Source organism: Pseudomonas sp. NPDC089743 (assembly GCF_044748785.1).
GTDB classification, from domain to species: Bacteria; Pseudomonadota; Gammaproteobacteria; order Pseudomonadales; family Pseudomonadaceae; genus Aquipseudomonas; species Aquipseudomonas putida_X.
On sequence record NZ_JBIVGS010000001.1, the window covers coordinates 112,060 to 222,549 of the forward strand.

Annotated in this window: 113 protein-coding genes (2 of these 113 cut by a window edge); 61 read left to right on the forward strand and 52 right to left on the reverse strand. The window is 61.8% G+C overall.

Going from position 1 to position 110,490, the window contains the following annotated elements; genetic code table 11:
- Positions 1–418, forward strand: the 3' portion of a protein-coding gene (gene recF, locus ACIPZC_RS00535; RefSeq protein ID WP_400624054.1) for a DNA replication/repair protein RecF. The gene continues 686 nt to the left of window position 1, outside the view; only the last 418 of its 1,104 coding nucleotides appear in the window; the start codon falls outside the window, past its left edge; its stop codon occupies positions 416–418.
- 4 nt (positions 419–422) lie between these two features.
- Positions 423–2,843: a DNA topoisomerase (ATP-hydrolyzing) subunit B gene (gyrB, locus tag ACIPZC_RS00540; protein WP_241806868.1), complete on the forward strand. Its 2,421-nt coding sequence runs from the start codon at positions 423–425 to the stop codon at positions 2,841–2,843.
- 55 nt (positions 2,844–2,898) lie between these two features.
- On the opposite strand, the gene ACIPZC_RS00545 is transcribed toward gyrB, so the two are convergent.
- The 3 genes from ACIPZC_RS00545 to ACIPZC_RS00555 form a co-directional block, all read right to left on the reverse strand.
- On the reverse strand, positions 2,899–4,176 hold the full coding sequence (locus tag ACIPZC_RS00545; RefSeq protein ID WP_400624059.1) for a DUF2254 domain-containing protein: 1,278 nt from the start codon (positions 4,174–4,176) through the stop codon (positions 2,899–2,901).
- A gap of 115 nt (positions 4,177–4,291) precedes the next feature.
- Entirely contained in the window at positions 4,292–4,684 is a 393-nt protein-coding gene (locus tag ACIPZC_RS00550; protein WP_267819906.1) for an RcnB family protein, read from the reverse strand.
- Positions 4,685–4,818: 134 nt separating this feature from the next.
- On the reverse strand, positions 4,819–6,123 hold the full coding sequence (locus ACIPZC_RS00555) for a sigma-54 interaction domain-containing protein (protein ID WP_400624064.1): 1,305 nt from the start codon (positions 6,121–6,123) through the stop codon (positions 4,819–4,821).
- Positions 6,124–6,346: 223 nt separating this feature from the next.
- Here ACIPZC_RS00555 and ACIPZC_RS00560 point away from each other — a divergent pair, with 223 nt between their 5' ends.
- Genes ACIPZC_RS00560 through ACIPZC_RS00570 form a run of 3 tightly spaced genes read left to right on the forward strand, consistent with a single transcriptional unit; the run spans position 6,347 to position 9,356 of the window.
- On the forward strand, positions 6,347–7,231 hold the full coding sequence (locus tag ACIPZC_RS00560; protein ID WP_400624067.1) for an MBL fold metallo-hydrolase: 885 nt from the start codon (positions 6,347–6,349) through the stop codon (positions 7,229–7,231).
- Positions 7,232–7,269: 38 nt separating this feature from the next.
- Complete coding sequence (locus tag ACIPZC_RS00565; protein WP_400624070.1) at positions 7,270–8,541, forward strand: FAD/NAD(P)-binding oxidoreductase; 1,272 nt, start codon at positions 7,270–7,272, stop codon at positions 8,539–8,541.
- Positions 8,538–9,356 carry a sulfite exporter TauE/SafE family protein gene (locus ACIPZC_RS00570; protein WP_400624073.1) on the forward strand — a complete coding sequence of 273 codons (819 nt, stop codon included), beginning with the start codon at positions 8,538–8,540 and terminating at the stop codon, positions 9,354–9,356. Before ACIPZC_RS00565 ends, ACIPZC_RS00570 begins: the two co-directional genes overlap by 4 nt.
- On the opposite strand, the gene ACIPZC_RS00575 is transcribed toward ACIPZC_RS00570, so the two are convergent.
- Positions 9,345–10,232: a LysR family transcriptional regulator gene (locus tag ACIPZC_RS00575; RefSeq protein ID WP_241806657.1), complete on the reverse strand. Its 888-nt coding sequence runs from the start codon at positions 10,230–10,232 to the stop codon at positions 9,345–9,347. The two genes, ACIPZC_RS00570 and ACIPZC_RS00575, sit on opposite strands and share 12 nt — an antisense overlap.
- A 126-nt stretch (positions 10,233–10,358) precedes the next feature.
- Between ACIPZC_RS00575 and ACIPZC_RS00580 the strand changes: the two genes are divergently transcribed.
- Together ACIPZC_RS00580 and ACIPZC_RS00585 are read left to right on the forward strand one after the other, a co-directional pair.
- Entirely contained in the window at positions 10,359–12,005 is a 1,647-nt protein-coding gene (locus ACIPZC_RS00580) for a GMC family oxidoreductase (protein WP_400624077.1), read from the forward strand.
- 97 nt (positions 12,006–12,102) lie between these two features.
- Positions 12,103–13,722: an MFS transporter gene (locus tag ACIPZC_RS00585; protein ID WP_400624079.1), complete on the forward strand. Its 1,620-nt coding sequence runs from the start codon at positions 12,103–12,105 to the stop codon at positions 13,720–13,722.
- A gap of 177 nt (positions 13,723–13,899) precedes the next feature.
- Here the strand turns inward: ACIPZC_RS00585 and ACIPZC_RS00590 are convergent, their stop codons facing one another.
- From ACIPZC_RS00590 to glyQ, 4 genes are read right to left on the reverse strand one after another with little or no spacing between them, the layout of a single operon-like run.
- On the reverse strand, positions 13,900–14,670 hold the full coding sequence (locus ACIPZC_RS00590; RefSeq protein ID WP_241806660.1) for a 1-acyl-sn-glycerol-3-phosphate acyltransferase: 771 nt from the start codon (positions 14,668–14,670) through the stop codon (positions 13,900–13,902).
- A gap of 60 nt (positions 14,671–14,730) precedes the next feature.
- Positions 14,731–15,258 (reverse strand): D-glycero-beta-D-manno-heptose 1,7-bisphosphate 7-phosphatase, encoded by a 528-nt coding sequence (gene gmhB / locus ACIPZC_RS00595; RefSeq protein WP_241806661.1) that lies wholly within the window; start codon positions 15,256–15,258, stop codon positions 14,731–14,733.
- Between the two features lie 3 nt (positions 15,259–15,261).
- The gene (gene glyS / locus ACIPZC_RS00600; RefSeq protein WP_400624084.1) at positions 15,262–17,313 is read right to left on the reverse strand and encodes a glycine--tRNA ligase subunit beta; all 2,052 of its coding nucleotides are present in this window, start codon (positions 17,311–17,313) and stop codon (positions 15,262–15,264) included.
- On the reverse strand, positions 17,310–18,257 hold the full coding sequence (gene glyQ, locus ACIPZC_RS00605; protein WP_012312032.1) for a glycine--tRNA ligase subunit alpha: 948 nt from the start codon (positions 18,255–18,257) through the stop codon (positions 17,310–17,312). The genes glyS and glyQ overlap by 4 nt, the downstream gene beginning before the upstream one ends.
- Positions 18,258–18,340: 83 nt before the next feature.
- Between glyQ and ACIPZC_RS00610 the strand changes: the two genes are divergently transcribed.
- Together ACIPZC_RS00610 and ACIPZC_RS00615 are read left to right on the forward strand one after the other, a co-directional pair.
- A complete protein-coding gene (locus ACIPZC_RS00610) occupies positions 18,341–18,892 on the forward strand; it encodes a DNA-3-methyladenine glycosylase I (RefSeq protein WP_241806663.1) in 552 nt (183 codons plus the stop codon).
- A 41-nt stretch (positions 18,893–18,933) separates the two neighbouring features.
- Positions 18,934–19,821, forward strand: a complete 888-nt coding sequence (locus ACIPZC_RS00615) for a lysophospholipid acyltransferase (RefSeq protein WP_241806664.1) — start codon at positions 18,934–18,936, stop codon at positions 19,819–19,821.
- 307 nt (positions 19,822–20,128) lie between these two features.
- On the opposite strand, the gene ACIPZC_RS00620 is transcribed toward ACIPZC_RS00615, so the two are convergent.
- From ACIPZC_RS00620 to def, 5 genes are read right to left on the reverse strand one after another with little or no spacing between them, the layout of a single operon-like run.
- A complete protein-coding gene (locus ACIPZC_RS00620; RefSeq protein ID WP_241806665.1) occupies positions 20,129–20,437 on the reverse strand; it encodes a tetratricopeptide repeat protein in 309 nt (102 codons plus the stop codon).
- Between the two features lie 11 nt (positions 20,438–20,448).
- Positions 20,449–21,822 carry a Trk system potassium transporter TrkA gene (gene trkA, locus ACIPZC_RS00625; RefSeq protein WP_241806666.1) on the reverse strand — a complete coding sequence of 458 codons (1,374 nt, stop codon included), beginning with the start codon at positions 21,820–21,822 and terminating at the stop codon, positions 20,449–20,451.
- Positions 21,823–21,846: 24 nt separating this feature from the next.
- Positions 21,847–23,157, reverse strand: coding sequence for a 16S rRNA (cytosine(967)-C(5))-methyltransferase RsmB (rsmB, locus tag ACIPZC_RS00630; RefSeq protein ID WP_400624090.1), 1,311 nt, complete (start codon positions 23,155–23,157; stop codon positions 21,847–21,849).
- Positions 23,154–24,086: a methionyl-tRNA formyltransferase gene (gene fmt / locus ACIPZC_RS00635; RefSeq protein WP_400624093.1), complete on the reverse strand. Its 933-nt coding sequence runs from the start codon at positions 24,084–24,086 to the stop codon at positions 23,154–23,156. Before fmt ends, rsmB begins: the two co-directional genes overlap by 4 nt.
- A gap of 60 nt (positions 24,087–24,146) precedes the next feature.
- Positions 24,147–24,653 (reverse strand): peptide deformylase, encoded by a 507-nt coding sequence (gene def / locus ACIPZC_RS00640; protein ID WP_241806669.1) that lies wholly within the window; start codon positions 24,651–24,653, stop codon positions 24,147–24,149.
- 206 nt (positions 24,654–24,859) lie between these two features.
- Here def and dprA point away from each other — a divergent pair, with 206 nt between their 5' ends.
- From dprA to ACIPZC_RS00665, 5 genes are all read left to right on the forward strand, one after another.
- Positions 24,860–25,957: a DNA-processing protein DprA gene (dprA, locus tag ACIPZC_RS00645; RefSeq protein ID WP_400624096.1), complete on the forward strand. Its 1,098-nt coding sequence runs from the start codon at positions 24,860–24,862 to the stop codon at positions 25,955–25,957.
- A gap of 37 nt (positions 25,958–25,994) precedes the next feature.
- Positions 25,995–26,552 carry an L-threonylcarbamoyladenylate synthase gene (locus ACIPZC_RS00650; RefSeq protein WP_241806671.1) on the forward strand — a complete coding sequence of 186 codons (558 nt, stop codon included), beginning with the start codon at positions 25,995–25,997 and terminating at the stop codon, positions 26,550–26,552.
- A gap of 431 nt (positions 26,553–26,983) precedes the next feature.
- A complete protein-coding gene (locus tag ACIPZC_RS00655) occupies positions 26,984–27,292 on the forward strand; it encodes a hypothetical protein (RefSeq protein ID WP_400624100.1) in 309 nt (102 codons plus the stop codon).
- Between the two features lie 341 nt (positions 27,293–27,633).
- Entirely contained in the window at positions 27,634–27,918 is a 285-nt protein-coding gene (locus ACIPZC_RS00660) for a type II toxin-antitoxin system Phd/YefM family antitoxin (protein WP_400624103.1), read from the forward strand.
- Entirely contained in the window at positions 27,884–28,192 is a 309-nt protein-coding gene (locus ACIPZC_RS00665) for a Txe/YoeB family addiction module toxin (RefSeq protein ID WP_400624107.1), read from the forward strand. Before ACIPZC_RS00660 ends, ACIPZC_RS00665 begins: the two co-directional genes overlap by 35 nt.
- A 193-nt stretch (positions 28,193–28,385) precedes the next feature.
- On the opposite strand, the gene ACIPZC_RS00670 is transcribed toward ACIPZC_RS00665, so the two are convergent.
- Complete coding sequence (locus ACIPZC_RS00670) at positions 28,386–29,363, reverse strand: NADPH:quinone reductase (RefSeq protein ID WP_400624110.1); 978 nt, start codon at positions 29,361–29,363, stop codon at positions 28,386–28,388.
- 134 nt (positions 29,364–29,497) lie between these two features.
- Between ACIPZC_RS00670 and hemF the strand changes: the two genes are divergently transcribed.
- Positions 29,498–30,409: an oxygen-dependent coproporphyrinogen oxidase gene (gene hemF, locus ACIPZC_RS00675; protein WP_267819934.1), complete on the forward strand. Its 912-nt coding sequence runs from the start codon at positions 29,498–29,500 to the stop codon at positions 30,407–30,409.
- A 25-nt stretch (positions 30,410–30,434) separates the two neighbouring features.
- On the forward strand, positions 30,435–31,259 hold the full coding sequence (aroE, locus tag ACIPZC_RS00680) for a shikimate dehydrogenase (RefSeq protein ID WP_241806674.1): 825 nt from the start codon (positions 30,435–30,437) through the stop codon (positions 31,257–31,259).
- A gap of 31 nt (positions 31,260–31,290) precedes the next feature.
- On the opposite strand, the gene ACIPZC_RS00685 is transcribed toward aroE, so the two are convergent.
- The 3 genes from ACIPZC_RS00685 to betC form a co-directional block, all read right to left on the reverse strand.
- Positions 31,291–32,856, reverse strand: a complete 1,566-nt coding sequence (locus ACIPZC_RS00685; RefSeq protein WP_400624114.1) for a SulP family inorganic anion transporter — start codon at positions 32,854–32,856, stop codon at positions 31,291–31,293.
- 136 nt (positions 32,857–32,992) lie between these two features.
- Entirely contained in the window at positions 32,993–33,916 is a 924-nt protein-coding gene (gene choX / locus ACIPZC_RS00690; RefSeq protein ID WP_400624117.1) for a choline ABC transporter substrate-binding protein, read from the reverse strand.
- Between the two features lie 14 nt (positions 33,917–33,930).
- Positions 33,931–35,448: a choline-sulfatase gene (betC, locus tag ACIPZC_RS00695; protein ID WP_400624119.1), complete on the reverse strand. Its 1,518-nt coding sequence runs from the start codon at positions 35,446–35,448 to the stop codon at positions 33,931–33,933.
- A gap of 109 nt (positions 35,449–35,557) precedes the next feature.
- Here betC and ACIPZC_RS00700 point away from each other — a divergent pair, with 109 nt between their 5' ends.
- Positions 35,558–36,457 (forward strand): choline sulfate utilization transcriptional regulator, encoded by a 900-nt coding sequence (locus ACIPZC_RS00700; RefSeq protein WP_241806678.1) that lies wholly within the window; start codon positions 35,558–35,560, stop codon positions 36,455–36,457.
- A gap of 93 nt (positions 36,458–36,550) precedes the next feature.
- On the opposite strand, the gene ACIPZC_RS00705 is transcribed toward ACIPZC_RS00700, so the two are convergent.
- Positions 36,551–37,099, reverse strand: coding sequence for an NAD(P)-dependent oxidoreductase (locus ACIPZC_RS00705; RefSeq protein WP_400624123.1), 549 nt, complete (start codon positions 37,097–37,099; stop codon positions 36,551–36,553).
- A 53-nt stretch (positions 37,100–37,152) separates the two neighbouring features.
- Here ACIPZC_RS00705 and ACIPZC_RS00710 point away from each other — a divergent pair, with 53 nt between their 5' ends.
- Positions 37,153–37,485, forward strand: a complete 333-nt coding sequence (locus tag ACIPZC_RS00710; protein ID WP_241806680.1) for a DOPA 4,5-dioxygenase family protein — start codon at positions 37,153–37,155, stop codon at positions 37,483–37,485.
- Positions 37,486–37,533: 48 nt separating this feature from the next.
- On the opposite strand, the gene trpA is transcribed toward ACIPZC_RS00710, so the two are convergent.
- Positions 37,534–38,343: a tryptophan synthase subunit alpha gene (gene trpA / locus ACIPZC_RS00715; RefSeq protein WP_241806681.1), complete on the reverse strand. Its 810-nt coding sequence runs from the start codon at positions 38,341–38,343 to the stop codon at positions 37,534–37,536.
- A complete protein-coding gene (gene trpB / locus ACIPZC_RS00720; protein ID WP_241806682.1) occupies positions 38,340–39,557 on the reverse strand; it encodes a tryptophan synthase subunit beta in 1,218 nt (405 codons plus the stop codon). The genes trpA and trpB overlap by 4 nt, the downstream gene beginning before the upstream one ends.
- A gap of 110 nt (positions 39,558–39,667) precedes the next feature.
- On the opposite strand from trpB, the gene ACIPZC_RS00725 reads away from it, so the two are divergent.
- A complete protein-coding gene (locus ACIPZC_RS00725) occupies positions 39,668–40,564 on the forward strand; it encodes a LysR family transcriptional regulator (RefSeq protein WP_241806683.1) in 897 nt (298 codons plus the stop codon).
- Here ACIPZC_RS00725 and ACIPZC_RS00730 read toward each other — a convergent pair.
- Entirely contained in the window at positions 40,561–40,884 is a 324-nt protein-coding gene (locus tag ACIPZC_RS00730) for a YqjD family protein (protein WP_012312055.1), read from the reverse strand. The genes ACIPZC_RS00725 and ACIPZC_RS00730 overlap by 4 nt on opposite strands.
- A 149-nt stretch (positions 40,885–41,033) precedes the next feature.
- On the opposite strand from ACIPZC_RS00730, the gene ACIPZC_RS00735 reads away from it, so the two are divergent.
- Positions 41,034–41,249 carry a dodecin gene (locus ACIPZC_RS00735; protein WP_241806684.1) on the forward strand — a complete coding sequence of 72 codons (216 nt, stop codon included), beginning with the start codon at positions 41,034–41,036 and terminating at the stop codon, positions 41,247–41,249.
- Between the two features lie 102 nt (positions 41,250–41,351).
- Positions 41,352–41,573 (forward strand): DUF1161 domain-containing protein, encoded by a 222-nt coding sequence (locus ACIPZC_RS00740; RefSeq protein ID WP_241806685.1) that lies wholly within the window; start codon positions 41,352–41,354, stop codon positions 41,571–41,573.
- A gap of 103 nt (positions 41,574–41,676) precedes the next feature.
- Here the strand turns inward: ACIPZC_RS00740 and ACIPZC_RS00745 are convergent, their stop codons facing one another.
- Complete coding sequence (locus ACIPZC_RS00745; protein ID WP_349975568.1) at positions 41,677–42,681, reverse strand: LLM class flavin-dependent oxidoreductase; 1,005 nt, start codon at positions 42,679–42,681, stop codon at positions 41,677–41,679.
- Positions 42,682–42,835: 154 nt separating this feature from the next.
- Between ACIPZC_RS00745 and ACIPZC_RS00750 the strand changes: the two genes are divergently transcribed.
- Positions 42,836–43,261: an OsmC family protein gene (locus ACIPZC_RS00750; RefSeq protein ID WP_241806687.1), complete on the forward strand. Its 426-nt coding sequence runs from the start codon at positions 42,836–42,838 to the stop codon at positions 43,259–43,261.
- 73 nt (positions 43,262–43,334) lie between these two features.
- The gene (locus ACIPZC_RS00755; RefSeq protein ID WP_400624131.1) at positions 43,335–43,565 is read left to right on the forward strand and encodes a DUF1161 domain-containing protein; all 231 of its coding nucleotides are present in this window, start codon (positions 43,335–43,337) and stop codon (positions 43,563–43,565) included.
- A gap of 39 nt (positions 43,566–43,604) precedes the next feature.
- On the opposite strand, the gene ACIPZC_RS00760 is transcribed toward ACIPZC_RS00755, so the two are convergent.
- Together ACIPZC_RS00760 and ACIPZC_RS00765 are read right to left on the reverse strand one after the other, a co-directional pair.
- Positions 43,605–44,018: a hypothetical protein gene (locus tag ACIPZC_RS00760; protein WP_400624134.1), complete on the reverse strand. Its 414-nt coding sequence runs from the start codon at positions 44,016–44,018 to the stop codon at positions 43,605–43,607.
- Between the two features lie 55 nt (positions 44,019–44,073).
- Complete coding sequence (locus ACIPZC_RS00765; protein WP_267819963.1) at positions 44,074–44,487, reverse strand: hypothetical protein; 414 nt, start codon at positions 44,485–44,487, stop codon at positions 44,074–44,076.
- Positions 44,488–44,571: 84 nt separating this feature from the next.
- Between ACIPZC_RS00765 and ACIPZC_RS00770 the strand changes: the two genes are divergently transcribed.
- A complete protein-coding gene (locus ACIPZC_RS00770) occupies positions 44,572–45,645 on the forward strand; it encodes an aminopeptidase (protein WP_400624812.1) in 1,074 nt (357 codons plus the stop codon).
- A gap of 56 nt (positions 45,646–45,701) precedes the next feature.
- Here ACIPZC_RS00770 and ACIPZC_RS00775 read toward each other — a convergent pair whose 3' ends face one another.
- Both ACIPZC_RS00775 and ACIPZC_RS00780 read right to left on the reverse strand, forming a co-directional pair.
- Positions 45,702–46,352 carry an HAD family hydrolase gene (locus tag ACIPZC_RS00775; RefSeq protein ID WP_349975605.1) on the reverse strand — a complete coding sequence of 217 codons (651 nt, stop codon included), beginning with the start codon at positions 46,350–46,352 and terminating at the stop codon, positions 45,702–45,704.
- 20 nt (positions 46,353–46,372) lie between these two features.
- On the reverse strand, positions 46,373–46,921 hold the full coding sequence (locus ACIPZC_RS00780; RefSeq protein WP_039603776.1) for a gamma carbonic anhydrase family protein: 549 nt from the start codon (positions 46,919–46,921) through the stop codon (positions 46,373–46,375).
- A gap of 66 nt (positions 46,922–46,987) precedes the next feature.
- Between ACIPZC_RS00780 and prlC the strand changes: the two genes are divergently transcribed.
- The 5 genes from prlC (at position 46,988) to ACIPZC_RS00805 (ending at position 53,334) form a co-directional block, all read left to right on the forward strand.
- Positions 46,988–49,075, forward strand: coding sequence for an oligopeptidase A (gene prlC, locus ACIPZC_RS00785; protein ID WP_241806691.1), 2,088 nt, complete (start codon positions 46,988–46,990; stop codon positions 49,073–49,075).
- A complete protein-coding gene (locus ACIPZC_RS00790) occupies positions 49,072–49,353 on the forward strand; it encodes a YheV family putative zinc ribbon protein (protein WP_012312067.1) in 282 nt (93 codons plus the stop codon). Before prlC ends, ACIPZC_RS00790 begins: the two co-directional genes overlap by 4 nt.
- A 212-nt stretch (positions 49,354–49,565) precedes the next feature.
- Positions 49,566–50,624 (forward strand): PA0069 family radical SAM protein, encoded by a 1,059-nt coding sequence (locus ACIPZC_RS00795; RefSeq protein WP_400624140.1) that lies wholly within the window; start codon positions 49,566–49,568, stop codon positions 50,622–50,624.
- Between the two features lie 271 nt (positions 50,625–50,895).
- Positions 50,896–51,615, forward strand: coding sequence for a carbonic anhydrase (locus ACIPZC_RS00800; RefSeq protein ID WP_241806693.1), 720 nt, complete (start codon positions 50,896–50,898; stop codon positions 51,613–51,615).
- A 192-nt stretch (positions 51,616–51,807) separates the two neighbouring features.
- A complete protein-coding gene (locus ACIPZC_RS00805) occupies positions 51,808–53,334 on the forward strand; it encodes a SulP family inorganic anion transporter (RefSeq protein WP_400624143.1) in 1,527 nt (508 codons plus the stop codon).
- Positions 53,335–53,336: 2 nt separating this feature from the next.
- On the opposite strand, the gene ACIPZC_RS00810 is transcribed toward ACIPZC_RS00805, so the two are convergent.
- Together ACIPZC_RS00810 and ACIPZC_RS00815 are read right to left on the reverse strand one after the other, a co-directional pair.
- Positions 53,337–54,425, reverse strand: a complete 1,089-nt coding sequence (locus ACIPZC_RS00810) for a hypothetical protein (protein ID WP_400624146.1) — start codon at positions 54,423–54,425, stop codon at positions 53,337–53,339.
- Positions 54,426–54,542: 117 nt separating this feature from the next.
- Positions 54,543–55,184 (reverse strand): hypothetical protein, encoded by a 642-nt coding sequence (locus ACIPZC_RS00815; RefSeq protein WP_400624149.1) that lies wholly within the window; start codon positions 55,182–55,184, stop codon positions 54,543–54,545.
- 369 nt (positions 55,185–55,553) lie between these two features.
- Here ACIPZC_RS00815 and coxB point away from each other — a divergent pair, with 369 nt between their 5' ends.
- From coxB to ACIPZC_RS00835, 4 genes are read left to right on the forward strand one after another with little or no spacing between them, the layout of a single operon-like run.
- Positions 55,554–56,681, forward strand: a complete 1,128-nt coding sequence (gene coxB, locus ACIPZC_RS00820) for a cytochrome c oxidase subunit II (RefSeq protein WP_241806697.1) — start codon at positions 55,554–55,556, stop codon at positions 56,679–56,681.
- 43 nt (positions 56,682–56,724) lie between these two features.
- The gene (gene ctaD / locus ACIPZC_RS00825) at positions 56,725–58,314 is read left to right on the forward strand and encodes a cytochrome c oxidase subunit I (protein WP_012312075.1); all 1,590 of its coding nucleotides are present in this window, start codon (positions 56,725–56,727) and stop codon (positions 58,312–58,314) included.
- Positions 58,315–58,324: 10 nt separating this feature from the next.
- Positions 58,325–58,891, forward strand: a complete 567-nt coding sequence (locus ACIPZC_RS00830; protein ID WP_241806698.1) for a cytochrome c oxidase assembly protein — start codon at positions 58,325–58,327, stop codon at positions 58,889–58,891.
- Between the two features lie 16 nt (positions 58,892–58,907).
- Positions 58,908–59,795 carry a cytochrome c oxidase subunit 3 gene (locus tag ACIPZC_RS00835; protein WP_400624154.1) on the forward strand — a complete coding sequence of 296 codons (888 nt, stop codon included), beginning with the start codon at positions 58,908–58,910 and terminating at the stop codon, positions 59,793–59,795.
- Between the two features lie 57 nt (positions 59,796–59,852).
- Here ACIPZC_RS00835 and ACIPZC_RS00840 read toward each other — a convergent pair whose 3' ends face one another.
- Positions 59,853–60,056, reverse strand: a complete 204-nt coding sequence (locus ACIPZC_RS00840) for a twin transmembrane helix small protein (RefSeq protein ID WP_241806700.1) — start codon at positions 60,054–60,056, stop codon at positions 59,853–59,855.
- A 51-nt stretch (positions 60,057–60,107) separates the two neighbouring features.
- On the opposite strand from ACIPZC_RS00840, the gene ACIPZC_RS00845 reads away from it, so the two are divergent.
- Genes ACIPZC_RS00845 through ACIPZC_RS00865 form a run of 5 tightly spaced genes read left to right on the forward strand, consistent with a single transcriptional unit; the run spans position 60,108 to position 63,989 of the window.
- Positions 60,108–60,848, forward strand: a complete 741-nt coding sequence (locus tag ACIPZC_RS00845; RefSeq protein ID WP_400624157.1) for an SURF1 family protein — start codon at positions 60,108–60,110, stop codon at positions 60,846–60,848.
- Positions 60,814–61,398, forward strand: a complete 585-nt coding sequence (locus ACIPZC_RS00850) for a hypothetical protein (RefSeq protein WP_400624160.1) — start codon at positions 60,814–60,816, stop codon at positions 61,396–61,398. The genes ACIPZC_RS00845 and ACIPZC_RS00850 overlap by 35 nt, the downstream gene beginning before the upstream one ends.
- A 10-nt stretch (positions 61,399–61,408) precedes the next feature.
- Entirely contained in the window at positions 61,409–62,482 is a 1,074-nt protein-coding gene (locus ACIPZC_RS00855; RefSeq protein WP_400624163.1) for a heme A synthase, read from the forward strand.
- Positions 62,467–63,360 carry a heme o synthase gene (gene cyoE, locus ACIPZC_RS00860; RefSeq protein ID WP_400624166.1) on the forward strand — a complete coding sequence of 298 codons (894 nt, stop codon included), beginning with the start codon at positions 62,467–62,469 and terminating at the stop codon, positions 63,358–63,360. The genes ACIPZC_RS00855 and cyoE overlap by 16 nt, the downstream gene beginning before the upstream one ends.
- Positions 63,357–63,989 (forward strand): SCO family protein, encoded by a 633-nt coding sequence (locus ACIPZC_RS00865; RefSeq protein ID WP_267819989.1) that lies wholly within the window; start codon positions 63,357–63,359, stop codon positions 63,987–63,989. The genes cyoE and ACIPZC_RS00865 overlap by 4 nt, the downstream gene beginning before the upstream one ends.
- 97 nt (positions 63,990–64,086) lie before the next feature.
- Here ACIPZC_RS00865 and ACIPZC_RS00870 read toward each other — a convergent pair whose 3' ends face one another.
- The 4 genes from ACIPZC_RS00870 to aspA form a co-directional block, all read right to left on the reverse strand.
- Positions 64,087–65,190: a polyamine ABC transporter substrate-binding protein gene (locus ACIPZC_RS00870; RefSeq protein ID WP_267819991.1), complete on the reverse strand. Its 1,104-nt coding sequence runs from the start codon at positions 65,188–65,190 to the stop codon at positions 64,087–64,089.
- A complete protein-coding gene (locus tag ACIPZC_RS00875) occupies positions 65,190–66,233 on the reverse strand; it encodes a histone deacetylase family protein (RefSeq protein ID WP_400624171.1) in 1,044 nt (347 codons plus the stop codon). Before ACIPZC_RS00875 ends, ACIPZC_RS00870 begins: the two co-directional genes overlap by 1 nt.
- A 111-nt stretch (positions 66,234–66,344) precedes the next feature.
- A complete protein-coding gene (locus ACIPZC_RS00880; RefSeq protein ID WP_241806708.1) occupies positions 66,345–67,337 on the reverse strand; it encodes an AraC family transcriptional regulator in 993 nt (330 codons plus the stop codon).
- Between the two features lie 157 nt (positions 67,338–67,494).
- Entirely contained in the window at positions 67,495–68,919 is a 1,425-nt protein-coding gene (aspA, locus tag ACIPZC_RS00885; RefSeq protein ID WP_241806709.1) for an aspartate ammonia-lyase, read from the reverse strand.
- Positions 68,920–69,101: 182 nt separating this feature from the next.
- On the opposite strand from aspA, the gene ACIPZC_RS00890 reads away from it, so the two are divergent.
- A complete protein-coding gene (locus tag ACIPZC_RS00890) occupies positions 69,102–70,019 on the forward strand; it encodes a LysR substrate-binding domain-containing protein (RefSeq protein ID WP_400624175.1) in 918 nt (305 codons plus the stop codon).
- On the opposite strand, the gene ACIPZC_RS00895 is transcribed toward ACIPZC_RS00890, so the two are convergent.
- Positions 70,011–70,631 (reverse strand): zinc-dependent metalloprotease family protein, encoded by a 621-nt coding sequence (locus tag ACIPZC_RS00895; protein ID WP_400624178.1) that lies wholly within the window; start codon positions 70,629–70,631, stop codon positions 70,011–70,013. The genes ACIPZC_RS00890 and ACIPZC_RS00895 overlap by 9 nt on opposite strands.
- Positions 70,632–70,901: 270 nt before the next feature.
- On the opposite strand from ACIPZC_RS00895, the gene purE reads away from it, so the two are divergent.
- The 4 genes from purE (at position 70,902) to ACIPZC_RS00915 (ending at position 73,422) form a co-directional block, all read left to right on the forward strand.
- Complete coding sequence (gene purE / locus ACIPZC_RS00900; protein WP_125924414.1) at positions 70,902–71,393, forward strand: 5-(carboxyamino)imidazole ribonucleotide mutase; 492 nt, start codon at positions 70,902–70,904, stop codon at positions 71,391–71,393.
- 10 nt (positions 71,394–71,403) lie between these two features.
- A complete protein-coding gene (locus ACIPZC_RS00905) occupies positions 71,404–72,486 on the forward strand; it encodes a 5-(carboxyamino)imidazole ribonucleotide synthase (RefSeq protein ID WP_241806712.1) in 1,083 nt (360 codons plus the stop codon).
- 108 nt (positions 72,487–72,594) lie between these two features.
- Entirely contained in the window at positions 72,595–72,840 is a 246-nt protein-coding gene (locus ACIPZC_RS00910; RefSeq protein ID WP_241806713.1) for a GlsB/YeaQ/YmgE family stress response membrane protein, read from the forward strand.
- A 12-nt stretch (positions 72,841–72,852) separates the two neighbouring features.
- Positions 72,853–73,422, forward strand: coding sequence for a DUF3299 domain-containing protein (locus tag ACIPZC_RS00915; RefSeq protein WP_241806714.1), 570 nt, complete (start codon positions 72,853–72,855; stop codon positions 73,420–73,422).
- 109 nt (positions 73,423–73,531) lie between these two features.
- Here ACIPZC_RS00915 and ACIPZC_RS00920 read toward each other — a convergent pair whose 3' ends face one another.
- Entirely contained in the window at positions 73,532–74,428 is an 897-nt protein-coding gene (locus ACIPZC_RS00920; RefSeq protein ID WP_400624183.1) for a D-hexose-6-phosphate mutarotase, read from the reverse strand.
- A gap of 71 nt (positions 74,429–74,499) precedes the next feature.
- Positions 74,500–74,898 (reverse strand): acyl-CoA thioesterase, encoded by a 399-nt coding sequence (locus ACIPZC_RS00925; RefSeq protein ID WP_003253317.1) that lies wholly within the window; start codon positions 74,896–74,898, stop codon positions 74,500–74,502.
- A 356-nt stretch (positions 74,899–75,254) separates the two neighbouring features.
- Between ACIPZC_RS00925 and ACIPZC_RS00930 the strand changes: the two genes are divergently transcribed.
- From ACIPZC_RS00930 to ACIPZC_RS00985, 12 genes are all read left to right on the forward strand, one after another.
- Complete coding sequence (locus ACIPZC_RS00930; protein WP_241806716.1) at positions 75,255–76,544, forward strand: MFS transporter; 1,290 nt, start codon at positions 75,255–75,257, stop codon at positions 76,542–76,544.
- Positions 76,545–77,001: 457 nt separating this feature from the next.
- Positions 77,002–77,838 (forward strand): hypothetical protein, encoded by an 837-nt coding sequence (locus ACIPZC_RS00935; RefSeq protein WP_400624187.1) that lies wholly within the window; start codon positions 77,002–77,004, stop codon positions 77,836–77,838.
- A gap of 44 nt (positions 77,839–77,882) precedes the next feature.
- Positions 77,883–79,409, forward strand: coding sequence for an S-type pyocin domain-containing protein (locus ACIPZC_RS00940; RefSeq protein WP_400624190.1), 1,527 nt, complete (start codon positions 77,883–77,885; stop codon positions 79,407–79,409).
- Between the two features lie 167 nt (positions 79,410–79,576).
- On the forward strand, positions 79,577–80,050 hold the full coding sequence (locus ACIPZC_RS00945) for a hypothetical protein (protein ID WP_400624192.1): 474 nt from the start codon (positions 79,577–79,579) through the stop codon (positions 80,048–80,050).
- Positions 80,040–81,125 carry a bacteriocin immunity protein gene (locus ACIPZC_RS00950; protein ID WP_400624195.1) on the forward strand — a complete coding sequence of 362 codons (1,086 nt, stop codon included), beginning with the start codon at positions 80,040–80,042 and terminating at the stop codon, positions 81,123–81,125. Before ACIPZC_RS00945 ends, ACIPZC_RS00950 begins: the two co-directional genes overlap by 11 nt.
- Positions 81,126–81,283: 158 nt before the next feature.
- The gene (locus tag ACIPZC_RS00955; RefSeq protein ID WP_241806719.1) at positions 81,284–82,282 is read left to right on the forward strand and encodes a phosphate ABC transporter substrate-binding protein PstS; all 999 of its coding nucleotides are present in this window, start codon (positions 81,284–81,286) and stop codon (positions 82,280–82,282) included.
- 138 nt (positions 82,283–82,420) lie between these two features.
- Positions 82,421–84,709, forward strand: a complete 2,289-nt coding sequence (locus ACIPZC_RS00960; RefSeq protein ID WP_400624198.1) for a phosphate ABC transporter permease — start codon at positions 82,421–82,423, stop codon at positions 84,707–84,709.
- Between the two features lie 17 nt (positions 84,710–84,726).
- Positions 84,727–86,397 (forward strand): phosphate ABC transporter permease PstA, encoded by a 1,671-nt coding sequence (gene pstA / locus ACIPZC_RS00965; protein ID WP_241806721.1) that lies wholly within the window; start codon positions 84,727–84,729, stop codon positions 86,395–86,397.
- A 102-nt stretch (positions 86,398–86,499) separates the two neighbouring features.
- Positions 86,500–87,333: a phosphate ABC transporter ATP-binding protein PstB gene (gene pstB, locus ACIPZC_RS00970; protein WP_241806722.1), complete on the forward strand. Its 834-nt coding sequence runs from the start codon at positions 86,500–86,502 to the stop codon at positions 87,331–87,333.
- Between the two features lie 160 nt (positions 87,334–87,493).
- Positions 87,494–88,264 carry a phosphate signaling complex protein PhoU gene (gene phoU / locus ACIPZC_RS00975; protein ID WP_241806724.1) on the forward strand — a complete coding sequence of 257 codons (771 nt, stop codon included), beginning with the start codon at positions 87,494–87,496 and terminating at the stop codon, positions 88,262–88,264.
- Positions 88,265–88,429: 165 nt separating this feature from the next.
- Positions 88,430–89,341 (forward strand): response regulator, encoded by a 912-nt coding sequence (locus ACIPZC_RS00980; RefSeq protein ID WP_241806725.1) that lies wholly within the window; start codon positions 88,430–88,432, stop codon positions 89,339–89,341.
- Positions 89,342–89,492: 151 nt separating this feature from the next.
- On the forward strand, positions 89,493–90,392 hold the full coding sequence (locus ACIPZC_RS00985; RefSeq protein ID WP_400624204.1) for a M23 family metallopeptidase: 900 nt from the start codon (positions 89,493–89,495) through the stop codon (positions 90,390–90,392).
- A gap of 33 nt (positions 90,393–90,425) precedes the next feature.
- Here the strand turns inward: ACIPZC_RS00985 and ACIPZC_RS00990 are convergent, their stop codons facing one another.
- The 3 genes from ACIPZC_RS00990 to phoB form a co-directional block, all read right to left on the reverse strand.
- Positions 90,426–91,766, reverse strand: a complete 1,341-nt coding sequence (locus tag ACIPZC_RS00990; RefSeq protein ID WP_241806728.1) for a hemolysin family protein — start codon at positions 91,764–91,766, stop codon at positions 90,426–90,428.
- 117 nt (positions 91,767–91,883) lie between these two features.
- Entirely contained in the window at positions 91,884–93,191 is a 1,308-nt protein-coding gene (phoR, locus tag ACIPZC_RS00995; protein ID WP_267820016.1) for a phosphate regulon sensor histidine kinase PhoR, read from the reverse strand.
- 129 nt (positions 93,192–93,320) lie between these two features.
- Positions 93,321–94,010: a phosphate regulon transcriptional regulator PhoB gene (phoB, locus tag ACIPZC_RS01000; protein ID WP_012312105.1), complete on the reverse strand. Its 690-nt coding sequence runs from the start codon at positions 94,008–94,010 to the stop codon at positions 93,321–93,323.
- Between the two features lie 175 nt (positions 94,011–94,185).
- Here phoB and ACIPZC_RS01005 point away from each other — a divergent pair, with 175 nt between their 5' ends.
- Positions 94,186–94,557 carry a hypothetical protein gene (locus ACIPZC_RS01005; RefSeq protein ID WP_241806729.1) on the forward strand — a complete coding sequence of 124 codons (372 nt, stop codon included), beginning with the start codon at positions 94,186–94,188 and terminating at the stop codon, positions 94,555–94,557.
- Positions 94,558–94,629: 72 nt separating this feature from the next.
- Here the strand turns inward: ACIPZC_RS01005 and ubiA are convergent, their stop codons facing one another.
- Together ubiA and ACIPZC_RS01015 are read right to left on the reverse strand one after the other, a co-directional pair.
- Entirely contained in the window at positions 94,630–95,520 is an 891-nt protein-coding gene (ubiA, locus tag ACIPZC_RS01010) for a 4-hydroxybenzoate octaprenyltransferase (protein WP_400624210.1), read from the reverse strand.
- Entirely contained in the window at positions 95,520–96,077 is a 558-nt protein-coding gene (locus ACIPZC_RS01015; protein ID WP_400624213.1) for a chorismate--pyruvate lyase family protein, read from the reverse strand. The genes ubiA and ACIPZC_RS01015 overlap by 1 nt, the downstream gene beginning before the upstream one ends.
- A gap of 131 nt (positions 96,078–96,208) precedes the next feature.
- Between ACIPZC_RS01015 and ACIPZC_RS01020 the strand changes: the two genes are divergently transcribed.
- The 4 genes from ACIPZC_RS01020 to ACIPZC_RS01035 all read left to right on the forward strand — a co-directional run bounded on the left by ACIPZC_RS01020 (position 96,209) and on the right by ACIPZC_RS01035 (position 98,572).
- Complete coding sequence (locus ACIPZC_RS01020; RefSeq protein WP_400624216.1) at positions 96,209–96,376, forward strand: rubredoxin; 168 nt, start codon at positions 96,209–96,211, stop codon at positions 96,374–96,376.
- Positions 96,377–96,410: 34 nt separating this feature from the next.
- On the forward strand, positions 96,411–97,559 hold the full coding sequence (locus ACIPZC_RS01025; RefSeq protein ID WP_400624219.1) for an NAD(P)/FAD-dependent oxidoreductase: 1,149 nt from the start codon (positions 96,411–96,413) through the stop codon (positions 97,557–97,559).
- 188 nt (positions 97,560–97,747) lie between these two features.
- Entirely contained in the window at positions 97,748–98,047 is a 300-nt protein-coding gene (locus tag ACIPZC_RS01030; RefSeq protein WP_400624222.1) for an HU family DNA-binding protein, read from the forward strand.
- Between the two features lie 147 nt (positions 98,048–98,194).
- The gene (locus tag ACIPZC_RS01035; RefSeq protein WP_241806734.1) at positions 98,195–98,572 is read left to right on the forward strand and encodes a helicase; all 378 of its coding nucleotides are present in this window, start codon (positions 98,195–98,197) and stop codon (positions 98,570–98,572) included.
- Positions 98,573–98,606: 34 nt separating this feature from the next.
- Here ACIPZC_RS01035 and ACIPZC_RS01040 read toward each other — a convergent pair whose 3' ends face one another.
- The 6 genes from ACIPZC_RS01040 to exbB all read right to left on the reverse strand — a co-directional run bounded on the left by ACIPZC_RS01040 (position 98,607) and on the right by exbB (position 105,326).
- Positions 98,607–100,010: an HDOD domain-containing protein gene (locus ACIPZC_RS01040; protein ID WP_400624225.1), complete on the reverse strand. Its 1,404-nt coding sequence runs from the start codon at positions 100,008–100,010 to the stop codon at positions 98,607–98,609.
- Between the two features lie 78 nt (positions 100,011–100,088).
- Positions 100,089–102,167 (reverse strand): ATP-dependent DNA helicase RecG, encoded by a 2,079-nt coding sequence (gene recG, locus ACIPZC_RS01045; protein WP_349975588.1) that lies wholly within the window; start codon positions 102,165–102,167, stop codon positions 100,089–100,091.
- A 3-nt stretch (positions 102,168–102,170) separates the two neighbouring features.
- The gene (locus ACIPZC_RS01050) at positions 102,171–103,097 is read right to left on the reverse strand and encodes a hydrogen peroxide-inducible genes activator (protein ID WP_012312115.1); all 927 of its coding nucleotides are present in this window, start codon (positions 103,095–103,097) and stop codon (positions 102,171–102,173) included.
- A 94-nt stretch (positions 103,098–103,191) separates the two neighbouring features.
- A complete protein-coding gene (locus ACIPZC_RS01055; protein WP_241806740.1) occupies positions 103,192–103,926 on the reverse strand; it encodes an energy transducer TonB in 735 nt (244 codons plus the stop codon).
- Positions 103,923–104,351, reverse strand: a complete 429-nt coding sequence (gene exbD, locus ACIPZC_RS01060) for a TonB system transport protein ExbD (RefSeq protein WP_241806741.1) — start codon at positions 104,349–104,351, stop codon at positions 103,923–103,925. Before exbD ends, ACIPZC_RS01055 begins: the two co-directional genes overlap by 4 nt.
- A 3-nt stretch (positions 104,352–104,354) precedes the next feature.
- The gene (gene exbB, locus ACIPZC_RS01065) at positions 104,355–105,326 is read right to left on the reverse strand and encodes a tonB-system energizer ExbB (protein WP_400624231.1); all 972 of its coding nucleotides are present in this window, start codon (positions 105,324–105,326) and stop codon (positions 104,355–104,357) included.
- Positions 105,327–105,515: 189 nt separating this feature from the next.
- On the opposite strand from exbB, the gene ACIPZC_RS01070 reads away from it, so the two are divergent.
- Positions 105,516–106,373, forward strand: a complete 858-nt coding sequence (locus ACIPZC_RS01070; protein ID WP_400624234.1) for an SDR family oxidoreductase — start codon at positions 105,516–105,518, stop codon at positions 106,371–106,373.
- Between the two features lie 125 nt (positions 106,374–106,498).
- On the opposite strand, the gene ACIPZC_RS01075 is transcribed toward ACIPZC_RS01070, so the two are convergent.
- The 5 genes from ACIPZC_RS01075 to ACIPZC_RS01095 all read right to left on the reverse strand — a co-directional run.
- A complete protein-coding gene (locus tag ACIPZC_RS01075) occupies positions 106,499–107,224 on the reverse strand; it encodes a hypothetical protein (protein ID WP_400624237.1) in 726 nt (241 codons plus the stop codon).
- Positions 107,225–107,279: 55 nt separating this feature from the next.
- The gene (locus ACIPZC_RS01080; RefSeq protein ID WP_012312121.1) at positions 107,280–107,660 is read right to left on the reverse strand and encodes a RidA family protein; all 381 of its coding nucleotides are present in this window, start codon (positions 107,658–107,660) and stop codon (positions 107,280–107,282) included.
- 23 nt (positions 107,661–107,683) lie between these two features.
- Entirely contained in the window at positions 107,684–109,789 is a 2,106-nt protein-coding gene (gene spoT, locus ACIPZC_RS01085) for a bifunctional GTP diphosphokinase/guanosine-3',5'-bis pyrophosphate 3'-pyrophosphohydrolase (protein ID WP_241806745.1), read from the reverse strand.
- Positions 109,790–109,848: 59 nt separating this feature from the next.
- On the reverse strand, positions 109,849–110,112 hold the full coding sequence (rpoZ, locus tag ACIPZC_RS01090; protein WP_012312123.1) for a DNA-directed RNA polymerase subunit omega: 264 nt from the start codon (positions 110,110–110,112) through the stop codon (positions 109,849–109,851).
- Positions 110,113–110,315: 203 nt separating this feature from the next.
- Positions 110,316–110,490 carry the final stretch of a LysR family transcriptional regulator gene (locus ACIPZC_RS01095; RefSeq protein ID WP_241806746.1) on the reverse strand. The gene runs 698 nt beyond the window's last position, so 175 of the gene's 873 nt are visible here — the last part of the coding sequence; its start codon lies beyond the right edge, outside the window; its stop codon occupies positions 110,316–110,318.

Sequence of the window (110,490 nt, forward strand, 5' to 3'; positions counted from 1 at the left end):
CCGGGAACTCAACGAAGTACTCGCCTCTTCTCTCCTTCGCGATCAGCAGATGGGCCATACCCAGGCCGGCCCGCAGCGTGCTGATCTGCGCCTTCGTCTGGCTGCCAATAATGCAGCCGACATCCTGTCGCGTGGTCAGCAAAAGTTGGTGGTCTGTGCTCTGCGCATTGCTCAAGGCCATCTCGTTAGCCAGGCTCGCCGCGGCCACTGTATTTATCTCGTGGATGACTTGCCGTCCGAGTTGGACGACCAGCATCGCCGTGCACTGTGCCGCTTGCTAGAAGAATTACGCTGCCAGGTGTTCATCACCTGTGTAGATCAAGAATTACTGAGGGAAGGCTGGCAGACGGAAACGCCAGTCGCTTTGTTCCACGTGGAACAAGGCCGTATCACCCAGACCCACGACCATCGGGAGTGAAGGCATGAGCGAAAATCAAACGTACGACTCCTCAAGCATCAAGGTGCTGAAAGGTTTGGATGCCGTGCGCAAGCGTCCCGGCATGTACATTGGCGACACCGATGACGGTAGCGGCCTGCACCACATGGTCTTCGAAGTGGTCGACAACTCGATCGACGAAGCCCTCGCCGGGCACTGCGATGACATTACCGTCATTATCCACCCGGACGAATCGATTAGTGTGCGCGACAACGGTCGCGGCATTCCGGTCGACGTGCATAAAGAAGAAGGCGTCTCTGCAGCCGAGGTCATCATGACCGTGCTGCACGCCGGCGGTAAATTTGATGATAACTCCTACAAGGTTTCCGGCGGTCTGCACGGTGTAGGTGTTTCGGTCGTAAACGCCCTGTCTGAAAAACTGGTGCTAACCGTTCGCCGTAGCGGCAAGATCTGGGAACAGACCTACGTTCATGGCGTTCCACAGGCGCCGATGGCCGTTGTGGGCGAAAGCGAAACTACCGGCACCCACATTCACTTCAAGCCTTCCGCTGAGACCTTCAAGAACATTCACTTCAGCTGGGATATCCTGGCCAAGCGTATTCGTGAGTTGTCGTTCCTGAACTCGGGCGTTGGCATCCTGTTGAAAGACGAACGCTCGGGCAAAGAAGAGTTCTTCAAATATGAAGGCGGCCTGCGTGCATTCGTTGAATACCTGAACACCAACAAGACGCCGGTCAACTCCCAGGTGTTCCATTTCAACGTCCAACGTGACGATGGCGTAGGTGTTGAAGTCGCCCTGCAGTGGAACGACAGCTTCAACGAAAACCTGCTGTGCTTCACCAACAACATTCCACAGCGCGATGGCGGTACCCATCTTGTTGGTTTCCGCTCCTCGCTGACCCGTAGCCTTAACAACTACATCGAGCAGGAAGGCCTGGCCAAGAAGAACAAGGTTTCCACCACCGGTGACGACGCTCGTGAAGGCCTGACTGCGATCATTTCGGTCAAGGTACCGGATCCGAAGTTCAGCTCCCAGACCAAGGACAAGCTGGTCTCCTCGGAGGTGAAAACCGCCGTGGAACAGGAAATGAACAAGTACTTCGCCGACTTCCTGTTGGAGAACCCCAACGAAGCCAAAGCGGTCGTCGGCAAGATGATCGATGCTGCCCGTGCCCGTGAAGCGGCGCGCAAAGCGCGTGAAATGACTCGCCGTAAGGGCGCGCTGGATATCGCCGGCTTGCCGGGCAAACTGGCGGACTGCCAAGAGAAGGACCCTGCCCTTTCCGAACTGTACCTGGTGGAGGGTGACTCCGCAGGTGGCTCAGCCAAACAAGGTCGTAACCGTCGTACCCAGGCGATCCTGCCGCTCAAGGGCAAGATTCTCAACGTCGAGAAAGCACGTTTCGACAAGATGATCTCCTCCCAGGAAGTGGGCACACTGATCACCGCGCTGGGCTGTGGCATCGGCCGCGAAGAGTACAACATCGACAAGCTGCGCTATCACAACATCATCATCATGACCGATGCTGACGTTGACGGTTCGCACATCCGCACCCTGCTGCTGACCTTCTTCTTCCGTCAGCTGCCAGAGCTGGTCGAGCGTGGCTACATCTACATTGCCCAGCCACCGCTGTACAAGGTGAAGAGAGGCAAGCAGGAGCAGTACATCAAGGACGACGAGGCCATGGAAGAATACATGACCCAGTCGGCCCTCGAAGATGCCAGCCTGCACCTGGATGAATCTGCGCCAGCCGTTTCCGGTGTTCAGCTGGAGGTTTTGGTCAACGAGTTCCGTAGTGTAATGAAGACGCTCAAGCGTTTGTCTCGCTTGTACCCGGAAGAGTTGACCGAGCACTTCATCTACCTGCCGGAAGTTACCCTTGAGCAATTGGGCGACCATGCCGTCATGGAGAACTGGTTGGCCAAACTGCAGGAGCGCCTGAGCAATAGCCAGAAGTCTGGCCTGGTATACAAGGCCACCCTGCGCGAGGACAAGGAGCGCAATGTGTGGCTGCCAGAAGTGGAAATCACCTCGCACGGCCTGGCCAGCTACATCACCTTCAACCGCGATTTCTTCGGCAGCAACGACTACCGCACGGTGGTCAACATAGGTTCCAAGTTGTCGAGCCTGCTGGGTGAAGGTGCTTATGTACAGCGTGGTGAGCGTCGCAAGGCGATCGTCGAGTTCAAGGAAGGCCTGGATTGGCTGATGAACGAGACCACCAAGCGTCACACCATCCAGCGATACAAAGGGCTGGGTGAGATGAACCCGGATCAGTTGTGGGAAACCACCATGGACCCAACTGTACGGCGCATGCTCAAGGTCACCATCGAAGACGCGATTGCCGCCGATCAGATCTTCAACACCTTGATGGGCGATGCGGTTGAGCCTCGCCGTGACTTCATCGAAAGCAACGCGCTGTCGGTTTCGAACCTGGACTTCTGATCAGGTTGTTCTCAACAAAAAGCCCGCGTAAGCGGGCTTTTTGCTTTGGGCGTGTTCAATCAAGCTTCCTGAGTTTCAGGTGAACCGCCCTCAGCTGATCCTTTTCATGCGCGAGTGTGAGTGAAGCATCTGCACGCATCACAAGCTGGTCGCCATGCCTGATGCAACTCTGCCCGAAAAGCGCGGGGTTTATCTGGGCCAGGCTGACCAGGGCCTTGAGCAATCGAAGGTCGACTTCTAACAGAGCGGCGCCGTCTCTGCTGATAGGGGCAAAGAAATCGTCGAACAGATCATCCACCGTCAATGCTCGCAGGTGAACCCACTCGCAGCTTGTTCCCTGCTCCGGCTCGTAAACGTGGGCCTTCCCCCAGTGCGTCAATGTCCTCAGGCCCCGGCCAATCACATCGATAGCGGTGCCCGGATCATTGACCGCCGGCGACAGCGCGCGGGAAGCGATCTCCGATAGCACGCATAGCCCAAACCTCGGGTCATGCTCAAAGGTCCTTCGGGTGCCTAGGGTCAGCGTCGCCAGCAGGTCGTTGAGGCTTTGCTCATCAGGGTGTTCGCCACTCAATGGTACAACGCGAGCCACCGGCATACCGACGTGCACAAAACTCCCTGGGAGGACTTCCATATAAATCCGGACCTGGAGCGCTTTGGAAATGGCACCCAAGGCTTGCACATCGATATGTTGGATGTAGCCCGTCTGGTTGCTGCCAACTGTTTGCGCGGACAGCGGAAGTACAAGATCCATCGGGTACGCTGAGCCACCCAGATAGGGCCAGCGTGCGCGATGTGCTATGGCATCCATCGCTGCTTTTTCCACACGGTCAATGGTTTCTCCGACCCGTCCCAGTTTGGAAAGGTGATCGATCCAGCGCAGCAGTGTGTAAATGATCAGCGTCACGACAGCTAGCGTCACCGCAAAAAGCACGACACGCCCCTGGCTGCCATAGAGGCCGGTACTCAGTGCGATGATGCCAACCAGGCTGAAGAGAAACGACCCGATGAATGTGGCCAGGGCGTTCTGGGTAGTGGTGTCCTCCATGACGAGGGTCGTGGCCCGAGGTGTCACTCCGCTACTGGCGGCCCCGTAAGCGGTGACCATCGTGCTCAATGAGAAGGTGGTGACAGCCAGCATGCTGGAGGCAATGATCCCGAGAATCTTGTCCACAGCATCTGCGCCGATGCGTGTTGGCAAGGTGTGCGGGATGAAATCTCTGAACACGATGGCAAGCAACGCAGTCGCTACACCTAGAAGGGAGAACAGCGTGGCTCTGAACCAGAGTCGCTTGGTAAGTTGTCCCGCTACCCAACGCCAACGCGCAATCATGTGCAGTACCTTCAAAAGACTGGTCGAATAGTTATCAGACTAGAGGTTTCAATCCAGAATCCGGCAAAAAACCCGCGCAAGCGGGTTTTTATGGTGAGCTGTTGGTTTCTACGCCTTAGTAGCCGCTGAGGATGCTAACGATCACCCCGGAAGCAATGGCCACCAATACGTAGTCGCCGTTGACGTACAGCCAACGGTGATCGCGTGGCGGTGGGGATAGATGCCGGGCTCGCCAGTCGGTCACCCAGTAGCGGTCGTTGCGATAGTGCGGGTCTACCACATGGCCACGCTGCCATTGCTGGTGAGGTATCGGCATCCCCGGTTGTGGATGGAAGTCTGGATTACGGTAGGAGTGAGCCTGGCCGTTGCCGGGTTTGCCATGTTGTTGCGGGTGGCCCTGATGCGAGCGGTCGCCATCGTGCCCCTGAGGCGGGCCGGGTTGGGCGAAGCTGGCCAGTGGTGCGCTGAACATCAAGGCAGCGCAGAGCACGGATAGGGTTTTTTTCATCGTATCTCGATCCTTTGCATGTACACGTCCGGCGGGCTTCAACGAGACGCCGATTACGGTTAATGCTTCAGACCGTCGTTCGAGATGAGTAATCCCTGGCCAGAGGTAAAGGTCCGGTAAAGTATCGCTTGGCCTTAAGCCGGGTTCAGCCCCAGCGCTTTCAAGCGCCGATACAGCGTACGTTCACTCATGCCCAGGTGGCGCGCCAGCTCGCTGCGGGGGCCCGGAAACTGTTCCAGCGCCTGCGCCAGATCACCCAGGTCGCTGCGAGCGCGCCTCTTTTTCTCACCGGATGCGATTGGCGGGCCGACATCTTCCGGCAGATGTTCAGGCCGTATCAGCCCGTCATCGGCAAACAGGCGCGCCCTTTCCAGGATATTGCGCAGCTCGCGGATATTGCCTGGGAACCTATGCAGGGCCAATTGCTGAAGCGCAGCGTCGCTAAGACTGGCGGCAGGTTGGCCTGCCGTGCGTTGCAGCAGGCTCTGCGCAAGCAGCGGCAGATCCTCTACGCGTTCGCGCAAGGCGGGCAGGCGGATCGGAAAGCCACTGATGCGGTAATACAGGTCTTCGCGGAACGTACCCTCTGCAACCATCTGCTTGAGCGGTTTGTGTGTTGCAGACACCAGTCGGAAATCCGCGTGCACGGTACGCAGGCTACCGACTGGGCGGAAACTGCCGGATTCGATCAGGCGCAGCAATTTGACCTGCATCGCCAGTGGCACCTCGCCAATCTCATCGAGGAACAGCGTGCCGCCATGGGCCGCTTCAGCCAGGCCGATCTTGCGCTGGTTGGCACCGGTAAAGGCTCCCTTCTCATAGCCGAACAGTTCGCTTTCAAACAGTGACTCGGTCAAACCGGTGCAGTCGACCACCACCAACGGGCCATTGGCCCGTGGGCTGCCCATATGGATCGCCCGGGCGAAAAGCTCTTTGCCTGTTCCGGATTCACCCTGCAGCAACACTGGGATCTGCGCGGGTGCCGCACGTTGCAGGCTGGCCAGCGCCGTTTTGAACGCTGGCGCCCGCCCGACCAAGCCCTGTTGTTGGGGTTGCGCCGAGGCCAGCGTGACCGTGGTCAGCCGTTCCACGAAGGCGACCACCCTGCCCTGCTCATCGAGGATCGGCCGCAGTTCCACATCCACATGCTCAGGCCCGCGCGGGGTGTGATGAATGTGCAGTACCCGTTCCGGCAGCTTGCTGTCCCAGGCCTTGCGCATGGGGCAATGCTCGCCGGCCTGGTCGCAAGGCACGGCATAGTGATGGGAAACCCGGTGGCACTTCTCACCCAGTGGCGCACGGTCGTCACGGCCGAACTGGCGGCGATAGGCGGCATTGGCTGCGAGGATGTTGTAGTCGGTGTCCAACACGATGGTAGGCAACGCATCGTGTTCGAGGTAGGAAACCAGAGCTAGGATGAGGGGATGGGATTCAGGCATGACGGCACCGATGGGCTAAGCCGTTGAGGGTAACAAGGTCTGCCAAACACTGCCATTGGCTGACAGTCGACTGCCAGCGCAGCTGACAGACCGGCCTGCCTCGCGCCGTCAGGGTTCGATTTTACGGGTGTTGGCATGGCCTGAACCCCTGGCATGCATCTTGATAAACCACCCGTAACTGCCTACGCCTCTAAATGGCGGGGTGGATTATTTGGAGACCGTGATGATCATCGGCAATAACCTTCAGGTGGACGCTTTTTTCGACGACGCCACCTCGACCATCAGCTACCTGGTGCTGGACCGTGAGACCAACCAGTGTGCGGTGATTGACAGCGTACTGGACTATGACCCCAAGTCAGGCCGTACCTGCACCGCCTCTGCTGACCGCCTGATTGATCGGGTTCACAGCCTTGGTGCCAAGGTGCAGTGGATTCTGGAAACCCATGTACACGCCGACCACCTTTCAGCCGCGGCGTATCTCAAGGAAAAGCTCGGCGGCCACACCGCCATTGGCGGCCAGATCACCAAGGTACAGAAAGTCTTCGGTGACTTGTTCAACGCCGAGCCCGGCTTTGCCCGTGATGGCAGCCAGTTCGATGTGTTGCTCATGGACGAGGAAGGCTTTCGCATAGGCAACCTGCACGCCCGCTCGCTGCATACGCCTGGGCATACCCCCGCTTGCATGAGTTACCTGGTAGAGGATGCCGGCGAAAAAGCGCTGTTCGTGGGCGACACCCTGTTCATGCCTGACTACGGTACCGCGCGCTGTGATTTTCCTGGCGCTGACGCTCGCACCCTGTACCAATCCATCCGCCGCCTGTTGGCTTTCCCTGACCAGACCCTACTGTTCATGTGCCATGACTACCTGCCGGGCGGGCGCGAGATGCGCTATGTCACCACCGTGGCTGAGCAGCGCGCCAGCAACATTCATGTCCACCAGGGCATTGATGAGGACAGCTTTGTCGCCATGCGTGAGGCGCGTGACAAGACCCTCGAAATGCCCGTGCTGATCCTGCCGTCGGTGCAGGTCAACATGCGCAGTGGCCATTTCCCACAACCGGAATCCAACGGCGTGAGCTACCTGAAGATCCCGTTGAACAAGCTCTGACAGCCTCCCCCATCATTGGATTTTCCAGGATTTACGCCATGCCTGCCTTGTTGTCCCCTACTGATTCTTACCACCACAAGGTGGTCATCGTCGGTGCCGGTGCTGCCGGAATCGCCACTGCTTCCAGCCTCATCAGCCGCGACCCGTCACTGGATATCGCGGTGGTCGACCCTGCCGACATTCATTACTACCAGCCCGGCTGGACCATGGTCGGTGCCGGTGTGTTCAAGGCGCCGAGCACCGCACGTACCATGGCCTCGACCATTCCCCGTGGCGTGCGCTGGATCAGGGCGCGCGTGCAGGGGTTCGACCCGCAGGCCCAGTTGGTCATGCTCGAAGAGGGTCGCACCATCAGCTATGAACAGTTGGTGGTCTGCCCTGGCCTCAAGCTCGATTGGGCTGCCATTGACGGGCTCAGTGAGACCCTGGGGCGCAACGGCGTTACCTCCAACTACCGCTACGACCTGGCACCCTACACCTGGGAGCTTGTGCAGAACCTGAAGCAAGGCCGTGCCCTGTTCACTCAGCCACCGATGCCGATCAAGTGCGCCGGTGCGCCGCAAAAAGCGCTGTACCTGTCCTGCGACCACTGGCTGCGCCAGGGGCGGCTGGGCGATGTCAAAGCCTGCTTCTTCAATGCCGGTGCTGTGCTGTTCGGTGTGCCCGATTACGTACCGGCCCTGATGGCCTACATCGACAAGTACGGTGTAGACCTCAATTACAGCCACCGTCTGGTGGCAGTGGATGGCCCCAACAAGTGTGCCACCTTTGTCCGCACCTTGGCCGATGGCAGCACTGAAACCCGCACTGAAGCCTTCGATATGCTGCATGTGGTGCCGCCGCAGGTTGCCCCGGACTTCATTCGTCAAAGCCCATTGGCCGATGCCGCTGGCTGGGTCGATGTGGACCCGCATACCCTGCGTCATCGCCAGTTTGCCAACGTCCATGCACTGGGCGATGTGGCCGGCACCAGCAACGCCAAGACCGCAGCCGCCGCGCGCAAGCAGGCGCCGGTGGTTGCCAACAACGTGCTGGTGGCGTTAGGCAGGCTGGCTGACCTTGCTCAGTACGATGGCTATGGCTCCTGCCCGTTGACGGTCGAGCGCGGCAAGATCGTGCTTGCCGAGTTCACCTATGGCGGCAAGGTCGCGCCGAGCTTTCCGCGCTGGCTGCTGGATGGACGCCAGCCGACGCGCCTGGCTTGGCTGCTCAAGGCGCGAGTGCTGCCGCCGCTGTACTGGCAAGGCATGCTCAAGGGGCGGGAGTGGTTGGCGCGGCCCAAGCTGCTGGCTGCCGAGGCAGCCCAGTGATCGAGCATCAACTGTTCGGTGCCGGGCTGGGCGCGATCATCGGTGCAGTGCTGGCGTTGACTGGGGCAGGGGGCGGCATCCTGGCTGTGCCGCTGCTGGTGTTCGGTCTTGGCCTGTCTATGGCCGAAGCTGCGCCGATTGGCCTTCTTGCTGTAGGTCTTGCCGCTGGCGTAGGGGCGATCCTCGGCTTGCGCCAAGGGCTGGTGCGTTACCGCGCCGCGCTGTTCATCGCCCTGATCGGCATCGTCGCTGCACCGCTCGGGCTGATGCTCGCTCATCGTCTGCCCGATACCCCCTTGGCCCTGGTGTTCGCCGGCGTGCTGGTTTACGCATGCCTGCGCATCTGGCGCAAGGCTGCCAGTGAGCTGCGTGGCGAGACCAACGGTGCGCACCGTTTCATCGAGCCGTGCTTGCTCAACCCGCTGCAGGGCCGTTTGCGCTGGACACTGCCCTGCGCGCGGGCGCTGGCCATCACCGGAGCACTCTCTGGATTGTTGTCCGGCTTGTTGGGGGTGGGGGGTGGCTTCGTGATCATCCCTGCCTTGAACCGCTACACCAACCTGCGCATGAAGAGCATCGTTTCGACCTCGCTGGCGGTGATCGCCCTGGTGTCCACTGGTAGCGTGGTCAGCGCCAGCCTGGCTGGGGTGATGCACTGGCAGGTCGGCGCACCTTTTGCCGTGGGGGCGGTGCTTGGCCTGCTGTTGGCGCGGCCACTGGCAACCCGGCTGGCCGGGCCTCGCCTGCAGCAGCTGTTCTCGGTGGTCGGCTTCGGGGCTGCCCTGCTGTTGGCCGGTAAGGCGCTACTCGGCTAGCAGCTCGGCCTGCTCCTGCGCGCACAGCGCCAGCAGGTAATCCCAGACCACCCGCAGGCGTACCGACTTGTGCAACTCACGCCGGGTGCATATCCAGTAGCTGCGCTGGATGGTTTCGCTGGGTAGTACCCGTACCAGTGTCGGGTCGTGGCGGGCCATGTAATTGGGCAGCACTGCGATGCCCAGGCCGGCGCGCGCAGCGGCTTGCTGGGCGATCACGCTGGTGCTGCGAAAGGCCACATTGGGCATCCGGCAGAAGCTGTTGAGAAACAGCAGCTCCTGGCTGAACAGCAGGTCGTCGACGTAGCCGATCCAGCTGTGCCGGGCCAGGTCTTCACGGTTGCGTAAAGGCGGGGCGCGGTCCAGGTAAGCCTGGCTGGCATACAAGGCTAGGCGGTAGTCTGTGAGTTTGCGGGTGATCAGCAGGTCGGCACTGGGGCGCTCCAGGTGAATGCTGATTTCCGCTTCGCGGTTGAGGATGCTGACGAAGCGAGGCACGGCCACAAGCTCCACTTCCAGGCCCGGATACCGTTCGAACAGCGCGTTCATGCGTGGGGTGAAGAACATGATGCCGATGCCTTCGGTGACCCCAAGGCGAATCTTGCCCAGCGGCGTGATCGCCTGGGTGATTTCTTCCTGCGCCAGCAACGCGACGTTCTCCATGGCCTCTGCGTGCTTGAGCAACGCCTGGCCGGAGGGGGTCAATTCATACCCCTGCGCGTGTTGCACGAACAGTGGCGTGCCCAGGCATTTCTCGATGCTTTCGATATGCCGAGCAACCGTGCTGTGGGTCGTGTTGAGACGCTTGGCAGCGCTGAGCAGGCGGCCACTGCGCTGCAACTCGAGGAAAAACCGCAGATCATTCCAGTCGAACATGCATCCTTTCCCTGTTTGTCGCTGTGCTAAAACGCACAACGGCTGCGCGAAATCTCGTGTTTCCTCAGCGAAATTAATCAATAAGATGTACGACGACAAGAATAAAAATCAGGCGCGAGGTTGCACATGCCATCAGCCGATTCTGTCTTCGACTACGTCATCGTAGGTGCCGGCCCTGCCGGTTGCCTGCTGGCCAATCGTTTGTCCGCCGACCCGTCCTGCCGCGTCTTGCTGCTGGAGGCTGGGGGCCGCGACAATTACCCCTGGATTCACATCCCCGTCGGTTATCTCTACTGCATCGGCAACCCCCGCACTGACTGGTGCTTCAAGACCGAAGCGCAGATCGGCCTGGATGGTCGCAGCCTGGGTTATCCCCGGGGCAAGGTGCTGGGGGGCTGCTCATCGATCAACGGCATGATCTACATGCGTGGCCAGGCTGCGGACTATGATCATTGGGCCGAACAGGGCAACGACGGCTGGGCCTGGAAGGATGTGCTGCCGCTGTTCAAGGCCAGCGAGAATCATTTTGCAGGCAGCAGTGATCACCATGGCGCCACGGGCGAATGGCGGGTGGAGCGCCAGCGCTACAGCTGGCCGATCCTCGATGCATTCCGAGACGCTGCCGAACAGAGCGGTATCGCCAAGGTCGATGATTTCAATACCGGCGACAACCAAGGCTGTGGATACTTTCAGGTCAACCAGCGCAGCGGTGTGCGCTGGAACGCATCGAAGGCGTTCTTACGGCCTGTGCATAACCGTTCCAACCTCACCGTGTTGACCAGCGTCCAGGTTGACCAAGTACTGCTGAACAATACCCGCGCCCGTGCAGTGAAAGCATTTTGGCGCGGCGCCTGGCACGAGTTCGCGGCGCGCCGCGAGATCATCCTGTGCGCAGGGGCGGTGGGTTCGCCCGGCATTCTGCAGCGCTCCGGCATTGGCCCGCGCAGGTTGCTGGAAACGCTCGGCATCGGTGTACGGCACGACATGCCCGGTGTCGGTGGCAACCTGCAGGACCACCTGCAATTGCGCCTGATCTATCAGATCCGCAATACCAGAACGCTCAACCAGATGGCCAACAGCCTGTGGGGCAAGATGGGCATGGGCCTGCGCTATCTCTACGACCGCAGTGGCCCGCTGGCCATGGCCCCGAGCCAGCTCGGGGCGTTCGTACGCTCCAGCCCCGAGCAGCGCACCGCCAACCTGCAATACCACATACAACCGCTGTCGCTGGAACGCTTCGGCGAGCCGCTGCACCGCTTTCCAGCCTTCACCGCTTCGGTTTGCAACCTGCGCCCGGTTAGCCGTGGGCGCATCGACATCCGTAGCTCGGACATGAACAGCGCGCCACTGATCGACCCCAACTACCTCAATGACCCTCAAGACCTGCGCGTTGCCGCCGAGGCCATTCGTATCACACGCCGCATCGTCCAGGCCCCTGCCCTCGCCGCTTTCGAGCCGCAGGAATACCTGCCAGGCCCTGCCCTGCAGACCGAGGAGCAGCTGTTCGAAGCGGCAGGCAAGATCGGCACCACCATCTTCCACCCAGTCGGGACCTGCCGCATGGGCAACGGCCCCCTGGACGTTGTGGATAACCAGCTGCGGGTGCACGGCATCCCCGGCCTGCGCGTCGCGGATGCTTCCATCATGCCGCAGATCACCTCTGGCAATACCTGTTCACCCACCCTGATGATCGCCGAAAAGGCGGCCCAACTCATTCTCAAGGGAGCTGCGACGCAAACCTGCCTGAACGAAGACGCGTTACCGACGCCCTGACCCGGGTGCGTGCAGTACCGGCAGCTTGCGGTCAGAAGCTGCCGACAGTGGAACAACAAGAATAATCACTGTGGCCTGCGGGCCGAGGACAGCAACGATGTCGGATTACATCCAAGAACAGGGGGCGACGGCGAGCAGCCCAAGCCGTCGTGAAGAACGCAAGATCATTTTCGCGTCATCCCTCGGGACGGTTTTCGAGTGGTATGACTTTTTTCTCTACGGTGCGCTGGCGGCAGTGATCAGCAAGCAGTTCTTCGCTGGCGTCAACGACACCACCGCTTTCATCTTTGCCCTGATGGCATTCGCCGCCGGTTTCCTGGTACGGCCCTTTGGCGCGCTGGTGTTTGGCCGGCTGGGTGACATGATCGGGCGAAAATACACCTTCCTGATCACCATCGTGCTGATGGGGCTATCCACGTTTGCCGTTGGCTTGCTGCCCACCTATGCAAGTATCGGCATTGCCGCGCCGATCATTCTGGTGGTGTTGCGCATGCTGCAGGGGCTGGCGCTGGGGGGCGAGTATGGTGGCGCGGCGACCTATGTGGCCGAACACGCACCGCCCGGCAAGCGAGGCTTGCACACAGGCTTCATCCAGTCCACTGCCACCCTCGGGCTGCTGTTGTCATTGCTGGTGGTGCTGGGCAGCCGCTACATCAGCGGCGATCAGTTCGAGACCTGGGGCTGGCGCTTGCCGTTCCTGCTGTCGATCGTGCTGCTGGGCATCTCCACCTGGATCCGCATGAGCATGCACGAGTCGCCGGCCTTCGTGAAAATGAAGGCCCAGGGCAAGGTCAGCAAGTCGCCAATCCGCGAGTCGTTCACCTCCTGGCCAAACCTCAAAGTGGTGCTTACCGCACTGTTCAGCATCAACGCCGGCCAGGCCGTGACGTTCTACACGGCGCAGTTCTATGTGCTGTTCTTCATGACCCAGATGCTCAAGATGGATCCTTCCCAGGCCAACACCTTGCTCATCATCAGTGTGGTGATCGGTGCGCCGTTCTTTGTGTTTTTTGGCTGGCTGTCCGACCGCATCGGCCGCAAGCCTATCCTGATGCTCGGCCTGTTGCTGGCCACGGTGTTGTACTTCCCGCTGTTCAAGGCGCTGAGCCACTACGCCAACCCGCAGATCGATGCAGCGAGCCGTCAGGCGCCGATCGTGGTCACCGCTGACCCGCAAGGTTGTACCTTCCAGTTCGACCCAGTCGGCAAGGCGCGTTTCGACAGCCCGTGCGACAAGGTCAAGACCTTCCTGGTCAAACAGGGCCTGCCTTACAGCTCGGTGAATGTCGCGGGCAGCCAAGTGGTCGTGAACATTGGCGACAAGACCATCAACGGTTTTGACGAATCAGCCATGCGCAACGCCATCGAGCAAGCAGGCTACCCAGCCAAGGCAGACCCCTCGCAGGTCAACCAGGTGATGGTAGTGGTGCTGATCGTTGCAATGATCCTGATCGCAACCATGACCTATGGGCCGCTGGCGGCAGTCATGGTGGAGCTGTTCCCGACGCGCATCCGCTACACCTCGATGTCGCTGCCCTATCACATTGGCAATGGCTGGTTCGGCGGTTTCCTGCCCACGGTTTCGTTCGCGCTGGTGGTGTACACCGGGGATATCTTCTACGGCTTGTGGTACCCGGTGCTGGTAACCGGGGTCAGCCTGGTGGTGGGCATCTTCTGCCTGAAAGAAACCAGGGACGTGGATATCGACAAGGTCTGATGATGTCTTGAAGCCATAAAAAAACCGGCTGTAAAAGCCGGTTTTCTTATGCCTCAAAAAAACTTATGCACGATTTTCAGGAAAATGTCATACACAAAAATATATAGCTAATTCATAGGCTTAGCTATCGAGTGAGGCATTTCGTCGAAAAATTGCTAACAAGTTATCCACAGATCGTCAGGCGATCTGCTCGTGCGGTTTTTCATCCACCGGTGGCAACGAACCCAAGCGCCGCTGAGTCGCTTCGTTCCACGCTGCGGCACGGTCATTGAGCTCTGCAATGGCACGCGGGCCGGTGCCATTGGCATACATCGGCTCCCCGATCACCACCTCGATGGTGCCGGAGCGCTTGCCCCACCCTGACTTGGGCCAGTACTTGCCGGCGTTATGCGCGATCGGCAGCACTGGCAGCCCGGCATTTACCGCCAGCGCGGTACCGCCACGGGAAAACTTGCCCACGGTGCCAAAGGGTACCCGAGTACCTTCCGGGAAGATCAGCACCCAGACCTTCTGCTTGAGCAACTCGTCACCCTTGCTCGCCACCTGGCGCAACGCTTCCTTGGGGTTGTCGCGGTTGATCGCGATCGGCCGCAGCATGGCCATGGCCCAGCCAAAGAACGGCACGTACAGCAGTTCACGCTTGAGCACTTGGCTCAATGGCGAGAAATAGGCTGACAGGAAGAACGTTTCCCAGGTGCTCTGGTGGTTGGACAGGATCACACAGGGTTCCTTGGGCACATTCTCGGCACCGGTGACCTTGTAGTGGATACCCAGGATCACCCGCGCCAGCAGCACGGCAAAACGGCACCAGTAGACGTTGATGAAGCGGTAGCGCTTATGAAACGGCAAAAATGGCGCGATAAAAAAGCTCAGCGAGCACCACAGCAGCGAGCTGGTGCCCAGCAGCAGGTAAAAAAGAAAGATTCTGATCGCCTGCAGGATCGACATAGTGGCATGTACCGTTGCGGGCTTGCCCGCCTGATAAAAATGCGCCCTCAGGCGCATTGTTTAGATTAGTTCTCTGGCGATAGCTGCCAGATCGTCGAAAATCAGTGTGGTTTGCGCGACGCCCTTTTCTAGCGTGCGCTCACCTTTGCCGGTTTTCACCAGCACCGGTTGTGCACCGACGGCCAGGGCGGCCTCCAGGTCACCTTTACTGTCGCCGACGAACCATACGCCGCGCAGGTCGGCCTGATAATGTTCGGCGATAGCCCGCAACATGCCGGGCTTGGGCTTGCGGCATTCACAACCCTCGTCCGGCCCATGTGGGCAATACACGATGTGGCCGATTTCGCCGCCTTGCTCTGCCACCAGCGTGCGCAGACGCGCATGCATGGCTTCGAGGGTTGCCAGCGAATAGTAGCCACGGGCAATGCCGGACTGGTTGGTGGCCACGGCCACCGTCCAGCCCGCTTTGCTCAACTGCGCGATGGCCTCGATCGAGCCGGGGATCGGGATCCACTCCTCCAGCGACTTGATGTAGGCGTCGGAGTCCTGGTTGATCACCCCGTCACGATCGAGAATCAGCAGTTTCAAGGCTTACCCCAGCAGCGAAATATCGGCAACGCCCAGGAACAGGCCGCGCAGGCGGCTGAGCAGGGCATAACGGTTGGCGCGAACCTTGGCGTCCTCGGCGTTGACCATCACGGCCTCGAAGAAGGCGTCGACCGGATCACGCAGGGCCGCAAGGCGGGCCAGCGATTCGCTGTACTGACGTGCAGCGGCCATCGGTTGCACAGCCTGGTCGGCTTGCTGGATCGCCGAGTACAGCGAGAACTCGTTGGCGTTGTCGAAGTACTTCGGCTCGACCTGTTCGGCAATGGCGCCTTCGGCTTTGCCCAGCAGGTTCGACACGCGCTTGTTCACCGCGGCCAGCGCCTCGGCTTCGGGCAGCTTGCGGAACGCCTGCACGGCCTGCACACGCTGGTCGAAGTCCAAAGCCGAACCCGGCTTCAGGGCACGAACCGACAGGTAGGTGGCAACGTCGATGCCTTCGTCTTCGTAACGCGCACGCAGGCGGTCGAAGATGAACTCCAGCACCTGCTCGGCCAGGCCGGCGGCCTTGACCTGGGCACCGAACTGCTTGACCGCGAATTCGACCGCAGTGGTCAGGTCCAGGTCCAGTTGCTTCTCGATCAGGATACGCAGCACGCCCAGGGCGGCGCGGCGCAAGGCATACGGGTCTTTGCTGCCGGTGGGCAGCATGCCGATGCCGAAGATGCCGACCAGAGTGTCGAGCTTGTCGGCGATGGCCACCGCAGCACCGGTCAGGGTCTGCGGCAGCTCGGCGCCAGCACCACGCGGCATGTACTGCTCGTTCAGCGCCAAGGCGACGTCTTGCGGTTCACCGTCGTTGAGCGCGTAGTAGTAACCGGCAACGCCCTGCATTTCTGGGAATTCGCCAACCATCTCGGTGGCCAGGTCGCACTTGGACAGCAGCCCGGCACGGCCAGCGCGCTGGGCGTCACCGCCGATCAGCGGAGCAATGTACGCGGCAAGCCGGGATACACGCTCGGCCTTGTCGTAGACGGTGCCCAACTGCGCCTGGAAGACGACGTTCTTCAGGCGCTCGTTGAAGGTTTCGAGCGGCTGCTTCTTGTCCTGCTTGAAGAAGAACTCGGCGTCGGTCAGGCGCGGGCGCACTACCTTCTCGTTACCCGAGACGATCTGCTTGGGGTCACGGCTTTCGACGTTGGCCACGGTGATGAAGCGCGGCAGCAGTTTGCCTTCGCTGTCCAGCAGGCAGAAGTACTTCTGGTTGTCCTGCATGGTGGTGATCAAGGCTTCCTGCGGCACCTCGAGGAAGCGCTCCTCGAACGAGCACACCAGCGGTACCGGCCACTCCACCAGCGCAGTTACCTCATCCAGCAGGGCCGGCGGCACGATGGCAGTGCCTTCCTGCTGCATGGCCAGTTCGCTGGTGCCCTTGGCAATCAGCTCGCGGCGTTCGGCGAAGTCGGCCAGCACGTAGGCTTTGCGCAGGTCTTCGGCGTAGTTGGCCGGGGTGGTGATGACCACGTTCTGCGGATGGTGGAAGCGGTGGCCACGGGACTCACGGCCGGCTTGCTGCGAAAGGATGGTGCAGTCAACCACCTGATCGCCCAGCAGCATCACCAGCCATTGGGTCGGGCGCACGAACTCTTCACGGCTAGCGGCCCAGCGCATGCGTTTGGGGATCGGCAGGTCGTTGAGCGAATCTTCGACGATGGTCGGCAGCAGGCTGGCGGTGGCTTTGCCCGGGATGTGTTGGGAGAAGCGCAGCTTGGCGCCGCTCTGGTCGATTTCCGACAGCTCTACCCCGCACTTCTTGGCAAAGCCCAAGGCAGCCTGGGTCGGCTCGCCGTCTTTGAAGGCAGCCTGCAGGGGCGGGCCGTCGATATTGATGCTACGGTCAGGCTGCTGTACATCCAGCTGGCGAATCAGCACGGCCAGACGACGCGGCGCGGCGTACACCTGCTTGCCGGTGTAGTTCAGGCCAGCGGCCTGCAGGCCTTTTTCGATGCCGGCCAGGAAAGCGTCACCGAGGGTGGCCAGGGCTTTGGGAGGCAGCTCTTCGGTGCCCAGTTCTACCAGGAAATCTTGAGCACTCATTGTGCAGCCTCCAGCTTCGCCAACACTTCGTCACGCAGTTCAGGGGTGGCCATCGGGAAGCCCAGGCGTGCGCGGGCTTGCAGATAGCTTTGCGCCACGTCCCGGGCCAGGGTACGCACACGCAGGATGTAACGCTGGCGTTCGGTCACCGAGATGGCGCGACGGGCGTCGAGCAGGTTGAAGGTGTGCGAGGCCTTGAGCACCATTTCATAGGTCGGCAGCGGCAGGTCCAGCTTGATCAGGCGGTTGGCTTCGCTTTCGTAGAAGTCGAACAGCTCGAACAGTTTCTCGACGTTGGCGTGCTCGAAGTTGTAGGTCGACTGCTCCACTTCGTTCTGGTGGAACACGTCGCCATAGGTGACCTTGCCGAACGGGCCGTCGGCCCATACCAGGTCGTACACCGAGTCGACACCCTGGATGTACATGGCCAGGCGCTCCAGGCCGTAGGTGATTTCACCGGTGACCGGGTAGCACTCGATGCCGCCTACTTGCTGGAAGTAGGTGAACTGGGTCACTTCCATGCCGTTGAGCCAGATTTCCCAGCCCAGGCCCCAGGCGCCCAGGGTCGGCGATTCCCAGTTGTCTTCGACGAAACGGATATCGTGGACCAGCGGATCCAGGCCGATGGCTTTCAGCGAGCCGAGGTACAGCTCCTGGAAGTTGGCCGGGTTGGGCTTGAGCACCACCTGGAACTGGTAGTAGTGCTGCAGGCGGTTGGGGTTTTCGCCATACCGCCCGTCGGCAGGGCGACGGCTGGGCTGCACGTAGGCGGCGTTCCAGGTTTCTGGGCCGACGGCGCGCAGGAATGTAGCGGTATGGAAAGTGCCGGCGCCTACTTCCATATCGTAGGGCTGAAGCACCACACAACCTTGAGCTGCCCAGTAGTTCTGCAGGGCGAGGATCAGGTCTTGGAAGGTACGCACGGCTGGCGTAGGCTGGCTCACGAAATTCACCTGTATCTGGGGATGCGGATGTAAAGAGCGGGAGTATAACCTGATTCGCCTCGCCCTCTACTCATTGGAGCCTTATGCCACGCTGCTTTTGGTGTACCGACGATCCGTTGTACCAGGCCTACCACGACCAGGAATGGGGAACACCGCAGCGTGATCCGGCGTTGCTGTTCGAGATGCTTTTGCTCGAAGGGTTCCAGGCGGGGCTTTCATGGATCACCGTCTTGCGTAAACGCGAGCGCTATCGTGAGGTGCTGCACGGCTTCGACCCGGTGAAGCTTTCGCAGATGAGCGATGAGCGCATCGAAGAGCTGATGCTCGATGCCGGCATCATCCGCAACCGCCTCAAGCTCAAGGCTGTGCGGCGCAACGCCCAGGCCTGGCTGGCTGTGGATAACCCGGCCGAGTGGCTGTGGTCGTTCGTCGGCGGCGAGCCGAAGATCAACCATTTCACTGCCCGTAGCGAAGTGCCGGCGGTCACCGACGAGGCCAAGGCGATGAGCAAGGCATTGCTCAAAGCCGGCTTTACCTTCGTCGGCCCGACCATCTGCTACGCCTTCATGCAGGCTACCGGCATGGTCATGGATCACACCACCGATTGTGATCGTTACGCCGCCTTGCTGCGCTGAAGGGTTACAATGCGCGCCTTGCTGAAATAAGGAACTGGCCTGTGGAAAAGTTCAAAGGCGCCCTGATGGTCGGGGTGCTGCGTCTGTTTGCCAAGCTGCCCTGGGGCGCAGTGCAACGCGTCGGCGCCGGGATCGGCTGGCTGATGTGGAAAGTCCCCAACGGTTCGCGCAATGTCGTGCGCATCAACCTCGCCAAGTGCTTCCCTGAGATGGACCCGGTCGAGCGCGAGCAACTGGTCGGCCGTGCCCTGAGAGACATCGGCAAATCCTTTGTCGAAAGTGCCTGTGCCTGGATCTGGCCGCCCCAGCGTTCGCTTGATCTGGTCAAGGAAGTGCACGGCCTGGAGGTGCTGGAGCAGGCTTTGGCCTCAGGCAAGGGTGTGGTCGGCATCACCAGCCACCTGGGTAACTGGGAAGTGCTCAACCACTTCTACTGCAACCAGTGCAAACCGATCATCTTCTACCGCCCGCCGAAGCTCAAGGCTGTGGATGACCTGCTACGTGAACAGCGGGTACAGATGGGCAACCGTGTCGCGCCTTCGACCAAGGAAGGCATCCTCAGCGTGATCAAGGAGGTGCGCCGCGGTGGGCAGGTGGGGATTCCCGCCGACCCGGAGCCTGCGGAATCGGCCGGCGTGTTCGTGCCATTCCTGGGCACCCAGGCGCTGACCAGCAAGTTCGTGCCGAACATGCTGGCCGGTGGCAAGGCGGTGGGGGTGTTCCTGCATGCCCTGCGCTTGCCGGATGGCTCGGGCTTCAAGGTGTTTCTGGAAGCTGCGCCAGAAGAGATGTACAGCACGGATGTGAACGTGTCGGCGGCGGCCATGAGCAAGGTGGTCGAGCGCTATGTGCGCCAATACCCGAGCCAGTACATGTGGAGCATGAAGCGCTTCAAGAAGCGCCCGGCGGGCGAGCCGCGCTGGTATTGAGGTTGTTGGGGGCGCCTTCGTCCTGGGTTTTCAATCAGGGCGGATGGCACGCTTGCGAGCTTTCTCGCGAGGATTAGCTTTGCGGGGGCTTGCTTGAGTCTTGCATCGAGTTTACCGGCCCTATCGCCGGCAAGCCGGCTCCCACAAAAAACCCGCTGCTTCCACAGGTACCCTGCTGCTTCCAAAGGTACCTCGCTGCTTCCACAGATACCCTGCTCTCCCACAGGTACTGCGCTGTTCTCAAGCCCAGCGCAAACCCGGTGGGAGCCGGCTTGCCGGCGATGGGCTGCACAGCAGCCCCGACACTTCAGACCTTGTTCAGCTTCTTGAGAAACACCGCCATTTCCTTCTCGGCCTGCTTGTCCCCATGGGCCTGCGCCGCCACCACCCCGTCCTCCCAGGCCTTGCGCGCCGCCGTCAGGTCACCCTGCAATTGGTACGCCTTGCCAAGCAGCTTCCACGCTGCCGAATACTTTGGGTCCTGTTCCACGCAACGGGCCAGATGCACCGCCGCTTCGGCGCCATTCCCCTCGTCCAGCCAGGCCTTGCCCAGGCCAAACCGCAGCAGCGGGTTATCCACACCCTTGGCCAGCATCTTCTCCAGCGATTCGCGCATGCCCGCCTCCTCTAGAAGAAACTCAAGCCGACATGGAAAAGCTTCTCCACGTCGCGAATGTGCTTTTTATCCACAACGAACAGGATCACGTGGTCACCCGACTCGATCACTGTATCGTCGTGGGCGATCAGCACCTGCTCGTCGCGGATGATCGCGCCGATCGTGGTGCCCGGCGGCAGGGTGATGTCTTCGATAGCCTTGCCGATCACCTTGCTCGACTTCGAATCGCCGTGTGCCACCGCCTCGATGGCCTCGGCCGCACCCCGGCGCAGGGAGTGCACACTGACGATATCGCCACGGCGCACGTGCGCCAGCAAGGTACCGATGGTAGCCAGCTGGGGGCTGATGGCGATATCGATTTCGCCGCCTTGTACGAGGTCTACATAGGCCGGGTTGTTGATGATCGTCATCACCTTGCCCGCGCCCAGGCGCTTGGCCAGCAGTGACGACATGATGTTCGCCTCGTCATCGTTGGTCAGGGCCAGGAAGATGTCGGCATCGGCAATGTTCTCTTCGAGCATCAAGTCCTTGTCCGAGGCGCTGCCCTGCAGCACCACGGTGCTTTCCAGGGTGTCGGAGAGGTGCCGGCAACGGGCTGCGCTCATCTCGATGATCTTCACCTGATAGCGGCTTTCGATGGCCTCGGCCAAGCGTTCACCGATCTGCCCGCCCCCGGCGATGACCACACGTTTGTTGGTCTCGTCGATGCGGCGTAGCTCGCCCATCACGGCGCGGATGTCTTTCTTCGCGGCGATGAAGAACACCTCGTCATCGGCCTCGATCACCGTGTCGCCCCGTGGGGTGATCGGCCGGTCACGGCGGAAGATCGCTGCCACACGGGTATCGACGTTAGGCATATGCGCGCGGATCTGGCGCAGTTGCTGGCCCACCAATGGGCCGCCGTAATAGGCCTTGACCGCCACCAGCTGCGCCTTGCCCTCGGCAAAGTCGATCACCTGCAGCGAACCTGGATGTTCTATCAGCCGCTTGATGTAGTTGGTCACGACCTGCTCGGGGCTGATCAGCACGTCCACCGGGATATGGTCGTTGTCGAACAGTTCTTCGCGGGTCAGGTAGGCCGATTCACGCACGCGAGCGATCTTGGTGGGCGTGTGGAACAGCGAATAGGCGACCTGGCAGGCGACCATGTTGGTTTCATCGCTGTTGGTCACCGCAACCAGCATGTCTGCGTCATCGGCGCCGGCCTGGCGCAGGACCGTCGGGAGCGAGCCGCGGCCTTGCACGGTACGGATATCCAGGCGGTCGCCCAGGTCACGCAGGCGGTCGCCGTCGGTATCGACCACAGTTATGTCGTTGGCTTCGCTGGCCAGATGCTCTGCCAGCGTACCGCCTACCTGGCCTGCGCCAAGGATGATGATCTTCATCCGCTACTCCCTAACCCTTTTTTCTTAACCGCGCGAGGCGGCGATCTTGATCAGCTTGGCATAGTAGAAGCCGTCATGGCCGCCTTCCTGGGCCAGCAGCTGGCGGCCATGGGGCTGGCGGATACCCGCTTCGGTGGCCAGGTCCAGCTCACGGGCGCCCGGAGTGCGGGCAAGGAAGGCCTCGATCACTTCGGTGTTCTCGGTCGGCAGGCTGGAGCAGGTGGCGTACAGCAGCATGCCCCCCACCTCCAGGGTCGGCCACAGGGCATCGAGCAACTCCCCCTGCAGCGCGGCCAGCGCCGGAATGTCATCAGCCTGACGGGTCAGCTTGATGTCCGGGTGGCGGCGAATGACCCCGGTAGCTGAGCAGGGCGCATCGAGCAGGATGCGCTGGAACGGCTTGCCGTCCCACCAACTGGCGGTGTCACGGGCGTCGCAGGCGATCAGCTCGGCGTCCAACTGCAGGCGGTCGAGATTCTCGCGCACCCGCGCCAGGCGCTTGGCTTCCAGGTCGATGGCCACCAGATGAGCCAGGCCCACTTCTGCCTCAAGCAAGTGGCACGTCTTGCCACCCGGGGCGCAGCAGGCATCGAGCACGCGCTGGCCGGGGGCCAGTTCAAGCAGGTCGGCCGACAGCTGCGCAGCCTCGTCCTGCACGCTCACCCAGCCGTCGGCAAAGCCCGGCAGGCTGCGCACATCGCAGGCTTCGGTCAGCACAATGCCGTCACGGCTAAAGCGACAGGCGCTGGCGCCAACGCCGGCTTCGCTCAGCAGGGCAAGGTAGGCATCGCGGCTGTGGTAGCGGCGGTTGACCCGCAGGATCATGGGCGGGTGAGCGTTGTTGGCCGCGCAAATGGCTTCCCACTGCTCGGGCCAGAACGCCTTGAGCGCCTTCTGCAGCCAGCGTGGGTGGGCGGTGCGTACGACCGGGTCGCGTTCCATGCCAGCGAGCAGTGCCTCGCCTTCACGTTGGGCGCGGCGCAGCACGGCGTTGAGCAGGCCCTTGGCCCACGGTTTTTTCAGTTTGTCGGCGCAACCGACCGTCTCGCCAATGGCGGCGTGGGCCGGGATGCGCGTGTAGAACAACTGGTACAGGCCTACCAGCAGCAGTGCCTGCACATCGGCATCAGCGGTCTTGAATGGCTTCTGCAGCAGTTGCGCGGCGAGCAGGTCCAGGCGCGGCTGCCAGCGGGCGGTACCGAACGCCAGGTCCTGGGTCAGGCCGCGGTCGCGTTCCTCGACCTTGTCCAGTTGCGCAGGCAGCGAGCTGTTCAGCGAGGCCTTGCCACTGAGCACTGCGGCCAAGGCACGGGCGGCGGCGAGGCGTGGGTTCATTGGCCAAGCACCTTGCCGGCGGTGAACTTCTCGCGGCGGCTGTTGAACAGGTCGCTGAAGGCCAGGGCCTTGCCGCCAGGCAATTGCAGGCGGGTAAGGCTCAAGGCCTGGTCACCGCAGGCGACCACGAGGCCGTCTTTGCTGGCGGACAGGATCTCGCCAGGGGTGCCTTCCCCTGTGGACAATCTGGCGGCCAGCACTTTCACGCTTTCGCCATCCAGGGTGCTGTGGCACACCGGCCAGGGGTTGAAGGCGCGGATCAGGCGCTCGAGCTCCACGGCCGGGCGGCTCCAGTCGATGCGCGCCTCGTCCTTGTTCAGCTTGTGCGCGTACGTGGCCAGGGCGTCGTCCTGCACCTCGCCGTGCAGGCTGCCATCAGCCAGGCCGGCAATGGCTTGCACGACGGCTGGGGGGCCCATTGTGGCGAGGCGATCGTGCAGGCTGCCACCGGTGTCTTCTGCACTGATTGGCGTGACCACCTTGAGCAGCATCGGGCCAGTGTCCAGGCCTGCCTCCATGCGCATCACGGTAACGCCGCTCTCGGCGTCGCCCGCTTCCACGGCGCGCTGGATCGGCGCCGCGCCGCGCCAGCGTGGCAACAGGGAAGCGTGGCTGTTGATACAGCCCAGGCGCGGGATATCCAGCACCACCTGGGGCAGGATCAAGCCATAGGCGACCACTACCATCAAATCCGGCTTGAGCGCCGCGAGTTCTGCCTGGGCATCCTCATTGCGCAGGGTTGGCGGCTGGAACACAGGGATGCCATGGGCCACCGCCAACGCTTTGACCGCGCTTGGCATCAGCTTCTGGCCGCGGCCGGCCGGGCGGTCGGGCTGGGTGTAGACGGCCACGATCTCGTAGGGGCTGTCGAGCAGGGCCTTGAGGTGTTCGGCGGCAAACTCTGGAGTGCCTGCAAAGACGATGCGCATGGAGTTCTCGCTTCAAAAAAGAAAAAGGCTTGCCGGAGCAAGCCTTCTGGAAGGTGGGGATCAGGCTTGCTGGCGGTGCTGCTTTTCCAACTTCTTCTTGATCCGGTCGCGCTTGAGCTGGGACAGGTAGTCGACGAAGAGCTTGCCGTTAAGGTGATCGAACTCGTGCTGCACGCAGACTGCCAGCAGGCCTTCGGCTTCAAGCTCGAACGGCTTGCCGTCACGGTCCTGCGCCTTGACGCGCACACGCAGCGGGCGGTCGACGTTTTCGTAGAAGCCCGGCACCGACAGGCAGCCTTCCTGGTACTGGCCCATGTCGTGGGTCAGCTCTTCGACCGACGGGTTGATGAAAACCCGTGGCTCGCTGCGGTCTTCGCTCAGGTCCATGACCACAACCTGTTTGTGGACGTTGACCTGTGTGGCAGCCAGGCCGATGCCAGGCGCTTCGTACATGGTTTCAAACATGTCGTCGATCAGCTGGCGCAGGGCGTCGTCGAACTCCGTCACCGGTTTGGCGATGGTGCGCAGGCGCGGGTCTGGGAATTCGAGAATGTTCAAAATGGCCATAGGGTCAGGCAATCACTGTGCGTTCGGTTGAAAACTGAGCACACATAATAAAGGGAATCGAAGATTTCGGCACCTGGCAAGCTCGTCTAGGGTGTCTATGGGCTTGATAGCGTCCATTTAATAGACAGCTTTTCAAAGTGTTACCCACAAACTTATCCACAGGTTGTGCCACGTAAATGGCCCTGTTTCGATCAAGGATGATCTCCATGCCGTTCCACCATTCGTCGCTTTGCCCGCCTGCCGAACTGGAAGCGCGGCTACGTCTCCACCGCCTCCCCGAGACGGGATTGCGTCGTTTTCACACCTTGTTGCAAGCCTTTGGCAGCGCTTCTTCTGCACTCAGTGCACCGGCTGGCGCCTGGCGTGCCCTGGGGGTCGCCCAGGCCACCATCGACGCCCGGCGCAGTGCCGAAGTACGCGATGGGGCATTGGCTGCAATGGCCTGGATAGAGCATCCGGGCCAGCATTTGCTGATGTGGGACAGCCCTGGTTACCCCGCGCTGCTGGGTGAAATCGATGATGCCCCGCCGCTGCTTTTCGTCGCAGGCGACCCGGCTTTGCTCGAACGGCCACAGCTGGCGATAGTGGGCAGCAGGCGTGCTTCACCCCCGGCGCTCGACACCGCCAAGGCATTTTCCCGTTGCCTCTCGCAGGCCGGGTTCACCATCACCAGTGGCCTTGCTTTGGGAATCGACGGTGCCGCTCATCGGGCCGCGTTGCAGGCCGGGGGCGCCACGATCGGTGTGTTGGGCACCGGGCTGCAAAAACTTTATCCACAGCGCCACCGCGACCTGGCCAACGCGATGATCGACAGCGGTAGCGCGCTGGTTTCCGAGTACCCGCTCGATGCCGGGCCGCTGCCAGGCAACTTCCCACGACGCAATCGCATCATCAGTGGCCTGTCGCTCGGCGTGCTGGTGGTAGAGGCGAGCCTGGCCAGCGGTTCGTTGATCACCGCACGTCTGGCTGCCGAGCAAGGCCGTGAGGTTTATGCCGTTCCCGGCTCGATCCACCACCCCGGCGCCAAGGGCTGCCACCAGTTGATTCGCGACGGCGCACTGCTGGTTGAAAGCGTGGGTCAGATCCTGGAAAGCTTGCAGGGCTGGAAGAACCTGCCGCCAGCCGTTGTGGATAAACCGTCGCATCCCCTACTCGCCTTGCTGCATGCTGCGCCGCAGACCAGCGAAGCACTGGCAGCTTGCAGTGAGCTGCCTTTGGCGCAAGTACTGGCGCAATTGACCGAGCTGGAGCTCGATGGCCGGGTGACCAATGAAGCGGGGCGTTGGTTTGCCCGCGCTGGCTAAGTAAACTGCGGCATGGCTTAAATGCGGAGAGACACAAATGGTGAGCAGTTGGCGTGTGCAACAAGCCGCGCGTGAGATTCGGGCCGGTGCGGTGATCGCCTACCCGACAGAAGCGGTCTGGGGCCTGGGCTGCGACCCCTGGAACGAGGACGCGGTGTATCGCTTGCTGGCGCTCAAGTCGCGGCCTGTGGATAAAGGGCTGATCCTGGTCGCCGACAACATCCGGCAGTTCGACTTTTTGTTCGAGGACTTCCCGGAAGACTGGATCGACCGCATGGGCAGCACCTGGCCTGGGCCCAACACCTGGCTGGTGCCGCACCAGGACCTGTTGCCCGAGTGGGTGACCGGGCAGCATGACACGGTGGCGCTGCGCGTCAGCGATCACCCAGTGGTGCGTGATCTGTGTTCACTGGTAGGGCCGCTGATTTCCACCTCGTGCAACCCCGGCGGGCGCCCGGCGGCGAAGACCCGGTTGCGGGTGGAGCAGTACTTCCACGGCCAGCTGGACCTGGTGCTTGGCGGGGCGCTGGGGGGGCGGAAGAACCCGAGTGTGATTCGCAATCTGGCAACCGGCGAGGTTGTGCGCCCAGGCTGATACCGCTGGCGAGGGCTTCGCCCTCGATCGCCGGCAGGCCAGCGCCTACAGGTACTGCACATGGCTTGAAGCCGGTGTGGTTGGTGGGGGAGCTGGCTTGCCGGCGATTGGGCCGCAAACCCCTGCAGATTTTTCTGATTTTGTCTTGAATGGTTGTCCGGTTTGAGGATTGGGAAATATCCTTCGAGCCGCGTCCCCTGCCATCACCTGTTCAGTAGGAACCAGTGTCTCTAGGCTCTACCCGTCGCCAAATAACTTGGCGATCGGGTGTGGTAGCCCGTATGCATTTTTTCCATGACAGTCCATGGCGGCTGTGCGTGGGAGGCTTTCGAGCCTGCCTGGATTGGAAAATGCCCGGGTCTACCACCTCGCGTACAGTCGCCACCCATTCACGTGGTAGTGATGGTTGGCGACCTTGAAGAGCATTTCCAGTGATAAAGAAAATAGTCCCCGATCCACCCCTACCCTGCACCACCACCCGCCCCTTTGGCCACTGCGACGCCGGCCATGACCCGCTCTTCAGCGTCAACCCAAACATTTCCGCCGAGGACGCGCTGGTCCACGTAGCCCTATACCTGCGCAGCGCCTACGAGACCGGATACAAAGCCCTGGACTACATGCGCGAAGAGGGTCGTGGCATGTTCTGGTCAAACCTGCATGCGATTGAAATGGCAGAGGGTGTGATTGAGGCAATACTCGATGGCATCGAGTCGACTCCACCACCGCAGAAGAAGATGTGAGGGCTGACAGGTGCCTGCTTTGAGGGTTTAGTGCCTGTGGAATCGAGCGTCGCGCGCGCGAGGCTCGATCTACGTAACACCACAAAAACCAGGGCAAGTACCATTTCCTACGGTTTCTGTCGAAGGCAATCACCTGCCCATCAGAAGACATCCAATTTATGCTTTTCATTCTCAAGCTTCCCGACTACGGGATATTGAGGTTTGTACCTAGGCTTGTACAATGTTGCCGCTGGTCTCTGCCAGATCCATTAGCAGAAGCCGCCAAGCCTATTGCCCGTTCAGCAGCGTTGCCCGGGCCGAGAAAAACCTGACCCGGGCCTGCCTGGGAAGGATCTGACGAAATGCATGTACTGACTTTTAGCCAGGCTCGCGCCGACCTGAAGCAGACGATGGATGATGTATGTCGGGATCACGAACCAGCGATCATCACGCGCCAGCGCGGCGAGCCGGTGGTCATGATCTCGCTTGAGGACTACAACGGCATGCAGGAGACCATGTACCTGTTGGGCTCATCAGCCAATGCCAAGCGCTTGCGCGCATCCATTGATCAGCTGCGGTCGGGTAAAGCTGCTACTCATGAGCTGCCCTTGAATGAACATGAAGTCAAAACAACGCAACAAGACTGAAGCTCGCAATTCTGTAAATGTTGCGTTTACTTCGGAGGGTTGGGAAGACTACTGCCATTGGAAAGATGCGGACACTGATGTGTTTGCAACCATCAACGCTCTGATCAAGGAGTGCCTGCGTACTCCTTTCAAAGGTACCGGAAAGCCTGAGCCACTCAAGGGCGACCTTTCAGGATTCTGGTCTCGTCGCATCACTCGCGAGCATCGTCTGGTTTACCTTTTCGAAGCTGGGCAGATGACCATCTTGCAGTGTCGATATCACTACGACGATTGATCACCTCGCGCGTTTAATTTTTGATGGCAACCAGTCGAGTCCGCAGCCTCAGAAGAAGGTGTGAGCGCTGACAGGTGCCTGAGGGTGTTCAGTGCCTATGAGGTCGAGCGTCACGCGGGCGGCGCTCGATCTCACAGGTACTGAACACCTCTAGGCAAGCACCTGGTCGCCCTGGTGCAATCCCCTGTCCTTCTCAAGGCAACAAAACGGTAGACCCAACAGTCCTGCGCGCCGACAGCTCAGCTTGCGCCTTCGCCGCCTCACTCAGCGGATACCTTTGCTGGATATCCACAACCAGTTTGCCACTGCCAATCATCGCAAACAGGTCATCGGCCATGGCCTGGGTGTTCTCGGCATTATTGGCATAGGTCGCCAAGGTCGGGCGAGTGACGTACAGCGATCCTTTCTGCGACAGGATCCCAAGGTTCACCCCGCTCACAGCCCCCGAGGCATTGCCAAAGCTCACCATCAAGCCGCGCGGTTGCAGGCAGTCCAGCGAGGTAAGCCAGGTGTCGGCACCCACGCCGTCATACACCACCGGGCATTTCTTGCCATCGGTCAGCTCCAGCACCCGCTTGGCCACGTCTTCGTGGCTGTAATCGATGGTTTCCCAAGCGCCCAGCGCCTTGGCCCGTTCGGCCTTCTCGGCAGAACTCACGGTGCCGATGAGTTTGGCTCCCAGCGCCTTGGCCCACTGGCAGGCCAGCGAGCCCACGCCACCGGCGGCAGCGTGGAACAGGATCACATCGCCGGGCTGCACGGCGTAGGTCTGCTTGAGCAGGTACTGCACGGTCAGGCCCTTGAGCATTACCGCTGCCGCCTGCTCGAAGCTGATGTTGTCGGGCAGCTTGACCAGGTTGGCTTCCGGCAGTGTGTGCACCTCGCTGTAGGCACCCAGCGGGCCGCCGCCATAGGCCACGCGGTCGCCCACTTTCAGGCGGCTGACGCCCTCGCCCACTGCATCGATCACGCCGGCGCCCTCGGTGCCCAGGCCCGACGGCAGCGCAGGCGGCGCATACAACCCATTGCGGAAATAGGTGTCGATGAAGTTCAAGCCGATCGCGTGGTTACGTACGCGCACTTGCTGCGGCCCCGGCGGTGCCGGGTCGAACTCTACAAGCTGCAGCACTTCGGGGCCGCCATGCTGGCTGAACTGGATACGCTTGGCCATCTCGCACTCCTGTTGTCGGGATCGGAAAAGGCCTTCTATCGGACGCCTTTGCTTGATCGCCGTCAACTGCGGCGCTCAGGTTTGCGGTGGTATGCTACGCGGCGAATTCTTCCCTGCCCGTTTCTGGTGACCCGATGACTAGCCGCACCGAGGCCGTGAAAGCCTACCTGCTCGACCTGCAAGACCGCATCTGCTCTGCCCTCGAAACCGAGGACGGCGGCGCCCGCTTCGTCGAGGATGCCTGGGTGCGCGAAGCCGGTGGCGGGGGCCGTACGCGAGTGATTGGCGACGGCAAGGTGATCGAAAAAGGCGGGGTCAACTTCTCCCATGTGTTCGGCTCTGGCCTGCCACCTTCGGCCAGTGCACACCGGCCCGAGCTGGCGGGCCGAGGTTTCGAGGCATTGGGCGTATCGCTGGTGATCCACCCGCACAACCCGCACGTGCCGACGTCCCACGCCAACGTGCGCTTCTTCATTGCCGAGAAAGAAGGCGAAGAGGCGGTGTGGTGGTTCGGCGGTGGCTTCGACCTGACCCCGTACTACGGCAACGAAGAAGACTGCATTCACTGGCACCGCGTGGCCGAGCAGGCCTGTGCACCCTTCGGCGCAGACGTATACCCCCGCTACAAAGCCTGGTGCGACCGCTATTTCCACATCAAGCACCGTGGCGAGCCACGAGGCATTGGCGGGCTGTTCTTCGATGATTTGAACGAGTGGGATTTCGATACCTGCTTCGCGTTCATTCGCGCCATCGGCGATGCTTTCGTCGACGCCTACCTGCCGATCGTCCAGCGTCGCAAGGCCACGCCTTACACCGCCGAGCAGCGCGAATTCCAGGAGTTCCGCCGCGGCCGCTACGTGGAGTTCAACCTGGTCTACGACCGCGGCACCCTGTTCGGGCTGCAGTCCGGCGGCCGCACCGAGTCGATCCTGATGTCGCTGCCACCGCAAGTGCGCTGGGGTTACGATTGGAAGGCAGCGCCCGGCAGCGAAGAAGCCCGCCTGACCGAGTACTACTTGCAGGACCGCGACTGGCTCGGCCAGTAAGCCTGTGGATAACCGAGGAGTCCCCATGGACCAGTACGTCGTGTTTGGTAACCCCATCGGCCACAGCAAGTCGCCGTTGATTCACCGGCTGTTCGCCGAACAGACCGGACAGGACCTGGAATACAGCACGCTGCTTGCGCCGCTGGACGAATTCAGCGACTGCGCCCGCGGCTTCTTCAAGCAAGGCAGCGGCGCCAACGTGACCGTGCCCTTCAAGGAAGAGGCCTATCGCCTGTGTGACAGCCTCACCCCGCGTGCCCAACGGGCCGGCGCAGTGAACACCTTGAGCAAGCTGGCCGATGGCTCGCTGCGGGGCGATAACACTGATGGCGCCGGCCTGGTGCGTGACCTCACCGTGAATGCCGGGGTTGAACTGGCTGGCAAACGTATTCTGATCCTTGGCGCCGGGGGCGCGGTGCGTGGCGTGCTGGAGCCGATCCTGGCGCATGAGCCCCAATCCTTGGTAATTGCCAACCGCACACTGGAAAAGGCCGAGCAGCTGGCACGCGAGTTCGATGAGATGGGGCCGGTGATGGCCAGCGGTTTCGCCTGGCTGCAGGAGCCGGTGGACGTGATCATCAACGCCACCTCGGCGAGCCTGTCCGGCGAGCTGCCGCCGATTGCCGACAGCCTGGTCGAGGCCGGGCGTACCGTGTGCTACGACATGATGTATGGCAAGGAGCCCACGCCGTTCTGCCAGTGGGCCAGCAAGCTGGGTGCAGCAAAGGTCCTGGATGGGCTGGGCATGCTGGCTGAGCAGGCGGCTGAAGCGTTCTTCATTTGGCGTGGGGTGCGGCCGGACACCGCGCCGGTGTTGGCTGAGTTGCGACGGCAGCTGGCGCGGGCCTGAGGTTGCGGGGGCCGCAAAGCGGCCCCAATGATCATTCCGCAAATTGAATTGGGCAAAGCTCCTCCCCTTCCAGCTTCTGCAATTCCTCGACCACCTGCGGCCTGGCGCGCAGCAAGGTCAAACTCCCGCCCGCCCGGCGCAACCGCCGCGCCTCGCGGTGCAACATATCCACACCCGAGTAATCGATGAAATTCACCTGCCGTGCATCGATCACCACATGCGGCCCCTGGCAACGCTGCAGGCGCACCTGTAGGTAGTGCGCTGCACCGAAGAAGATCGATCCGCCTACTCGCAGTACATCGGCCTGACCTTCGCGGCTCTGCTGAATCCGAGGCCGTGAAGTGCGTTTGAGGTAGAAGAACAGCGAAGCCAGCACACCGGCGTAAATCGCTGTCTGCAACTCCAACAGCAAGGTTGCGGCAGCGGTCAGGGCCATGACCAGGAACTCGGAGCGGCTGACCCGGAACAGCGCGCGTATTGCGCGGTGGTCCACCAGGCCCCAGCAGATCAGCAGGATACTACCGGCCATGGCCGGTATCGGCAGGTGTGCGATCAACCCTGCACCCGTGACGGCGAACAGCGCTACCCACAGCGCCGAGAACACCCCGGCCATGGGGGAACGGGCGCCAGCGTCGTAGCTGAGCCCAGAGCGGGTGAAGGATCCAGAAGACAGGTAGCCGGAAAAGAATGACCCGACGATGTTCGACATGCCTTGGGCGCGGATTTCCTGGTCGGCGTCGATCAGCTGCTCGGAGCGTGCCGACAGCGAACGGGCGATCGACAGGCTGGTCACCAGGCCCAGCATGCCCACCGCCACGGCACTGGGCAGCAGGCGCAGCATCAGCTCCACATCCACTAACGGCAGTGGGCTGAGTGGGGGCAGCTGGCCGGAAAATGCTGGCACGCGCGGTACATGGCCAAAGAAACCGGGCAGCGACCAGGCCACCAGGCTGATCACGATCAGGCTTATCAACAGGCTCGGCCAGCGTGGCCGCCAGAGTTTGAAGGCCGCACCGACAAGCACGGTACTCAAGCCCAGGATCAGGGAGGGCAAGTCGACCTCGCCAGCATGGCTTGCCAGGTCTTGTACCGTTTTCAATGCCGTGGCCTGGCTCGGCAAATCCATCCCCAGCAGGTTGGGCAATTGGCCGAGGGCAATGACGATGGCGGCGCCCAGAGTGAAGCCAAGCACCACCGAATGGGAGACGAAGTTGACCACTGCGCCGAAGCGTAGCAGCCCGAGTAGCAGTTGGAAGATGCCAGCGAGGAAGGTCAGCAGCAGCACGAGCGTCACGTAATCCGCGCTACCGGCCACTGCCAAGGGGCTGATGCTGGCGTAAAGGACAATTGAGATGGCGGCGGTCGGTCCGCAAATCAGGTACCAGGACGAACCCCACAGGCAGGCGACCAGCACTGGCACGGTGGCCGCATAAAGACCATATTCGGCAGGCAAGCCGGCGATCAGGGCATAGGCGATGGATTGCGGCAGGGCAAGGATGGCGCCGCTGAGTCCGACCAGCAGGTCCTCGCGCAGGCTACGGCCCGATTGACGGGGCAGCCAGGTCAAGAAGGGCAGCAGGTGGGTCAACTGAATCATCATCCCTCTCGTATTCGGATCTTGTGTTGGTTTGGCTGGCCTCATCGCCGGCAAGCCGGCCCCGCAGGGGGATCACAGAGGGCGAGCCTACGGCTCTAGCTGAGCCGGCGCGCCGGCGATGAGGTCGGTCCAGCCTCTACAACTCAGCTTTAACAGCCTCTTCAGCATCGCCGCCGTCTTTGGTCGTGACGCCCGCCAACCAGCCTTCCAGCCATTGCGGATGCGCCTTGACCCACGCCTTGGCCGCCTCATCGAAACTCATCTTCTTATCCACAACCTCAGCCATGATGCTGTTTTCCATGTCCAGGTTGAATTTCAGGTTACCCAACAATTTTGCAGGGTTGGGGCAGGCCTGTGGATAACCTTTGCGGGTCAGGGTGTAGACCTCCCCCTTGCTCCCAAACCACTTTTCCCCGCCCGTCAGGTAATGCATCTTCAGTTTTACGTTCATCGGGTGCGGGGTCCAGCCCAGGAAAGTGATGTACTGGTTTTTCTTAACGGCGCGGTCCACCTGCGCCAGCATCGCTTGTTCACTCGATTCAACCAGCTTCCATTGGCCGAGGTTGAATTCATTCTTGTCGATGATCTCCTTCAACGACAGGTTGGCTGGCGCGCCCGAGCCGATTCCGTAGAGCTTCTTGTCGAACTTATCGGCATGCTTTTGCAGGTCGGCGAAGCTTTTCACGCCGGCATTCCACACGTAATCGGGCACAGCCAGGGTGAACTCAGTGCCTTCAAGGTTGCGCGACAGTTGCTGCACGTCGCCATTGGCGATGAACTTGTCATGAAAGCCCTGCTGGGCCGGCATCCAATTGCCCAGAAAAGCATCGACCTTACCGTCCTTGAGGCCGCCGTAGATGATCGGCACCGCCAGATTGTCGATCTTCACCTGGTAACCCAGGCTTTGCAGAAGCAAGCGGGCGATGGCATTGGTGGAGGCGATGTCGCTCCAGCCGGGGTCGGCCAACCTCACGGTGCTGCATCGTGCATCTTCGGCGTGAGCCGTAGCGGTGCCCAGGCTCATGGTCAGGGCGAAGACGATGGTGGAAAACTTCTGCATGGCGGCTTCTCTTCTCAATCCAGGGGTGCGGGCTGTGGATAACGTGCCTTGCGCTCGAGGTCGTCGAGATCGATGTGGTTGCGCATGTACTGTTGGCTGGCGTCCACCCATGGTTGGTGGTCCCAGCTTTTCAGTGTGCCGATTGCCAGCGCTTCGGCCACCAGGCGGCGCCGCCGCTGGCTGGCCAGCACTTGCTGGCGCAGGCTGGGGATATCCCAGCGCTGGTGTGCTTCATCGACAAATGCCTGCAGCAGCGCCTGATGGTCCGGGCTGCCGGAGAGGTTCTCCCGCTCGTGCGGGTCGCGGCTCAGGTCATAGAGTAAACACGGGTCGTCTTCGCTGTACACGAACTTGTACGGGCCGCGGCGGATCATCATCAGGGGGCCGACGGTACCCTCGGCCATGTATTCGCCGATCACCTGGTCGTGGCCACCCTGCCCTTGCAAGTGGCCGAGCAGTGACTGCCCATCCAGCTGCAGGCTTTTATCCACAGTACCGCCGGCAAGCTCGACCAGCGTCGGCAGCAGGTCGCAGGTCGATACCGAGGCACTGACCCGGGCAGGGGCGAAGCGCTTGGGTGCGTGGACCAGCAGCGGCACCCGCGCCGACATCTCGAACCAGTGCATCTTGTACCAGAGCCCGCGCTCGCCGAGCATGTCGCCGTGATCGCCAGAGAAAACGACCAAGGTATCGTCCGCCAGGTTGCACTCCTCCAGTGTCTGCAGAAGCTGGCCGATGTTGTCGTCGATGTAGCTGCAGGCGCCGAAGTAGGCGCGACGTGCATCGCGGATCTTTTCCACAGGCAGGGGCTTGTTCCACAGGTCATACACCTTGAGCAGGCGCTGTGAGTGGGGATCGAGCTCGTTTTGGCCAAACTCGGCGCGTGGCATGGGGATATCCACACCCTCGTAGCGATCCCAGTAGCGCTTGGGGATGGTGTACGGGTCGTGGGGGTGAGTCATGGACACGGTCAGGCAGAACGGCCGACCATCGTTCTCGCGCACATGGTCGTAAAGGTACTGACGGGCCTTGAACACCACCTCTTCATCGAAATCCAGCTGGTTGGTACGCACGCAGGGGCCGGCCTGCAATACCGAAGACATGTTGTGATACCAGCTTGGCCGCTCGTCCGGCGCGTCCCAGTTCACTGCCCAGCCATAGTCGGCAGGGTAGATGTCGCTGGTCAAGCGCTCTTCGTAGCCGTGCAACTGGTCCGGGCCGCAGAAATGCATCTTGCCCGACAGTGCGGTGCGGTAGCCAAGCCGGCGCAGGTAGTGGGCGTAGGTCGGGATATCGGCCGGGAAGTCGGCGGCGTTGTCGTAGGCGCCAATGCGGCTGGGCAGCTGGCCACTGACCAGGGTGAAGCGCGAGGGGGCGCACAGCGGGCTGTTGCAGTAGGCCGAATCGAACACCACCGCCTGATCGGCGAGCCGGCTCAGGTGGGGCATCTGGATCGGTGAGGGGCCATATATCGGCAAGATGGGGGCGGCCATCTGGTCGGCCATGATGAACAGGATATTCGGTCGCGTCATGGTTCGATTCCATCGTTGAAGGTTATGCGAACTGCTTGCCTATCAAGATGCGACTGTGGATAACATGGGTAAAGCCCATGGCGGGCAATGACTGGGATTAGCTGCGCTTATGTTTGACCACCTCGCCGACCTGTCACTCGACGCGCTGCGCGTGTTCGAGGCCGCTGCCCGCTTGCGGGGTTTCACGGCGGCGGCTTTGGAGCTGGGCACTACCCAACCGGCGGTAAGCCAGCAGGTCAAACGGCTGGAGGCTCAGCTGGGCACCCGCCTGTTTGATCGTATCTACCGCGGCATCGCGCTGACTGACGCCGGGCAGGTATTGTTCGAGCAGGTGCATCAAGCCTTGCAGGCCATGGATGACGGCGTTGCCCAAGCCAGCGGACGGGACCAGCGCGAGGTGTTGCAGGTGGCCACCGACTTCGCCTTCGCAGCGTTCTGGCTGATGCCCCGATTGCAGCGGTTCCACGAAGCTTATCCACAGGTGGACGTGAGCCTGGTGACCGGTGAGCGCAGCCAGGGGATGTTACGGCCGGACATCGATGTGGCGGTGTTGTTTGGTGATGGCCGGTTCCACCAGGGCGAAAGCCGATGGCTGTTCGATGAAGAAGTATTCCCGGTCTGCAGCCCTCGGCTGACTCATGGCAAACCCTTGTCAGCTGTGGCTTTGCAACGATTGCCACTGCTTCATCTGCGTGGCGAGCAGGCCAGCCGCTGGTTCGACTGGGCGGGTGTATTTCGTGGCTTTGGCGTTCAAAGCCCGCCGCCTCCAGGGCAGTTACGGTTCGATAACTACACGCTGTTGGTCCAGGCGGCAATTGCCGGACAAGGCGTGGCTATCGGCTGGCGGCATCTGGTCGATGGGCTGGTCGAGCAAGGGTTGTTGTGCCGGCCGCTGGAGGGTAGCTTGCGTTCGGCGCGGGGGTATTACGTGGTGCTGCCGCCGCGCAAGCGGCGTGGGGCGCTGATCGAGCGGTTTGTGGATTGGCTGGAAAGTGAGCGGACTCGGTGAATGGGGCTGCTGCGCAGCCCATCGGCGGCAAGCCAGCGCCTACAGGCCCGTGGCTTGGCTTGAGCTAGTGCGTACCTGTAGGCCCCTGGCGGCTTACGTCACGAAGTTCAGATGCTCGCCCCGATGCAGGTCCAGCTCGAGCATGTCGGCCATCCCCGCCGCCATTCGCTCCAGGTCCATGAGTGGCTGTGGCGCATTGATCAACGTCCAGTGCAAAGGGCTGCGTTGCAGTGCATCCACAACCTGGTCCACACACTCACGTTCTTCTTCGGTGTACTTGCCCGGCGCGTCCAGCACATCGAAATCGCCCACCAGCAGCACCCGGCGTATAGTCGTGCGAGAAAGGCCGGCGACCAACGCTTCGCTCATCCGCCCTTGCGCGGCAAGGTCACCCGATGCCAGCGCCGACAGCAGGGCAACCACCGCCGAGCCCCCCGCTGCGCCCTGCTCCGCCTGGTCGGCATCACCCAGCCCGCCTATCTTGAAATGCAGGCCCGGGCGCGGAGCATGGCGGTTGAGGTCATCGACCACGGCAGTGACTTCATGCTGACGTGACAGCAACTCGACCATCAGGGCACTGCCCAGGCGGCTTTCAGCCCCGAACAGCACCAGCTTGAACACTGGGGTTTCGGCATTTTTCACTGCATCGCTCCCTTCGCAGGTGGGTGATGGTTTGACCGCAATCAGGAGACATCGTGCAGAGGATCAAGGGCTATCACGCCCACGTTTATTACGACGCATCGACTATCGAGCAGGCTCGTGCGCTGTGCGAGGAGGCGGCGCGGCTGTTTCCCGTGACCATGGGGCGCATGCACGAGAAGCCGGTAGGGCCGCACCCGGACTGGAGCTGCCAGCTGGCGTTCGAGCCGCAGGTGTTGGGGGTGGTGTTGCCGTGGTTGGCGCTGTATCGCAAGGGGTTGGTGGTGTTTCTGCATCCGCTGACCGGGGATGAGCTGGCAGATCACCGTGATCATGCGATCTGGATGGGGGCTTTGCGACCTTTGAAGTTATCGGTTTTTGGCGGTTAGCGATGTGTCGGCTTCTTCGCGGACAGACCCGCGAAGAAGCCACTGGGATCAGTGTCGGGCGCCGCGCACACCTTCAGCCAGCGCAGAGCACAGGCTCAGCACATCGGCAACAGCCTGATCGGCATCTTTGGCCTGGGCGATCTTGTCGACCAGCGCCGACCCTACCACCACACCATCAGCCAGGCGCGCGATCGCTGCGGCCTGCTCTGGTGTACGAATGCCGAAGCCAACGCTGATCGGCAGGTCAGTGTGCCGACGCAGACGGGCGATGGCTTCGGTCACGTGCTCGGTGGTTGCCGAGCCGGCGCCGGTCACACCGGCCACCGATACGTAATAGACGAACCCGGAGCTGCGCTCCAGCACCCGTGGCAGGCGCGCATCGTCGGTGGTCGGGGTGGTCAGGCGAATGAAGTCGATGCCAGCGGCCTGGGCCGGGGTCGCGAGCTCGGCATCGTGCTCCGGCGGCAGGTCGACGATGATCAGGCCATCGACACCTGCTTCTTTGGCTTGTGCAACGAACTGCTCTACACCAAAGCGGTGGATCGGGTTGTAGTACCCCATCAGCACGATCGGTGTGGCCTGGTTGTCGACGCGGAATTCACGCACCATGTTCAGGGTCTTGGCCAGGTTCTGGCCTGCTTCCAGCGCACGCAGCGTGGCCAGCTGAATGGCTACGCCATCGGCCATCGGGTCGGTGAACGGCATGCCCAGTTCGATCACATCGGCGCCGGCCGCCGGCAGGCCCTTGAGGATCTGCAGCGAGGCATCGTAGCCAGGGTCGCCGGCGGTGACGAAGGTGACCAGTGCAGAGCGGCCTTCGGCTTTCAGCTCGGCAAAGCGTTGTTCAAGACGGCTCATGCCTGTTTCTCCTGGGCGGCCATGTGGTTCATCACGGTTTGCATGTCTTTGTCGCCACGGCCTGACAGGCAGATGACCATCAGGTGATCCTTGGGCAGGCTCGGCGCGCGCTTGATCGCTTCAGCCAGTGCGTGCGAGCTTTCCAGGGCCGGGATGATGCCTTCCAGGCGGCAGGTAGCGTGGAACGCGTCGAGGGCCTCATCGTCAGTGATGCTGACGTACTCCACACGCTTCACTTCATGCAGGTAGGCGTGTTCCGGGCCGATGCCCGGGTAGTCGAGGCCGGCCGAGATCGAGTGCGCGTCAGTGATCTGGCCGTCATCGTCCTGCAGCAGGTAGGTACGGTTGCCGTGCAGCACGCCGGGTACGCCGCCGTTGAGGCTGGCCGCATGCTTGTCGGTATCCACGCCATGGCCGCCGGCTTCCACGCCAATGATCTTGACGCTCTGTTCTTCGAGGAACTCGTGGAACAGGCCCATGGCGTTGGAGCCACCGCCAACACAGGCAATCAGGCTGTCGGGCAGGCGGCCTTCCTTCTCTTGCAACTGGGCGCGGGTCTCTTTGCCGATGATCGACTGGAAATCGCGGACCATTGCCGGGTACGGGTGTGGGCCGGCTACGGTACCGATCAGGTAGAAGGTGTCGTCGACGTTGGTGACCCAGTCGCGCAGGGCTTCGTTCATGGCGTCTTTGAGTGTGCCAGTGCCCGCTGTAACCGGGACGATCTCGGCGCCCAGCAGCTTCATGCGGAACACGTTGGCCTGCTGGCGCTCGATGTCGGTGGCGCCCATGTAGATTACGCAGGGCAGCCCGAAGCGTGCAGCGACGGTGGCAGTGGCCACGCCGTGCATGCCGGCGCCGGTTTCAGCGATCAGGCGTTTTTTGCCCATGCGCTTGGCCAGCAGCACTTGGCCGATGCAGTTGTTTACCTTGTGCGCGCCGGTGTGGTTGAGCTCTTCACGTTTGAAGAAAATCTTTGCGCCGCCGCAATGCTCGGTCAGGCGCTCGGCGAAATACAGCGGGTTGGGGCGGCCGATGTAGTCGCGCTGGAAGTAGGCCAGTTCTTCGAGGAACTTCGGGTCGGCCTTGGCGGCTTCATACTCGCGGGCCAGATCCAGCACCAGCGGCATCAGGGTTTCGGCCACGTAGCGGCCACCGAACGAGCCGAACAGGCCGTTGGCGTCGGGGCCGGGGCGGTATTGGGACTGGGTCATGGGGCGCTCCAGGGCGTAATGAATGAGTGATGGGCTTTACTTTAACCACGGCAAGCCCGGCTGAAAACCGATAAGATTGCGTAAACCTGTCAGGAAAACTCACACGTCAAATGGCCCACGACCTCCCTCCCCTCAACGCCCTGCGGGCCTTCGAATGCACCGCCAGGCTCAATAGCGTCAGCCAGGCTGCCGAGGCACTGCATGTCACTCATGGTGCTGTGAGCCGGCAGATCAAGGTGCTGGAGGAGCACTTGGGCGTGGCCTTGTTCGTCAAGGACGGCCGCGGCATCAAACTCACAGATGCCGGCGTCAGGCTGCGTGATGCCAGTGGCGAAGCGTTCGACAGGCTGCGCAGCGTATGCGGCGAACTCAGCCGGGATGTCAGCGAGGCACCGTTCGTGCTGGGGTGCTCGGGAAGCCTGCTGGCGCGATGGTTCATTCCCCGGCTTGGGCGCCTGAAGGCGGACCTGCCAGAGTTGCGCCTGCACCTGTCAGCGGGCGAAGGCGACCTTGACCCACGCCGGCCGGGGCTCGATGCGCTGCTGGTGTATGCCGAACCCCCTTGGCCTGTGGATATGCAGGTACATGTCCTGGCCGAGGAGCGTATCGGGCCGGTGCTGAGCCCACTCTTTACCGGTTTCGAGCGGTTACGCAGTGCACCCGCTGTAGCGCTGCTGGACGAAGCCTTGTTGCATACCACCTCACGCCCGCAGGCGTGGCCGACCTGGGCCGAACAACAGGGGTTGGATCGGGCTGCGTTGCAGTATGGGCAGGCCTTCGAGCACTTGTATTACCTGCTGGAAGCGGCTGTGGCAGGGCTTGGCGTGGCTATCGCACCGCAGCCGTTAGTGGCGGATGACTTGCGTGCAGGGCGGCTCAGTGCACCGTGGGGCTTTTCCCCTACAGCAGCGGCACTGGCGCTTTGGGTGCCGCGGCGCGCCGCAGACGGGCGCGCCGAGCAACTGGCGCAGTGGCTGCGCCGTGAACTGGAGCGGCAGGCAGGTTAGTTGCGACGGTACAGCAGGTAGGCCGCGAGCAGGCCGAGCGCGCCGATGGCTACACCAGCAGTGGTCACCGGGTGCTCCTGGGCGTAGTCACGGGTGGCGATACCGGTCTGGCGGGTGCGGGTCTTCACTTCCTCGTAAGCATCGCTAAGCAGGCTGCGCGAGTGCTTCAATGCGCTTTCGGCGTTGCTGCGGATTGCCTTCACGGACTTCTGTGACTCCTCCGAGGCATCATGCTTGAGGCTCTCCAGACTCTTCAGGAGGCTTTCGATCTCCGCTTCCATGCTTTCCAGGGATGTTTTACGCAGCGAATTGCGGTGCATGGTGACTCTCCTTTGCAGTATGGACTGTATGGATTGCGACTGCGCCCCGCAGCGAAAGTGCGATCGAACTTTCGCCAAGGCTGACGGCTCGCAGGTAAACCAGGCCTGCGCTGCTAGGCTCAATTCACTGTCACCCACGGAGAGCGCTCATGACCGATCATCACACTTACAAGAAGATCGAGCTGGTAGGTTCATCGACCACCAGCATCGAAGACGCAATCAACAATGCGTTGGCCGAAGCGGCCAAGAGCATCAAGCATCTGGAATGGTTCGAAGTGATCGACACCCGCGGCCACATCGAAGGCAACAAGGTGGCGCACTTTCAGGTCACGCTCAAAGTGGGCTTCCGCATCGCCAATAGTTGAAACAGTGGCGGGCTGGCTAAGGCCGGCGTGATGGCGTTATACAGACAAGGGCGCCTTTGCCGGCGCCCTTTGCCATTTTCATCTGCACAAGGAAAGCGAGTGATGAAGAAACTGATTCTGGCGGTGGGCCTGATGACGCTGGCGGGTAGCGCGTTGGCGGCGGGCAAGCCTTGCGAGGAGCTCAAGGCCGAGATTGCCGCGAAGCTGGATGCCAAAGGTGTGAAAGGCTACACACTGGAGATCGTCAGCAAGGGCGACCCTGCTGGCAAGGTGGTGGGGAGCTGTGAAGGTAGCACCAAGGAAATTGTCTACCGGCGTGGTTGAACGCTGGCCCATCTGCCAGCAAGCCGGCCCCACAGCGTTGCCATCACCTCGCGGCTTTGGCGTTCGCGTTCGCTGTGGGTGCCGGTTAGCCGGCGATTTGGGATTACTCAGACCTCAAGGCTTGCGCCAACAATTCATACGACCTGATCCGGTCCTCATGCTCGTACAGGTCGCAGGTAAAGATCAGCTCATCCGCCCCGGTCTGCTCCAGTAGCACCTCGACCTTGGCCCTTACTTTCTGCGGGCTGCCGATCATCGCCAAGCCCAGGAAGCTACCCACCGCATCCCGCTCGTGCGGTAACCACAAGCCATCCATGCTCGGCACTGGCTTGCGCTGCATCAGGCTCTGGCCGCGTATCAAGGCAAGAATACGCTGGTACACCGAGGTGGCCAGGAATTCGGCCTTGTCGTCGGTTTCGGCCACCACCATCGGAATGCCCAACATGACGTAGGGCTTGTCCAGCGTGGTAGACGGCTTGAAATGGTCGCGGTAGATACGGATCGCCTCATGCATGTAGCGCGGCGCGAAGTGCGAGGCGAAGGCGTAGGGCATGCCGCGCATGCCGGCCAGCTGTGCGCTGAACAGGCTGGAGCCGAGCAGCCACATCGGCACCTCGGTGTCGTGCCCAGGGACGGCGATCACTTTTTGATCATCTGTGCGCGGGCCAAGGTAGCGCGACAATTCTTCGACATCGTCCGGGAAATCATCGGCGCTGCCCGAACGCTCGCGACGCAGGGCGCGTGCGGTCATCTGGTCGGAGCCCGGCGCACGGCCCAGCCCAAGGTCGATACGCCCTGGATAAAGGCTGGCCAACGTGCCGAACTGTTCGGCGATGACCAAGGGGGCATGGTTGGGCAGCATGACGCCACCCGAGCCGACACGGATGGTTGAAGTACCCCCCGCCAGGTAGCCGATCAGTACGGAGGTCGCGGAGCTGGCGATGCCGTCCATGTTGTGGTGTTCAGCGACCCAGAAACGGTTATAGCCGAACCGCTCGACGTGCTGCGCCAGGTCCAGCGAATTGCGCAACGCTTGCGCAGGGCCCGCGTCGGCCCGCACAGGCACCAGGTCGAGGGTGGAAATTTTCAGGTCACGCAGCTGCGTCATTCGAGCCTCCGCAAAAGTGATTGGCCGAAGGCCTTTCTAACTCTGTATGGGCACATTCGGAAGATTCAATGCTTGCGGTGCGATTGATCTGAACTTGCCGAAGGTGGGTGGCCTCTGAACCCATAGATACGTAACCGAGTGACCAGGAGGCATCATGAAAAAGACTGCATCGGCGATCTGGCAAGGTGGCCTGAAGGATGGCAAAGGCGTTATTTCGACTGAAAGCGGCGCCCTGAAGCAGAACCCTTATGGTTTCAACACCCGCTTCGAGGGCTCGCCCGGCACCAACCCAGAGGAGTTGATCGGCGCGGCTCATGCTGGCTGCTTCTCGATGGCGCTGTCGATGATGCTTGGCGAGGCGGGCCTGACCCCAGACCGTATCGATACGATCGCTGAGGTGACCTTGGACAAACAGCCCGACGGCTTTGCCATCACTGCTGTGCACCTGGTCCTCAAGGCCAAGGTGCCTGGTGCGAGCGAAGCCCAGTTCCTTGAGATTGCCAACAAGGCCAAAGCGGGTTGCCCGGTGTCCAAGGTGTTGAACGCGAAGATCAGCCTGGACGCCAGCTTGGTGGGCTAAGCGGCGCAACCGCTTCGGTTTGCTGTAATCTAAACAGCATCGGCAGCGCAGCTGCCTAACCAGGAGCAGTGCCATGAAACGCGTCGTAATCGCCGTGTTGGCGTGTCTGCTAGCCACTTCTGCCTCGGCGGCGGTCAAGCCGTGCGAGGAACTGAAGGCCGAGATCGAAGCCAAGATCCAGGCTCAGGGTGTGCCGTCGTACACGCTGGAGATCGTGCCCAACGCTGACGTCAAGGATCAGAACATGATCGTCGGCAGCTGTGATGGCGGGACCAAAAAGATCATTTATCAGAAGAACGGATGATCACCGATGGAAACCGGGGCTGGACAGTAGCCCCGGGTTTCAGGGAATGCAGAACACATTGCTGGGCTCGTTGACCACCACGGTGCGGCTGGCGTCATACAAGAGCACTTGCGGTTCCATTACCGGTGCCCGCGCCTCCAGACGGTAACGTTCGCCTGCCTTGAAATCGTCGAAGCGCACGGTCAGGTAACACGTTCGATCCCTGGGCTGGCTCATCATGCCGCCCCCGTAAATTTCATAATCGAAGCGCACCACCAGTTCGTGCTTGCCAGGCGTGACCTGGAAGTAACGGCCGTCCTCAAGGCGCTTGCCATCGAGCTTGTCCGCCATGATGACTCGGCCGGGCGTGACGGTGTAGAGGTCGACCCAGGCTTGCTTAGGGTCTACGGGGGGCAAGGGGCTGGCGCATGCCCCCAATGCACTGAGGGCCATCAGCATCATGGGCTGGCGCATGGTGAAACTCCCACTTGCGATTCACAAGTTACAAGCATAGCGCCGTTTGCGGGCTTCAGGTGCGTTGGCAGCCCGCCGGCAGGCCTTGACCGACCAGTTTTTGCTGGTGGTCATAGAGCTTGATCCAGGGCCGGAAGCCTATGCTGCCTGCCTGCAGGCTATAACGCTGGCCGGCGCTGAAGTCCTTGAAGGTCAAGTTGAGCTGGCAGTCGCGCCACAACGGTGCCTCAACGGGGCCGATATTGCTGGGTGTGACCGGGAACTGGTAGCGCACGGTCAGCTCGTGGCTACCGGGCTGGACCTCGAAATAGCGGGTGTCAGCCCAATCGCGCTCATCCACCTGCACCGCGTGCAGCGAACTCTCGTCATGTGGGGTGAGGTCGATCCACGCTTGGTTCGGGTCCGGGTCTGGCAGGGTCGAACAGGCAGACGTCAGCAACAATGAGCCGGCGACGAACAGTGCACGCATGGCGAAACTCCCCCTTGGCGAGATAGTCTTGGAGTGCATCGGCCGTGAGCGAATGGATAGTCCAAGATGGTCTGGTTTTTTCTTTTGAAGCGCTCAGGCCCTGGGCCACTCGACCGCGTTTTCAGCACTTTGGTTCCAGTGCTGGGCGCCTTTCTGCTGAGTGGTTGCAGCAGCCTTGCCTATTACGGGCAGTTGGCCGATGGTCAATGGCAACTGTTGCGTGCACGTCAGCCGGTGGAGCAGGTACTCGCCGACCCGGCCAGCAGCCCGCAGTTGCGGGCCCGCCTGCAACACGCCGAGCAGGCGCGGCTGTTCGCCAGCAAGCAACTGGGCCTGCCGGACAACGGTAGCTACCGGGTGTATGCCGACCTCGGGCGGCCCTATGTGGTGTGGAATGTGTTCGCTACGCCTGAGCTCTCGCTGCAGGCGGTGACGCACTGTTTCCCTGTGGCCGGTTGCGTCGCCTACCGCGGTTATTACCAACAGGGTGCAGCCCGCGGCGCGGCGGCGGTGATGCGCCAGGCGGGCATGGATGTCTATGTGGCCGGTGTCGAAGCCTATTCGACGCTTGGCTGGTTCGACGACCCGATCCTGTCGTCGATGGTCGGCTGGGGCGATGAGCGCCTGGCCGCGTTGATCTTCCACGAACTGGCGCATCAGCGCGTGTATGTGCCGGACGACACGGCGTTCAACGAGTCCTTCGCCACGTTCGTCGAGCACGAAGGATCGCGGCAATGGCGCGCCGCCCGTGGGCTTGAAGCGAATCAGGGTGAGCAGAGCCTGCAGCGTGACCAGTTCATACGGCTGATTCTGGCCAGTCGCGAGCGGCTGCAGGCGATCTATGCCGGGCCGCTGGATGACACCCACAAACGTGCGGCCAAGCAGGCAGAGTTCGAGCGCTTGAGGCGGGAGTATCGCCAGGTACGAGATAGCCAGTGGGCTGGGGACAAGCGCTACGACGCCTGGATGTATGGGCCGATGAGCAATGCCAAGCTGTTGCCGTTCGGGCTGTATGACCAATGGGTGCCAGCGTTTGCGGCGGTGTTCCGTGAGGTTGGGGGGGATTGGGCCCGGTTTTACGAGAAGGTAGAAGCGCTGGGACGGTTGCCGGGCGAACAGCGCAAGGCGATGTTGGCTCGGTTGGTGGCGGGTCAGTGAACGCTGGGGGCCGCTATGCGGCCCATCGCCGGCATGCCGGCTAGCTACGCGCGCGCTCAGGCCTTGATGAACGCCTGATGCATCTCAGCCAAGGTGGCGTAGTGGAACTCAGGCGTGTGGGCCTTCAATTCTTCGTCGCTGCCGAACCCGTACCCCACTGCCACTGCCTGCAACCCATTGCTGCGCGCCCCGATCAGGTCGTGCTTGCGATCGCCGATCATCAGGGTCTGTGCCGGGTCCAGTCCTTCCTCGTCCAGCAGGTGGCGAATCAGCTCGACCTTGTTGGTGCGGGTGCCGTCCAGTTCACTGCCGTAGATCACCTTGAAGTGATGATCGAAGGCAAAGTGCCTGGCGATCTCACGGGCGAACTCCCAAGGCTTGGATGTTGCGATGTACAGCGTACGGCCCTGCCGGTTCAGGTCCTGGAGCAGTTCCGGCACGCCTTCGAAGACCAGGTTTTCGTAGAGGCCGGTGACCCGGAAGCGCTCCCGGTAAAAATTCACCGCCTCCCACGCCTTGGCTTCATCGAAGCTGTAGAACTGCATGAAGGCCTGCAGCAGGGGTGGGCCGATGAAGTGCTCGAGCCGCGCCAGGTCTGGCTCGTCGATGCCCAGTTTGGCCAGGGCGTACTGGATCGAACGGGTAATGCCCAGGCGCGGGTCGGTCAGGGTGCCGTCAAGGTCGAAAAGGATATTCTGCTGGTGCATGGTGGTCTCGGTGGTCAGGTTCATTCCGGGCGGTCGTAGCCTTCGGCCAGGTGCTGGTCCTTGAGCTTCACGTAGTTACCGGCGCTATACGGGAAAAAGGCACGTTCCTTGTCGGTCAGTGGCCGTGCCTGCTTTACCGGGCTGCCCACGTACAGGTAGCCGCTCTCCAGGCGCTTGCCCGGCGGCACCAGGCTACCGGCGCCGATGATCACCTCGTCTTCGACGATGGCGCCATCCATGATCGTGCTGCCCATGCCGACCAGAATGCGGTTGCCCAGGGTACAGCCATGCAGCATGACTTTGTGGCCGATGGTCACTTCGTCGCCGATGATCAGCGGGAAGCCGTCCGGGTTGAACGGGCCGGCGTGGGTAATGTGCAGCACACTGGCGTCCTGCACGCTGGTCCTTGCACCGATGCGGATGCGGTGCATGTCGCCGCGAATCACCGTCAACGGCCAAACAGAGCTGTCTTCACCGATTTCCACATCGCCCAGCACTACCGCCGAGCGGTCGACGAAGGCCCGTGGCCCAACTTTCGGAGTGTGTTGCTGGAAGCTACGAATGGCCATGATAGGGTCTCTCATCTGTGCCGATAGGCAGGCTGCCTGCTGCGGTCGGCGTCGATTGTAATTAAGATGGGGCAGTGTTTCTTCTGCCAAGGTAGCCAAACCGTGAGTGCGAACAACCCGCTTCTGCAGTCTTATGATCTGCCGCCCTTCTCGGCGATCCGTGCCGAACACGTGCTGCCGGCGATCGAAGAGATCCTGGCCGATAACCGTAAAGCCATTGCCCAGATCCTCGAAAAGCAAGGCAAGAACCCCACCTGGGCCGGCCTGGTGCTGGCCATGGACGAGCTCAACGACCGCCTGGGCGCTGCCTGGAGCCCGGTCAGCCACCTCAATGCGGTGTGCAACAGCAAAGAGCTGCGTGAGGCCTACGAGTCCTGCCTGCCGGCGCTCAGTGCCTACTCTACCGAACTGGGTCAGAACCGCGCGCTGTTCGAGGCCTATGAGGCTCTGGTCAACAGCCCTGAGGCCGCAGGTTTCGATGTGGCGCAAAAAACCATCCTCGAGCATGCACTGCGCGACTTCCGTCTGTCGGGCATCGACCTGCCACCTGCCCAGCAGCAGCGTTACGCCGAAGTGCAGAGCAAGCTCAGCGAATTGGGCAGCCGCTTCTCCAACCAACTGCTCGACGCCACCCAGGCCTGGACCAAGCACGTTACCGACGAAGCCGCGCTTGCCGGCCTGACCGATTCGGCCAAGGCGCAGATGGCGGCTGCCGCCCAGGCCAAAGGCCTCGATGGCTGGCTGATCACCCTGGAATTCCCCAGCTACTATGCGGTGATGACCTACGCCAGTGACCGCGCCCTGCGTGAAGAGCTGTACGCCGCCTACTGCACGCGCGCCTCTGACCAGGGCCCGAATGCCGGCCAGTTCGACAACGGCCCGGTGATGCGCGAGATCCTCGACCTGCGCCAGGAACTGGCTGGGCTGCTGGGCTACAAGAACTACGCCGAGCTGAGCCTGGCCACCAAGATGGCTGAGTCCAGCGACCAGGTGCTGAGCTTCCTGCGCGACCTGGCCAAGCGTTCCAAGCCGTTCGCCGTGCAGGATCTGGAGCAACTCAAGGCCTATGCCGCCGAGCAAGGTTGCCCCGAGCTGGCCAGCTGGGACGCCGGCTACTTCGGTGAAAAGCTGCGCGAGCAGCGCTACAGCGTGTCCCAGGAAACCTTGCGCGCCTACTTCCCGATCGACAAGGTACTGTCCGGCCTGTTCAGCATCGTCCAGCGCCTGTACGGCATCGAAATCGCCGAGCTCAAAGGCTTTGATACCTGGCACCCGGACGTACGCCTGTTCGAGATCAAGGAAAACGGCCAGCACGTCGGCCGCTTCTTCTTCGACCTCTATGCCCGCGCCAACAAGCGTGGCGGTGCCTGGATGGATGGTGCCCGCGACCGCCGCCGTACCGCGGGTGGTGAGCTGCAAAGCCCGGTGGCCAACCTGGTGTGCAACTTCACGCCCGCTGCGCCGGGCAAGCCTGCGTTGCTGACCCACGATGAAGTGACAACCCTGTTCCACGAGTTTGGCCACGGCCTGCACCACCTGCTGACCCGTATCGAGCATGCTGGCGTGTCGGGCATCAATGGCGTGGCTTGGGATGCAGTCGAGTTGCCGAGCCAGTTCATGGAAAACTGGTGCTGGGAGCCGGAAGGCCTTGCACTGATCTCCGGCCATTACGAAACGGGGGCTGCCCTGCCCCAGGACCTGCTGGACAAGATGCTGGCGGCGAAGAACTTCCAGTCCGGCATGATGATGGTGCGCCAGCTGGAGTTCTCGTTGTTCGACTTCGAGCTGCACGCCAGCCACGGCGATGGCCGCAGTGTGCTGCAGGTGCTTGAAGGCGTGCGCGACGAGGTGACGGTCATGCGCCCACCGGCGTACAACCGCTTCCCGAACAGCTTTGCGCACATCTTCGCTGGCGGTTACGCGGCGGGCTACTACAGCTACAAATGGGCCGAAGTACTGTCGGCTGATGCCTTCTCACGGTTCGAGGAAGAAGGCGTGCTCAACGCCGAGACAGGCCGCGCCTTCCGCGAGGCCATTCTGGCCCGAGGCGGCTCGCGCGAGCCTATGGTGCTGTTCGTCGACTTCCGTGGCCGTGAGCCTTCCATTGATGCATTGCTGCGCCACTGCGGGCTGAGCGAGGACGCGGCGGCATGAGCGAGGTAGCTGTGAACAAGACCAAGAAGCGCTTCATCGCCGGGGCGGTCTGCCCGGCGTGCAGCGAGCCGGACAAGTTGATGATGTGGAGCGAAGACGACGTGCCGCACCGAGAGTGCGTGGCCTGCGGCTTCACCGACACCTTGAATGAACAGGGGCTGTCGGTACCCAAGGAGCTGGGGACGCGGGTCAACCATTTGGCGCCCAAGGCGGCGCCGGCCAAGGTACAGACGGTGCAGTTCTTCCCCAATCCCAAGCTGAAGAAACCGGCTGACTAAGGCCCGCCCGCCTGTGTCGGGGTGGTAGAAGATCAAGGCTCTACCGCTCCGCCAGGCAGGCATGCTCGCCCGCTCGCCCATGAGGCAGGCAATATTGGCCGCACCCCAAGCCATGCCACCTACCTGAGTTGGCACGGGCTGGCCTGACCAGAGGTGCTGGCAAGTTGAGCCCTGCCCCTATACTGTTCATCTATACAGTATAGGGCTTGGCGATGAATCTTCCAGCACCACCCAAAGGCCGTGGGACGGCGCACAATCCACACAACCGCTTCGCGCCGAGCCATTCGGTGGCGGAGGATGACGGCTGGTACCTTGAGGTTCCACTTACCCAAGGCACCGAGGTGCGGGTTGAAACCGCCAAGACGATCATCAGCCGCAACACTTCACCCGACCTGCCCTTCGATCGCTCCATCAATCCCTATCGAGGCTGCGAGCATGGTTGCATCTACTGCTATGCCAGGCCCTCGCACGCCTACTGGGACTTGTCCCCAGGGTTGGATTTCGAAACCAAACTGATCGCCAAGACCAACGCTGCCGAGGTTCTTGCCGAGCAGCTGAGCAAGCCTGGCTATGTGTGCGCCCCCATCAACCTGGGTGCCAACACAGACCCCTACCAGCCGATCGAACGTGAGCACCAATTGACCCGGCGCTTGCTGGAAGTGCTGTTACGTTTTCGCCACCCGGTGACCATCGTCACCAAAGGTTCGCTGATATTGCGTGATCTCGATTTGCTGGCCGAAATGGCCAGCCAGCGGTTGGTGCGGGTGATGATCAGCCTGACCACACTGGACGATGGCCTCAAGCGGGTGCTCGAACCGCGTGCGGCCTCGCCCAAGGCCCGGCTGCGGGCAATCCGAGTGCTGCGCGAGGCGGGTGTACCGGTGGGCGTGTTGTGTTCGCCGATGATTCCCATGATCAACGACAGCGAACTGGAGCACCTTTTGCAAGCCGCCAAGGAGGCTGGCGCGCAGAGCGCAGCCTACATGATGCTGCGCCTGCCCCTGGAAGTGGCACCGCTGTTCGAGCAATGGCTGCAGGACCACTACCCGCAGCGCGCCAGCCATGTGTTGAGCCTGATTCGCCAGAGCCGGGGCGGCGAGCTGTATGACAGCCGCTTTGGCGCGCGCATGCGTGGTGAGGGCGTTTTCGCAGAGCTGCTGGCACAACGCTTTGCCAAGGCCATGCGCAAGTTGGATTTGGAGGGGCGGCAGGGGCAAATGCTGGATTGCTCGGCGTTCTGTCCGCCCGGTGGGCAAATGGCATTGTTTTGACCCTTAATGGGACTAATCCAAGCACATAATCTTATTCGGGGGTCTTGGCATTTGATGTGTTTTTGCTATTATCCAATTCCCGCCTTATCTATCTGGAACACCCGTTCTAGAGCCTCCGAATTAAGTTTCAGTTAAGTTTTCCCCGCTAGCGTAGGAAACCAGTCCACGAAGACTGTGATCTATGGCCTGTGCGTGTCATCTAATTCCTCGCATAGCCAGAATCTTTCACCGGTAAAATGGATTTACCAACTCACCGTCAAGAGGATGAATCATGCCCGTCAAGGACCCATCCAAGGTCGTTCCGCAGGCCCCCGCGGAGAGCGCCGATGCCGCCCTCAAGCACATCGTCGACGGCTTCCTGCGTTTCCACCATGACGTCTTCCCTGAGCAGCAAGAGCTGTTCAAGAAGCTCGCCACCGCGCAAACGCCGCGCGCCATGTTCATCACCTGTGCCGACTCGCGCATCGTCCCCGAGCTGATCACCCAGAGCTCGCCAGGCGACCTGTTCGTTACCCGTAACGTCGGCAACGTGGTTCCGCCGTATGGCCAGATGAACGGCGGTGTTTCCAGCGCCATCGAGTACGCCGTGTCGGCGCTGGGGGTGCACCACATCATCATCTGTGGCCACTCCGACTGCGGCGCGATGCGAGCGGTACTCAACCCGCAATCGCTGACCAAGATGCCGACCGTTTCCGCCTGGCTGCGGCATGCCGAAGTGGCACGTACCGTGGTCGAGAACAACTGCGCCTGCGGCAGCGAGCACGAAACCATGCAGGTGCTGACGCGGGAAAACGTCATTGCCCAGTTGCACCACCTGCGCACCCACCCGTCGGTGGCCTCGCGCCTTGCGGCTGGCGAGCTGTACATACACGGTTGGGTCTATGACATCGAGACCAGCCGGATCGAAGCCTACGATGCCGCCAGCGACAGCTTCATGCCCCTGGCCGCTGGTGAGCCGGTGCCCTGCGCGACTCCGAGAGGCCGCTACTAAGCGACCCATCCAACGCTAGAACCTTGATAGCCGGCTGCACCCCGCAGGGGTGTGGCGCGGCCTTCGGCTGCCTTGAATTCCCTGACTGCCCTGCCGGCATGCTCGCTGGCGGCCCGCGCCTGCGCGTTTGTCAGGGGCCAAACGTGCCCATGGCCAGAGGAAAGGCCATGTGACAGAGAAAGGAGAAACACGGTGAACATTACACAGTTGAAAGCGGCTTTGCCGCGAGAGTTGCTGGCGTCGGTTGTGGTCTTCCTGGTAGCCCTGCCCTTGTGCATGGGCATTGCGATCGCTTCGGGCATGCCACCGGCCAAAGGCCTTATAACCGGCATCATCGGCGGTATCGTGGTGGGCTTTCTGGCCGGTTCGCCACTGCAGGTCAGTGGCCCTGCCGCCGGCTTGGCCGTGCTGGTGTTCGAGCTGGTGCGCCAGCACGGCGTGGCGATGCTCGGGCCGATCCTGCTGCTGGCGGGGTTGCTGCAATTGCTGGCCGGGCGCTTGCGCCTGGGCTGCTGGTTCCGCGTCACTGCCCCGGCGGTGGTGTATGGCATGCTGGCTGGTATCGGTGTACTGATCGTGCTGTCACAGGTGCATGTGATGTTCGACACGGCGCCGCAGCCTTCGGGCTTGCAGAACCTGATCGGCTTCCCCGCCACGGTGGCTAGCGCCCTGCCCTTTGAAAGTGCCGGCAGCGGTTGGCAGGCCGGCCTGCTCGGTTTGGGCACCATCGCCGTGATGTGGGGCTGGGAGCGTTTTCGGCCACAGCGGCTGCGGTTTTTACCTGGCGCCTTGCTCGGTGTGGGGGGGATGACGCTGCTCAGCCTGTGGCTGGCACTGCCAGTCAATCGTGTGCAGGTGCCAGCCGACTTGTCCGAGGCCATCGACTGGCTGCGCCCCGAAGATCTGCTGCAATTGGCTGACCCGACCTTGCTGGTGGCCGCCTTCGCGCTGGCGTTCATCGCCAGTGCCGAAACCCTGTTGTCTGCCGCGGCGGTGGACCGCATGCACAGTGGCCAGCGCTCGGACTTCGACCGGGAACTCTCCGCGCAGGGTATCGGCAACATGCTGTGCGGTGTATTGGGCGCCCTGCCCATGACTGGCGTGATCGTGCGCAGTTCGGCCAATGTGCAGGCCGGCGCGCAAACCCGCGCATCGGCGATCCTCCATGGCTTGTGGTTGTTGGCGTTCGTGGTGGCCTTGAGCAGTGTGCTGCAGCAGATCCCGGTGGCGAGCCTGGCGGGGGTGCTGGTGTACACCGGTATCAAGTTGGTGGACTTCAAGGCCTTTCGCGGGCTTGGCCGCTACGGTCGCATGCCGATGTTCACCTACGCAGCAACAGCGCTGGCGATCATCTTCACTGACCTGCTGACCGGTGTGCTGCTGGGCTTTGCCCTGACGCTGCTGAAGTTGGCACTCAAAGCGGCCCGCCTGAAGATCAACCTGCTCAGCCTGGACCGGCCGGGGCACATGGAGCTTAGGCTCACCGGCGCCGCCACCTTCCTCAAGGTGCCGGCACTGACCCAGGTGCTGGAAACGGTGCCCGCTGGCACCCAGTTGCACGTACCGCTGGCCAACCTGAGTTACATCGACCACTCAGTGCTGGAGTTATTGGAAGACTGGGGGCGTACGCAGCGCAGCGCCGGTTCACGCCTGCTCATCGAGCCGCGTGGGCTCAAGCGGCGTATCGAGGGGGGCTTGCGCACTGCGGCCGAGTGTTGAGCTCAGTCTTCCTCGACGACACGCACGGAGGGCGAGCCGGGCCACGTACCATACAGGTTGATGGTCCGGCTGCCGCCAACCCACTGGCTGAGGGGCGTTGTCCAGTGCCGCGTCAACGTTTGATTGGCGCCTACGTTGACGAATTCGGCGCTGAAGTCGAGATTTCTGGCGCCCAGCGGAAGGGTGAAGTTATGCGACAGGCCGCCGGAAATGGTCATCGGGCCAACCGTGGTGCGGCGCTCGCCTGGAAGATCATAGGCAATCGATACCTTGGTGATGTAGGTGGTGGCCGAGGTGGCCTTGCTGTCGACATGCAGTTGCAAGCTGCCAATCTTGCGCACCCAGATCGGAATGATCATCCTGTCGGGGCCAAAGGAGGCAAAACTGTAAGCTACCGGCAGTGGGAGGGTGGCAACCTGGCCATCTTGCGCAGGTAGGGTATGCGATTCCACCGACGCGGTATCGCGGGTGGAGATGAAGGTTGCTCCGCCTTTGCCTGAAATACCGTTTTCGCCCAGCAAGGTGTTCAGGCCGCTGGCCGAACCCGAAAGGGAGAATTTGGCATTCTTGCTCTTGGCGCCGGCATTCACGCCGCTATCGGCCAGAATGACGCTCGTTACTACGCCAAAGCCCTCTGCAATCCGGCCGTCGCTGGCCATGCCGACTTTCTGTGCCTGCGCGTACAGCCAATCGTATTGGTCGTGGATCAGGGCAAGGTCATTCAGACGTTGCTCTCCATGAAGGGCAAACTCCGAAGCGATCGACTCCTCTTTACCGAAGTTCCACTCCAGCGTCAGCTCTGGCTTGACCTGAGCCCCGGTGGCTGGGTCGATCACGGTCCCTGAAACATTGGCCTTGGTCTCCCTGCGGGAGACGTCCTTGGAGCTGATGGCCCAGCGGCGCCCTTGCTCGACATTGGAAATCTGTACGGTGGGCAACGCTTCGTTGACCAGGGTGAAATCGCCGGACGCCGGGTCGATGATACCCACCGCTCCGGGTTTGATGACTGGGTTGAGGGCCCAGTTGCCCCAAAGGGTGGAGCGGCTGCCGCGTAACAGGTCCGTGTAAAGCCTGTTCCATTTGATGCTCATGGTTTCTTCCTCGCCTTGTTAGGTCAGTGCCTACCCCGTAAGGAGGCGGGAAGAATCTATCCGTGCGCGGTACAGCCGATCAGTTGGAGCCTGTTCCCATTGGGCTGCAGACAGCGGTCAGGCGGGTTGGCCCAGTTCGACCCCCAGTTGGCGCGACAGGCATGGCCAGCGTTTCCAGGCCTCGCCAGTCTTCGGGCTGCTCAAGGTGTCCCGGTAGGCTTCCACGGATTCGGTAGCGAAGCTTTCCTCGTCCAGCATTTCATCCACCGAGTGGTGCACCACCTCATCGAGCTGGTTGGCGAAGGTTTCTCCGATCAGTTGATGGGCAATCAGGTTGGCCATGGTGGTATCGAAGGGGATCAGTGGTTGCTGGAAGTGGCGGATATAAAGATCGTTCACCTCCTCCACCAAACGGTGCGCCAGGTAGGCTTCATCCAGCAGGCAGTCCAGGCCCACGTGCCCCTGCATAACGCTCGGCGGCTGCAGGAAATAGGCCTCAGCGATCTTCAGCACGGGTTTGATCTGCGACTCGATACCGGCCTCCAGCGCCACCGCGTGGGCAGCTTCGAGCAACTCGGGCACCTGGTCGATATAGGCGCTGACGAAGCGCGCCAACGTACCCTGGGCGTCCTGCTCAGGCAGCTGGATCGAGGGGTGCAAATGGGGCAGTTGCAGCTCGAGACGCTCTTTCAGTTGGCCGGTCTGGCGTTCGTGATCGTGGGCTTGGCTTATTTGCTCGCGTACAGCAGCGATGTTCATGACAACTCCAGGGACAATACGTTTCAAACGGAAGACAGTAAATTAGCTCGGTATACAGAATACCTAAGACGCATTTGTTATAAACCACGCAAACGTGTGCGCTGTTGGGTATATGTGGGCGCCATCATTATGCCACTTAGCGTCTAGGGCAGGCTTTACAGGCGTTTTCACGATTTCGTGAAGATCATTTCACCCGCGCCGTTGCGTGCCATTGGTCGCTGTCTATACTCGGGTTGAACGTGATTCGCTGATGAGGCCCGACTGCTTATCGCAGGGGCTCGGTCGTCGAAGCCAGGCAGTCTTGACCGCCGTTCCCTCTTGCCGCAGGCCATGCCTCCGGGACAACAAGAATTAGAAGGGGAACCCGCAATGATGCGACATCCACCCGTCTGGATGGGCCTCCTGTTGTGGACGGTTTTCGGTCAGGCGAACGCCGCCTGGACCGTAAACATGGCGCCGGGGGCGACGGAAGTCTCCAACGCCGTGTTCGACCTGCACATGACCATCTTCTGGATCTGCGTGATCATCGGCGTCGTGGTGTTCGGCGCGATGTTCTGGTCCATGGTCATCCACCGCCGTTCCACCGGCCAGCAAGCTGCGCATTTCCACGAGCACACCTGGGTGGAAATCCTGTGGACCGTGGTCCCCTTGCTGATCCTGGTGGCCATGGCCATCCCCGCCACCAAGACCCTGATCGACATCTACGACGCCAGCGAATCGGACATTGATATCCAGGTTACGGGCTATCAGTGGAAATGGCACTACAAATACCTGGGCCAGGATGTGGAGTTCTTCAGCAACCTGGCCACCCCTGCCGACCAGATCCAGAACAAGGCGCCCAAGGACGAGCACTACCTGCTTGAGGTGGACCAGCCGCTCGTGCTGCCGGTGGGCGCGAAAGTGCGCTTTCTGGTGACCGCCGCCGACGTGATCCATTCCTGGTGGGTACCGGCTTTCGCGGTCAAGCGCGACGCCATCCCTGGCTTCGTCAATGAAGCCTGGACCCGGGTCGAAAAGCCCGGCATCTACCGCGGCCAATGCACCGAGCTGTGTGGCAAGGACCACGGTTTCATGCCGGTGGTGGTGGAGGTCAAGTCCAAGGCCGACTACGACACCTGGCTCGGCGAGCGCAAGGCCGAGGCGGCCAAACTCAAAGAGCTGACCAGCAAGGAATGGACCCTTGAAGAGTTGGTCGCCCGTGGCGACAAGGTTTACCACACCACCTGCGTGGCCTGTCACCAGGCCGAGGGCCAGGGCTTGCCGCCGATGTTCCCGGCACTCAAGGGCTCGAAGATCGCCACCGGCCCCAAGGATGCCCACCTGGACATCGTCTTCCACGGCAAGCCCGGCACCGCCATGGCGGCCTTCGGCAAGCAGCTGTCTGAAGTCGATATCGCCGCCGTGGTCACCTACGAGCGCAACGCCTGGGGCAATGACACAGGCGACATGGTGACACCTAAGGACGTGCTGGCGCTCAAGCAGGCACAAGCGCAATGAACCGGGTTACTCGCGGCAGTCAGTGGGCTGCAGGAGACAGGACATGAGTGCAGTGATCGACGACCACGCCCACGGCCATGAGCATGCCCACGGCCCGGCCAAGGGCCTGATGCGCTGGGTGCTGACCACCAACCACAAGGACATCGGCACGATGTACCTGTGGTTCAGCTTCATCATGTTCCTGCTTGGCGGTTCGTTTGCCATGGTGATACGCGCCGAACTGTTCCAGCCCGGGCTGCAGATCGTCGAGCCGGCATTTTTCAACCAGATGACCACCATGCACGGCCTGATCATGGTGTTCGGCGCGGTGATGCCGGCCTTCGTCGGCTTGGCCAACTGGATGATCCCACTGATGATCGGCGCGCCGGACATGGCCCTGCCGCGGATGAACAACTTCAGTTTCTGGCTGCTGCCGGCAGCGTTCCTGATGCTGGTATCGACCCTGTTCAGCCCCGGTGGCGGGCCGAATTTCGGCTGGACGTTCTACGCTCCGCTTTCCACCACCTATGCCCCCGCCAGCGTGACGTTCTTCATATTCGCCATCCACTTGATGGGTATCAGCTCGATCATGGGGGCCATCAACGTCATAGCCACCATTCTCAACCTGCGCGCACCGGGCATGACCCTGATGAAAATGCCGCTGTTCGTCTGGACCTGGCTGATCACGGCCTTCCTGCTGATCGCGGTGATGCCGGTGCTGGCCGGCGTGGTCACCATGATGCTGATGGATATCCACTTTGGCACCAGCTTCTTCAGTGCCGCCGGTGGCGGTGACCCGGTGCTGTTCCAGCACGTGTTCTGGTTCTTCGGCCACCCCGAGGTGTACATCATGATCCTGCCGGCCTTCGGCGCGGTCAGCTCGATCATCCCGGCGTTCTCGCGCAAGCCACTGTTCGGCTACACCTCGATGGTCTATGCCACGGGTGCCATCGCCTTCCTGTCGTTCATCGTCTGGGCGCACCACATGTTCGTGGTCGGCATCCCGGTGGTGGGCGAGTTGTTCTTCATGTACGCGACCATGCTCATTGCCGTGCCCACCGGGGTGAAGGTGTTCAACTGGGTCAGCACCATGTGGGAAGGCTCACTGACCTTCGAGACGCCGATGCTGTTCGCCATCGCCTTCGTCATCCTGTTCACCATCGGTGGGTTCTCGGGGTTGATGCTGGCCATCGCGCCGGCAGACTTCCAGTACCACGACACCTACTTCGTGGTGGCGCACTTCCACTACGTGCTGGTGCCCGGGGCGATCTTCGGCATCTTCGCCTCGGCCTATTACTGGCTGCCGAAGTGGACCGGTCACATGTACGACGAAACCCTCGGCAAGCTGCATTTCTGGCTGTCGTTCATCGGTATGAACCTGGCCTTCTTCCCCATGCACTTCGTTGGCCTGGCCGGCATGCCGCGGCGCATTCCTGACTACAACCTGCAGTTCGCCGACTTCAACATGGTGTCATCGGTCGGGGCATTCATGTTCGGTGCCACGCAGATCTTCTTCCTGTTCATCGTCATCAAGTGCATTCGCGGCGGCGCGCCGGCCCCGGCCAAACCCTGGGACGGGGCCGAGGGGCTTGAGTGGTCGGTGCCTTCGCCGGCGCCGTATCACACCTTCCAGACGCCACCGGATGTGAAATAGGTAACCGCTCATGACCGGCCAACCGCTCAAACGCCTGGTGCTGCGCCTGTTGATGCTGACGGTGGTGATGTTCGCCTTCGGCTTTGCCCTGGTGCCGATCTACGACGTCATGTGCAGGGCCTTCGGCATCAATGGCAAGACGGGCGGGCAGTACGAAGGTAGCCAGGTCAGCGATCCGACGCGTTCGGTGCGGGTGCAGTTCATGTCGACCAATGCCGGTGACATGGTCTGGGATTTCTATGCCACTGCCGACCAGCTCGCGGTCAACCCGGGGGCCGTCAACCAGATGATCTTCGTGGCTCACAACACCACTGACCGGCCGATGACCGCCCAGGCCGTACCCAGCATCACTCCGGCCGAGGCCGCGGCGTACTTCCACAAGACCGAGTGCTTCTGCTTTACCCAGCAGGTGCTGCAGCCCGGCGAACGTATCGAGATGCCCGTGCGCTTCATCGTCGACCGGGACCTGCCGGCCACTGTGAAGCACCTGACACTGGCCTACACCTTGTTCGACATCACCGCTCGCCACCCGCCGGTCGCGCATGTCGCGCCCCAGGACGTTCAGGGCGCCCGTTAAGGGAAGGAGAACAGCAATGGCAAGTCATGAACACTACTACGTCCCTGCGCAGAGCAAGTGGCCGATCATTGCCACCATCGGAATGTTCATCACGGTGTTCGGCCTTGGCACGTGGTTCAACGACCTCAAGGCTGGCCACCCCGATTCCCACGGGCCGCTGATTTTCTTCGTCGGTGCGCTGTTGCTGGCCTACATGCTGTTCGGCTGGTTCGGTGCGGTGGTCAAGGAAAGTCGCGCCGGCCTCTACAGCGCGCAGCTGGACCGCTCGTTCCGCTGGGGCATGAGCTGGTTCATCTTCTCCGAGGTGATGTTCTTCCTGGCGTTTTTTGGCGCACTTTTCTATGTACGGGTACTGGCCGGACCCTGGCTCGGCGGAGAAGGCGCCAAAGGTGTCGCACACATGCTGTGGCCCAGTTTCGAGTTCGCCTGGCCCCTGCTCAATACCCCGGACCCCAAGTTGTTCCCGCCGCCCAAGGACGTCATCGACCCTTGGCACCTGCCTTTGATCAACACCATTTTGCTGGTCAGTTCGAGCGTGACCATCACCCTCGCCCACCATGCGCTGCGACGTGGCCACCGTGGGCCGCTGAAGCTGTGGATGGCCATCACCATCCTGTTGGGGCTGAGCTTTATCGCACTGCAGGCCTACGAATACTTCGAGGCCTACACCCAGTTGGGCCTGACCCTGGGCTCGGGGATCTACGGCGCGACCTTCTTCATGCTCACAGGCTTCCACGGTGCCCACGTGACCTTGGGCACGATCATTTTGATCGTCATGTTCGTGCGCATCCTGCGGGGGCACTTCAACCCGGACAAACACTTCGGCTTCGAGGCGGCTAGCTGGTACTGGCACTTCGTCGATGTGGTGTGGGTTGGGCTGTTCATCTTTGTGTATGTGCTGTGAAGAGCGACACAGCCCTTTCGCGCCGCAAGGCCGCCCCTACAGGTGGCGGCTGACGGCCTAGAAGGGAGCGTGGGAGACGAGCTGGCCAGAGATGAAGCCATATGCCACCAGGGCGATGGTCACGCAGGCCAAGGTGACACGCACGGTCAGTGCCTTGAGCAGGCGGGTGGAGTTCTCATCGTCCTTGACCAGAAACACCAGGCCGCTGAACAGGCTGGCGATGGTGGCCAACAGCATCATGACAATCGCGGCCTTGAGCATGGCGTTTCTCCAGGGGGATGCGGTGATGTGGATAAGTATAGCGAGGCGCCCGTGAGGCTGTTTCGCCCGGGCTGGGTACCCACACTGGTAGTGCTTGCGCTACTGCCGGGCTTGATCGCCCTTGGCTGCTGGCAATTGGGCCGAGCCGCCGAAAAGCGCGCATTGCTGGCCAGCCATGCCGAGCGTAGCGTCGACGCGCCGCTTTCCGCCGGCCAGTTACAGCTGAGCGACGACCCCGCCTTCCGCCGTGTACACCTCTACGGCCGTTTCGATGCCGAGCACAGCGTGCTGCTGGACAACCGCATGCGCGACGGCCAGGCCGGCGTCGAGTTGCTGCAGCCGTTTCTCGACCAGCCCAGCGGCCTGTGGCTGTGGGTCAACCGCGGGTGGCTGCCCTGGCCCGACCGCCGCGTGCCGGTGCCCTTCGACACCCCTGCCCAGGCTCTGGCCCTGGATGCCTCGGTATACGTAGCGCCGGGCAGCACCTTTCAATTGCACCCCGACCCCGTGGGCGGCCAGTGGCCGCACCTGCTGACGGCGGTGAACCCCGTGCAACTGTGGCAACAGCTGCGGCGCGCAGGCTTCGCCCATGAACTGCGCCTGCAGCCTGGCCCGGCGGCGTACCGCCTGGACTGGCCAGTGGTGGCCATGGGGCCGGAAAAACACCTGGGCTATGCCGTGCAATGGTTCGCCCTGGCCACCGCACTGGTGCTGCTCTACCTCTACTTTGGCTGGCACAACAAAAAGGAGAACCGCCATGGCCGCCACCACCACTCCACTGGACATGCCTGAACGTCGCAAACCCAGAGCCCGCGGGCGTTTGCAGCTGATCCTGATTCTGCTGGTGGTGCTCGGCCCAATGATCCTGGCCACCAGCATGTACAAGCTCAAGTTCTGGGTGCCGGAAGGCCGAAGCTATCACGGCACGATGATCGGCAATGGCCAGAGCCGCAGCGATATCGGCATCGCTGGCGAGGACGCCCGTTGGCAACTGCTGGTCAGCGCCCCGGAAAACTGTGCTGAAGACTGCCAGCGTCTGGTTTACCTGGCGCGGCAGATCCAGATTGGCCTTGGCCGGGACGCCAGCCGTGCCAGCCATGCCTTGGCCGCTGCCCAACCGTTGAGCGCCGGCTACCAGGCCTTGCTGGCGCGCGAGTACCCACAGTTGCAGCGTTATCCACTCGATACCCAGCGCTACCTGCAGAAGGTAGGAGACCCCGCGCCGCATCTGTGGATCGTCGACCCGCACGGCAATCTGGTGCTGCGCTATGACGGCAAGGTCAGCGGCAAGCATGTACTGGATGACCTGCGCCACCTGCTCAAGCTGTCCAACATCGGCTAGGAGCCTTGCCATGGCCAGACCTGGATTCCGCCTCGCTGTGTTCGCCACCCTGCTGGCACTGCTGGTCGTACTGCTCGGTGCGTATACCCGTCTGACTCATGCTGGCCTAGGCTGCCCCGACTGGCCTGGCTGCTATGGCTTCATCAGCGTGCCGAAAACCGATGCGCAGCTGGCCCATGCCGAACTGCACTTCCCCGAGCACCCGGTGGAGGTCGCCAAGGGCTGGGCCGAGATGGTTCACCGTTACTTTGCCGGCACGCTTGCCGTTGTGATCGCCCTGCTCGCCTTCCAAGCCGTGCGCCGGCATTCACGCGACGGCCAGCCCTACCGCCTGCCGGTGCTGCTGCTGGGCGTAGTGCTGGCCCAGGCGGCATTCGGCATGTGGACAGTAACCCTCAAGCTGTGGCCGCAGGTCGTCACCGCACATCTGCTGGGTGGCTTCACTACCCTGGCCTTGCTGTTCCTGCTATCGCTGCGTCTATCTCGGGCCTTTGCGCCATTGCCGAAACTACCGCTGAGCTTGCGACGGATCGCTGCCTTGGCGCTGCTGGTAGTGATCGGGCAGATTGCCCTGGGCGGCTGGGTCAGTTCCAACTATGCGGCCGTTGCCTGCATAGACCTGCCGACCTGCCATGGCCAGTGGTGGCCGTCAGCGGACTTCAGCAACGGCTTCCACCTGACCCAGCACGTGGGCCCCAACTACTTGGGCGGGCAACTGGACAGCGATGCGCGCACGGCCATCCATATCAGCCATCGGCTGGGCGCCCTTCTGGTCACTGGTGTGTTGCTGATGCTCAGCTGGAAGCTGCACCGCTGTGGCTTGTCTGGGTTGGGGCGCCTGGTACTGCTGGTGCTGGCGCTGCAGGTAGGCCTGGGCATCAGCAACGTGCTGTTGCACCTGCCGCTGGCGGTGGCGGTGGCGCATAACGCAGGCGGCGCACTGTTGCTGCTGAGCATGGTGCTGGTCAACTACCGTATCCGTGTCGTCGACAAGGTGCGTGTGGGCCAAGGCTGGCGCCTCACGCCGGTGACAGGCGTGGGCGCGCCCCATCACTTGAGGAACGCTTCGTGGCGACGCTTCTAAGTGCCCAACGTGCAGGCTGGCGCGACTATCTGGAGCTGACCAAGCCCAAGGTGGTGGTGCTGATGCTGATCACTTCGCTGGTAGGCATGTTCCTGGCGACCCGTGCCGGGGTGCCTTGGCGTGTACTGCTGCTCGGCAATCTGGGGATTGCCCTGTGCGCGGGGGCCGCGGCGACGGTCAACCATGTGTTGGACCGGCGCATCGATGCGCTGATGGCCCGCACCCACAAGCGGCCGCTGGCCGAGGGGCGGGTCGCGCCGGTGCCGGCGCTGTTGTTCGCCCTCGCCCTGGCGCTGCTGGGCATGGCCCTGTTGCTGGTGTTCACCAACGCCCTCGCCGCCTGGCTGACGCTTGCCTCTCTGCTCGGCTATGCGGTGCTCTACACCGGCTATCTCAAGCGTGCGACCCCGCAGAACATCGTAATCGGAGGCTTGGCAGGCGCGGCCCCGCCGCTGCTTGGCTGGGTGGCAGTGAGTGGCCATGTCAGTGCCGAGCCCTTGTTGCTGGTGCTGATCATCTTCGCCTGGACGCCACCACACTTCTGGGCGCTGGCCATTCACCGCAAGCAGGAGTACGCCAAGGCCGATATCCCGATGCTGCCGGTGACCCACGGCGAGCGCTACACCAAGCTGCACATCTTGCTCTACACCCTGATCCTGCTGGCGGTGACCCTGCTGCCCTACGCCATCCACATGAGCGGCCCGTTGTATCTGGCCTGCGCCCTCGCCCTTGGTCTGCGCTTCCTGCAATGGGCCTGGGTGTTGTACCGTGGCAGCCGGCCGCACGCGGCGATCGGCACCTTCAAGTACTCTATCGGGTACCTGTTCGCGCTGTTCATCGCGTTGCTTGTTGACCACTACCTGTTGCTGAACCTATGACCCGAACCCAGAAAACCGTCTTCATCCTCGTTGCCCTGGTCGCGTTGATCATGGGCCTGACCGTCAACAAGGTGCTCAATGGCAGTGACCAGCCAAACCCCACGCAGTTGATCGATGCCGGCATCATCCTCCTGCCGCAGAGCCGCACGGTCGCCGACGTGACCATGACCAACCAGGACGGCCAGCCGGTGCAACTGGACGAGCTCAAGGGCAAATGGTCGCTGCTGTTCTTTGGCTATACCTATTGCCCGGATATCTGCCCTACTACCCTGGCCCAGTTGCGGCAGGTGAAGAGCGAGCTGCCCAAGGAAGCGGTCGACCGCCTGCAGGTGGTACTGGTGAGTGTCGATCCGAACCGCGACACGCCGAACCAGCTCAAGCAGTACCTGGGCTATTTCGACAAGGATTTCGTCGGCGTGGCGGGGTCGATCGAAGATACCCAGAAGCTGGCCAATGCCTTGAGCATTCCGTTCATCCCGGCCGATACCAGCAAGCCCGGTTATACCGTGGATCACAGCGGAAACCTGGCGATTGTCGGGCCGGACGGTCGTCAGCGTGGTTTCATCCGCGCGCCGTTCAACAACCAGAAGCTGGTGGCGCAGTTGCCGGGGCTTGTGAAGCGCGATTGAAACTCCCGGCCTGCTTAGGCCAGCGCGGCACAAGGCCGCTCGACAAGGCACCGCACGCGCCGTCAGGCGCGCGCGGTCTTGCTAACACAAGGCGGTATCAAGTCCCGGACTTGATCCTGGTCCAGGCCCGCGTCCGCGCCCGCTCTGCCTCACGCGTCAAAGGCTTGAGCGTGTACAGCTTGGCCATCGCCTCAGGGGTCGGATACAGGTTGGGATTATTGCGAATCGCTGGGCTGACCTGATCCGTCGCATCCTTGTTCGGGTTCGGGTAGCCGACAAAATCGCTGATCGGCGCAATCACCTCTGGGCGCAGCAGGTAGTTGATGAACGTATGCGCATCCTCCGGGTTGGCGGCGCCTTTCGGAATCGCCAGCATGTCGAACCAGATCGGCGCGCCCTCCTTGGGCAGGCGCATGTCCACCACCACACCGTTCTTCGCATCTCGGGCGCGGTTTGCGGCCTGGGAGAAGCTGCCGGAATAACCAACGGCAACGCAGATATCGCCGTTGGCGATGTCCGCCATGTACTTGGAAGAGTGGAAGTAGGTGATATAGGGGCGGATCTTCAGCAGCAGGGCTTGGGCTTGCTTGTAGTCACCTGGCTTGCTGCTGTTGGGGTCCAGCCCGAGGTATTGCAACGCCAGAGGCAGGATCTCTGATGGCGAGTCGAGCAGCGCTACGCCGCACTGCTTGAGCTTGGCGATGTTCTCTTCCTTGAAGAGCAGGTCCCAGCTGTCCACCGGAGCCTTGTCGCCCAGTACTGCCTTGACCTTGTCTGGGTTGAAACCGATCAGCACCGTGCCGTACATGTAAGGCACGGCGAACTTGTTGCCCGGGTCGTTGGCCTCGATCAGCTTCATCAATGCCGGGTCCAGGTGTTGCCAGTTCGGCAGCTTGCTGCGGTCCAGTGGCTGGAACACCCCCGCCTCTATCTGCTTGGCGAGGAACACGTTGGACGGCACTACCACGTCGTAGCCGGAGTTACCCGTTAACAGCTTCGCCTCCAGGGCTTCGTTGGTGTCGAAAATGTCGTAGACCAGCTTGACGCCACTGTCCTTCTGGAAGCTGGTCAAGGTTTGCGGGGTGATGTAATCGAACCAGTTGTACACGCGCAAGGTGCGCTGTTCGGCTTGCGCCTGAAGGGCGCCGGCGCACAGGGTGGCCGCGATGAGTGGGGCGAGCAGGCGCTTGAGTCTGGCCATTATCGGGCTCCTGGCTGGGCGAGCTGGAAACCTTCCAACACATTGACCGCGTTGATACCGATTTCTTCCACTGCGTAGCCGCCTTCCATCACGAACAAGGTCGGCTTGCCGAGCTGGGCGATACGCTTGCCCATTTCCAGGTAGTCCGGGCTGTCCAGCTTGAACTGAGAGATAGGGTCATCCTTGAAGGTATCCACCCCCAGCGAGATGACAAGCACGTCAGCGTCGTAGCCGGCGATGCGCGTGCAGGCATCCTCCAGCGCAGCGCTCCAGGCGGCCCAGTCACTGCCCGCTGGCAGCGGATAGTTGATGTTGCAGCCAGCGCCCGCACCTGCGCCGGTTTCGTCCGCGTAGCCCAAAAAGAACGGGAACTCGTCTTGCGGGTCGCCGTGGATCGAGGCGAAGAACACGTCATCGCGGTGGTAGAAGATGTCCTGGGTGCCATTGCCATGGTGGTAGTCGACGTCGAGGATAGCCACCTTGGCCCTGCCCTGGTCGAGGAAGGCTTGGGCTGCGATCGCAGCGTTGTTCAGGTAGCAGTAACCTCCCATCACCTCGGCGGCGGCGTGATGCCCTGGTGGGCGGCACAGGGCGAAGGCCGCATGGGCGCCTTGCTCGATTGCAGCCTGGGCAGTGAGGGCAACCTGGGCTGCGCTGTAGGCGGCTTGCCAGGTACCCGCGGTGATGGGCGCGCCGGCATCGAAACTGTAGTAACCCAGTTCGCCATGCAGGCCGGTGGGTTTGACCTGGCGCAAGGTGCGGGCTGGCCAGGTGAAGGGCAGCAGGTCGCCTTCCTGACCCAACGCGGCCCAACGCGCCCAGGCACCTTCGAAGAAGTCGAGATAGTCGGCGCTGTGGATGCGCTGCAGCGGTGCACGGCCGAAATCGGTCGGGGCCTGGACAGCACCGAGGTTGCGCTTTTTCACCTGCTCGAGCACATGGTCAGCGCGCGATGGCATTTCGAAGCAGGGCATCAGTTTGCCGTCGATCAGCTCGCAGCGGCCGTGGTGCAGGCGGTGGTCATCAGAATAGATCGTCAGCATTGTTGTTCTCCGGTGGTACTGGCGTTGGCCCATTTTCACGGGCTGCCGGGGGCGGGAGAACGACGCAAACGGCCAAAAGGGGATCGATGTGGCCAAGCTCGCAGGCCCTGCTCAACCTCGGAAATGGCTGGGCGCAACACCGCTCCACCGCTGGAACGCATGCCGGAAGCTCGCCGTCTCACTGAACCCCAGGCGCTCGGCAATCCGGTAGATCGGCATCTTGTCATCGGCGAGCAATTGCTTGGCTCGCTCGAATCGAAGCTCATCGAGCAGCTGTTGATAACTGCTGCCGAGCGCCTGCAAGTGCCGGCGCAAGGTGCGAGACGAACAGTTCATCTGCCGCGCCAAGCCCTCAAGGCCGGGGGCAGCGTCCAGTTGCTGCAGCAGCAACTGGCGAATCCGCCCCAGCCAGGCCTGGCGCCCTGTGAATTCAAGGTTCAGGCGCCGGCAGCGTTCGCTCATGGCTTTGTGCGTGATCGGGTCGGCAAGCGGCAGCGGCGTGTCCAACCAGTGTCGATCGAACGCAAAGGCGTTGTCCTTCGCGTCGAAGCCCAGAGGGCAGGAAAAGACACCGTTATAGCGCTGATGGTAGTCAGGCTGGGCATGCGCGAAACGGGCGCCGAGCAGGGGCAGTGGCCGGCCCAGCAGGTCGTCACAGATGACTTTGAGCGACACCAGGCAGAACTCGGCATTGAAAGCGGCCAGCGCCGGGAGGTCGCGATATTCGTCGGCGCTAAGCCAGATGCGCTGGCCGTCGTCTATCAGGCGTAAGCGAAAGACTGTTCCCAGCAGTGCCGGATACTGCAAAGCCAGGCGCAAGGCGTCACCCAAAGTGGCACTGGAGAGCAGCGCGTAACCCAGCATGCCGTAGCACGACACATGCATGCGCTGGCCCAGTTCCAGGCCAATGTCCTCACGCCGCGCCACGGCATTGGCGCATACCTGCAGCTCTTGCTGGGTGGTGATGCGCGCATCGGCATGGCCAAGGTCTGCCAGGCCTATACCGCTGCCAGCCAGCAGCGCCGTAGCCTCGCACCCTTGCTCCTGGAACAGGTTGAGGATCAGCGAAACCGCGTTGAGGGTGGTCATGTGGCTGTGCAGCATGCTCGGTATTTCCGTGGGGCTGGGAAACATTACAGAGCAAGTTGTGTGCCGGGATCGCGCAGGCGAAAAAAAGGGCCCGTAGCGTGCGCTCGGGCCCTTGAAAGGTCGAGAGGTGTCTAGTCCCTCAAACCTGGTGAGACTGTTTGCAGCAGCCGGGTTACGCCTTCAGCGGAACCAGACGTGGAGCGATCATGTTTTCCGGGCGCAGGATGTCGTTGAGCATCGCTTCGTCCAGCAGCTGTTCTTCGCGTACCAGTTCCAGCACGCCGCGGCCGGTTTCCAGGGCTACGCGGGCAATACGGGTGGCGTTTTCGTAGCCGATGTAAGGGTTCAGGGCGGTGACCAGGCCGATCGAGTGCTCCACCAGTTCACGGCAGCGCTGTTCGTTGGCGGTGATGCCGACGATGCAGTGCTCGCGCAGCATGTCCATGGCACGCTGGAGCAGGCGGATCGAGTCGAAGATCTTGTAGGCGATCAGCGGCTCCATCACGTTCAACTGCAGTTGGCCACCTTCAGCGGCGACGGTCAGGGCCAGGTCGTTGCCCATGATGGCGAAGGCAACCTGGTTGACGGCCTCCGGGATGACCGGGTTGACCTTGCCTGGCATGATCGAGCTGCCTGGCTGGCGCGCTGGCAGGTTGATTTCGTTGATGCCGGTCCGTGGGCCGCTGGACAGCAGGCGCAGGTCGTTGCAGATCTTCGACAGCTTGACCGCAGTGCGCTTGAGCATGCCGGAGAACAGCACGAAGGCGCCCATGTCCGAGGTGGCTTCGATCAGGTCGGCAGCCGGTACCAGCGGCTGGCCGCTGATGGTCGCCAAACGCTGTACGGCCAGGGCCTGGTAGCCAGGGTCGGCGTTGATGCCAGTGCCGATGGCGGTACCGCCCAAGTTGATTTCGGTCAGCAGTTCCGGGGCCAGCGAGCGCAGACGCTGCAGGTCTTCGGTCATGGTGGTGGCGAAGGCGCGGAATTCCTGGCCCAGGGTCATCGGCACGGCGTCCTGCAGCTGGGTGCGGCCCATCTTCAGTACGTGGTCGAACTCTTTACCTTTGGCAGCGAAGGCCTGGATCAGGCTGTCGAGGCTGGCCAGCAGCGCGTCGTGGCCCAGCAGCAAGCCCAGACGGATGGCGGTCGGGTAAGCATCGTTGGTCGACTGCGCCATGTTCACATCGTTGTTCGGGTGCAGGTACTGGTATTCACCCTTCTGGTGGCCCATGGCCTCCAGCGCGACGTTGGCGATGACCTCGTTGGCGTTCATGTTGGTGGAAGTACCAGCGCCACCCTGAATCATGTCCACCACGAACTGGTCGTGGAAGTCACCGCGGATCAGGCGGGCGCAGGCCTCGCTGATGGCGGCGTGCTTGGCATCGCTCAGGTGCCCCAGCTCACGGTTGGCATCGGCAGCAGCCTGCTTGACCATGGCAAGTGCCACGACCAGCTTCGGGTAGTGCGACAGCGGAACACCGGAGAGATGGAAGTTGTTGGCAGCGCGCAGAGTCTGGATGCCGTAGTAGGCATCGGCAGGGACTTCAAGGGTACCAAGCAGATCTTTTTCGACGCGGAACGATGCAGCGGAGGACATGATGGATATCATCTCGATTTTGACCCGGCACCTGCCGGAATGGCGCTAATGCTAGGCCTTAAGGGGATTTTGCGGCCAATGCTGTTGCACGCTAACCTATGCACAAACGGCATAGTGTTTGATGTGACGCCAATTGACATTCGAGCGTGTTCCATTTTGGTGCATGGCGGGAGATTCGTTTAGTGAACCTAGAAAGCAAATGGCTGGAAGACTTCAGTGCGCTGGCCGCCACCCGCAGTTTTTCCCAGGCGGCGGAGCGCCGTTTCGTCACCCAACCGGCCTTCAGCCGACGTATTCGCAGCCTGGAAGCGGCGCTCGGCCTGACGCTGGTGAATCGTTCCCGCACGCCCATCGAACTGACGGCGGCGGGTCAGCTCTTTCTCGTAACGGCGCGTACCGTTGTCGACCAGTTGAGTGAAGTTCTACGCCATTTGCATCATCTTGAAGGTGGCCAGGGCGAGGTGATCCAGGTGGCGGCGGCGCACTCGCTGGCATCAGGCTTTTTCCCGCGCTGGGTTGCGCAACTGCGTAACGATGGTTTGAACATCGCCACACGGCTGGTGGCCACCAACGTCGGTGATGCTGTGCACGCGTTGCGCGAAGGTGGCTGCGATCTGATGCTGGCTTTCTACGACCCGGATGCGGCGCTGCAGATGGACGCCGAAATCTTTCCCTCGCTGCACATGGGCACCACCGAAATGCTTCCAGTGTGCGCCGTAGGGGCAGATGGCAAGCCCATGTTCGACCTTGAGAGCGACGCCAGCGTGCCGTTGCTTGCATACAGTGCGGGCGCCTTCCTTGGCCGTTCCGTGAGCCTGCTGCTGCGCCAGCGCAATTTGCGCTATACCACGGTGTACGAGACAGCCATGGCCGACAGTTTGAAGAGCATGGCCTTGGAAGGCATGGGCGTTGCCTGGGTACCCCGGCTTTCGATGCGTGGCGAGCTGGAGCGAGGGGAGCTGGTCATCTGCGCAGGGGCCCAGTGGCATGTGCCACTGGAAATCCGCTTGTATCGCTGTGCTCTGGTGCGCAAGGCCAACGTGCGCCTGCTATGGCGCAAGCTCGAGTCCGCGGGTGCGCAAGGCGAAGGCTCAGTGTGAGTTGTACTTGAGATAGTCGGCGATATTCGCCCGGTTCTTGTCGCTATACCGGTAGCAGTTCGATCGCGCCGGGATTCGCCGGTGCGTATAGGTTTCGCAGACCCAGCCGTTGAACTTCAGTTCGGCGTCTTCATGCGTGGCGGAAAGCAGATGGCCGATTTCATGGGCGGCGCTGCTGTACGCGGCCATCGAGGCGATGGCGGTGTTCTGTTTGAAGTAGGCCAGGCCCGCATTGTAGTTCAGCCCGCTGTGGTCATAGCTGTTTTGCGTCATCAGCAGGTGCTTGTGCATGAAAGAGAAGCGTTGGTCCGAGGTCAGTTCCTGCACGCCTTGGGTGAATGCCTCAAGAATCTCGTTGGATGGCTTGCCTTGATAATCCATATCGGTGATGCCCGGAACGTTGCGTCGCACGATCAGTTCCGTGGGGTGGGCGGTGAAACTGCGCATCTCATCGATCCAGTGCTGAAAGTAATCCTTGTGCAATTGCTCGTCGCTGATGCTGGCCAGCTCGTCGTGAAGATAAACGGTCACGACCAGCGACTTGGCCGCTACGGCGCAAGGCAACTGCAGGGACAGCAGGAGGCTGAAAAGGAGGGTGAGGGTCTTGGGCATTACGGTTCTCCAGGTAGATCGAGTGGGTGGCCGCGATCGTCACCACCTGGCAGGCCTCTCGGCAGTCGGAAAAAGTTGTCCCACGAGACAGCTTGCCCTTTGATCCGACATGTGCTTGTGGGGGTGGGCGGGCCGACTTGAAATACGCTACAATCCCGCGCCTTCGGCCAGCCTGGTCGATTCAGAATCCGTATGACAAGCCACGCCGGTCCACCTGCGTGGCTTGTTGCTTTTAGCGCGCCAGAAGGCGCTTGCAGGAGAGGCTCGACGATGAGTGCACTGGTTGGCGTGATCATGGGCTCCAAGTCCGATTGGTCCACCCTTAGCCACACCGCCGATATGCTGGAAAAACTCGGCATTCCCTACGAAGTGAAGGTGGTTTCCGCCCACCGCACCCCGGATCTGCTGTTCCAGTACGCCGAAGAGGCCGAAGGGCGTGGCATCGAGGTGATCATCGCTGGCGCGGGTGGCGCAGCGCACCTGCCAGGCATGTGCGCCGCCAAGACCCACCTGCCGGTGCTGGGTGTGCCGGTACAGTCGTCGATGCTGTCGGGTGTCGACTCGCTGCTGTCGATCGTCCAGATGCCTGCCGGTGTACCTGTTGCCACCCTGGCCATCGGCCGTGCCGGTGCGGTCAACGCCGCGCTGCTGTCGGCGAGCATCCTCGGCGCCAAATACCCGCACTATCACGCGGCGCTCAAGCAGTTCCGCACCGAGCAGACCGACACTGTGCTGGACAATCCAGACCCACGTCAGGCTTGAGGCAGAACCCATGAAGATCGGTGTTATCGGTGGCGGCCAGCTGGGCCGCATGCTGGCTCTGGCGGGCACCCCGCTGGGCATGAACTTCGCCTTCCTCGACCCGGCGCCGGATGCCTGCGCTGCGGCTCTTGGCGAGCATCTGCGTGCCGACTACGGCGACCAGGACCACCTGCGCCAGCTGGCGGACGAAGTCGACCTGGTGACCTTCGAGTTCGAAAGTGTCCCGGCCGAGACCGTCGCCTTCCTCTCGCAGTTCGTCCCGGTGTACCCGAGCGCCGAAGCGCTGCGCATTGCCCGCGACCGCCTGTTCGAAAAGAGCATGTTCCGCGACTTGGGCATTCCCACCCCGGCCTTCGCCGATATTCTTTCCCAGGCCGACCTTGATGCAGCGGTGGCCAGCATCGGCCTGCCGGCCGTGCTCAAGACCCGGACCCTGGGCTACGACGGCAAGGGCCAGAAGGTTCTGCGCACCCCTGAGGATGTGCTAGGTACCTTTGCCGAGTTGGGCAGCGTGCCGTGCCTGCTGGAAGGTTTCGTGCCGTTCACCGGCGAAGTGTCCCTGGTGGCCGTGCGAGCGCGCGATGGCGAAACCCGCTTCTACCCGTTGGTGCATAACACCCACGAGAGCGGCATCCTGCGCCTGTCCGTGGCAAGCCAGGCACACCCGCTGCAGGCGCTGGCCGAAGACTACGTCGGCCGTGTGCTCAAGCAGCTGGACTATGTGGGTGTGATGGCCTTCGAGTTCTTCGAAGTCGACGGTGGCCTCAAGGCCAACGAGATCGCGCCGCGTGTGCACAACTCCGGGCACTGGACCATCGAAGGGGCCGAGTGCAGCCAGTTCGAAAACCACCTGCGCGCCGTCGCCGGCCTGCCGCTGGGTTCGACTGCCAAGGTAGGCGAGAGCGCCATGCTCAACTTCATCGGTGAGGTGCCGGCAGTGGACAAGGTCATTGCCATCGATGACTGCCACCTGCATCACTATGGCAAGGCCTTCAAGGCCGGGCGCAAGGTCGGCCACGCCACCCTGCGTTGCCAGGATATGGCCACCCTCGAGCGCAAGATTGCCGAGGTAGAGGCCTTGATCAGCAACTGACAGGCCATCTGATCGAACTTCTGCAAGCGGTTCGCCCTCTGAAATGGCAACAAGCCAAAGCGCTGTCTAGGCTTTGGCTTGCTCCATCTTCACTGCAGAGGGATTGCCATGGGCATCATTGGAACTATCTTCATCGGCCTGATCGTTGGCCTGCTGGCGCGCTTCATCAAGCCCGGCGACGACAGCATGGGCTGGATCATGACCATCCTGCTGGGTATTGCCGGCTCCTTGATCGCCACCTATGGCGGCCAGGCCCTGGGGATTTATCAGGCTGGGCAGGCAGCGGGCTTCTTCGGCGCGCTGGTCGGTGCCGTCATCCTTCTGGTTATCTTCGGCTTCATCAAGAAGCGCTGAATACTGGTTAGAATGCTCGGCAATTCATCCGATTTGCCGAGCATATTCATGCGTGCCTTTTTTCTCATCCCCATGCTTCTGGCCAGCGCCCTGGCCCATGCCGAGCTGCCTGAAACCGACTGGCTCGAACTGATGCCCAAGTCGGACCAGAAAGCCCTCGAGCAAATGCCAGAGATTGACCATAACTCGCCCGAGGCGATGGGTACCTTCACCGACAAGGGCGGCCTGAAGCAAAGCAAGGGCCTGCCAGCGGTGATGTATTCGACCAAGACCGTGGCCGCGATGAACGGCAAGGAAATTCGTCTCGGCGGTTACCCGGTGCCGCTTGAAAGCGATGCCAAGGGTAATAACACGCTGTTCTTCCTGGTGCCTTACCCGGGCGCCTGCATCCATGTACCGCCGCCACCACCCAACCAGCTGGTGCTGGTGCGCTATCCGAAGGGGTTGAAGATCGATGACATCTACACGCCGTTGTGGGTGAGCGGGACGTTGAAGGTTGAAAAGGTCAGCAACGACATGGCCGATGCGGCGTATGCGCTGGACGCCGCGAAGGTGAGGGTGGTGCAGGACGCTGACCTGTGAAGGGGCTGCTTCGCAGCCCATCGTGAAACGAGGCCGCTCAGGTGTGGGCGGCCTGCGTAGCAGGAGTTTGGCAGCGCGAAAGAACCGCAAAACGGTCCCGGCAGTGGAATCAAAGCCCTTCGCTGCCAATCGCCACGTGCAGGGAATGAACCGCCCCAGGCTTCAACTCCACCACATCGTCCCAGACATTCGCCGTTTCGATGCACAGCATTCGCTGCCAGCCATCGTCGGCCATGTCAGGCAATGCCTGGGCCCTGTCGGTCCAAGGGTTCCAGATCACCGCTGAACGTGAACCACGGCTGTTCAGGGTAATGCGCCGATTCCAGTGCGGATCGACAATGCTCAGTTGCCCAGGCGTATTCAGGTAGATGCGATCGGTCTCACCGGCAAACGTCAGCGCACCCTGTTGCTGGCGCTGCTCCCAGTCAGCCAGGGTCTCGATATAGTCCAGCCCTTCGACACCCTCGACCCGCGCCTCACGCACATCGCTGACGGCAAAGTAGCTGTGCAGGGCCTGGCTGATGGTGACTGAGCTGTTGCCCCTGTTACGGCTGGTCAGGGTCAGCTCAAGCGCATCACCCATGACGATCAGCAGTTTCAGCTCGACGTCATGCGGCCAGTGCGGCAGATCGCCCTGGGCTTCTGGCAGTTCGAATTCGATGCGCAGCGCGCTGGCCGCTTCTTCAATGCCCAACAGTTTCCAGTCACGCGTGCGGGCCAGGCCATGGGCCGGCGCCTGCGTGCCATGGAACATGCCTTGAACAGCTTCGGGGTTGCGCTGCAGGTTGCCGAACCACGGCCAGCACACCGGCACACCTGCACGCACCGACTTGCCCTGGCGGAATATGGCCTGGTCACTCAGCCACAGCAGCGGCGGCTCGCCAACGTGCTGGTAGCTGAGGATCTGCGCACCCTGTTGGGCGATCAGTAGTTCGGCACGGTCGCTGGTGATACGCCAGCAGTTGAGTTCGCCGTGTTGCTCGTTTACGACCTGGTAGGTAGCCATTGCGCTTGTCTCATTGATTGCCTGTGGGCCTTCGACCCGCTGCCTTGCAATGAGTTTACCGCTCGCGTGGCTTAGCGACGAGGCACCGAACGGGTGCGGCCGCTGCCATCGATGGCGACGAAGACGAACACTGCTTCCGTAACTTTGCGCCATTCGCTCGACAGCGGGTCGTCGCTCCACACTTCGACCATCATCTGGATCGAGCTGCGGCCGATTTCCAGCGTCTGGGTATAGAACGACAGTTGTGCGCCCACCGCCACTGGCACCAGGAAGGCCATACGGTCAATGGCGACCGTTGCCACCCGGCCACCCGCGACGCGGCTCGCCATGGCAGTGCCTGCCAGGTCCATCTGGGCGACCAGCCAGCCGCCAAAGATATCGCCAAAACCGTTGGTTTCGCGGGGCAACGCAGTGATTTGCAGGGCCAGGTCGCCTTGCGGGATAGGATCTTCTTGTTCGAGCTCAATCATGCGGTGGGGCCTCTGACCCGTGACGCTTTCGTTGGTGTGGCGCAAAGGCCGAGTAAACGATTCAGCTTGAAACATACTACGCCGATTTCGTTTCGCTGGACGGCCGTAGGGAAACTCTGCGAAACCGCCTGACATAAAGACCGGCGTTTTCGCACAACATCCCATCGTGGTGGCAACGTTTTCCTACGAACGGGCAGTATATATAGCCAAACGCTCAGCGACGACCGTGCAGTCATGAATATCTGTATGGATTTTGTATCGCTTTCAGCAGGCCCCGGCAATTTGCTATCTTCGCCTGTCACCGCCAGAAGCCGCGTGCCAAGCGGCCTGCATGCCCTACAAGAGAAGAACAAGCAATGACCTCCGTGCCCAGCAGTATCGAGCAGCCCTCGCGGCCGCTGACCCGCAGTGACTACAAGACTCTCTCACTGTCCGCGCTAGGCGGAGCCCTTGAGTTCTACGACTTCATCATTTTCGTGTTTTTCGCCACTGTGGTCGGCAAGCTGTTCTTCCCGGCCGACATGCCCGAGTGGCTGCGCCTGATGCAGACCTTCGGCATTTTCGCCGCCGGCTACCTGGCCAGGCCCCTGGGCGGCATCATCATGGCCCACTTCGGCGACCTGCTTGGGCGCAAGAAGATGTTCACCCTGAGCATCTTCATGATGGCCCTGCCAACGCTGATCATGGGCCTGCTGCCCACCTATGCCCAGATTGGCCTCTGGGCACCGATCCTGCTGCTGCTGATGCGCGTGATCCAGGGGGCAGCGATCGGGGGTGAAGTGCCTGGCGCCTGGGTGTTCGTGTCCGAGCATGTGCCTGCACGCAATACCGGCTATGCCTGCGGCACCCTGACCGCCGGCCTGACCGCTGGCATTCTGCTTGGCTCGCTGGTGGCAACGCTGATCAACACGGTCTATAGCGTTGAAGAAGTCGCCGACTACGCCTGGCGTATCCCTTTCCTGCTTGGCGGTGTGTTCGGCCTGTTCTCGGTGTACCTGCGCCGCTGGCTGCACGAAACGCCGGTGTTCGCTGAGATGCAGCAGCGCAAGGCACTGGCCGAAGAGCTGCCGCTGCGCGCGGTGCTGCGTGATCACCGTGGCCCGATCATCCTGTCGATGCTGCTGACCTGGATGCTTTCTGCCGGCATCGTAGTGGTCATCCTGATGACACCGGCGCTGTTGCAGAGCATCTACCACATCAGCCCCACCGACTCGCTCAAGGCCAACAGCCTGGCGATCGTGCTGCTCAGCCTTGGCTGCATCGGCTCCGGCAGCCTGGCCGACCGCTTTGGTGCAGGCCGCGTGTTCGTCATCGGCAGCCTGCTGCTGCTGGTGACGTCCTGGACCTTCTACCACAGCCTGCCGACCCACCCGCAGCTGCTGTTCCCACTGTATGCCATCACCGGCCTGTGCGTGGGGGTGATCGGCGCGGTGCCCTATGTGATGGTCAAGGCGTTCCCGGCGGCGGTGCGCTTCAGTGGCCTCTCGTTCTCCTACAACGTGGCCTACGCCATCTTTGGCGGCTTGACGCCGATGGTGGTGACTGCGCTGCTCAAGGTGAGCCCAATGGCGCCTGCCTATTATGTAGCGGGTCTGTGTGCAGTTGGTCTGATCGTGGGCATTTACCTGGTCGCTAACAGGCGCTGATCGGCTGGCCCTCACCGGCTTTATCGTCGGCAAGGTGACGCCCACATGTACAGCACAGTTTCAGTAACGGTGCTGTACATGTGGGCGTCACAGCCTTATTCAAAATCTAAACGCTTTACCCAGCCCGCACATGCAGGCCTCAGTGGCGCTTGCCCTTGCCAGGGCGTTCAGCGCGCCCTGTAAATAGGCCTCTTGTATCATTGCTTCCTTCAAATTATGCGGGATGTTTCCTATCGGCAAAAATTTAAGCCAAGGCGTCTTTGCACCATTCTGCAAATTAGAAACTTCTGCCCGTAGAGAAAATTTTCTCATGTATCGACGGCATCTAAATGCCGGCGGAAAAGTAAAAATGTATTCCGAAATTAGTTGAAATAAACAGTTTAACGTAGAGAGATATGTAGTGCAGTTGCCCGACATCAAATGGGCAACTTGAGCCATGCAGATAAGGAGACTCTGTATGGTTCAAAACACACTGAACGATAATTCAACGGGTGATGTTGTCATCACTCCCGGCTCTTCCGGTTCAAGTGGTGGCGGAGGCGGTTTTTTCAGCATTGGCGGTGGTGGCGGCTTTGGCGGAGGCTTTGGGGGCTCCAGCCGACGCCGTCGGAAAAAGCGGGCGAGAGCTCGCGCTGCCGCTCTCGCCCGGGCAAAGGCCGAGGAACAGGCACGCCAGGCTGCCGCTGCGACGGCTCGTGCCGAGGCATTGGCGCTTGCGCATCACCAGCGGGTTGGTACGTACAGCCAGGCACGTGAAGGTCGACGTGCGCAGCTTGATGCTCACTTCGCAAAACAGTCGAAAGGCCTGGCACAGGCGCTTCAGGATGAGATCAACGCTGCGCGCAAGCGTCCTGACTATGACGGCAGCGAACGCTGGCAGCTCTACCAGATCACCAAGGCGCGTAACGAGACAAATGGTCTCATTGCAGCCAAGCAACTTGAGCTGACCAAGCGGCAGGCATCGGCGGGTGCTTTTGCTGGCCAGGATGTGGCCGCTGATGCATACGCCGCTCGGTTGGCCAGCCTGACAACCGCAGCACAAATGCAGCAACTGCACCGCGACTGGGAGGCGGCCTACGTGGCAGCCCAGGAAGCCCGGCTTTTGCAGGAGGCCATCAAGCAGTTGTCGCAGCGCTCAGCGGCGCTGGTGTCGAGCACGCACAACAGGAGCAGGCCTGGCGCGCCAGAGAGGCGAGCTGGGAGCGCCAACGGCAATATGCCGAACAACGGGAAGCCCGGATCCGCTACAAGCAGCAGGCAGACGAAGATCGGCGCCTGCAACGGTTCAAGGTAGCCGCCACGCTCACGGCACCCGTTGCTGCTGCCCAGGCGGGTGGGGTGTTGCTCAGCCAGGCAGGCGCGCAGGTTGCGGTGGATGTGGCTGCGGCCTTGGAGCAGGCAGTCGCCAATGCGGCGAAAGAGGTGCTGAGGGTCGCTGCGATTCGTGTCGGGCAAGCTGTCAGCCTTTCGGCTACGGCCATGCTGTACTCGCCAACGCTGGCTAATGGCGAGTTGACCGAAGCACAGCGCAGGCGACATCTCGAAGGTTTGGGTGTACGTGCGGACCTGCTGGGGGTGGTGGCTGGCCAGGATCTGCAGGCAATCGCCGATGCTGGCGGTTCAGCCCGCCTCAGTAGCCGCATCAGGATCGAGCAGCTGCCGGGTGGCAGCGGGATAGCGGTGGCTTCCACGGGAGCCGGGATCGCATCCGAAGTGCGGGTCAGGAATGCCGTTTTCGACCCTGTGACCGAAACCTACAGGGTGGAGGCCGAGACGCCCACCGGCAAAACCATCGTGCTGGGCGACGCGGCTGTCTCAGGAAATAGCCCATCCAGCGGCAGGGTGCTGGCGCTGGCACCAGAAGCGGCCATTGTCGACGCAGGCGTGGACCTTCGCTTCGATGACTGCATTGTCTGTGTCCCCGGCCAACCACCCCAATACTTCTCTTTCGCGGTATCCCCGGCGGGTACCGGCATCGTCAGCGGCAAAGGCCAGGTGGCTGCCACCAAATGGTGGTCCGCCAGCGGAGCCACAGCCGGCGTGGGAATGCCTGCGCAGGTCGGTAACCAGCTGCGTGGCCGCTTGTTCACAGGCATGCCAGCCTTCGAAAGCGCGGTGTGGCGGGCTATCGCAGCGGATCAGGGGTTGCTCGGGCAGTTCGATGAGCTGAACCAGCGGCGCATCCTCAGCGGTTTTCCTCCTGTAGCACCGAAAGCGAGCTGGAGTGGGGCACGGCGCGAGTTCGAACTGCGGCATGTGGCAGCTCCTGGTGTTGGCTCCGGGCTGTACAACCTCGATCAACTGAGAATCCACAAACCCAACGACACTCAAGGCGTCCTGACGGTCGTTCAGCCGTTCAAGCCCTGGTTCGGCACTCGTGTGGCCTTGGCGTTCGACGCCGCGATTGTGGAAGGCCAGCCCCCGCGCACCTGGACGCCACTGGTGGCACCTGGATCGGAGTTACTGGGACCAACGCCTTTGCCCGGGGCTCCGTCACTGCCGGGCATTCTTCCGGGGGCGTCGACTGATCCAGTGGGGCCAAGTCTTGAAATACTTCCAGGCGAGAATCCTGGAGAGACAGGGGCCATAATTCCTGGGTTCGGTGGAGAGGACGACCTACCAGCGCCGGGCCTGGTTAATAACGAGCCAGCAGAAGAGACTGAAACTGGAGCGTATGGTGATTTGGAGCGCAGAAGTATAAGAGACGATATGGATGTTGATCATATACCTGCTCAAGGCGCGATAAAACTTTGGCTTGAGAATAATGTTCCGCATTTGTCACCCTATCAAGTCAGAGCGCTTACCAGGCGAGCCCCTGCTGTCGTTATACCTACACATGTGCATAGGAGGTACAGTGAGACATAGGGTGGACGGAACACCAAAGCGAAGCAAAAGCTAGACGCTGCTGACCTGTTTGAGGCTGTGCGTAGCAACGTCGAGGCGCTAAGGCCAGGTCTTCCGACTGAGCGAGTTGAAGGAATCAAGGCGGAGCTTACTTATTTGCTTAAAAAATTTATTGAAATGGTGTGATCATGACAAGAATTGTAGAAGTCGAGCATTGGTTGAAGTCCCTAGGTGAAACTCATGCCACGTTGCTTGGTCTTGGGCTTGATCCAGATCTCCCTTTCATAAAACTCTATTCTGGTGCAACAGAGCTGTACCTTGAGCCAGAGCCTGGGGTTAGCTATAGACTTGATACGGAAACTAAAGTATTGCAAGCGGTGATTGTTACAATTATCAGGCGCGTTGAGCTTGAGCCAGAGTTTAAGGATCTTCTTTCGCAACCCTATGGTTGTCGGGATAAGGATGCTGTTCGGGCGACATGGGGAAATCCCATTAGTTCACGAGGTCCTATGGCGATGCCGCAACCCATAGGCAAAACGGGTGGATGGGATATTTATGAGCTTTCCTCCCAGGGGTTTGCGAGTGTCGAATTAACATATAGTTATACTACGGATTTTAAAGTTTCCGGGGTTGTCTTGAGGGCTAAGGAAGATGAAGCTTGAGAAACGATTGCAAGACTACGATGAGCATTCGTTCTTATTGCTCGTCAAAAATATCTGGGATGTCGAAGGCAAGAGGTCTGAACATAACTCATTCATCGCCCATTTCGACCAGATAATCGGCCACCCCGCCGGCAGCGACCTCCTGTTCTACTCAACCGCTGACGAAACCGGCAGCATCAACTCCCCTGACCACATTGTTGCAACGATAAAATCCTGGCATCAGCAAAAAGGCCGCGCAGCCTTCAAAGGCCAGACCTTGCAACCACCACCGGTTCGCCAAACGCTGACCCCCGCGCAGCGAGCCAGCCAGTCTTCCACCCGCAACCTGGAAAAAGTGCGCAAACTGGTAGCTGAGATCCAGGCAGCCGAGCAGCAGGGCAAACTGAAGCTGACCGCGTTGGAACAGCAATTGGCTCGCAGCCCGGGCGTCGGCACGCCTGCGCAGCAACTGGCTGCCAGCCTCGCCGCGCTGCGTGCCCTGGAACTGGCCCAGCATCAAGCCAAGGCCGCCGTCGACCAGCTCAAGCGCTTGCAGATGTCAGTCAAGTTTGCACTCGATGGCGCAAAGCGCGACGCCACCAGCCCGTTTCTAAACGCTGCAATCCAGGCCGTCGTGCTGCGTGAAATCACCGCAGGTAGCCAGCGTCATGCCGCGGCCTTGGCTACGGCCCAGGCGCGTCATCCCGCCTTATACGGCGGTGGCGTGAAGCTGATCGAAAGCCTGGAAGCACGTATCGCCCAGTTGGCCAAGGCCACGGCGACCAGCCCGGGCCATGGGCCTTTGACGTTAAAGGCCGCGGCCCATGCAGCAAGCCTGCATCCTGCATTGCTGACAGCGCAACGCTTGAGCCGTGAAGTAGCCCAACAGCAGCATCATCTGATCAAGACCTTTCGTTCCGCTGTAGCGGAACTGGATTGGCAGGCAACGTCGCTGCAGGGCGATCACCCCGGCACGTATGCGGATGTTGTCGAGTTCGTGTTGAGTACCCCCAGCGACGATCCGCGCTTTGCCGTAACGGTGCCGCTGGTTGAAATGCTCGACAGCGAGCGGATGGACTGGGCAGCTTTAGGGTAGCCCCTACTTTCCTGCAACATCTTGCAAAGGCCATCCCCGACAACCGGTGATGGCCTTTCATCCAATTGTCATATTGAAGTCATATCGTCTTCATGCGGCCTGCTGATACTTGGGCCCGATCCATCCAACACCCCAAATATTCCTGCTAGGAGCAAGGCATGAAACTTAAGCGTTTGATGGCGGCCCTCACCTTTGCCGCCGCTGGCGTTGCAACCGCCAACGCGGTAGCCGCCGTCGACCCTGCGATCCCGACCTACACCAAGACCACCGGTGTTTCGGGCAACCTCTCCAGCGTCGGTTCCGACACCCTCGCGAACCTCATGACCCTGTGGGCCGAGGCCTACAAGAAGGAATATCCGAACGTCAACATCCAGATCCAGGCTGCCGGCTCCTCCACCGCGCCACCCGCGCTGACCGAAGGCACCGCCAACCTTGGCCCGATGAGCCGCAAGATGAAGGACGTCGAGCTGCAGGCCTTCGAGCAGAAGTACGGCTACAAGCCGACCGCCATTCCGGTCGCTGTCGACGCCCTGGCCGTATTCGTACACAAGGACAACCCGATCAAGGGCCTGACCATGGCTCAGGTCGACGCGATCTTCTCTTCCACTCGCCTGTGCGGTGCCAAGGCCGACGTCAAGACCTGGGGCGACCTGGGCGTGACTGGCGACCTGGCCAACAAGCCAGTGCAGCTGTTCGGTCGTAACTCGGTATCGGGTACCTACGGCTACTTCAAGGAAGAGGCCCTGTGCAAAGGTGACTTCAAGCCTAACGTCAACGAACAGCCAGGCTCGGCGTCGGTCGTGCAGTCGATCAGCTCCTCGTTGAACGGCATCGGCTACTCGGGTATCGGCTACAAGACTGCCAGCGTCAAGACCGTAGCCCTGGCCAAGAAAGAAGGCGGCGAGTTCATCGAAGACAACGAGGCCAATGCCCTGAACGGCACCTACCCGCTGTCGCGCTTCCTGTACGTCTACGTCAACAAGGCCCCGAACAAGCCTCTGGCCCCGCTGGAAGCTGAGTTCGTCAAACTGGTGCTGTCGCAGGCCGGGCAGCAGGTCGTGGTGAAGGACGGCTACATTCCGTTGCCATCGAAAGTGGTCGACAAGACCCTCGCTGACCTGGGCCTGTCCCACGCCGGTAACGTTGCAAAGAAGTAAGTAACTGAGGAAAAGGCTGGCAATTGAGCCGGCCTTTTCCACGAATTCTCGGTCCGAAGCCAGGGCTCCTGAGCGGCGGGCTTTTTTGCGTCAACGCACTGTCATGTTTTTGTCATACGGGACCGCTAGGGTGTGCGCATGAATGATCTGGCCAACTCCACCATGACCCAAAAATCCCCTCCCGAGCGGATTGATTTCAATACGCCCGAGTTGCAACGCAAGCGCCGCATGCGCGCGCTCAAGGACCGCCTGACCCGCTGGTATGTACTGGTAGGCGGGCTTGCTGTGCTGGCAGCCATCACGCTGATCTTCTTCTATCTGGCCTATGTGGTGCTGCCGCTGTTCCAGGGCGCCGAGCTGACCAGCAAGAAGGCCCTGGAGCCGACCTGGCTGCAGCAGGATGCCGGCAAGCCGCTGATGATCGCGCTCGAAGAGCAGAACCTGGTCGGCATGCGTGTTTCGGACAAGGGGCAGGCACTGTTCTTCGATACCAAGACCGGTAACGAGCTCAACCGCGTCGACCTGCCGCTGCCGGCAGGCACCCAGGTCAGCTCGATCAGCACCGACCAGCCGGGTAGCCCACTGGTGGTGCTGGGCTTGTCCAATGGGCAGGCGCTGGTGTTCCACCACACCTACAAGATCACCTACCCGGACAACAAAAAGACCATTACCCCCGGCATCGACTATCCGTATGGCCAAGAGCCGTACGTGCTGGATGACCAGGGCCGCGCGCTGGAGCACGTCAGCGTCAACGTCAACGGCGACACCCTGATGCTTGCCGGTTCCACTGGCGCGCACCTGCAGGTGATCGAGCTGACGCGCACCGAAAACCTGATGACCGAAGAGGTCACCACCGAGCAGAACCGCATCGAGCTGCCGCAAATGACCGAGGCGGTGAAGAACATCTTCATCGACCCGCGCCAGCAGTGGCTGTACGTGATCAACGGCCGAGCCACCGCGGATGTCTTCAGCCTGCGCGACAAGAGCCTCAATGGCCGCTACAAGCTGTCTGAGAGCGCTGATACCGAGATTACCGCTACTGCGCAACTGGTCGGCGGCATTTCGCTGATCTTCGGTGACTCCAAAGGCGGCCTGGCGCAATGGTTCATGGCGCGTGACGCGGATGGCGAATTGCGCTTCAAGCAGATCCGTACCTTCCAGATGGGCAAGGCGCCGATCGTCCAGATCGATGCCGAAGAGCGCCGCAAGGGCTTCGTCGCCCTGGACGCCGAGGGCAAGCTGGGCGTCTTCCACAGCACCGCGCACCGCACCCTGCTGATCGAGCCTGCTGCCGAAGGCCCGGGTATCCTGGCCCTGTCACCGCGTGCCAACCGTATCTTCATCGAAGAGGGCGGCAAGCTGCTGCCACTGAGCCTGAAGAACCCGCACCCGGAAATTTCCTTCAGCGCGCTGTGGGGCAAGGTCTGGTACGAGAACTACGACGAGCCCAAGTACGTCTGGCAGTCGACGGCTTCGAACACCGACTTCGAGCCTAAGCTGAGCCTGTCGCCGCTGACCTTCGGTACCCTCAAGGCCGCGTTCTACGCGATGATCCTGGCGGCCCCGCTGGCCATCGCCGCCGCTATCTACACCGCTTACTTCATGGCACCGGGTATGCGCCGCAAGGTCAAGCCGGTGATCGAACTGATGGAGGCGATGCCGACGGTGATCCTCGGCTTCTTCGCTGGCCTGTTCCTCGCGCCGTACCTGGAAGGGCACCTGCCAGGTGTGTTCAGCCTGTTCCTGCTGATGCCGTTCGGCATTCTGCTGGCAGGTTTCACTTGGAGCCGCCTGCCTGAGTCGGTTCGCCTGCGCGTTCCGGATGGTTGGGAGGCCGCGATCCTGATCCCGGTGATCCTGTTCACTGGCTGGTTCGCCCTGACCATGAGCCCGTACCTGGAAACCTGGTTCTTCGGCGGCGACATGCGCCTGTGGATAACCAATGATCTGGGTATCACCTATGACCAGCGCAACGCCTTGGTAGTCGGTATCGCCATGGGCTTTGCGGTCATCCCGAACATCTACTCGATCGCCGAAGACGCCGTGTTCAGCGTGCCGCGCAGCCTGACCCTGGGCTCCCTGGCCCTGGGTGCGACGCCGTGGCAGACCTTGACTCGCGTGGTCATCCTCACTGCCAGCCCGGGTATCTTCTCGGCGTTGATGATCGGCATGGGCCGAGCGGTGGGCGAGACCATGATCGTGCTCATGGCCACCGGCAACACTCCGGTGATGGAGCTGAACCTGTTCGAAGGCATGCGTACCTTGGCCGCCAACGTGGCGGTGGAGATGCCCGAATCCGAAGTCGGCGGCAGCCATTACCGTGTGCTGTTCCTCGCCGCTCTCGTGCTGCTGATGTTCACCTTCATCATGAACACCTTGGCCGAGCTGATTCGCCAGCGTCTGCGCAAGAAATACTCGTCGCTTTGATAGAAAGGTAGAGATCCGTGAAAAAGGATTCCCTCAAAGGCTGGTTCAAGAGCGGCGCCCCAGGCGTCTGGATCAGCGGTGGCGCGGTTGCCATGGCGGTCATCATGACCGTCGGCCTGCTGGCCGTGATCGCCGTACGCGGCCTGGGTCACTTCTGGCCCGCCGACCTGGTCCAGGCCACCTACAAGGTGCCGGGCCAGGGTGACCACGTCATCGTCGGTGAAGTGGTTCAGAAAGAAGAAGTACCTCGCGCCCGCCTCAAGGGTGCCGGCTTGCCGGTGCCTGACGAAGGCCCCGAGTTCATGACCCGCGAGCTGATCAAGGTGGGTAACCGTGACCTCAACGGCAGTGACTTCACCTGGGTGGTCGGTGAATGGTTGGTCGACGAGCAGCGTCCGGTCGACCTGATCGCCCTGGAGCGCCGCGAATGGGGCAACTTCTATGGCTATCTGGTGAGCGTCAAGGAACAAGGCCGCGTGGTCGCCGAAGGCGCTGGCGCCTGGAACGAGCTGCAGGCACGTCTCAAACGCGCCAACCAGCTCAACAGCGAGCTGCAGCAGCTTGAGAAAAAAGACATCGGTGCCATCAACCATGGCTTGGAGCGGCTGCGCCTGCAAGGCCGCAAGCTGGAGCTGGAAGGCAAGCTGGACGCTACGGCCCAGGCCGACATGGATGCCGAACGTGCCGAGTTGAACAGCCGCTACAAGGCCATCGAAGACCGCCTCACCAGCCTGCATCAGGCCTTCGCCCGCGACAGCCTGGTCGCTCGCGACGGCAACGGCCGCGAAGTGGAGATCAACCTGAGCAAGGTGGTGCACGCCATCCAGCCCAACGCCATGTCCGGCTTTACCAAGATGGGCACCTATTTCACCAAGGTCTGGGAGTTCCTCAGCGACGATCCTCGTGAAGCCAACACCGAAGGCGGTATCTTCCCGGCCATTTTCGGTACCGTGATGATGACCCTGATCATGGCCGTGATCGTCACCCCGTTCGGCGTGCTGGCGGCGGTCTACCTGCGCGAATACGCCAAGCAAGGCCCGGTCACGCGCCTGATCCGCATCGCCGTGAACAACCTGGCGGGCGTTCCGGCCATCGTCTACGGCGTGTTCGGCCTGGGCTTCTTCGTCTACGTGCTGGGTGGTTCGATCGACCGTCTGTTCTTCCCCGAATCGCTGCCGGCACCGACCCTGGGCACGCCAGGCCTGCTGTGGGCATCGCTGACCCTGGCGCTGCTGGCCGTACCGGTGGTGATCGTGGCTACCGAGGAAGGCCTGGCGCGTATTCCACGCACCGTGCGTGAGGGCTCGCTGGCGCTTGGCGCGACCAAGGCCGAGACCTTGTGGAAAATCGTGCTGCCAATGGCCAGCCCGGCAATGATGACCGGCATGATCCTCGCCGTGGCCCGAGCCGCGGGTGAAGTAGCGCCGCTGATGCTGGTGGGTGTGGTCAAGCTGGCGCCGTCGTTGCCGCTGGACGGCAACTATCCGTACCTGCACCTGGACCAGAAGATCATGCACCTGGGCTTCCACATCTACGACGTCGGCTTCCAGAGCCCCAACGTCGAGGCGGCGCGGCCGCTGGTGTACGCCACTGCGCTGCTGCTGGTGATGGTGATCGCCACCCTCAACCTCTCGGCGGTGTGGATCCGTAACCACCTGCGCGAGAAGTACAAGGCCCTCGACCACTGATTGAAGCTTTAAGCCACAAGCGGCAAGCCCCAAGAGGATTGCCGCTTTGCCCTAACTTGCAGCTTGCAGCTCAACGCATGCAGCTACAAACGGAGTGAGACCATGCAGCAAGAATCCCACACCCACGGCATCGACATGGCTGCCCTGGGCCGCGACAAGCAGAGCCTGCGCCTGGCCGAAGAGACCGTGGCCATCGAAGTACCCGGTTTGAGCCTGTACTACGGCGACAAGCAGGCGTTGTTCGACGTCAGCATGAACATCCCCAAGCAGCGCGTGACGGCTTTCATCGGCCCTTCGGGCTGCGGCAAGTCGACCCTGCTGCGCACCTTCAACCGCATGAACGACCTGGTGGACGGTTGCCGTGTCGAAGGCGCCATCAACCTGTACGGCAACAACATCTACCGCAAGGGCGAGGACGTGGCCGAGCTGCGCCGTCGTGTGGGCATGGTGTTCCAGAAGCCAAACCCGTTCCCCAAGACCATCTACGAGAACGTGGTGTATGGCCTGCGTATCCAGGGCATCAACAAGAAGCGTGTGCTGGACGAGGCGGTCGAGTGGGCGCTCAAGGGCGCCGCACTGTGGGATGAGGTGAAAGACCGTTTGCACGACTCGGCGCTGGGCTTGTCCGGCGGCCAGCAGCAGCGTCTGGTGATCGCCCGTACCATCGCCGTCGAGCCTGAAGTACTGCTGCTCGATGAGCCTTGCTCGGCACTGGACCCGATCTCGACGCTGAAGGTCGAAGAGCTGATCTACGAACTGAAATCCAAGTACACCATCGTTATCGTGACCCACAACATGCAACAGGCGGCCCGTGTTTCGGACTACACCGCGTTCATGTACATGGGCAAACTGGTCGAATTCGGTGATACCGACACCCTGTTCACCAACCCGGCGAAGAAGCAGACCGAAGACTACATCACCGGTCGCTACGGCTAACGGCGCCTTGAGCGGCGAGCTGCGAGCTTCAAGCTTCAAGCTTCAAGCTTCAAGCTTCAAGCAGAAGCAAGAGCAGTTAGCGCGGGGCCAGGAACGATACGAACTACTTGAAGCTTGCAGCTTGCAGCTTGCAGCTGCCGCAGCTTCCCGGAGCAAAACGATGATCAACAAAGAAAGCCTGACGCACCACATTTCCCAGCAGTTCAACGCCGAACTCGAAGAGGTGCGCAGCCACCTCCTAGCCATGGGCGGGCTGGTCGAGAAACAGGTCAATGACGCGGTTACCGCGCTGATCGAGGCCGACTCCGGCCTTGCCCAGCAGGTGCGTGAAGTCGACGAGCAGATCAACCAGATGGAACGCAACATCGACGAGGAATGCGTGCGCATCCTCGCCCGTCGCCAGCCCGCGGCCTCTGACCTGCGCCTGATCATCAGCATTTCCAAGTCGGTGATCGACCTGGAGCGCATTGGCGACGAATCGACCAAGATCGCCCGCCGCGCCATCCAGTTGTGCGAAGAAGGCGAGTCGCCGCGTGGCTACGTCGAAGTGCGCCACATTGGCGACCAGGTACGCAACATGGTGCGCGACGCACTGGATGCCTTCGCCCGCTTCGATGCCGACCTGGCCCTGTCGGTGGCCCAGTACGACAAGACCATCGACCGCGAGTACAAGACCGCCCTGCGTGAACTGGTGACCTACATGATGGAAGACCCGCGCTCGATCTCGCGGGTATTGAGCGTCATCTGGGCCCTGCGTTCGCTGGAGCGCATCGGCGACCACGCGCGCAACATCTCGGAACTGGTGATCTACCTGGTGCGCGGTACCGACGTCCGCCACCTGGGCCTCAAGCGCATGAAAGCCGAAGTTCAGGGAACGGCGGGTGATGAGGCCGAAATTGCTAATGTTCCGGCTCAACCTGACGATAAATAAGATTGCTCCCGAGCATCGACGCCCGGCTTTTGCCGGGCGTTTTCGTTTGCGCTTGAGCAGTCAGCAGGCACCCGCGAACGATGCAAAGAAGTCCCGGCGTGATCCAGATGTTGGCAAATGGCCACCAATCGGCGGTAGGCTAGTCGGGATTCAAGAGGAGTATCGATGAGTAAAGTCAATGTGCTGGTCGTGGATGACGCCCCGTTCATCCGTGATCTGGTGAGGAAGTGCCTGCGTAATGCCTTCCCGGGCATGGTCATCGAAGATGCGGTGAACGGCCGCAAGGCCATGGCCATGTTGGCCAAGGAAACCTTCGACCTGGTGCTGTGCGACTGGGAAATGCCCGAGATGTCCGGCCTTGAGCTGCTGACCTGGTGCCGCCAGCAGCCAGAGATGAAGAGCCTGCAGTTCATCATGGTGACCAGCCGTGGCGACAAGGAAAACGTCATCCAGGCCATCCAGGCGGGCGTCTCCGATTTTGTCGGTAAGCCGTTCACCAACGAACAGCTGCTGACCAAAGTGAAGAAGGCCCTGACCAAGATCGGCAAGCTTGAAAGCTTGGTAGCCGGTGGTCAGGCGCGGGTGAACTCGGCGTTCGCCAACGATTCGTTGAGCGCGCTGACCGGGGGCAAACCTGAAGCGGTCAAGGCCACGCCTGCTGCCGCTGCTGCCGCTGCGCCGGCCAAGCCATTGATCAATGCACCCAAACCGCAGACGGCTGCTGCGGCCGCCGCGCAGACCGGGCGTGGTCAAGGCCAGCTACGCCTTTCCAGTGGTACTCAGCCTTGTGTGATCAAGGCGTTGAGCCTCAAAGAGGCGCTGCTGGTGGTGCGTCGCAGTGCCGTGCTGCCGCAGGTGCTCGAAGGCGCTGTGCTGGACCTGGAGCAGGGCGAGAGCGCTGAAGTCGCTCGCCTGAACGGTTACCTGCATGCCATTGCAGCATTGGAGCCGAAACCTGAGAGCGACTGGCTGCAACTGACCTTCAAGTTCGTCGACCAGGATGCGCAGAAGCTCGACTACCTGTCGCGGCTGATTGCCCGCGGCACCGCGCAGAAGCACTTCACTCCCGGCGCTTAGTGCCTCGTACAACGCCCTGGGCCGCTGTGCGGCCCTTTCGCGGCGCATGGCCGTCATTACAGAACTGCGGCGGTCATCCGACCAACTGTCATACCGCTCCCAGATCCGACTGCTAGGCTTCGACAGACGTAACTGTCAAAAAGCCACTATCATGCCTGCTGCCCGCTTGCTGCTGCTCTGTACCTTGCTCACGGCCTCGGCGTCGAGCCTGGGCATGACCATCTACAAGACCACCGACAATTTCGGCGTGGCGTCCTACTCCGAGCGGCCCAGCCCAGGTGCCAAGGCGCTGGAGCTGGGCGAGCCGATGTCCGAGCAGGTAGAAGGGCGGGTACGCCTGCAAACCGAGCCATTCCCCGGCGGCGTTCGCTTCCTGGTGCGTAATGAGCTGTATGTACCCATGCAGGTTGAATTGCGTATCGACCAGTTGGCTAATGCCTTCGGCGGTAACGGTCCGCGGATCGTGCGGGCCGTAGTTGGGCCACGCTCGACCAAGGTGCTCAGTTCTGTATTGGCGGCACCCGGCGGGCCGCTGAGGTACGCCAGCAAATTCCAGTACGCCATGGGTGATCCCGGCCAGCGCACGCAGGCTTACCGCTACCCATTCCCTTGGAAGGGCGGCCCTTTCCGCCTGACTCAAGGCCCGAATGGGCGCTTCAGCCATTACGGCCCCAAGGGCCGTTTTGCCATGGACATCGCCATGCCGGAGGGCACCCCGATCATCGCGGCCAGGGGTGGGATGGTAGTGAAGATCGAGAACAGCCAGAGCGGGCGGGGGCCCAACCCCTCGGGCAATTTCGTGCGCATTCTTCACCCGGACGGCACGATGGGAGTGTATCTGCACCTGATGCGCGGTTCAGTGGTCGTGGCTGAGGGGCAGCAGGTGGCGTTGGGGCAGGCGTTGGCCAAGTCGGGCAATACCGGCAACAGCACGGGCCCGCACCTGCATTTCGTGGTGCAGCGCAATGTCGGCTTGGCGCTGGAGTCGATCCCTTTCCAGTTCGACCGGCCGATTGGCGGTTTGCCGAACTTTACTGCAGGCAATCCCTGAAAGTGTCGGGGCCGCAAAGCGGCCCCGACAGGCTCAATCGAGCTTGATCACCTTGGCCAGCACGATCTTGGGCCCTTTCATCTTCTTGATGATGATGCGCAGGCCTTCGACTTCCAGCACTTCCTCTTCCTCAGGCACACGCTTGAGCGTTTCATAGACAAGCCCGGCCAGGGTTTCCGCTTCGATGTGGTCAAGGTCGATACCCAGCAGACGCTCCACCTTGAACAGCGGCGTGTCGCCACGCACCAGCAGCTTGCCTGGCTGGTAGGCCAGGATGCCGCGCTCGGTCTTGCGGTGTTCGTCCTGAATGTCGCCCACCAGCACTTCCAGCACGTCCTCCATGGTCAGGTAGCCGATCACCTTGCCATCGGCTTCCTCGACCAGCACGAAGTGCGCGCCGCCCTTGCGGAACTGCTCCAGCAACTGAGACAACGGCATGTGCCGCGATACACGCTCCAGCGGGCGCGCCAAGTCTTCGAGGTCCACGGTTTCGGGCAGGTGCTCGAGTTCGGCCAGTTCCAGCAGCAGGTCCTTGATGTGCAAAAGCCCGGTGAACTCCTCACGTTCGGCATCGTACAGTGGATAACGGCTGAACTTGTGGCGGCGCACCAGGGCCAGGATTTCCTTGAGTGGCGCATGGGCGTCGATGCTGATCATGTCTTCGCGCGAGTTGGCCCAGTCGACCACTTCCAGCTCGCCCATCTCCACGGCCGAGGCCAGCACACGCATGCCTTGGTCGCTCGGGTCCTGGCCACGGCTGGAGTGCAGGATCAGCTTGAGCTCTTCACGGCTGTAATGGTGCTCGTGGTGCGGGCCAGGCTCGCCCTGGCCGGCAAAGCGCAGAATGGTGTTGGCACTGGCGTTGAGCAGGTAGATGGCCGGGTACATCAACCAGTAGAACAGGTAAAGCGGTACCGCAGTCCACAGCGACAGCAGTTCGGGCTTGCGGATCGCCCAGGATTTGGGCGCCAGCTCACCGACCACGATGTGCAGGTACGAAATGACGAAGAAGGCGACGAAGAACGAAACACCCTTGATCAACTCGGGCGTGTCCACGCCCAGGTACGCCAGCAACGGTTCGAGCAGGTGGGCGAATGCCGGCTCACCGACCCAGCCAAGGCCCAGGGAGGCGAGGGTGATACCCAGCTGGCAGGCCGACAGGTAGGCGTCGAGCTGGTTGTGTACCTTGCGCAGGATGCTGCCACGCCAGCCGTGCTGCTCGGCAATGGATTCGACACGGGTGGAGCGCAGCTTGACCATGGCGAACTCGGCGGCTACGAAGAAGCCGTTGAGCAGCACCAGGAACAGGGCGAAGAGAATCATGCCGAAATCGGCGAATAACGAGGTGAGGCTGATACCAGGGGAAGGGTCCATGATGGATTTTTTACGGGGTCCGTCTTTGGGAAAGGTTAGAAAAAAAGTGCCAGCTTTTGCTGGCACAGGGGGCTCAATGTAGCGGCTGGGGCAGCAAAAGCAAAGTGGCCCTTGGAATCACGCGTGAGCGTCAGCCAGTTGTGCAGGGGCGAAGTGGCAGGTGAAGGTGCTGCCATGGCCCGGTACGCTGCTGATCTCAAGGCGCCCGCGATGGCGCATGAGCACATGCTTGACGATCGCCAGCCCCAGGCCCGTGCCTCCTGTGGTGGAGGCGCGGCTGGAGTCGACGCGATAAAAACGTTCGGTCAGGCGCGGCAGGTGCTTGGCGTCTATTCCGACACCCGAGTCCTGCACCGTCAGGTGAGCGCCCTCGGCGTCGGCCCACCAACGGATACGAATCTTGCCTTCGTCCTGGGTGTACTTCACCGCGTTGAACACCAGGTTGGAGAAAGCGCTGCGCAACTCCGACTCGCTGCCTTTGAGGCGCAGGCCCGGCGTGGCCTCCAGGGTAATGTGCTGGTTGCGTGGCCCGGACAGCGCCTGGGCGTCGCTCATGATCGCACCGAGCAGTGCGTCGACTGCCACCGGCTGGTTGTCCGATGGGTAATCGGTGGCTTCCAGCTTGGCCAGCAGCAGCAGGTCGTTGAGCAGGGCCTGCATGCGCGAACCTTGCTGGCTCATCTGCTGCAGCGCCCGGTTCCAGCGCGGGTTCACGTCTTCGACGTTATCCAGCAGGGTTTCCAGGTACCCTGCAATCACCGTCAGGGGTGTACGCAACTCGTGCGATACGTTGGCCACGAAGTCTTTGCGCATCTGTTCGAGTTGATGGATGCGGGTCACGTCGCGCACCAGCATCAGGTGCTCATTGTTGCCGTAGCGTGTGAGGTGCAGTTGCACGCGCATGCGGTCATTGATGGGGGAGGGAATTTCCAGCGGTTCGGCGAAGTTATGCGACTCGAAGTATTCCTTGAAGCGTGGGTGGCGTACGAGGTTGGTGACCGGTTGGCCGCCATCTTGCGGGGTCTTGAAGCCCAGCAGGGTTTCTGCGGCGCGGTTCCACCATTCCAGGTTGCCGTCGCTGTCGAGCATGATCACCGCGTCGCGCAGGGCGGCCGTTGACTCCTGCACCCGGTCGATCACTGCCTGCAAGCGGCCGCGTACGCGCTGGTCGCGGCGTTGCAGGTGATAGATGCTGTCGAACACTTCGCCCCACAGGCCGTAGCCGTCGGGGGGCGCTTCGTCGGGCTGATGGTTGCGCAGCCAGTCGTGCAGGCGCAGCAACTGTTTGAGGGTCCAGCCCAGGTAAAGGCCCAGGCCGATGGCCAGGCTCCAGCCGTAATAACCGCTGACCAGGCCGCCTATCAGGCAGACAGTGATCAGCAGCAGCAGGTGGCGAATCAGGGTTGCGTGCCAGTTCTGGTTCAATTGACAGATCCTTCGGATCCAGCTGCAAGCTGCAAGCTACAAGCTGCAAGAAGAAGCGGATCGGTGATGCTGATAGTCCTTTTCTAGCCTGGAAGCTGCTCGCTTTTGCTTGCAGCTTGCAGCTTGCAGCTAGCTCTTGGTCGAGAAGCGGTAGCCAGTGCCCCGGACGGTTTGTACCAGATTTTCGTAGGCTTCACCCAGTGCCTTGCGCAGGCGGCGGATGTGCACATCCACAGTGCGTTCCTCGACATAGACGTTGCCGCCCCAGACCTGGTCGAGCAACTGGCCGCGGGTATAGGCGCGTTCCTGGTGGGTCATGAAGAACTGTAACAGGCGGTATTCGGTGGGGCCCATCTCGGCCGGCTTGCCGTCGATGGTCACGCGGTGGCTGATCGGGTCCAGCAGCAGGCCGCCGACTTCGATAGGGGCCTCGCTGTCGCTCGGGCCGGCACGACGCAGCACGGCTTTCAGGCGTGCTACCAGCTCGCGAGGCGAAAAAGGTTTGGTGATGTAGTCGTCGGCGCCGACTTCCAGGCCCTGGATCTTGTTGTCCTCTTCGCCTTTGGCGGTGAGCATGATGATCGGAATATCGCCGGTGAGTTCATCGCGCTTGAGGCGGCGCGCCAACTCGATGCCGGAAGTGCCCGGGAGCATCCAGTCGAGCAGGATCAGGTCCGGTTTACGGTCGACGATGATTGCGTGCGCCTGTTGCGAGTTCTCGGCTTCCAGGCAGTCATAGCCGGCCATTTCCAATGCAACGGCGATCATCTCGCGAATGGGCGCTTCGTCGTCGACGATCAGAATGTTTCTGCCAACCATGCTTTGAACCTCTCCTGGAATTTCGGGGCTGGCCCGCATTAGATAACGGAATTATTGCAGCTGTGTGACAGGGCGTTGGCCATTCTGGCGACTTCGCATGACTGGACTAGGCTTGGAGAGGCCGCTGCGGCGGCCGTGCGAACTCATTCCACCCCCCGAATACAAGGTGATTCCAATGACACGACACACGCTGAGCTGGATGGCCCTCTGCGCTGCGCTGGCACTGCCCGGAGTAGCGTCGGCCCACCATGCCATGGAAAAGGACGGCATGTGGGTCGATCACGCGGGCATGACGCTGTACACCTTCGACAAGGATGCTGGCGGCAAGTCGATGTGCAATGGCGAGTGCGCTAGCAACTGGCCGCCGCTGTTGGTCAAGGCCGACGACGAGCCTGCCAAGGGCAAGTGGTCGGTGGTGATGCGCGACGATGGCAAGAAGCAGTGGGCGTATGACGGCAAGCCCCTGTATACCTTCGTCAAGGACAAGAAGGCTGGAGACATGACCGGTGATGGTTTGAAAGACGTCTGGCACGTCGCCAAGCCTTGAGACCGCCAGGGCCGCTTTGCGGCCCAATCGTCGGCAAGCCGGCTCGCACAGGGTGGCTTGCCGGGGTTGTGGTCAGCGCAGGGCGTAATCGAGCACCACACCCATGAACACCAGCAGCCCCGCCCAGTGGTTGTGCAGAAACGCCTTGAAGCACGACTCCCTGTCCAGCTTGCGCGTCGACCAGTATTCCCAGGCAAAGCACAGTGCGGCCCCCAGCAGCCCGAGGTAGAACCAGCCACCTAGCTCGAAGCGGCTCCCCGCCAGTAACAGGCAGCCCAGCGACAGCATCTGCAGGGTCAGAATGATCACCCGGTCGGATTCGCCGAACAGGATCGCGGTCGATTTCACCCCGATTTTCAGGTCATCGTCCCGGTCGACCATGGCGTAGTAGGTATCGTAGCCCACCGTCCACAGCAGGTTGGCGATGTACAGCAGCCAGGCGCTGGCCGGCAACTCGCCGCCGGCGGCGGTGAAGGCCATGGGGATGCCCCAGGAATACGCGGCCCCCAGCACCACCTGCGGGTAATAGGTGTAGCGCTTCATGAACGGGTAACAGGACGCCAACGCCACTGCACCGAATGACAGCCACACGGTCCTGCTGTTGGTGCAAAGCACCAGCAGGAAGCTCACTGCCACCAGAATCGCAAACAGCGCCAGGGCCTCGCGTGGCGTGACCCGGCCACTGGCCAATGGCCTGTCGGCGGTACGTTTGACGTGGCCATCGACCTTGCGGTCAGCGAAGTCATTGATGCAGCAGCCAGCGGCACGCATCAGTACGACGCCCAGGCCGAAGATAAGCACGTTGGCCAAGGTTGGCGAACCCAGCCCTGCGATCCACACCGCCGTCAGGGTAGGCCACAGCAGCAGGTAGATGCCGATCGGCCGGTCCATGCGGCTGAGCTGGATGAAGTCCCACGCGCGCGGGTGCACGCGGTTTAGCGACTTGAGCAGTTGCAGGTACATCAGCGGTTTTCCTCCTTGGCTGCTTGCCACAGTGCCGGCAGGAATACTTCGGCCACCAGCAGGTCGAGGCCGTCGCGTTCAAAGCGCGAACGTCGCCCCCACAGGCCGTCATGGGCAGCCTCGGCGGGCAGCCAGGCCTGTGGATAACTACCCACTTCGATAGGATGGCGGATGAACGCCTGGTCGCAGAACAGCAATTCCCCCAGCGACCGGCTGCCGAGTGTTTCCAGGTCCAGGCCGCCGCGCTCTAGCGCCTGGCGGCTGGCCACGCTGCGGGCGAACACCCAAGGCTCGCCATGGCCGCGCAGGTACACCTCGCGTACCCAGCCTTCGGCGCCTGGGGCGATGCCCAGTGCCAGGCACTCGTCATCGCGCAGTGGCTGCCAGCCTTCGAACAGGGGGGTAACGCTGAATTGGCCGCTGGACAGGCGGGTCAGGCGGCGAGTCAGAGAACCTTCATCGAACAGCCAGTCGTGGGTGTGCTGGTCGATATTGGTCGCCAGCTGTGAATACGCCAGCCACGCGACAGCGGCTGCTTGCGGGGATTCGTACGACACGTCGGTATGCTTGATTACAGCCAGAGAGGCGGCGAGCTTAGCATGATTGCCCCAACTGCTTGCATAATGCCCGCGTAAGGGCCCTGAGCCCGAATGACAAAGCCTGAGCCTGCAGCGAGGAACGACAAATCATGAAGAAGTGGCAGTGTATTGTCTGTGGCCTGATCTACGACGAGGCCCAAGGGTGGCCGGCTGACGGCATCGCGCCGGGTACGCGCTGGGAGGATGTGCCACAAGATTGGCTGTGCCCCGATTGCGGCGTTGGTAAAAGCGACTTTGAAATGATCGCCATCGGCTGATCGCAATGCTGTTCAACCAAGAGGAAAGCACGACATGACGTCCCCCGTGGTCATCATCGGAACCGGCCTGGCCGGTTACAACCTGGCCCGTGAGTTTCGCAAGCTCGATGGCGAGACGCCGCTGCTGCTGATTACGGCCGACGACGGTCGCTCCTATTCCAAGCCCATGCTTTCCACCGGCTTCGCCAAGCAAAAGGACGCCGATGGCCTGTGCATGGCCGAGCCGGGGGCCATGGCCGAGCAACTCAAGGCGGTGATCCGCACCCACACGCGCATCAGCGGTATCGACCCTGGCCACAAGCGCCTGTGGATTGGCGAAGAAGCGGTGGAGTACCGCGACCTGGTGCTGGCTTGGGGCGCGCAGACGGTGCAGGTGCCGGTCGAGGGTGACGGGGCTGATCATGTGTTCCCGATCAATGATCTGGAAGACTACGCACGTTTTCGTGCTGCTGCGGCTGGCAAGCAGCGTGTCTTGATCCTCGGCGCCGGCCTGATCGGCTGTGAGTTCGCCAATGACATGCGCCTGGGTGGTTTTGAGGTCGATGTGGTGGCGCCCTGCGAGCAGGTCATGCCGACCCTGTTGCATCCTGCCGCTGCCGCTGCTGTTCAAGGTGGCTTGCAAGAGCTGGGCGTGCGCTTTCACCTGGGCCCCGTACTCACTCGCCTGCAGCAGGTGAGCGAAGGCCTTGAGGCGCAGCTGTCCGATGGCAGCGTGATCGCCTGCGACCTGGTGGTGTCGGCCATCGGCCTGCGCCCGCGCACCGACCTGGCTGCCGCAGCCGGCCTGCAGACCAACCGCGGCGTAGTCGTGGACCGCCAGCTGCGCACCTCCCACGGCAACATTTTCGCGCTGGGCGACTGTGCTGAAGTCGAAGGTATCAACCTGCTCTATGTGATGCCCTTGATGGCCTGTGCGCGAGCCCTGGCCCAGACGTTGACAGGCAACCCGGCGCAGGTCAGTTACGGGCCGATGCCCATCACCGTGAAAACACCGGCCTGCCCATTGGTGGTTTCGCCGCCGCCGCCTGGTTGTGAGGGAAGCTGGCAGGTGCAAGGGCAGGGCAGTGACCTGAAAGTGCTCTGTCACGCCGCTGACGGCCAGTTGCTGGGCTATGCCCTGACGGGCAGCGCTGTGACGGAAAAACTGGCGTTGAACCGGCAGCTGCCCGCGCTGATGGCATAAACAGCGGGCGTTCTGTCGGATTTATCCTGTAGTTGACCGCACAATGGCCGCCCAGATACTGGCGCGGCCCCGGTCGGCGTGCCATTCTCACTTCCGTCTGCCGCAGATTAGAGCCTGCGGTGCCTTGAACGCTGCTTCACGGGCAGCACGGCAATAACAACAAGAATTCCCGTCAAAGAGGCTTCATTATGCGTAAACCAGAACTCGCCGCCGTCATCGCCGAAAAGGCCGATCTGACCAAGGAAAAGGCCAACCAGGTGCTCAACGCCATTCTCGACAGCATCACCGGTGCGCTGGACAAAGACACCGTGACGCTCGTGGGTTTCGGTACGTTTGAAAAACGCCATCGCGGCGCCCGTACCGGCAAGAACCCTCAGACGGGTGAGCCGGTGAAAATCAAGGCCAGCAATACAGTGGCCTTCAAGCCTGGCAAAAACCTGCGTGACAGCGTCAATGTGCCCGCCAAGCCAGGCAAGAAAGCCAAATGATCGACGTTTGACGTGCAGCCTCTGTTCAAACGGGCGCCTCAGTGCGCCCGTTGCGCTTTCTGAACGCATGACGCTGCGAATTTGCGTAAATTGTCCAGGAAACGGATAAACTGCGAGCTTCGGTCACATTATATTCGAGGCGCGTTGATGAAGTTCCGCTTTCTTCTCTGGGCCATGGGGCTGTTGATGGCCAGGGCCAGCCGTAACAACCCGGCATTTCAGCAGCAACTCGTGGGCAAGGACCTGGTGTTCCAGATGCAGACGCTCGATGGCAAGGTTGCCCGGCACTTCATCGTCAGTGGCGAACGCATCAGCAGCAAAGGTGGCGCTCATGCACAGCCAGCCTTTGCCATTGCGTTCAAGGACGCCGCCTACGGCTTCGCCACGATGCAGGCGAGCAACAAGCAGCTGGCGTTCATGCAGGGCATCCAGGACAAAAGCATCCAGATCAAGGGCAATCCGGCGCTGGTGATGTGGTTCCAGGGTTTGATGAAATACCTGAAACCGAAGAAGAAAAAAGGCTGAATGGCTGGGGCTGCCGAACAGCCCCCAAACGTATTCAGTGCGGTGTGTTGAACTGCGACGCCAGTTCGCGCAGCAGGCTTTCGGCCTCGAGCACCTTGTTCACCACGTCCTCAGCCTTCTCCCGGCTGACGCCCAGGCGCTCCAGCAACTCGTCAGGGATCGCCTCCTGCGGCCCCGAGCCGATGCCGCGGCAGCGCAGCAGGCGGGTCGCCAGGCACACCAGGTTGGGGTACGCCGAGTATTCGCCGTCGTAGGCAGGATCGTGCTGGAACCGCAGCGCGGTCGACAGCTCTTCGGGCATGTCCCACAGCTTCATCAGCCAGGCGCCGATCTGCTCCCGGCTGATACCCAGCAGGTGCTGCTCCACATAGGTGTGGCAGAGGTGCGGGTTGACCTCCAGATGACGGCAGATCAGCGAGAAGTGCGGTGGGAACACATGGGCCAGCAGTAAGTAGCCGAAGTTGTGCAGCAGCCCGGCCAGGTAAGTCAGGCCGGCCTCAGGGCGTTCGGCCCGGGGCATGGCCCGGGTCAGGCCTTCGATGATCGCCGCGGTGTAGATCGACTGCTGCCAGTATGGCGTCGCCTGTTGCGGGTGGTCCTTGGGCAGGCTCAAGGTCTTGCCCAATGCCAGGCCCAGGGCCAGGTTGATCACCAGATCGAAGCCCAGGACGCGGACGATGGCATCTTCCACCGAGCGGATCTTGCCTGGAGAGGCGTAATAGGGCGAGGCTGCCCAGCTGACGACTTGGGCGGCCAGGGCCGGGTCGGTTTCGACCACTCCGGTGATGTCATCGATGCTGGCGTTGGGGTCGACCCGCAGCTTGATGATTTTCTGCGCCGTATCGGCCAATGGCGGAATCTCGATGGTTTCTTCCAGGCGCTTCTGGATGCGGCGGGCGGTGAAGGCCTGCACTGCCAGGGTAATCTCCCTGGAGTCATCATCCGGGCGGTCGAGATTGGGGCGGATTTCCCTGACGGGCTGGCCGAAAGTGCCAGCGCTGGCCTTGTGCATCATGCGCTTGAAGTCATCACGCTGGATTTCCAGCAGCAGCCCGGCTTCGCCAGACTGGATCAGCAGGCGGTCGGCATCGAGCAACTTGCCCTCATAGAGGCAGGGCGAACTGGTCAAGGCCGGAATCGCAGGCAAGGCCTTCAGATGATGCTTGTCGAGCATCTGCTTCAGGCGCTGTAACGGCACGGCCTTGAGCTTGCGCCCCGTCAGCTCTTCCAGACGATTGAGGTCCAGCAGCTTGCTATGCGGGAACAGCACCATCAATGCGCCGATCTCGTCATCGAGCAGGATCGCCTGTACCCGTGAAGCAGCCGGCAGTTGCGTATGCTCAGGCACCTCGCGATAGGCAATGCCCAGTTTTTCGAGCAACAGCCGGATGACAGAGGGTGCGTGTGGGGTTGCGGTGTCCAGGGCAGCTTCAGTCATGGTCCGTATCCACTGATTCTTTTAAACGCGAAGTATAACCAGTCTGGTCGCAAAGCTGGATCCATTCTGGTACTGGCGTCACACTTGGCCATATTGCTGGCCGTGGCGCAGCCAGCGGTCGAGCAGGGGACTCACGTGCTCGGGCCAGCGTGCGATGAGGGCCTGTGCGGCATCGCGCACGGCGGGTAACAGGTCGGCATCACGCATCAGGTCGGCGACCTTGAATTGTAACAAGCCGGTCTGACGCGTCCCGAGCATCTCGCCCGGGCCGCGCAGTTCCAGGTCCTTCTCGGCAATCACGAAGCCATCGTTGGTTTCGCGCATGATCCCCAGGCGTTCGCGGCCAATCTGCGACAGCGGCGGGTGATACAGCAGCACGCAGTGGCTCACCGCGCTGCCGCGGCCAACCCGGCCGCGCAGCTGGTGCAATTGAGCAAGGCCCAGGCGTTCAGGGTTCTCGATGATCATCAGGCTGGCGTTGGGCACGTCCACACCCACCTCGATCACCGTGGTCGCGACCAGCAGTTGCAGGTCGCCTTGCTTGAATTCGGCCATCACCGCGGCTTTTTCCGCAGGCTTCATGCGCCCGTGGATCAGCCCTACGCGCAGTTCGCCCAGGGCGCTGCCCAGTTCCTCGTAGGTGCTCTCGGCTGCCTGGCAGGTCAGTTCTTCGGATTCTTCGATCAGCGTGCAGACCCAATAGGCCTGGCGCCCTTCGGCACAAGCGGCGCGGACCCGCTCCACCACTTCGAAACGCCGGCTATCGGCGACCAGCACGGTGTTCACCGGTGTGCGCCCTGGCGGCAGTTCGTCGAGCACCGAGGTGTCGAGGTCGGCGTAGGCGCTCATCGCCAGCGTGCGCGGGATCGGGGTGGCGGTCATGATCAGCTGGTGCGGGCACAGTTCGCCTGCAACACCCTTCTTGCGCAGGGCCAGGCGTTGTTGCACCCCAAAACGGTGTTGTTCGTCGATGATCGCCAGGGCCAGGTGCTTGAATTGCACTTCTTCCTGGAACAACGCGTGGGTCCCCACCACCATCGGTGCACCGTTGGCGATCTGTTCCAGGGCGCTGGCGCGGGCCTTGCCCTTGAGCTTGCCGGCCAGCCAGGCGACTTCCAGGCCCAGCGGCTCCAGCCAGCGCTTGAAGGTGATGTAGTGCTGCTCGGCGAGAATCTCGGTGGGCGCCATCAGCGCCACCTGGTAGCCCGCCTCCAGTGCTTGCAGCGCCGCCAGTGCGGCAACCACGGTCTTGCCGGCGCCGACATCGCCCTGTACCAGGCGCATCATCGGCTCGGCCTGGCTCAGGTCGTAGGCGATTTCATCGGCTACCCGCTGCTGTGCGCCGGTCGGCGTGAAGCCCAGGTTGGCCAGGTATTGCACCTGCAGGCGCTTGGCCTTGGGCAGAACGGGGGCGCGCAAGCTGCGCAGGCTCTCCCGCAGCCGTTGTTGCGACAGCTGGTGGGTAAGCAGCTCTTCGAAGGCAAGGCGGTGCTGAGCCCAGTGCTGGCCTTCGGCGAGTTCATCAAGGTCGGCATCAGCCGGCGGGTTGTGCAGGTAGCGGATGGCATCATCCAGCGGTGCCAGGTGGTAGTCCCGGGCCAATTCGTCCGGTAGCCAGTCCGGTAGGCTGCGCGGGCCGAGCATACCCAGGCTTTGCTGGCAGAGCAGGCGCAGGCGCTGCTGGGTGAGGCCTTCGGTGGACGGGTAGATCGGCGTCAGGGTCTGCTCGACCGGCGGTGGCGGCTCGTCGCCATTGAGTGCGCGGTACTCCGGGTGGTAGATCTCCAGGCCCGAGGCGCCGGGGCGAGCCTCGCCATAGCAGCGCAGGTGCGTACCGCGCTTGAGGCCTTCCTTCTGCGCATTGCTGAAGTGATAGAAGCGCAGGCTGAGCACGCCGCTGCCATCACCCAGGCGCACGACCAGGCTGCGGCGCTTGCCCATGGTCACATCGGCGCCACTGACCACGCCTTCGATCACTGCGTCCTGGCCGGGGCGCAAGGCGCCGATAGGCACCACACGGGTGCGGTCCTGATAGCGCAGCGGCAGGTGGAACAACACGTCTTGCAGGTTTTCCAGGCCAACCTTGGCGAGCTTCTGCGCCATGGCTTCGCCTACGCCCTTGAGCGCGGTGACCGAGACCTTCGACAACTCAGTCATGACTCAGGCCGGTTGTTCCACAGCGGGCTTGGCTACCGAGCAGAGGCGGATCGAGTCGGCAAGGATCTCGATGGCCTTGGGCCGCGGGAAGCTTGCGCGCCAGGCGATGGCTACGGTGCGGAAGGGTGCCGGCGCGGTAAGCGGGCGCACTTCGATGACCCCCGGTGCGTAGTGGTGGCTGTGCACCGCCGAAAGCGGCAGGATCGACACGCCCAGGCCTGAAGCGACCATGTGGCGGATGGTTTCCAGCGAGCTGGACTCCACCGTGGTGTGCTTGGCGCCTTCACCGCCTTTGTTCAGCGTCGGGCAGGCTTCCAGAACCTGGTCGCGGAAGCAGTGGCCCTCGCCGAGCAGCAGCAGGCTCTTGTCGTTGAGCATGGCGGTGTCGATGGTCTTTTTCGCGGTCCAGGGATGGTCGGCGGGCATCAGGGCACAGAATGGCTCATCGTACAGTGGCAGGGTCAGCACGTCGGCTTCGTTGAACGGCAGGGCGATGATCACCGCGTCGAGTTCACCGTTGCGCAGTTTTTCGCGCAGCACGTGGGTGAAGTTCTCTTCGATGTACAGCGGCATCTGCGGGGCCACGCGGTGCAGCTGCGGGATCAGGTGCGGGAAGAGGTAAGGGCCGACGGTATAGATCGCACCGACCTTCAGCGGGGCGGTGAGCTGGTTCTTGCCGGCTTGGGCCAGCTCGCGGATGCCCTGCGCCTGCTCCAGTACCTTCTGCGCCTGGGCGACGATGCTTTCACCGACTGGCGTCAGGCGCACCGCGCTCTTGCTGCGCTCGAAGATCAGCACGCCAAGCTCGTCCTCAAGCTTTTTAACACCGACGGACAGGGTGGGCTGGCTGACATGGCAACGCTCGGCGGCGTGGCCGAAGTGCTGCTCCTGGGCGAGCGTGACGATGTAGCGTAATTCTGTGAGGGTCATAACGTGCGTCCATGAAGTTGCGAGCCCAGCATAGCGGCTGCAATCGATAGACGCACGTTATCAGACTTGCCGATTTGTGACAGAAACAAAAGTCTCAGCGACGGTCCAGCGAGTAGACGAACGGTGCTACGACTTCAATCGTGCCATTGTTCAGCAATTCCGCTGGCGGCTTGGGCACCTTGCCGGCCCTGCGGATCATTTCCATGGTTGCCCGGTCCAGCGCTGCGCTGCCCGAACCCCCTGCCATCGAGTACGAGAGCACCTTGCCGTCAGCATCGACCACGAAGCGCAGGCGGTTGATGCCCTGAAGACCCCGGCGGCGAGCGTCTTCCGGGTAGCGCTTGTACTTCGCCAGGTGGCGCAGCAGGTCGCTCTGCCACGTCGGCAGCGCCTTGCTGTTCGCGGCAATGCTTGGTGCCGGTGCCGCCGACTTCTGCGGTGGCGTATTGGTTGGCGGCGTGTCCACGACCTGTTCTTTGGTCGGTGGCTCATCCTTCGGCGGCTCAGGCTTTTTCACAGGCTTCGGAGGTTGAGGCTTGGGTTTGGGCTTGGGCGGCTTGGCGATGGCGATCTTTGGTTTGGGCGCTTCAGCCACCTTGGGCAACGGCGGCTCTTCGACCGGTGCCGGCGGCTGTGGAGCGGCCTTCGGTGGTGGTGGCGGTGCCGGCTCGGGCAGCGGTGCCAGCTCGACCATCATGGCTGCCGGGGGCAGCTCGACGGCCTGGGGCACCGACCAGTTGAGCGTGAGCAGCACAGCGACGGCATGGACACCCAGCACAAGTACCAGGCTGCCGCTGTAACGCGCCAGATTGTGCCGCGTCTTCGTCATTTCTTGGCTGCCGTCTCGAGACCTACCAGACCGACTTTGAGGTAGCCGGCCGCGCGCATGTTGTTCATCACTTCCATCAGGTCACCGTAATCCACACCTTTGTCGGCCTGGAAGAAGATGGTGGTTTCCTTGTCGCCCTTGGTCTTGGCGTCGAGCATCGGGCCAAGCTGGTTGGGTGCAGGCACCTGATCGTCACCGACATACAGCTTCTGGTCGGCCTTGACGCTGACGAACACGGGTTTCTCCGGCCTCGGTGCCGGCTTGGCGGTCGAGGCCGGCAGGTCGACCTTGATGTCGACCGTGGCCAGCGGCGCGGCCACCATGAAGATGATCAGCAGTACCAGCATCACGTCGATGAACGGCGTGACGTTGATTTCGTGGTTTTCGGCGAGGTCGTCGCCACCTTCGTTGAGATGCAGGCCCATGGCTTACCCCACTTTCACCATGTGCGGGGCGACGCGCTCGCCACCCTGGTGGTCCAGGTCACGGCTGACCAGCAGCAGGACCTGCGCCGAAGCATCGGAAACCTGGGCTTTGTAGCCGGCGATGGAGCGGGCGAAGACGTTGTAGATGACTACGGCCGGGATCGCTGCGACCAGGCCCAGGGCGGTGGCCAGCAGGGCTTCGGCGATACCGGGGGCAACCACGGCGAGGTTGGTGGTCTGGGTTTTGGCGATACCGATGAAGCTGTTCATGATGCCCCACACGGTACCGAACAGGCCGACGAACGGCGCAGTGGAACCGATGGTGGCGAGCACGCCGGTGCCGCTGCTCATGTTGCGGCCGCTGGCATGCACCAGGCGCTCCAGGCGGAAGCTGACGCGTTCCTTGATACCCTCTTTTTCGCGGGCGTTGGCCGACAGGCGCATTTCTTCCAGGGCATCGTGGACCAGCGTGTGGGCCAGGGTACCTTCCTTGTTGGAGACTTCGCTGGCTTCCTTGAGGCTGGCAGACTTCTTCAGCTGGGCGATTTCGCCGCGCAGACGACGCTTGGCGCCCATCAGCTCGAAGCCCTTGGCGATCCAGATGGTCCAGGTGATGATCGAGGCGATGGCCAGGCCGATCATGACCGCTTTCACCACCACGTCGGCGTTCTTGTACATGCCCCACGGCGACAGGTCATGGGCCATGCCCAGCGAAGTGTCCTCAACCACCGCTTCGGTGCTCGGGACTGCCGCTGCCGGCGCATCGACCGGTGTAGCGACCTGAGCGTCGCCAGCAGGGGCCTGGCCTTCGCTGGCAGGGGTGGCTGGCGCGCTTGCAGCTGCAGGGGTGCTGACGTTGGTATTGGGCTCATCGGCCATAGCCACTGGGGCCAGGACCAGGCTGAACATCAGCGCAGCGATGGCGCGCCAGGCGCGCGACGGGGTTGGCGAAGCGGAAGGTTGAGTACGTGTCATGCTGGCCGGACCTGATGAAGAAAAAGTGTGCGTTCTCCAAGGCCTCGATACAGGCCGAGAACAGATAGGGGCGCTATTATTGCAAGTAATTCTTGTTAACAAAAGTAATATTGTAGCTTTTTTCGCCCATGGTCTAGCCGCCCATCGTGTAATCCGGCTAGCCTGATTCTTTGGTCTAGGAGTTAAGTGATGTCAGACCGTTCCGTATTGATCGTGGGTTGTGGTGACGTAGGCGGCCGGCTGGGTCGCCAATTGCTCGCCCGTGGCTGGCAGGTAAGCGGCCTGCGTCGCTCGGTCGAACAGCTGCCACAGGGTGTTGTACCGATCGCTGCCGACCTGTCCGATCCGGGCATGCCCCAGGCTTGGCCGCAGCATTCCCCGGATTATCTGGTGTACTGCGTAGCCGCCAGCCAGCACGATGAAGCGGGTTACCAAAGCGCCTACGTCGAAGGCTTGCGTCACGTGCTGGGGTGGTTGGCCGAGCGTGGGCAACGTCCGCGCCGCCTGCTGTTCGTCTCCAGCAGCAGCGTGTTTGCACAAAAGGATGGGGAGTGGATCGATGAGACCGCACCTACCGAACCGCAAGGCTATTCGGGGCGCGTGATGCTGGAGGCGGAGCGGCTGGCGCTGAGCAGCGGCCTGCCGGCAAGCATCGTGCGCCTGACCGGGATCTATGGCCCCGGGCGTGAGTGGCTCCTGAGCCAGGTGCGTCAGGGCTATCGGGTGGCCACCGAGCCGCCGCTGTTTGGCAACCGTATTCATGCCGAGGATGCCGGGAGCCTGCTGGCGTTCCTGCTGCAGGCCGATGCCGAGGGTGTGGCGTTGGATGATTGCTATATAGGCGTTGATGACGACCCTGCGCCACTGGCCGATGTGGTTGGCTGGTTGCGAGCGTACATGGGCGTTACCGAATGGTCTGATGAGCAGCGGGTGCGCCGCACTGGCAGCAAGCGCTGCAGCAATGCCCGGGTGCGGGCATTGGGGTGGGTACCGCAGTATCCGAGTTACAAGGAAGGGTACGCGGCGATCCTGAAAGGCCAAGGCTGAGGCCTGCTGGCCCTATCGCCGGCAAGCCGGCCCCACGCTGGGCAGTGTCAGGCCGCAGGCCTGCACCGTAACTGTGGGGCCCGACTTGCCGGCGATCAGGCCAGTGAAGCCAGGCGGGGCTTGAGTCAGTCCTTCTCCAGCACCCACTGGCGATTACCGGCGGCCAGTTGCGGGATTTCATCGGGCTGTGCACGGTTGAGCGCCTGGAAGATCTCCAGCTTGTCGCCATCGCGCTTGAAGATGAATGGCGCGCCACGCTGGTTGCGCTCCAGCCACAGGCTGTCGTTGCTGCCACCCATGCTGGCGCAATCGCCGGCCAGGCACAGAGCGTAGCGGTCCGGGCCGGGCAGGCCGGTTACGCCGCCGTTGTCGGCGAAGTGGACGACGCTACCTTTGCCCTGGCCTTCGACAATCTTCCAGTCCCCACCCAGGTACGCCTGGTACAGTGCTTTTTCGAAGCTGCTACCCAGGCTCACATTGCCGGGTTGTTTGGCGCGGACGAAGCTGCGTTCGGCGCCGGCTGTGTCTGTGGCCTTCAGCTCGTCGCCATCGAGCGCCAGCTGTTCGGTCTGGCCGCCCGGGAAGCTGGCCTGCCACTGCTTGTCAGTGGCACTCAATTGGCCGTCAGCGGCCTCGAAACCATTGCTGTAGCTGGCCCGCTGGCTGGCCACATCGAGTTTCCACTCGAAGATGGGGCCGTGCTCATCGAGGGCCTGACGCAGGCTGCCACCTTTGACGGCGGCGTCGATGGCGTCCTGGTTGATCCAGGTGCCGTTGAAGTCTTCGGGTTTGTGGCTGGCGCAGCCGCTCAGAAGCAGGGCTGCCAGCGCGAAGGGCAGTGCTTGACGCATGGTAGGTTGACCTTGAACTGAAAGGTGACGGGCAGGGTGCCCGTCACCTGCGGCATCAATCGATGACCAGGATGGCGTCCATTTCTACCTGGGCGCCTTTTGGCAGCGCGGCAACACCAATGGCAGCACGGGCTGGGTATGGCTGCTCGAAATAGCGGCCCATGACTTCGTTGACCTTGGCGAAGTGGCTCAGGTCGGTGAGGAAGATGTTCAGCTTGACGATGTCCTTGAACGAACCGCCGGCAGCTTCAGCAACGGCCTTGAGGTTCTCGAAGACCTGTACGGTCTGGGCCTCGAAGCCCTCAACCAGTTCCATGGTGTTCGGGTCCAGCGGGATCTGGCCCGACATGTAAACGGTGTTGCCGGCTTTGATCGCTTGCGAGTAGGTACCGATGGCGGCAGGGGCCTTGTCGCTGTTGATGACGGTCTTGCTCATGATGACTCCTTGCGGTTGGCGGACTACGCACGCATGCGGGTGATGCGGACCACGCCGGTCAGCGTACGCAGCTTCTTGATCACACGAGCCAGGTGCACGCGGTCGTGCACGCTGACCACCAGTTGGACAACGCTGATGCGGCCGTCGCGTTCGTCCATGCTGATCTTCTCGATGTTGCCGTCGGCGGCATTGACGCTGCTGGCCAGCAGGGCAATCAGGCCGCGCTGGTGCTCCAGCTCGACACGCAACTCGACATTGAATTCGCCGGTGATGTCCTTGGCCCAGGAAAGCTGTACGCACTTCTCCGGGTTATGACGGATTTCACTGATATTGCGGCAGTTCTCCAGGTGCACGACCATGCCCTTGCCTGCCGACAGGTGGCCGACGATCGGGTCGCCCGGGATGGGCGTACAGCACTTGGCGTAGCTCAATACCAGGCCTTCGGTGCCGCGGATCGCCAACGGGCCTTCCGGCGCCGGCAGCTGCTCACCTTCGGCTGACAGCAGGCGGCGGGCCACCACATAGGCCATGCGGTTGCCCAGGCCGATGTCTTCGAGCAGGTCCTCGATCAGTTCCAGGCGGTACTCGGCGAGAATCGCGTTGATACGCTCCTGAGGGATTTGCTCCAGGCTGCTGTCGAAACCGGTCAGCACCTTGTTCAGCAGGCGCTCGCCCAGGTTGATCGACTCGGAACGTCGCTGCTGCTTGAGTGCGTGGCGGATGTGCGTACGGGCCTTGCCGGTGACCACGAAGTTGAGCCAGGCCGGGTTGGGCCGCGCGCCCGGGGCGCTGACGATTTCAACCGTCGAACCGCTCTGCAGCGGCTCGGACAGGGGCGCCAGGCGCCGGTTGATGCGGCAGGCGATGCAGCTGTTGCCCACATCGGTATGCACCGCATAGGCGAAATCCACGGCGGTGGAGCCTTTGGGCAGCTCCATGATCCTGCCTTTGGGCGTGAAGACATAGACCTCGTCAGGGAACAGGTCGATCTTCACGCTCTCGATGAATTCCAGCGAGTTGCCGGCACGCTGCTGCAGCTCGAGGATGCCCTTGACCCACTGGCGGGCGCGCGCATGGTTGCCTTTGGGCTGCTCGTCGTTGGACTTGTACAGCCAGTGCGCGGCGATGCCGTTGTTGGCCATCTCTTCCATTTCGCGGGTACGGATCTGGATTTCGATGGGCACGCCGTGCATGCCGAACAGCGTGGTGTGCAACGACTGATAGCCGTTGGCCTTGGGGATCGCGATGTAGTCCTTGAAGCGCCCGGGCAGCGGCTTGTACAGGTTGTGCACGGCACCGAGCACGCGGTAGCAGGTGTCGACCTTGTCGACGATGATGCGGAAGGCGTACACGTCCATGATCTCAGTGAAGGCGCGGCGCTTGCCGCGCATCTTCTTGTAGATGCCATAGAGGTGTTTCTGCCGGCCGCTGACCTCGCCTTGAATACCGTCGGCAGCCAGGCAGTTGGCCAGCGAGTGCTCGATCTTGGCGACGATCTCTTTGCGGTTGCCGCGTGCGCTCTTGACCGCCCGATGGATCAGTGACGACCGCATGGGGTGCATGGCCTTGAAGCCAAGGTCTTCGAACTCTACGCGCACGGTGTGCATGCCCAGCCGGTTGGCGATGGGGGCGTAGATTTCCAAGGTTTCCTTGGCGATGCGTCGGCGTTTTTCGCCAGACAGCACTTCCAGGGTGCGCATGTTGTGCAGGCGGTCGGCAAGCTTGACCAGGATCACGCGGATATCGCGGGCCATGGCCATGGCCATCTTCTGGAAGTTTTCAGCCTGCGCTTCGGCCTTGGTCTCGAAGTTCATCTGGGTCAGTTTGCTGACCCCATCGACCAGCTCGGCAACCGTTTCGCCAAACTGCTGGCTGAGCGCTTCCTTGGCGATGCCGGTGTCTTCGATCACGTCGTGCAACATGGCCGCCATCAGGCTCTGATGGTCCATGTGCATGTCGGCGAGGATGCTGGCTACCGCCAGCGGATGGGTCACGTAGGGCTCGCCGCTGCGGCGGCGTTGCCCATCGTGTGCCTGTTCGGCGTAGAAATAGGCGCGCCGAACCAGGTTGACCTGTTCGGGGCCCAGGTAGGTCGACAGCCGTTCGGCTAAGGCTTCTATGCCCGGCATGATTTCACCTCTTGCCGAGGAAGAGGGCCTTGTGCCGCGCGACGTCGACCAGGCATGGATCAGACAGCCTCGTTGGACTCGTCCTCGAAGGCGGCGAAGACCGGATCCTCGGTAACGATCTCTTCAGCAGCAATGAATTCGTTGGTGACGATGCCTTCTGCGATTTCACGCAGGGCAACGACGGTTGGCTTGTCGTTTTCCCACGCTACGCGCGGCTCTTTGCCGCCGGTAGCCAGCTGACGGGCGCGCTTGGTCGAGAGCATGACCAGCTCAAAACGGTTATCCACGTGTTCCAGGCAGTCTTCAACAGTTACGCGGGCCATGGTCTTCCTCAGTAGCAAATGCGATGGGCGTGCAGCCCAATATGGGCAGGCGGACTCGATAGTTTAAAAAATCACCAGCCAATAGGGAAGCGCTGTTTTGCCGGATACCCAATCAGGCCTGCATCCTTCACCCTGCGCACGCGGCCTTGCCGAGGCGCCGAACCACCGCGAAAGGGCCGTAACAGACACACTCATCTTGTATCTCACAACATCGCGCCGCGCAACCTCGGGGTCAGCTCTTCGAACAATGTCTGCACCGAGCGCAAGGCCCGGCAATCGGGCCGGGTCAGCAACCACAGTTGGGTGTCGCAACCGGCCAGCGGTCCGCTCAGCGCCTCGACGCCAGGCAGCGCGTGGACCATGTAGTCGGGCAGCGCC

Excerpts from the sequence above, each read along its gene's own strand:
- gyrB (WP_241806868.1), top strand. The coding sequence starts at position 423 with ATGAGCGAAAATCAAACGTACGACTCCTCAAGCATCAAGGTGCTGAAA.
- ACIPZC_RS00545 (WP_400624059.1), bottom strand. The coding sequence starts at position 4,176 with ATGATTGCGCGTTGGCGTTGGGTAGCGGGACAACTTACCAAGCGACTC.
- ACIPZC_RS00550 (WP_267819906.1), bottom strand. The coding sequence starts at position 4,684 with ATGAAAAAAACCCTATCCGTGCTCTGCGCTGCCTTGATGTTCAGCGCA.
- ACIPZC_RS00555 (WP_400624064.1), bottom strand. The coding sequence starts at position 6,123 with ATGCCTGAATCCCATCCCCTCATCCTAGCTCTGGTTTCCTACCTCGAA.
- ACIPZC_RS00560 (WP_400624067.1), top strand. The coding sequence starts at position 6,347 with ATGATCATCGGCAATAACCTTCAGGTGGACGCTTTTTTCGACGACGCC.
- ACIPZC_RS00565 (WP_400624070.1), top strand. The coding sequence starts at position 7,270 with ATGCCTGCCTTGTTGTCCCCTACTGATTCTTACCACCACAAGGTGGTC.
- ACIPZC_RS00575 (WP_241806657.1), bottom strand. The coding sequence starts at position 10,232 with ATGTTCGACTGGAATGATCTGCGGTTTTTCCTCGAGTTGCAGCGCAGT.
- ACIPZC_RS00580 (WP_400624077.1), top strand. The coding sequence starts at position 10,359 with ATGCCATCAGCCGATTCTGTCTTCGACTACGTCATCGTAGGTGCCGGC.
- ACIPZC_RS00585 (WP_400624079.1), top strand. The coding sequence starts at position 12,103 with ATGTCGGATTACATCCAAGAACAGGGGGCGACGGCGAGCAGCCCAAGC.
- ACIPZC_RS00590 (WP_241806660.1), bottom strand. The coding sequence starts at position 14,670 with ATGTCGATCCTGCAGGCGATCAGAATCTTTCTTTTTTACCTGCTGCTG.
- glyS (WP_400624084.1), bottom strand. The coding sequence starts at position 17,313 with ATGAGTGCTCAAGATTTCCTGGTAGAACTGGGCACCGAAGAGCTGCCT.
- ACIPZC_RS00610 (WP_241806663.1), top strand. The coding sequence starts at position 18,341 with ATGCCACGCTGCTTTTGGTGTACCGACGATCCGTTGTACCAGGCCTAC.
- ACIPZC_RS00620 (WP_241806665.1), bottom strand. The coding sequence starts at position 20,437 with ATGCGCGAATCGCTGGAGAAGATGCTGGCCAAGGGTGTGGATAACCCG.
- trkA (WP_241806666.1), bottom strand. The coding sequence starts at position 21,822 with ATGAAGATCATCATCCTTGGCGCAGGCCAGGTAGGCGGTACGCTGGCA.
- rsmB (WP_400624090.1), bottom strand. The coding sequence starts at position 23,157 with ATGAACCCACGCCTCGCCGCCGCCCGTGCCTTGGCCGCAGTGCTCAGT.
- fmt (WP_400624093.1), bottom strand. The coding sequence starts at position 24,086 with ATGCGCATCGTCTTTGCAGGCACTCCAGAGTTTGCCGCCGAACACCTC.
- def (WP_241806669.1), bottom strand. The coding sequence starts at position 24,653 with ATGGCCATTTTGAACATTCTCGAATTCCCAGACCCGCGCCTGCGCACC.
- dprA (WP_400624096.1), top strand. The coding sequence starts at position 24,860 with ATGCCGTTCCACCATTCGTCGCTTTGCCCGCCTGCCGAACTGGAAGCG.
- ACIPZC_RS00650 (WP_241806671.1), top strand. The coding sequence starts at position 25,995 with ATGGTGAGCAGTTGGCGTGTGCAACAAGCCGCGCGTGAGATTCGGGCC.
- ACIPZC_RS00660 (WP_400624103.1), top strand. The coding sequence starts at position 27,634 with ATGCATGTACTGACTTTTAGCCAGGCTCGCGCCGACCTGAAGCAGACG.
- ACIPZC_RS00665 (WP_400624107.1), top strand. The coding sequence starts at position 27,884 with ATGAACATGAAGTCAAAACAACGCAACAAGACTGAAGCTCGCAATTCT.
- ACIPZC_RS00670 (WP_400624110.1), bottom strand. The coding sequence starts at position 29,363 with ATGGCCAAGCGTATCCAGTTCAGCCAGCATGGCGGCCCCGAAGTGCTG.
- hemF (WP_267819934.1), top strand. The coding sequence starts at position 29,498 with ATGACTAGCCGCACCGAGGCCGTGAAAGCCTACCTGCTCGACCTGCAA.
- aroE (WP_241806674.1), top strand. The coding sequence starts at position 30,435 with ATGGACCAGTACGTCGTGTTTGGTAACCCCATCGGCCACAGCAAGTCG.
- ACIPZC_RS00685 (WP_400624114.1), bottom strand. The coding sequence starts at position 32,856 with ATGATTCAGTTGACCCACCTGCTGCCCTTCTTGACCTGGCTGCCCCGT.
- choX (WP_400624117.1), bottom strand. The coding sequence starts at position 33,916 with ATGCAGAAGTTTTCCACCATCGTCTTCGCCCTGACCATGAGCCTGGGC.
- betC (WP_400624119.1), bottom strand. The coding sequence starts at position 35,448 with ATGACGCGACCGAATATCCTGTTCATCATGGCCGACCAGATGGCCGCC.
- ACIPZC_RS00700 (WP_241806678.1), top strand. The coding sequence starts at position 35,558 with ATGTTTGACCACCTCGCCGACCTGTCACTCGACGCGCTGCGCGTGTTC.
- trpA (WP_241806681.1), bottom strand. The coding sequence starts at position 38,343 with ATGAGCCGTCTTGAACAACGCTTTGCCGAGCTGAAAGCCGAAGGCCGC.
- trpB (WP_241806682.1), bottom strand. The coding sequence starts at position 39,557 with ATGACCCAGTCCCAATACCGCCCCGGCCCCGACGCCAACGGCCTGTTC.
- ACIPZC_RS00725 (WP_241806683.1), top strand. The coding sequence starts at position 39,668 with ATGGCCCACGACCTCCCTCCCCTCAACGCCCTGCGGGCCTTCGAATGC.
- ACIPZC_RS00730 (WP_012312055.1), bottom strand. The coding sequence starts at position 40,884 with ATGCACCGCAATTCGCTGCGTAAAACATCCCTGGAAAGCATGGAAGCG.
- ACIPZC_RS00735 (WP_241806684.1), top strand. The coding sequence starts at position 41,034 with ATGACCGATCATCACACTTACAAGAAGATCGAGCTGGTAGGTTCATCG.
- ACIPZC_RS00740 (WP_241806685.1), top strand. The coding sequence starts at position 41,352 with ATGAAGAAACTGATTCTGGCGGTGGGCCTGATGACGCTGGCGGGTAGC.
- ACIPZC_RS00745 (WP_349975568.1), bottom strand. The coding sequence starts at position 42,681 with ATGACGCAGCTGCGTGACCTGAAAATTTCCACCCTCGACCTGGTGCCT.
- ACIPZC_RS00750 (WP_241806687.1), top strand. The coding sequence starts at position 42,836 with ATGAAAAAGACTGCATCGGCGATCTGGCAAGGTGGCCTGAAGGATGGC.
- ACIPZC_RS00755 (WP_400624131.1), top strand. The coding sequence starts at position 43,335 with ATGAAACGCGTCGTAATCGCCGTGTTGGCGTGTCTGCTAGCCACTTCT.
- ACIPZC_RS00760 (WP_400624134.1), bottom strand. The coding sequence starts at position 44,018 with ATGCGCCAGCCCATGATGCTGATGGCCCTCAGTGCATTGGGGGCATGC.
- ACIPZC_RS00765 (WP_267819963.1), bottom strand. The coding sequence starts at position 44,487 with ATGCGTGCACTGTTCGTCGCCGGCTCATTGTTGCTGACGTCTGCCTGT.
- ACIPZC_RS00775 (WP_349975605.1), bottom strand. The coding sequence starts at position 46,352 with ATGCACCAGCAGAATATCCTTTTCGACCTTGACGGCACCCTGACCGAC.
- ACIPZC_RS00780 (WP_039603776.1), bottom strand. The coding sequence starts at position 46,921 with ATGGCCATTCGTAGCTTCCAGCAACACACTCCGAAAGTTGGGCCACGG.
- prlC (WP_241806691.1), top strand. The coding sequence starts at position 46,988 with ATGGGGCAGTGTTTCTTCTGCCAAGGTAGCCAAACCGTGAGTGCGAAC.
- ACIPZC_RS00790 (WP_012312067.1), top strand. The coding sequence starts at position 49,072 with ATGAGCGAGGTAGCTGTGAACAAGACCAAGAAGCGCTTCATCGCCGGG.
- ACIPZC_RS00795 (WP_400624140.1), top strand. The coding sequence starts at position 49,566 with ATGAATCTTCCAGCACCACCCAAAGGCCGTGGGACGGCGCACAATCCA.
- ACIPZC_RS00800 (WP_241806693.1), top strand. The coding sequence starts at position 50,896 with ATGCCCGTCAAGGACCCATCCAAGGTCGTTCCGCAGGCCCCCGCGGAG.
- ACIPZC_RS00810 (WP_400624146.1), bottom strand. The coding sequence starts at position 54,425 with ATGAGCATCAAATGGAACAGGCTTTACACGGACCTGTTACGCGGCAGC.
- ACIPZC_RS00815 (WP_400624149.1), bottom strand. The coding sequence starts at position 55,184 with ATGAACATCGCTGCTGTACGCGAGCAAATAAGCCAAGCCCACGATCAC.
- coxB (WP_241806697.1), top strand. The coding sequence starts at position 55,554 with ATGATGCGACATCCACCCGTCTGGATGGGCCTCCTGTTGTGGACGGTT.
- ctaD (WP_012312075.1), top strand. The coding sequence starts at position 56,725 with ATGAGTGCAGTGATCGACGACCACGCCCACGGCCATGAGCATGCCCAC.
- ACIPZC_RS00830 (WP_241806698.1), top strand. The coding sequence starts at position 58,325 with ATGACCGGCCAACCGCTCAAACGCCTGGTGCTGCGCCTGTTGATGCTG.
- ACIPZC_RS00835 (WP_400624154.1), top strand. The coding sequence starts at position 58,908 with ATGGCAAGTCATGAACACTACTACGTCCCTGCGCAGAGCAAGTGGCCG.
- ACIPZC_RS00840 (WP_241806700.1), bottom strand. The coding sequence starts at position 60,056 with ATGCTCAAGGCCGCGATTGTCATGATGCTGTTGGCCACCATCGCCAGC.
- ACIPZC_RS00850 (WP_400624160.1), top strand. The coding sequence starts at position 60,814 with ATGGCCGCCACCACCACTCCACTGGACATGCCTGAACGTCGCAAACCC.
- ACIPZC_RS00855 (WP_400624163.1), top strand. The coding sequence starts at position 61,409 with ATGGCCAGACCTGGATTCCGCCTCGCTGTGTTCGCCACCCTGCTGGCA.
- ACIPZC_RS00865 (WP_267819989.1), top strand. The coding sequence starts at position 63,357 with ATGACCCGAACCCAGAAAACCGTCTTCATCCTCGTTGCCCTGGTCGCG.
- ACIPZC_RS00870 (WP_267819991.1), bottom strand. The coding sequence starts at position 65,190 with ATGGCCAGACTCAAGCGCCTGCTCGCCCCACTCATCGCGGCCACCCTG.
- ACIPZC_RS00875 (WP_400624171.1), bottom strand. The coding sequence starts at position 66,233 with ATGCTGACGATCTATTCTGATGACCACCGCCTGCACCACGGCCGCTGC.
- ACIPZC_RS00880 (WP_241806708.1), bottom strand. The coding sequence starts at position 67,337 with ATGCTGCACAGCCACATGACCACCCTCAACGCGGTTTCGCTGATCCTC.
- aspA (WP_241806709.1), bottom strand. The coding sequence starts at position 68,919 with ATGTCCTCCGCTGCATCGTTCCGCGTCGAAAAAGATCTGCTTGGTACC.
- ACIPZC_RS00895 (WP_400624178.1), bottom strand. The coding sequence starts at position 70,631 with ATGCCCAAGACCCTCACCCTCCTTTTCAGCCTCCTGCTGTCCCTGCAG.
- purE (WP_125924414.1), top strand. The coding sequence starts at position 70,902 with ATGAGTGCACTGGTTGGCGTGATCATGGGCTCCAAGTCCGATTGGTCC.
- ACIPZC_RS00905 (WP_241806712.1), top strand. The coding sequence starts at position 71,404 with ATGAAGATCGGTGTTATCGGTGGCGGCCAGCTGGGCCGCATGCTGGCT.
- ACIPZC_RS00910 (WP_241806713.1), top strand. The coding sequence starts at position 72,595 with ATGGGCATCATTGGAACTATCTTCATCGGCCTGATCGTTGGCCTGCTG.
- ACIPZC_RS00915 (WP_241806714.1), top strand. The coding sequence starts at position 72,853 with ATGCTCGGCAATTCATCCGATTTGCCGAGCATATTCATGCGTGCCTTT.
- ACIPZC_RS00920 (WP_400624183.1), bottom strand. The coding sequence starts at position 74,428 with ATGGCTACCTACCAGGTCGTAAACGAGCAACACGGCGAACTCAACTGC.
- ACIPZC_RS00925 (WP_003253317.1), bottom strand. The coding sequence starts at position 74,898 with ATGATTGAGCTCGAACAAGAAGATCCTATCCCGCAAGGCGACCTGGCC.
- ACIPZC_RS00930 (WP_241806716.1), top strand. The coding sequence starts at position 75,255 with ATGACCTCCGTGCCCAGCAGTATCGAGCAGCCCTCGCGGCCGCTGACC.
- ACIPZC_RS00935 (WP_400624187.1), top strand. The coding sequence starts at position 77,002 with ATGGTTCAAAACACACTGAACGATAATTCAACGGGTGATGTTGTCATC.
- ACIPZC_RS00945 (WP_400624192.1), top strand. The coding sequence starts at position 79,577 with ATGACAAGAATTGTAGAAGTCGAGCATTGGTTGAAGTCCCTAGGTGAA.
- ACIPZC_RS00950 (WP_400624195.1), top strand. The coding sequence starts at position 80,040 with ATGAAGCTTGAGAAACGATTGCAAGACTACGATGAGCATTCGTTCTTA.
- ACIPZC_RS00955 (WP_241806719.1), top strand. The coding sequence starts at position 81,284 with ATGAAACTTAAGCGTTTGATGGCGGCCCTCACCTTTGCCGCCGCTGGC.
- ACIPZC_RS00960 (WP_400624198.1), top strand. The coding sequence starts at position 82,421 with ATGAATGATCTGGCCAACTCCACCATGACCCAAAAATCCCCTCCCGAG.
- pstB (WP_241806722.1), top strand. The coding sequence starts at position 86,500 with ATGCAGCAAGAATCCCACACCCACGGCATCGACATGGCTGCCCTGGGC.
- phoU (WP_241806724.1), top strand. The coding sequence starts at position 87,494 with ATGATCAACAAAGAAAGCCTGACGCACCACATTTCCCAGCAGTTCAAC.
- ACIPZC_RS00980 (WP_241806725.1), top strand. The coding sequence starts at position 88,430 with ATGAGTAAAGTCAATGTGCTGGTCGTGGATGACGCCCCGTTCATCCGT.
- ACIPZC_RS00985 (WP_400624204.1), top strand. The coding sequence starts at position 89,493 with ATGCCTGCTGCCCGCTTGCTGCTGCTCTGTACCTTGCTCACGGCCTCG.
- ACIPZC_RS00990 (WP_241806728.1), bottom strand. The coding sequence starts at position 91,766 with ATGGACCCTTCCCCTGGTATCAGCCTCACCTCGTTATTCGCCGATTTC.
- phoB (WP_012312105.1), bottom strand. The coding sequence starts at position 94,010 with ATGGTTGGCAGAAACATTCTGATCGTCGACGACGAAGCGCCCATTCGC.
- ACIPZC_RS01005 (WP_241806729.1), top strand. The coding sequence starts at position 94,186 with ATGACACGACACACGCTGAGCTGGATGGCCCTCTGCGCTGCGCTGGCA.
- ubiA (WP_400624210.1), bottom strand. The coding sequence starts at position 95,520 with ATGTACCTGCAACTGCTCAAGTCGCTAAACCGCGTGCACCCGCGCGCG.
- ACIPZC_RS01020 (WP_400624216.1), top strand. The coding sequence starts at position 96,209 with ATGAAGAAGTGGCAGTGTATTGTCTGTGGCCTGATCTACGACGAGGCC.
- ACIPZC_RS01025 (WP_400624219.1), top strand. The coding sequence starts at position 96,411 with ATGACGTCCCCCGTGGTCATCATCGGAACCGGCCTGGCCGGTTACAAC.
- ACIPZC_RS01030 (WP_400624222.1), top strand. The coding sequence starts at position 97,748 with ATGCGTAAACCAGAACTCGCCGCCGTCATCGCCGAAAAGGCCGATCTG.
- ACIPZC_RS01035 (WP_241806734.1), top strand. The coding sequence starts at position 98,195 with ATGAAGTTCCGCTTTCTTCTCTGGGCCATGGGGCTGTTGATGGCCAGG.
- ACIPZC_RS01040 (WP_400624225.1), bottom strand. The coding sequence starts at position 100,010 with ATGACTGAAGCTGCCCTGGACACCGCAACCCCACACGCACCCTCTGTC.
- recG (WP_349975588.1), bottom strand. The coding sequence starts at position 102,167 with ATGACTGAGTTGTCGAAGGTCTCGGTCACCGCGCTCAAGGGCGTAGGC.
- ACIPZC_RS01050 (WP_012312115.1), bottom strand. The coding sequence starts at position 103,097 with ATGACCCTCACAGAATTACGCTACATCGTCACGCTCGCCCAGGAGCAG.
- ACIPZC_RS01055 (WP_241806740.1), bottom strand. The coding sequence starts at position 103,926 with ATGACGAAGACGCGGCACAATCTGGCGCGTTACAGCGGCAGCCTGGTA.
- exbD (WP_241806741.1), bottom strand. The coding sequence starts at position 104,351 with ATGGGCCTGCATCTCAACGAAGGTGGCGACGACCTCGCCGAAAACCAC.
- exbB (WP_400624231.1), bottom strand. The coding sequence starts at position 105,326 with ATGACACGTACTCAACCTTCCGCTTCGCCAACCCCGTCGCGCGCCTGG.
- ACIPZC_RS01070 (WP_400624234.1), top strand. The coding sequence starts at position 105,516 with ATGTCAGACCGTTCCGTATTGATCGTGGGTTGTGGTGACGTAGGCGGC.
- ACIPZC_RS01075 (WP_400624237.1), bottom strand. The coding sequence starts at position 107,224 with ATGCGTCAAGCACTGCCCTTCGCGCTGGCAGCCCTGCTTCTGAGCGGC.
- ACIPZC_RS01080 (WP_012312121.1), bottom strand. The coding sequence starts at position 107,660 with ATGAGCAAGACCGTCATCAACAGCGACAAGGCCCCTGCCGCCATCGGT.
- spoT (WP_241806745.1), bottom strand. The coding sequence starts at position 109,789 with ATGCCGGGCATAGAAGCCTTAGCCGAACGGCTGTCGACCTACCTGGGC.
- rpoZ (WP_012312123.1), bottom strand. The coding sequence starts at position 110,112 with ATGGCCCGCGTAACTGTTGAAGACTGCCTGGAACACGTGGATAACCGT.